The organism is Bacillus sp. 3255, assembly GCF_031456485.1.
In the GTDB taxonomy this organism is placed as follows: domain Bacteria; phylum Bacillota; class Bacilli; order Paenibacillales; family NBRC-103111; genus Paenibacillus_E.
Window position 1 is genome coordinate 57,672 of the sequence record NZ_JAVDUS010000019.1, and the last position, 115,343, is coordinate 173,014.

At 47.0% G+C, this 115,343-nt stretch carries 106 protein-coding genes, 1 tRNA gene and 2 riboswitches (1 of these 109 only partly in view); of the genes, 9 read left to right on the forward strand and 98 right to left on the reverse strand.

What is annotated here, in order from left to right; genetic code table 11:
* The 3 genes in view from J2X61_RS25870 to J2X61_RS25880 are tightly spaced (at most 21 nt apart) and all read left to right on the forward strand, a layout consistent with a single transcriptional unit that may run on beyond the window.
* On the forward strand, positions 1-392 hold the 3' portion of the coding sequence (locus J2X61_RS25870; RefSeq protein WP_310191914.1) for a CDP-glycerol glycerophosphotransferase family protein. The gene continues 1,150 nt to the left of window position 1, outside the view; 392 of the gene's 1,542 nt are visible here — the last part of the coding sequence; its start codon lies off the left edge, out of view; its stop codon occupies positions 390-392.
* A gap of 6 nt (positions 393-398) precedes the next feature.
* Positions 399-800 (forward strand): glycerol-3-phosphate cytidylyltransferase, encoded by a 402-nt coding sequence (gene tagD / locus J2X61_RS25875; RefSeq protein ID WP_310191917.1) that lies wholly within the window; start codon positions 399-401, stop codon positions 798-800.
* A gap of 21 nt (positions 801-821) precedes the next feature.
* Positions 822-2,771 carry a glycosyltransferase gene (locus J2X61_RS25880; protein WP_310191920.1) on the forward strand — a complete coding sequence of 650 codons (1,950 nt, stop codon included), beginning with the start codon at positions 822-824 and terminating at the stop codon, positions 2,769-2,771.
* Between the two features lie 145 nt (positions 2,772-2,916).
* Here the strand turns inward: J2X61_RS25880 and J2X61_RS25885 are convergent, their stop codons facing one another.
* From J2X61_RS25885 to J2X61_RS26030, 30 genes are all read right to left on the reverse strand, one after another.
* Complete coding sequence (locus J2X61_RS25885; RefSeq protein ID WP_310191923.1) at positions 2,917-3,150, reverse strand: hypothetical protein; 234 nt, start codon at positions 3,148-3,150, stop codon at positions 2,917-2,919.
* A gap of 5 nt (positions 3,151-3,155) precedes the next feature.
* On the reverse strand, positions 3,156-4,169 hold the full coding sequence (locus tag J2X61_RS25890; protein WP_310191926.1) for a ketoacyl-ACP synthase III: 1,014 nt from the start codon (positions 4,167-4,169) through the stop codon (positions 3,156-3,158).
* A complete protein-coding gene (locus tag J2X61_RS25895) occupies positions 4,166-4,741 on the reverse strand; it encodes an acyltransferase (RefSeq protein WP_310191929.1) in 576 nt (191 codons plus the stop codon). The genes J2X61_RS25890 and J2X61_RS25895 overlap by 4 nt, the downstream gene beginning before the upstream one ends.
* 25 nt (positions 4,742-4,766) lie before the next feature.
* Entirely contained in the window at positions 4,767-5,882 is a 1,116-nt protein-coding gene (locus J2X61_RS25900) for a DegT/DnrJ/EryC1/StrS family aminotransferase (RefSeq protein WP_310191932.1), read from the reverse strand.
* Between the two features lie 34 nt (positions 5,883-5,916).
* Entirely contained in the window at positions 5,917-8,187 is a 2,271-nt protein-coding gene (locus J2X61_RS25905; RefSeq protein ID WP_310191934.1) for a glycosyltransferase, read from the reverse strand.
* Positions 8,180-9,919, reverse strand: coding sequence for a methyltransferase domain-containing protein (locus tag J2X61_RS25910; RefSeq protein ID WP_310191937.1), 1,740 nt, complete (start codon positions 9,917-9,919; stop codon positions 8,180-8,182). Before J2X61_RS25910 ends, J2X61_RS25905 begins: the two co-directional genes overlap by 8 nt.
* A 445-nt stretch (positions 9,920-10,364) precedes the next feature.
* Positions 10,365-12,143, reverse strand: a complete 1,779-nt coding sequence (locus J2X61_RS25915) for a glycosyltransferase (protein ID WP_310191941.1) — start codon at positions 12,141-12,143, stop codon at positions 10,365-10,367.
* Between the two features lie 169 nt (positions 12,144-12,312).
* Positions 12,313-12,645: a flagellar protein FliT gene (locus tag J2X61_RS25920; RefSeq protein WP_310191945.1), complete on the reverse strand. Its 333-nt coding sequence runs from the start codon at positions 12,643-12,645 to the stop codon at positions 12,313-12,315.
* On the reverse strand, positions 12,638-13,036 hold the full coding sequence (gene fliS, locus J2X61_RS25925; RefSeq protein ID WP_310191948.1) for a flagellar export chaperone FliS: 399 nt from the start codon (positions 13,034-13,036) through the stop codon (positions 12,638-12,640). The genes J2X61_RS25920 and fliS overlap by 8 nt, the downstream gene beginning before the upstream one ends.
* A 26-nt stretch (positions 13,037-13,062) precedes the next feature.
* Positions 13,063-14,541 (reverse strand): flagellar filament capping protein FliD, encoded by a 1,479-nt coding sequence (gene fliD / locus J2X61_RS25930; protein WP_310191951.1) that lies wholly within the window; start codon positions 14,539-14,541, stop codon positions 13,063-13,065.
* A 15-nt stretch (positions 14,542-14,556) separates the two neighbouring features.
* The gene (locus J2X61_RS25935; RefSeq protein WP_310191953.1) at positions 14,557-14,934 is read right to left on the reverse strand and encodes a flagellar protein FlaG; all 378 of its coding nucleotides are present in this window, start codon (positions 14,932-14,934) and stop codon (positions 14,557-14,559) included.
* Positions 14,935-14,994: 60 nt separating this feature from the next.
* Positions 14,995-16,038 carry a glycosyltransferase gene (locus tag J2X61_RS25940; protein ID WP_310191955.1) on the reverse strand — a complete coding sequence of 348 codons (1,044 nt, stop codon included), beginning with the start codon at positions 16,036-16,038 and terminating at the stop codon, positions 14,995-14,997.
* Positions 16,039-16,131: 93 nt separating this feature from the next.
* Positions 16,132-16,899 carry a flagellin N-terminal helical domain-containing protein gene (locus J2X61_RS25945; protein ID WP_310191958.1) on the reverse strand — a complete coding sequence of 256 codons (768 nt, stop codon included), beginning with the start codon at positions 16,897-16,899 and terminating at the stop codon, positions 16,132-16,134.
* A gap of 128 nt (positions 16,900-17,027) precedes the next feature.
* Complete coding sequence (gene csrA, locus J2X61_RS25950) at positions 17,028-17,264, reverse strand: carbon storage regulator CsrA (RefSeq protein ID WP_310191959.1); 237 nt, start codon at positions 17,262-17,264, stop codon at positions 17,028-17,030.
* 1 nt (position 17,265) lies between these two features.
* A complete protein-coding gene (fliW, locus tag J2X61_RS25955; protein WP_310191961.1) occupies positions 17,266-17,706 on the reverse strand; it encodes a flagellar assembly protein FliW in 441 nt (146 codons plus the stop codon).
* Between the two features lie 105 nt (positions 17,707-17,811).
* Positions 17,812-18,708 carry a flagellar hook-associated protein FlgL gene (gene flgL, locus J2X61_RS25960; protein ID WP_310191965.1) on the reverse strand — a complete coding sequence of 299 codons (897 nt, stop codon included), beginning with the start codon at positions 18,706-18,708 and terminating at the stop codon, positions 17,812-17,814.
* Between the two features lie 28 nt (positions 18,709-18,736).
* Positions 18,737-20,293 carry a flagellar hook-associated protein FlgK gene (gene flgK, locus J2X61_RS25965; RefSeq protein ID WP_310191967.1) on the reverse strand — a complete coding sequence of 519 codons (1,557 nt, stop codon included), beginning with the start codon at positions 20,291-20,293 and terminating at the stop codon, positions 18,737-18,739.
* 14 nt (positions 20,294-20,307) lie between these two features.
* Positions 20,308-20,802: a flagellar protein FlgN gene (locus J2X61_RS25970; protein WP_310191970.1), complete on the reverse strand. Its 495-nt coding sequence runs from the start codon at positions 20,800-20,802 to the stop codon at positions 20,308-20,310.
* 25 nt (positions 20,803-20,827) lie between these two features.
* Positions 20,828-21,094 carry a flagellar biosynthesis anti-sigma factor FlgM gene (gene flgM, locus J2X61_RS25975; RefSeq protein ID WP_310191972.1) on the reverse strand — a complete coding sequence of 89 codons (267 nt, stop codon included), beginning with the start codon at positions 21,092-21,094 and terminating at the stop codon, positions 20,828-20,830.
* Positions 21,095-21,214: 120 nt separating this feature from the next.
* The gene (locus J2X61_RS25980; protein WP_310192129.1) at positions 21,215-21,634 is read right to left on the reverse strand and encodes a TIGR03826 family flagellar region protein; all 420 of its coding nucleotides are present in this window, start codon (positions 21,632-21,634) and stop codon (positions 21,215-21,217) included.
* Between the two features lie 118 nt (positions 21,635-21,752).
* Positions 21,753-22,256, reverse strand: coding sequence for a ComF family protein (locus tag J2X61_RS25985; protein WP_310191974.1), 504 nt, complete (start codon positions 22,254-22,256; stop codon positions 21,753-21,755).
* A gap of 267 nt (positions 22,257-22,523) precedes the next feature.
* Positions 22,524-24,350 (reverse strand): ATP-dependent helicase ComFA, encoded by a 1,827-nt coding sequence (locus J2X61_RS25990; protein ID WP_310191976.1) that lies wholly within the window; start codon positions 24,348-24,350, stop codon positions 22,524-22,526.
* Positions 24,351-24,466: 116 nt separating this feature from the next.
* On the reverse strand, positions 24,467-24,862 hold the full coding sequence (locus J2X61_RS25995) for a hypothetical protein (RefSeq protein WP_310191979.1): 396 nt from the start codon (positions 24,860-24,862) through the stop codon (positions 24,467-24,469).
* A 64-nt stretch (positions 24,863-24,926) separates the two neighbouring features.
* Entirely contained in the window at positions 24,927-25,652 is a 726-nt protein-coding gene (locus J2X61_RS26000; RefSeq protein WP_274472926.1) for a response regulator, read from the reverse strand.
* Positions 25,630-26,826: a sensor histidine kinase gene (locus J2X61_RS26005; protein WP_274472925.1), complete on the reverse strand. Its 1,197-nt coding sequence runs from the start codon at positions 26,824-26,826 to the stop codon at positions 25,630-25,632. The genes J2X61_RS26000 and J2X61_RS26005 overlap by 23 nt, the downstream gene beginning before the upstream one ends.
* 87 nt (positions 26,827-26,913) lie before the next feature.
* The gene (locus J2X61_RS26010; RefSeq protein WP_310191981.1) at positions 26,914-29,517 is read right to left on the reverse strand and encodes a stalk domain-containing protein; all 2,604 of its coding nucleotides are present in this window, start codon (positions 29,515-29,517) and stop codon (positions 26,914-26,916) included.
* A 169-nt stretch (positions 29,518-29,686) separates the two neighbouring features.
* On the reverse strand, positions 29,687-30,172 hold the full coding sequence (locus J2X61_RS26015) for a hypothetical protein (protein ID WP_310191983.1): 486 nt from the start codon (positions 30,170-30,172) through the stop codon (positions 29,687-29,689).
* 193 nt (positions 30,173-30,365) lie between these two features.
* On the reverse strand, positions 30,366-31,571 hold the full coding sequence (gene metK / locus J2X61_RS26020; protein ID WP_274472922.1) for a methionine adenosyltransferase: 1,206 nt from the start codon (positions 31,569-31,571) through the stop codon (positions 30,366-30,368).
* A 331-nt stretch (positions 31,572-31,902) separates the two neighbouring features.
* Positions 31,903-32,175, reverse strand: a complete 273-nt coding sequence (locus J2X61_RS26025) for an alpha/beta-type small acid-soluble spore protein (RefSeq protein WP_274472921.1) — start codon at positions 32,173-32,175, stop codon at positions 31,903-31,905.
* A gap of 162 nt (positions 32,176-32,337) precedes the next feature.
* Positions 32,338-32,889, reverse strand: a complete 552-nt coding sequence (locus J2X61_RS26030) for a hypothetical protein (RefSeq protein ID WP_310191986.1) — start codon at positions 32,887-32,889, stop codon at positions 32,338-32,340.
* A gap of 103 nt (positions 32,890-32,992) precedes the next feature.
* On the opposite strand from J2X61_RS26030, the gene J2X61_RS26035 reads away from it, so the two are divergent.
* Entirely contained in the window at positions 32,993-33,688 is a 696-nt protein-coding gene (locus tag J2X61_RS26035) for a stalk domain-containing protein (protein ID WP_310191990.1), read from the forward strand.
* A 52-nt stretch (positions 33,689-33,740) separates the two neighbouring features.
* Here the strand turns inward: J2X61_RS26035 and J2X61_RS26040 are convergent, their stop codons facing one another.
* The 46 genes from J2X61_RS26040 to J2X61_RS26265 all read right to left on the reverse strand — a co-directional run bounded on the left by J2X61_RS26040 (position 33,741) and on the right by J2X61_RS26265 (position 92,448).
* Entirely contained in the window at positions 33,741-36,881 is a 3,141-nt protein-coding gene (locus tag J2X61_RS26040) for an S-layer homology domain-containing protein (RefSeq protein ID WP_310191993.1), read from the reverse strand.
* Between the two features lie 386 nt (positions 36,882-37,267).
* A complete protein-coding gene (locus tag J2X61_RS26045; protein ID WP_310191996.1) occupies positions 37,268-40,366 on the reverse strand; it encodes an S-layer homology domain-containing protein in 3,099 nt (1,032 codons plus the stop codon).
* Positions 40,367-40,596: 230 nt separating this feature from the next.
* Entirely contained in the window at positions 40,597-43,578 is a 2,982-nt protein-coding gene (locus J2X61_RS26050; RefSeq protein ID WP_310191999.1) for an S-layer homology domain-containing protein, read from the reverse strand.
* Between the two features lie 239 nt (positions 43,579-43,817).
* Positions 43,818-46,925 carry an S-layer homology domain-containing protein gene (locus tag J2X61_RS26055; protein ID WP_310192000.1) on the reverse strand — a complete coding sequence of 1,036 codons (3,108 nt, stop codon included), beginning with the start codon at positions 46,923-46,925 and terminating at the stop codon, positions 43,818-43,820.
* Positions 46,926-47,159: 234 nt separating this feature from the next.
* Complete coding sequence (locus J2X61_RS26060) at positions 47,160-51,068, reverse strand: S-layer homology domain-containing protein (protein WP_310192002.1); 3,909 nt, start codon at positions 51,066-51,068, stop codon at positions 47,160-47,162.
* A 261-nt stretch (positions 51,069-51,329) separates the two neighbouring features.
* A complete protein-coding gene (locus J2X61_RS26065) occupies positions 51,330-52,439 on the reverse strand; it encodes a glycosyltransferase family 4 protein (protein ID WP_310192004.1) in 1,110 nt (369 codons plus the stop codon).
* 131 nt (positions 52,440-52,570) lie between these two features.
* Positions 52,571-53,359, reverse strand: a complete 789-nt coding sequence (locus J2X61_RS26070) for a WecB/TagA/CpsF family glycosyltransferase (RefSeq protein WP_310192006.1) — start codon at positions 53,357-53,359, stop codon at positions 52,571-52,573.
* A 48-nt stretch (positions 53,360-53,407) separates the two neighbouring features.
* Complete coding sequence (gene csaB / locus J2X61_RS26075) at positions 53,408-54,520, reverse strand: polysaccharide pyruvyl transferase CsaB (protein ID WP_310192008.1); 1,113 nt, start codon at positions 54,518-54,520, stop codon at positions 53,408-53,410.
* Complete coding sequence (locus tag J2X61_RS26080; RefSeq protein ID WP_310192011.1) at positions 54,496-56,544, reverse strand: DUF5693 family protein; 2,049 nt, start codon at positions 56,542-56,544, stop codon at positions 54,496-54,498. The genes csaB and J2X61_RS26080 overlap by 25 nt, the downstream gene beginning before the upstream one ends.
* A gap of 208 nt (positions 56,545-56,752) precedes the next feature.
* Positions 56,753-58,456: a phospho-sugar mutase gene (locus J2X61_RS26085; protein WP_396135505.1), complete on the reverse strand. Its 1,704-nt coding sequence runs from the start codon at positions 58,454-58,456 to the stop codon at positions 56,753-56,755.
* A 24-nt stretch (positions 58,457-58,480) separates the two neighbouring features.
* Positions 58,481-58,909 (reverse strand): 3-hydroxyacyl-ACP dehydratase FabZ, encoded by a 429-nt coding sequence (gene fabZ / locus J2X61_RS26090; protein WP_274473082.1) that lies wholly within the window; start codon positions 58,907-58,909, stop codon positions 58,481-58,483.
* A gap of 162 nt (positions 58,910-59,071) precedes the next feature.
* On the reverse strand, positions 59,072-59,590 hold the full coding sequence (locus J2X61_RS26095) for a CDP-alcohol phosphatidyltransferase family protein (RefSeq protein WP_274473083.1): 519 nt from the start codon (positions 59,588-59,590) through the stop codon (positions 59,072-59,074).
* 100 nt (positions 59,591-59,690) lie between these two features.
* Positions 59,691-59,924, reverse strand: coding sequence for a DNA-directed RNA polymerase subunit beta (locus J2X61_RS26100; protein WP_274473084.1), 234 nt, complete (start codon positions 59,922-59,924; stop codon positions 59,691-59,693).
* Between the two features lie 26 nt (positions 59,925-59,950).
* Positions 59,951-60,817 (reverse strand): flagellar hook-basal body protein, encoded by an 867-nt coding sequence (locus J2X61_RS26105; protein WP_310192018.1) that lies wholly within the window; start codon positions 60,815-60,817, stop codon positions 59,951-59,953.
* A gap of 24 nt (positions 60,818-60,841) precedes the next feature.
* A complete protein-coding gene (locus tag J2X61_RS26110; RefSeq protein WP_274473086.1) occupies positions 60,842-61,735 on the reverse strand; it encodes a flagellar hook-basal body protein in 894 nt (297 codons plus the stop codon).
* 26 nt (positions 61,736-61,761) lie between these two features.
* Entirely contained in the window at positions 61,762-62,760 is a 999-nt protein-coding gene (mreB, locus tag J2X61_RS26115) for a rod shape-determining protein (RefSeq protein WP_274473087.1), read from the reverse strand.
* Between the two features lie 164 nt (positions 62,761-62,924).
* Positions 62,925-63,215, reverse strand: coding sequence for a sporulation transcriptional regulator SpoIIID (gene spoIIID, locus J2X61_RS26120; RefSeq protein ID WP_029195640.1), 291 nt, complete (start codon positions 63,213-63,215; stop codon positions 62,925-62,927).
* Between the two features lie 260 nt (positions 63,216-63,475).
* On the reverse strand, positions 63,476-64,210 hold the full coding sequence (locus J2X61_RS26125; RefSeq protein ID WP_274473088.1) for a M23 family metallopeptidase: 735 nt from the start codon (positions 64,208-64,210) through the stop codon (positions 63,476-63,478).
* A gap of 81 nt (positions 64,211-64,291) precedes the next feature.
* Positions 64,292-65,335 (reverse strand): stage II sporulation protein D, encoded by a 1,044-nt coding sequence (spoIID, locus tag J2X61_RS26130; protein WP_310192022.1) that lies wholly within the window; start codon positions 65,333-65,335, stop codon positions 64,292-64,294.
* A gap of 676 nt (positions 65,336-66,011) precedes the next feature.
* Entirely contained in the window at positions 66,012-67,331 is a 1,320-nt protein-coding gene (gene murA / locus J2X61_RS26135) for a UDP-N-acetylglucosamine 1-carboxyvinyltransferase (RefSeq protein ID WP_274473155.1), read from the reverse strand.
* Positions 67,332-67,528: 197 nt separating this feature from the next.
* Positions 67,529-67,789, reverse strand: coding sequence for a DUF1146 family protein (locus tag J2X61_RS26140; protein ID WP_274473090.1), 261 nt, complete (start codon positions 67,787-67,789; stop codon positions 67,529-67,531).
* 19 nt (positions 67,790-67,808) lie between these two features.
* A complete protein-coding gene (locus J2X61_RS26145; RefSeq protein ID WP_274473091.1) occupies positions 67,809-70,337 on the reverse strand; it encodes a S8 family peptidase in 2,529 nt (842 codons plus the stop codon).
* Between the two features lie 303 nt (positions 70,338-70,640).
* Complete coding sequence (locus tag J2X61_RS26150) at positions 70,641-72,152, reverse strand: NADH-quinone oxidoreductase subunit N (RefSeq protein WP_274473092.1); 1,512 nt, start codon at positions 72,150-72,152, stop codon at positions 70,641-70,643.
* Positions 72,153-72,156: 4 nt separating this feature from the next.
* On the reverse strand, positions 72,157-73,779 hold the full coding sequence (locus tag J2X61_RS26155) for a complex I subunit 4 family protein (protein WP_274473094.1): 1,623 nt from the start codon (positions 73,777-73,779) through the stop codon (positions 72,157-72,159).
* Positions 73,769-75,655, reverse strand: coding sequence for an NADH-quinone oxidoreductase subunit L (gene nuoL / locus J2X61_RS26160; protein ID WP_274473095.1), 1,887 nt, complete (start codon positions 75,653-75,655; stop codon positions 73,769-73,771). The genes J2X61_RS26155 and nuoL overlap by 11 nt, the downstream gene beginning before the upstream one ends.
* Before the next feature lie 15 nt (positions 75,656-75,670).
* On the reverse strand, positions 75,671-75,982 hold the full coding sequence (gene nuoK, locus J2X61_RS26165; RefSeq protein ID WP_274473096.1) for an NADH-quinone oxidoreductase subunit NuoK: 312 nt from the start codon (positions 75,980-75,982) through the stop codon (positions 75,671-75,673).
* A 2-nt stretch (positions 75,983-75,984) separates the two neighbouring features.
* Entirely contained in the window at positions 75,985-76,515 is a 531-nt protein-coding gene (locus J2X61_RS26170) for an NADH-quinone oxidoreductase subunit J (RefSeq protein ID WP_274473097.1), read from the reverse strand.
* On the reverse strand, positions 76,508-76,960 hold the full coding sequence (nuoI, locus tag J2X61_RS26175; RefSeq protein WP_274473098.1) for an NADH-quinone oxidoreductase subunit NuoI: 453 nt from the start codon (positions 76,958-76,960) through the stop codon (positions 76,508-76,510). The genes J2X61_RS26170 and nuoI overlap by 8 nt, the downstream gene beginning before the upstream one ends.
* A gap of 101 nt (positions 76,961-77,061) precedes the next feature.
* Positions 77,062-78,066: an NADH-quinone oxidoreductase subunit NuoH gene (nuoH, locus tag J2X61_RS26180; RefSeq protein WP_274473099.1), complete on the reverse strand. Its 1,005-nt coding sequence runs from the start codon at positions 78,064-78,066 to the stop codon at positions 77,062-77,064.
* Positions 78,066-79,166: an NADH-quinone oxidoreductase subunit D gene (locus tag J2X61_RS26185; RefSeq protein WP_274473100.1), complete on the reverse strand. Its 1,101-nt coding sequence runs from the start codon at positions 79,164-79,166 to the stop codon at positions 78,066-78,068. The genes nuoH and J2X61_RS26185 overlap by 1 nt, the downstream gene beginning before the upstream one ends.
* Before the next feature lie 3 nt (positions 79,167-79,169).
* Positions 79,170-80,183, reverse strand: a complete 1,014-nt coding sequence (locus J2X61_RS26190) for an NADH-quinone oxidoreductase subunit C (protein WP_274473101.1) — start codon at positions 80,181-80,183, stop codon at positions 79,170-79,172.
* Positions 80,180-80,698 (reverse strand): NuoB/complex I 20 kDa subunit family protein, encoded by a 519-nt coding sequence (locus tag J2X61_RS26195; RefSeq protein ID WP_274473102.1) that lies wholly within the window; start codon positions 80,696-80,698, stop codon positions 80,180-80,182. The genes J2X61_RS26190 and J2X61_RS26195 overlap by 4 nt, the downstream gene beginning before the upstream one ends.
* Positions 80,683-81,048, reverse strand: a complete 366-nt coding sequence (locus J2X61_RS26200; protein ID WP_310192133.1) for an NADH-quinone oxidoreductase subunit A — start codon at positions 81,046-81,048, stop codon at positions 80,683-80,685. Before J2X61_RS26200 ends, J2X61_RS26195 begins: the two co-directional genes overlap by 16 nt.
* 234 nt (positions 81,049-81,282) lie before the next feature.
* The gene (locus J2X61_RS26205) at positions 81,283-81,684 is read right to left on the reverse strand and encodes a F0F1 ATP synthase subunit epsilon (protein WP_274473104.1); all 402 of its coding nucleotides are present in this window, start codon (positions 81,682-81,684) and stop codon (positions 81,283-81,285) included.
* Between the two features lie 37 nt (positions 81,685-81,721).
* Positions 81,722-83,119, reverse strand: coding sequence for a F0F1 ATP synthase subunit beta (gene atpD / locus J2X61_RS26210; RefSeq protein ID WP_274473105.1), 1,398 nt, complete (start codon positions 83,117-83,119; stop codon positions 81,722-81,724).
* 49 nt (positions 83,120-83,168) lie between these two features.
* Positions 83,169-84,026: an ATP synthase F1 subunit gamma gene (atpG, locus tag J2X61_RS26215; protein WP_274473106.1), complete on the reverse strand. Its 858-nt coding sequence runs from the start codon at positions 84,024-84,026 to the stop codon at positions 83,169-83,171.
* A gap of 124 nt (positions 84,027-84,150) precedes the next feature.
* Positions 84,151-85,665, reverse strand: a complete 1,515-nt coding sequence (atpA, locus tag J2X61_RS26220; protein WP_274473108.1) for a F0F1 ATP synthase subunit alpha — start codon at positions 85,663-85,665, stop codon at positions 84,151-84,153.
* A gap of 48 nt (positions 85,666-85,713) precedes the next feature.
* Complete coding sequence (locus J2X61_RS26225) at positions 85,714-86,247, reverse strand: F0F1 ATP synthase subunit delta (RefSeq protein ID WP_274473109.1); 534 nt, start codon at positions 86,245-86,247, stop codon at positions 85,714-85,716.
* The gene (gene atpF / locus J2X61_RS26230; protein ID WP_274473110.1) at positions 86,244-86,729 is read right to left on the reverse strand and encodes a F0F1 ATP synthase subunit B; all 486 of its coding nucleotides are present in this window, start codon (positions 86,727-86,729) and stop codon (positions 86,244-86,246) included. The genes J2X61_RS26225 and atpF overlap by 4 nt, the downstream gene beginning before the upstream one ends.
* Before the next feature lie 78 nt (positions 86,730-86,807).
* The gene (gene atpE / locus J2X61_RS26235) at positions 86,808-87,032 is read right to left on the reverse strand and encodes a F0F1 ATP synthase subunit C (protein ID WP_274473111.1); all 225 of its coding nucleotides are present in this window, start codon (positions 87,030-87,032) and stop codon (positions 86,808-86,810) included.
* An 81-nt stretch (positions 87,033-87,113) separates the two neighbouring features.
* On the reverse strand, positions 87,114-87,812 hold the full coding sequence (atpB, locus tag J2X61_RS26240; protein ID WP_274473113.1) for a F0F1 ATP synthase subunit A: 699 nt from the start codon (positions 87,810-87,812) through the stop codon (positions 87,114-87,116).
* Positions 87,813-87,845: 33 nt separating this feature from the next.
* Complete coding sequence (locus J2X61_RS26245) at positions 87,846-88,226, reverse strand: ATP synthase subunit I (RefSeq protein ID WP_310192030.1); 381 nt, start codon at positions 88,224-88,226, stop codon at positions 87,846-87,848.
* A complete protein-coding gene (locus tag J2X61_RS26250; RefSeq protein ID WP_274473117.1) occupies positions 88,226-88,447 on the reverse strand; it encodes an AtpZ/AtpI family protein in 222 nt (73 codons plus the stop codon). Before J2X61_RS26250 ends, J2X61_RS26245 begins: the two co-directional genes overlap by 1 nt.
* A gap of 223 nt (positions 88,448-88,670) precedes the next feature.
* Positions 88,671-89,807: a non-hydrolyzing UDP-N-acetylglucosamine 2-epimerase gene (gene wecB, locus J2X61_RS26255; RefSeq protein WP_274473118.1), complete on the reverse strand. Its 1,137-nt coding sequence runs from the start codon at positions 89,805-89,807 to the stop codon at positions 88,671-88,673.
* A 27-nt stretch (positions 89,808-89,834) separates the two neighbouring features.
* On the reverse strand, positions 89,835-90,464 hold the full coding sequence (upp, locus tag J2X61_RS26260) for a uracil phosphoribosyltransferase (RefSeq protein ID WP_274473119.1): 630 nt from the start codon (positions 90,462-90,464) through the stop codon (positions 89,835-89,837).
* A gap of 139 nt (positions 90,465-90,603) precedes the next feature.
* The gene (locus J2X61_RS26265; RefSeq protein WP_310192034.1) at positions 90,604-92,448 is read right to left on the reverse strand and encodes an ABC transporter substrate-binding protein; all 1,845 of its coding nucleotides are present in this window, start codon (positions 92,446-92,448) and stop codon (positions 90,604-90,606) included.
* Positions 92,449-92,632: 184 nt separating this feature from the next.
* Between J2X61_RS26265 and J2X61_RS26270 the strand changes: the two genes are divergently transcribed.
* On the forward strand, positions 92,633-93,913 hold the full coding sequence (locus tag J2X61_RS26270) for an MFS transporter (protein WP_310192036.1): 1,281 nt from the start codon (positions 92,633-92,635) through the stop codon (positions 93,911-93,913).
* Between the two features lie 472 nt (positions 93,914-94,385).
* Here the strand turns inward: J2X61_RS26270 and J2X61_RS26275 are convergent, their stop codons facing one another.
* From J2X61_RS26275 to J2X61_RS26325, 11 genes are all read right to left on the reverse strand, one after another.
* A complete protein-coding gene (locus tag J2X61_RS26275) occupies positions 94,386-95,636 on the reverse strand; it encodes a serine hydroxymethyltransferase (RefSeq protein ID WP_310192039.1) in 1,251 nt (416 codons plus the stop codon).
* A 44-nt stretch (positions 95,637-95,680) separates the two neighbouring features.
* Positions 95,681-96,286, reverse strand: a complete 606-nt coding sequence (locus J2X61_RS26280) for a TIGR01440 family protein (protein ID WP_310192040.1) — start codon at positions 96,284-96,286, stop codon at positions 95,681-95,683.
* Positions 96,287-96,304: 18 nt separating this feature from the next.
* Positions 96,305-96,763: a ribose 5-phosphate isomerase B gene (rpiB, locus tag J2X61_RS26285; protein ID WP_274473124.1), complete on the reverse strand. Its 459-nt coding sequence runs from the start codon at positions 96,761-96,763 to the stop codon at positions 96,305-96,307.
* A gap of 102 nt (positions 96,764-96,865) precedes the next feature.
* A riboswitch (ZMP/ZTP riboswitch) is annotated at positions 96,866-96,946 on the reverse strand.
* Positions 96,947-97,008: 62 nt separating this feature from the next.
* Positions 97,009-97,605, reverse strand: a complete 597-nt coding sequence (locus J2X61_RS26290; RefSeq protein WP_274473125.1) for a low molecular weight protein arginine phosphatase — start codon at positions 97,603-97,605, stop codon at positions 97,009-97,011.
* Positions 97,606-97,650: 45 nt separating this feature from the next.
* Positions 97,651-98,211, reverse strand: coding sequence for a manganese efflux pump MntP (locus J2X61_RS26295; RefSeq protein ID WP_274473126.1), 561 nt, complete (start codon positions 98,209-98,211; stop codon positions 97,651-97,653).
* A gap of 63 nt (positions 98,212-98,274) precedes the next feature.
* Complete coding sequence (locus J2X61_RS26300; protein ID WP_396135506.1) at positions 98,275-99,342, reverse strand: L-threonylcarbamoyladenylate synthase; 1,068 nt, start codon at positions 99,340-99,342, stop codon at positions 98,275-98,277.
* A gap of 28 nt (positions 99,343-99,370) precedes the next feature.
* Positions 99,371-100,126: a stage II sporulation protein R gene (gene spoIIR / locus J2X61_RS26305; protein WP_274473128.1), complete on the reverse strand. Its 756-nt coding sequence runs from the start codon at positions 100,124-100,126 to the stop codon at positions 99,371-99,373.
* A 250-nt stretch (positions 100,127-100,376) separates the two neighbouring features.
* Positions 100,377-101,246, reverse strand: coding sequence for a peptide chain release factor N(5)-glutamine methyltransferase (gene prmC, locus J2X61_RS26310; protein WP_310192045.1), 870 nt, complete (start codon positions 101,244-101,246; stop codon positions 100,377-100,379).
* Between the two features lie 14 nt (positions 101,247-101,260).
* A complete protein-coding gene (prfA, locus tag J2X61_RS26315; RefSeq protein ID WP_274473131.1) occupies positions 101,261-102,337 on the reverse strand; it encodes a peptide chain release factor 1 in 1,077 nt (358 codons plus the stop codon).
* 33 nt (positions 102,338-102,370) lie between these two features.
* Positions 102,371-103,471: a redox-regulated ATPase YchF gene (gene ychF, locus J2X61_RS26320; RefSeq protein ID WP_274473132.1), complete on the reverse strand. Its 1,101-nt coding sequence runs from the start codon at positions 103,469-103,471 to the stop codon at positions 102,371-102,373.
* 79 nt (positions 103,472-103,550) lie between these two features.
* On the reverse strand, positions 103,551-104,285 hold the full coding sequence (locus tag J2X61_RS26325) for a PilZ domain-containing protein (RefSeq protein ID WP_274473133.1): 735 nt from the start codon (positions 104,283-104,285) through the stop codon (positions 103,551-103,553).
* 91 nt (positions 104,286-104,376) lie between these two features.
* Positions 104,377-104,464: riboswitch (cyclic di-GMP riboswitch) on the reverse strand.
* 299 nt (positions 104,465-104,763) lie between these two features.
* Here J2X61_RS26325 and tadA point away from each other — a divergent pair.
* The 4 genes from tadA (at position 104,764) to J2X61_RS26345 (ending at position 107,104) form a co-directional block, all read left to right on the forward strand.
* On the forward strand, positions 104,764-105,252 hold the full coding sequence (tadA, locus tag J2X61_RS26330; RefSeq protein WP_274473159.1) for a tRNA adenosine(34) deaminase TadA: 489 nt from the start codon (positions 104,764-104,766) through the stop codon (positions 105,250-105,252).
* A gap of 47 nt (positions 105,253-105,299) precedes the next feature.
* Positions 105,300-105,373, forward strand: a tRNA-Arg gene (locus J2X61_RS26335).
* 174 nt (positions 105,374-105,547) lie between these two features.
* Entirely contained in the window at positions 105,548-106,603 is a 1,056-nt protein-coding gene (locus tag J2X61_RS26340; RefSeq protein ID WP_310192048.1) for a tyrosine-type recombinase/integrase, read from the forward strand.
* 177 nt (positions 106,604-106,780) lie between these two features.
* Positions 106,781-107,104: a hypothetical protein gene (locus tag J2X61_RS26345; protein ID WP_310192051.1), complete on the forward strand. Its 324-nt coding sequence runs from the start codon at positions 106,781-106,783 to the stop codon at positions 107,102-107,104.
* A 462-nt stretch (positions 107,105-107,566) separates the two neighbouring features.
* Here the strand turns inward: J2X61_RS26345 and J2X61_RS26350 are convergent, their stop codons facing one another.
* From J2X61_RS26350 to J2X61_RS26395, 11 genes are all read right to left on the reverse strand, one after another.
* The gene (locus J2X61_RS26350; protein ID WP_310192053.1) at positions 107,567-108,004 is read right to left on the reverse strand and encodes a phBC6A51 family helix-turn-helix protein; all 438 of its coding nucleotides are present in this window, start codon (positions 108,002-108,004) and stop codon (positions 107,567-107,569) included.
* A 15-nt stretch (positions 108,005-108,019) separates the two neighbouring features.
* Positions 108,020-108,610, reverse strand: coding sequence for a hypothetical protein (locus J2X61_RS26355; protein ID WP_310192057.1), 591 nt, complete (start codon positions 108,608-108,610; stop codon positions 108,020-108,022).
* A gap of 24 nt (positions 108,611-108,634) precedes the next feature.
* Positions 108,635-108,970, reverse strand: a complete 336-nt coding sequence (locus tag J2X61_RS26360) for a DUF2577 family protein (protein WP_310192059.1) — start codon at positions 108,968-108,970, stop codon at positions 108,635-108,637.
* Complete coding sequence (locus tag J2X61_RS26365) at positions 108,967-110,733, reverse strand: phage tail tape measure protein (RefSeq protein ID WP_310192061.1); 1,767 nt, start codon at positions 110,731-110,733, stop codon at positions 108,967-108,969. Before J2X61_RS26365 ends, J2X61_RS26360 begins: the two co-directional genes overlap by 4 nt.
* Before the next feature lie 42 nt (positions 110,734-110,775).
* Entirely contained in the window at positions 110,776-111,147 is a 372-nt protein-coding gene (locus J2X61_RS26370) for a hypothetical protein (protein ID WP_310192064.1), read from the reverse strand.
* Between the two features lie 72 nt (positions 111,148-111,219).
* A complete protein-coding gene (locus J2X61_RS26375) occupies positions 111,220-111,684 on the reverse strand; it encodes a hypothetical protein (RefSeq protein WP_310192067.1) in 465 nt (154 codons plus the stop codon).
* Between the two features lie 79 nt (positions 111,685-111,763).
* Positions 111,764-112,345: a hypothetical protein gene (locus tag J2X61_RS26380; protein ID WP_310192069.1), complete on the reverse strand. Its 582-nt coding sequence runs from the start codon at positions 112,343-112,345 to the stop codon at positions 111,764-111,766.
* A gap of 323 nt (positions 112,346-112,668) precedes the next feature.
* Positions 112,669-113,049 carry a cysteine-rich VLP protein gene (locus J2X61_RS36475; RefSeq protein WP_396135503.1) on the reverse strand — a complete coding sequence of 127 codons (381 nt, stop codon included), beginning with the start codon at positions 113,047-113,049 and terminating at the stop codon, positions 112,669-112,671.
* Complete coding sequence (locus J2X61_RS26385) at positions 113,016-113,264, reverse strand: helix-turn-helix domain-containing protein (protein WP_310192073.1); 249 nt, start codon at positions 113,262-113,264, stop codon at positions 113,016-113,018. The genes J2X61_RS36475 and J2X61_RS26385 overlap by 34 nt, the downstream gene beginning before the upstream one ends.
* 143 nt (positions 113,265-113,407) lie before the next feature.
* A complete protein-coding gene (locus tag J2X61_RS26390; protein WP_310192076.1) occupies positions 113,408-113,980 on the reverse strand; it encodes a hypothetical protein in 573 nt (190 codons plus the stop codon).
* 661 nt (positions 113,981-114,641) lie between these two features.
* Positions 114,642-115,085 carry a hypothetical protein gene (locus J2X61_RS26395; RefSeq protein WP_310192077.1) on the reverse strand — a complete coding sequence of 148 codons (444 nt, stop codon included), beginning with the start codon at positions 115,083-115,085 and terminating at the stop codon, positions 114,642-114,644.
* Positions 115,086-115,343 lie beyond the last annotated feature (258 nt).

Genomic DNA, 115,343 nt, shown 5'->3' on the forward strand with positions numbered 1-115,343 from the left:
AAATAGAATTTGATCAACTGAAAGTTACGCTTAAAAAGCATATTAGTGATTTTATTGAGTCCGGAAAATTAACCGAAGCTCAGGATACGATAGAAGAATATATCAAGATTGCCGGTGATGGTGATGTAGATATCATGTGCATGCAGGCTATTATCGATTATGTTGAGGGACGTTCTATCTTAGCTATCGAAACCCTTACATTAGCTCATATGATTCAGAAGGACCATGTAGATGTTCTATATAATCTCGCGTTTATCTACGAGGGTGTAGGGAATACTCAATCTGCTTTACACTACTACCAGCTAACCTTGCGATACTGCACGGACCCGCAGCTCATTGCATCCATACAATCTAGCTTAGCCGTATTACAAAATAACCAGATAAGCAGGTAAAACATAATGAAAAAGATCATTACCTATGGAACTTTCGATTTGCTGCACCATGGTCATATATTGTTACTGCAGCGGGCAAGGGAACTAGGCGATCATCTTACAGTAGCGTTATCTACCGATGAGTTTAATGCAGGCAAAGGCAAACAGTCCTTTTTCCCCTATGAGCATCGCAAACTCATTCTGCAGGCTATTCGATATGTGGATGATATAATTCCTGAGTCCTCCTGGGAACAAAAGACAGACGATGTTATTCGACTTGGAATCGATACCTTTGTCATAGGGAACGACTGGGTCGGGAAATTCGATTTTTTGAAAGCACATTGCAACGTCGTTTATCTCGATCGCACGAATAACATCTCTTCCAGCCAAATTCGTCACCACTATCAACAAACCGGCATGCCCACTTAACCCGCATTATTTGGAGGCTTTATGGAAAAACTACTTTCACTTTGCATGATCGTCAAGAACGAAGAGAAGGTCCTAGACCGATGCCTAGATAGCGTGAAGGACCTAGTCGACGAAATAATTATCATAGATACAGGCTCTACGGATTCAACCAAAGAAATCGCGCGTAAATACACCGATAAAATCTATGATTTTGTTTGGGTCAACGATTTCTCTGCCGCTCGCAACGAAGGTGTTGCAAAGGCAACCGGTAAATGGATTCTCATCATGGATGCGGATGAGTATGTCGAGCAAGCTGACATTCTGCACTTGAGGGAAATGTTAGCCAAGGAGACACCTCGAGAAGATGTTGTACTTAATATTAAAATCATTAGCTTCACCGGGGATTCTCTAGCAGAGAGTAGTATTCTGGAATCTACAACTGATCGCATTTTTCCAAATCATAAGGGGATTATTTTCAGCCGACCGATTCATGAACAGTTGGTTTCCATACACGATGCACAGCTCAAGAGGTATCCGATTTCGTTTCGAATTTACCATACTGGGTACTTAAAAGAAGTCCTTCAAGAAAAAAATAAAAATGAGCGGAACATGGCCATCTTTGAACAAATGAAAAAAGACGGCAAATTCACCGCCTACGATTACTTTACATTGGCTAATGAGTATCATTCCCAAAAGGATTATAAAAAAGCAGCTTATTACTACCAACGCGGATTTAACGGCTGTAATCCGAATTTCCAGTGGTATATCCATTGTCTTGCCGGACTTATCAGCTCCTTATTTAACTCCGGGAATATGAAGGAAGCATGGGATCTTGTTGAAAGCAAGCTATCTCAATTTCGGGGTTACCCTGAATTCCATTGTATACGAGCTATATTTTATGAATATTTCGGATTATTCGTTGAAGCTAGATACGAATATGAACAAGCCCTTCTATGTTCCGAACATTTAGCTAATGCGAGTAAAGACGCATGGATCATCAGTCCCGACTACGGCTCGAAACTTCCGCAATTGCGACTCAAGGATCTACATTACCGCGAGCGAGATATTGAAAAAACAGTTTACTATTTAACAAAACTTTTAATGAATGATTCGAACGATATGCAGTCACTAATCAAATTATGTGAAATTTTGTCCTTTACCGAAACAACCGCTTCTTTAGCTGGTTTTTTGAATAATTTTTATTCAGACGATAACCCGCGGCATCTTTCGATTCGGTTACAGACGTTTTTGGCTATCGGGCATCTACAACTAATTGAGTTATATATTAAAAGAGCAAGATCTTTAAACCTTGTGCAACCTTTGGATGAAATGCGCCTTTCTATATTATTAAATGATCGCACCGCTTTTGATTTGCATCTACAAAACGTTCCACAAGAGAAGAGGAACACAGATAAATGTGTGAAACATCTTCTGTTAGCAGCCTTGGTCTGGGAAACAATTACGTATATTGATCAACTGGCATTAGCGGAGAGCCACACTTACTATAAAGAGAAACAACTAATTAATGACTTACTCCAGCAATCCAACCAAAACGAAAATATGCCGGAGTCTGATGAAACAGGCAATTTACTACTTTTGTTGACTGACCTATTCACGCTGCAGCAGTTCGAAGCTTATGACCGGCTAGTCAATCAAATCAGTACTCCAGCTTTAGTCAATCAGTTGGCTAATTACTTTTATAATAAAAATCAAATCGACGTGGCAATGAACTACTACTCATTGCTCTTGGATAATAATGAGCTGAATGCACTGAGCGCCGAAAACTTAGCTTATTATCATATAAACCAGCATCTGTATGTAGACGCAGTAGAATTCTTGAAGTATGGCATTGGAAAAGATCCAAAAAAGATATACATGCATGTTCTATTGTGTAAATGCTGCGGTAATGCAGAGGAGAGGTTAAAGTACAAGCAGAACTTCGAAGATCAGTTCCCGAAAGAAAAGATGCTTCCATTTATTCAAGCTTTGTGACCTACAATGATTGATAAAGGCTCTTAGGCTTTTTCTGACAATAACAAAAAGCACCTCCTAGAATTAACCGTCGTTTGACCCAGGAGGGTTTCCAACGTCGAATATTCTAGAGGGTGCTCTTTTATTTAAACAGATGCCTTTGATGCTATTGCATTTGAGTGTTTACTACAACATTATATATATCTTCGACTGTTTTAGCTCCCTTAAAGGATAAAGCTTCAGTTTTTATTGAATATTTTTCTTCAATATCTGTGAGTAAACTGACTAGAGCAAGAGAGTCCCAGTTCTCTATTTCATTAAGCGCCATTTCGAATAGAAGAGTTTGCTTTTCAACCATTACTGCATCCTCAAACAAAGACAAAAATACCGATTTATCCAAATTACTCATCCCCCTTTCTCACCTTTCCATACTATTGAGCATGCCCCCCAGGAATAACCTACACCAAACCCAGCTAGCAACACCCTATCCCCGTCTTTAATCTTTCCGAGTTCGGTTTCTTTCTTTAAAGCAATGGGAATTGTTGATGAAACTGTATTACCTAGAGTGTCCAACTGGATTGAAAATTTACTAATAGGAATATCCATTCTTTTCCTCAGCGATTCTAGCATAAATAAGTTAGCTTGGTGAAGTATGTAGTAATCATAGTCCTGAATTGTCCTTCCTTCTTTTACAGCTAATCGCTCAACTGCCTTTGGAACTTCAAACATCGCAAATTTAAATATTTCTTGCCCATTCATGTATAAATTGTTCTTTGAACGAACATTCCCGAACTCATCCTCGTTTTCTTTTAATGTCTCCGTGGATGTAGGCACCCTTAAACCACCCGCAGGAACTATTAAGTTTTGCGCACCTCTACCGTCCGTACCGAAAACAAATGCGCCAAATTTACTCTCGTCTGTTTCAGTACCTGCAACCAATGTAGCCGCTGCCGCATCTCCAAATAATACCTTTACATTCCTATCCTTTGGATTAATAAACTTACTATAAGTATCCGAAGTAATCAATAGCACATTTTTAGCCTGACCACTAAGGATTAAGCCCTGCGCTACTGATAGTCCATACACATACCCTGAACAACCCAAATTTATGTCAAAGGCACCACATTCATTGCTTATTCCTAACCTTTCTTGAAGAATGCAAGCAGTAGTAGGCATGAGGTAGTCTGGTGACTGTGTGCAGTACAATAAAAAATCAATATCATGCTTATCTATCCCGGTATTAAATAACTTTAATGCCGCTTGATATGCAAGATCTGAAGCAAACTCTGATTCTCCTGCTATGTGCTTAGATGTTATGCCAATTTTTTTAGTCATTCGATCCTGAGGATCATTAAACTCTTCTTTTTCCGGTAAGTAATATTCAATTGCTCTGATATAGCAAGACATCAATGGAATCACCCCCGAAAATAATTGTTACTCAAGTACTCGGCTTCAAAATCTAATAGTTTCTTTGCCCGCTCATTGATTTTTCTAACTGGTGATCCCATATAGACACCCCAAGAACCCAAATCCTTATTAACTAGACTATGTGCACCAACTGCTGAGCCCTCGCCGATGTTTACACTTGGTAATACTGTTGAATTTGTTCCAATGATGACATGTTTATTTAACACTATTTTGCCTTTAATTACATTTAGATATTTGCTAGGTACTGTAGGATTGGTTAGAAACCTTCCTGAATAATCATCCGTGGCACTATATAATACCACCCTTGAAGAAAGGCCAGCAAAGTCTCTAATTTCAACTCCACCTGCACCATACACTGCACAAAATACTGCAATATGGACATTGGAACCTATAATTATTTCTCCTTGGCTGGCAGATAGCATTGTAAAATCATCAATTCTCACATTATCGCTAACAATGATATTCTCAGGTGAGTAGACACTACATAACTTGCTTATCTTTACATTATTTCCAATAGACTTAAACCCAATTCTTCTTAGTTCTTCTTCGGAATAGAAGGCCATCTATGCTCTCCTTCAGAGTTTTTATCTAAATAACAGCAGCCGCTTTATTACTTTTATAAGTGCTGCAAACCTGTCTTACGATCTCGGAAATTTTAACTTGCACTTCTGTCTCCAAACTATTATACAGCGGAATACATAAGATTCTTCTGGATATATCACGAGATATCGGTGTATAGTGGTCATTTTGTATATACGGTAGAGTTTCCAACGATGGGTAGAAATATCTTCTTGGAACAACACCGATTTCAGACAGCTCATTGATGACTTTTAACATCATCCCCTCATTTTGAAAAACTAAAGGAAAGTAGCTATAGTTATATAATATACTCGTATCTTTTAACTGCAGTGCAATACCTTCAATACTCCCTAGGAGTTCTAAATATATCTCATATTTCTTTCTTCGTTGTTCCAGAAGAATGTTCATATCTTCTAAAACACATAGTCCCATTGCAGCTTGAAACTCATTCATCTTCGCATTAATTCCCAATTCAGATATTCTTTCAGGCCCTTCTATACCAAAGTTAATCATTTTCTTTGCTTTCTCATAGAGGGCGTCATCCTTAATTATTAATGCACCACCCTCAATAGAATGAAACACCTTAGTGCTATGGAAACTTGCAATTGAGATATCACCATAACTATACACACTGCGACCATTGCACCTAACACCAAATGAATGGGCTGCGTCGTAAACAACCTTGAGATTATGCTTCTTAGCAATCTCTTCAATTTTATCTACTTCACATGGATTACCGTACACATGAGTTGCGACAATTGCCGATGTATTTGGTGTAATATGTTCCTCTATTTTGTTTGGATCTAAACATAAAGTGCCCTGGTCAATATCAACAAATTTAGGCTGTAAACCTTCCCAAACTAATGTACTTGTTGTGGCTACAAAAGAAAACGGAGTTGTTATAACCTCACCTTTAAGTCCCAACAACTTGTATGCAACTTGTAATGCGAGAGTTCCATTAGAAACTAGAAGTAAATTACGAACCCCTAAATACTCTTGCAATCTTGTTTGAAGTTGTTGAACCATTGATCCGTTATTAGTAAACCACCCTGAGTCAAAAATTTGATCGATGTACGCTTTGTATTTTTCACGATTTGGGACGTATGTTTTCGTGACATTTATCAACTCTCATCCCTCCATCTCTCATCATATTTTTCGACTACTTTTTTCTAACTATATATAGATCATCAGTTGGCGACAAACCATATCTTGCTGCATCATGAACACCAAATTTATCTGCATAATTGTATAATTCGACATCAAAACCAACACTTCTCAAGCGACTAATATAATCATTCTTAGAGTACACTCTTACATGATCATCTTGCCCGAAATAGATATGCCGCTGTTCAGGGGTAACAATAGTCGGATCCTCGAATGTATTTTCGATATTTATAGCAATAGGAACTTGAAGTATTCCCCAACCACCTTTTTTCAGTACCCTGAATAATTCCTTCATGGCGAGCAAATCATTCGGAATATGTTCAAGCACATGACTACATAAGATAACATCAAAGCTTTCATCTGCGTAAGATATTTGTGTAATATCCATCTTCTCCATAAAACGATCCTGAGGATATAAATCACCACACACATAATCTAATCCTATATTATTTATCCATTTTCTAAGATTAGATTCCGGTGCGACGTGAAGAATCCGAGAGAAATTGGAACTTAATAGATTAGTCTCATTTTGTATATATAATTTATACAAACGTTCACGATCAAACGACCTGCACTTAGGGCATCCTGCAGTATATTTATTAAACATTTCAAATTTATATAAAGGGGCATCAAATTTATCCGGCCAAAAATTAAATTTTTCAAAAGAATGATTGCACAGGGAACAATGGAAAAGATCTGGTGCATGAATAAGCTGGTTTATCGCCTCCGCACAATAACGCTCAGAGCTGTTCTTCACTAAAACTTCCGTTTTATTAAGTTCGTTATACGTAGCAATCGTTCGCTGAGCCATGGCCAAATAATTTCTAAGAGACTCTTTAAAATCCTTTTGATTTGACAAAAATCCATCTTTTCTAGAATCCATTATTAAGTTAAACCAATTCGAAATGCCATGAACCATATATTTAGGGTTTTTTTGATTTTGAGATTGATGTTGTCTGAAATAGCTTAACGGTTCAGCAATGTAGACAGCCTTACCTTTTGCTAATAAATTAATCCAGGTTGCGAAATCGTTTATGACAGAATACTCTTTACTTTTATACACACCAAACTCTGTAACTAAGCTTTTCCTAAATAAAACAGTTGTTGGCTCTCCAATTAAATTGCTTGTCGTTTTTAACAGGAGATCACCCAAAGACCGCCCATCTAGAATTTTGTCTTCTTTAAACAATTGTCTATTAAAATGTCTATCCGGAATCATATTCCCATGGTCATCAATCAGTTTTCTATATGAGGTTACTAGTGTCACATCAGGTAACTGTGCTAAGTAATTCATCATTTTTTCTATTTTTTCTTCATGAAAAACATCGTCATCCATTAGGAAATTAACATATTCCCCAGATGCTAAGCTAAAACACTTTTTAAAGTTTTCCGCTTCTAGTTGTTTTTCATTTTTAAAATAATTAATCTTTTCCGGATATGCTTCCATGTAAGGCTTCAGCATATTCCCCACTTCAGAATTAGTAGAATCATCGCAGATAATTATTTCTATGTTCTTGTATGATTGATTTAAAACACTTTGAATAGCAACTTCAAGGAGATGGGGTCTATTGTAAGCAGGAATGACTACGCTAACAAGCGGGCAAACTTCTTTGTAATATTCATTTAGGAAAATCCTTCGCTGCTCCTCATATCCCTCTAAGTTTAAAGAACCACAATCGTGCAGGCACCAAGGTGTGCTTTGATTCGGCACCCCTACTTCATAGCCTGCCCTTTGGAATTCAAGAGCTTGTGAAACATCGTAGAAATGCCAGCCTTTAAAGAGATCTTCTCTCCAGGCAAGGTCATATTGCGTAATCATGATTAAACCATCAATAGCCTGTACACTTTGGTAATCACCTTGAACATCCCCCGCAACAAATGGACCCATTTTACTACTTCTACTGTTCTCATAGACTTTACCCACTCTGTCTGTGGCCTTCCACCACATACCTGTGACAGGTAGTCTTGTTGCTCCAAAAACACCTAGCATTCCTAATTGGGCATTATGTGAAAAAATATTAATTATCTCTTGAATAAAGTTTTTATTTATAACTAGTACATCTTGATGCAGGTATACCTTATACTTTGCGTCAGAACGTTTCATCCCTTCATTGTAACCTTGCGTTAAACTTAATGCTTTGGTAACAGCTATAATATCTACTTCATATCCATCAGGAATGTGCAGTGAATTAATATACTTAATGGACTCATTATATAGCACTTCATTATTCACACAGTAAATGAAACTTATTTTTCGCTCATTCATGAACCATTTCCTCCTTGATTTGATCCATAAATTCATTAACTTCTTGATCCCGGTCAGCGATTTTCCCTAGGAATTCCAAAGCATTTGCATGTTCCCCAAGGCTATATAAGACGTAGCCCAAATTGTATAAGGTATCACTATGGTATGGATCATACTGAAGTGATTTTTCTAACAAAGGGATTACCCACTCATATAATTGGCATTGAAAACACTCAACTGCCAAGCGATTTATTAACTCTGTTTTCTCTATAATCTCATTATCAATTACTATGGTCAGATAGGATAATTCGATTCTATTTTCTTTTATAAGATTTAATATCTGGGCTGTAGCTTCCACCCGATTGACATCATGTTCGATATTCCTCAGCAGGAACTTCACATGAAGCTTTTCGTACCTATCATCTATAATCTTCTTGTTAATTTCTTGTATCCAGTCTTTGATTTGTTCATTCTTTTCAGAGATTGCTTCCAAGTATCTCAAAGCTAATTCATTCTCATTAATAGAATGCATGACTGTAGCTAGATTTAATAACGTATTAAAGTCACTGGAGTCATATTGGTAAGCTTGATTCAAATATAGTAATACATCTTCAAGTTGCTTTCTCTCCAGGCTTGCAACAGCCAATATATTTAGAGTTCTTAATTTTGTTTCAATTCGGCTATCGATAACCTGTAGAACAAGCCTGGCATCGAATTGCAAAGCTTTCTCTACATATTCAGAATCGGCACTCTGGTAGTCTAATTTATTTAATACCTCAAAAATAACATTTTCCCTTAATTCTTTTCTAGCTCCGAGGATAAAACGATCTATTTCAAACTGAGAATGTACCTCGATTGAACTTAATTGCTTAATCTCCGTTAGAATACCTTCATCTTGTTCATTTAAGTTACGGACATAGTTAATATCTAATTCCTCAAATCTGGCTTCCTCTAACTTAGAGATAATACCTGGCAATGTAGAATGATTTAAGCTACTGCTTTCCAGACTACCGTTCAGCAAATCTCTAATAACCGAAATATGCAGCAGGTTGTTCACTCTTATAAGCAACTCCCCATCTACTTTCAAAAGATCCTTTAATATTTTGAATGTCTCTAAGGGAGATTTCATCTTATGAAAATAGTCTCCGATAATAATCAAATCGAAGTACTCATTAGCGAATTCATCACAAACTAATTCAGGCTCACCGACTCTAACATCAGCAATTAGACCGCTAACCTCTGCAGCATGGGGGAAAGATTCTATACCATATAATTCTACTTGGGGGTATTGCCTTCTAAGTTCTAGAAGGGTTGCTCCATAACTACAACCAAGCTCAAGCACTCTAAACGAACCCTTATTTGAGCTATTTATGGATTGAATAATTTCATTTTCCACATTGACTATAGTAATTGACTCATTGTATTTCCATCCAATATTCTCGATCCAATTTTCTTCTACTAATACGATATTTTTGAAAAAAATTACTTTGTTACCACTGGCTATTTCTAAACCAAGCTTATAACAAACTGGAATATCCAATGTCTTGTCATTAAAAATTGGTGAAATATATGTTTGTTCCGCTATCCATTCCTTCAATTCAATGGAGCAGTTATTCTCTACTACAATGATCTCATAAGATACATACCCACTATAATTACGTATATTAGAAATTACAGATTGAAATCTAACTAAATCATTCTCCGCAGCAATAATTATAATACTAAATTTATTTGTAGGTACTGATATTTCCATACTGTTGCTCCCCTTGGAAAATGTATAGTTAGAAATAGTTCTTAGACTAATTTATTAAACTTCCCTTTTACTTTTTATCGGTTATTTAGTCTCCAAAGTGTATAAGAAGAAAATAACATTTTGTAGAAAACACCCGTATTTTGTCACATGAAGAATTATATCTGTATCTTGTGAGGATAAAAAAATAAGGCGAACTTCCGCCTTATTTTAATTATTGTAATTGTATTCTATTTTACATAGACATCATATGTACTGATTCTATTATGATCCCATATCTCTTCGAAAGTAAATTGGGACTTCCATTTGTGGTAAGGATGAGTTAAATCACCATATATATCCCCTGCGAAATGGATTGCTTCACTTCTTTTGGTTGTAAGCTACTTATCCCATTAGTTGGTAGGAGAAAAGGGGTTTTCTTTATGGCCATCACCCTGTAAAGCAAACCTTAATCATTATTGATTTTTTTTATTGCACTTATGAGTTCGATAGTCTCCTCATCCTTTATCTTTATCAAATTCAAAAATCCAAGTGCTTTCTCATAAGCTCCAATTTTATACATAATAAACCCGTAATTAAAAAGAGTATCCGCATGCTCAGAGTTAACTAATAACGACTCATTTAACAAAGGTATTATATTTTCAAATAAACTTTCGGCAAAAAACATATTTGCCAGTATATTAAGCACATATTGCTTCTCAATCAGATCTTCATGAACTGCCTTAATAATACGTGCCGTGTCCAAATGGCCTTCTCGAATCATACTAGTCAATTCCCTCAATGATGATTCCTTATTGTTCCCTTGTTCCACATTAAGCAGCAATTCGTTAACTTTCGGCTTAGGCTCAGTATGACTCGCAACGAGAGTATATTGGTAGGTCATAAACTGGTTGCTACTTTGCAATTCAGATAAATTAGACAACTGTTCAATCCATTTTTTATCCAGCTCTGAAAGCGGCGCCACAGCTGATCCGTATTTAATATCATTGAACCCAGCTTCTCTGAATAACTTTAAGAGTTCTTCCAGAGTGAAAAAACGGAGGTTGTCTCTACCGATAATACCTGTCTCCGTATAGGTCCATTTACCATTTAGTAAGCCTCGCAAAACACTGTGGTGCATAGCGTTAGGTATAACAGCAAGGATTTTGCCATCTTTTTTTAGAAATCCCCTTAGCTTCAGCAATAAATTTGCCGGGTTTTGCAATTGCTCCAGAATATTGCCCAATAAAACGTAGTCAAAAAAATGTGGCGGATACTCTATGCCATCCTCAACATCAATATTAGAAATCTCTGCAAATCTAGCTGCTACAACCGCCGCGTGATGATTTTTCTCTACACCGTACAATTCAGCATTTTTGTATTTATTACTTATTTCTAATAAAGTCCCCCCACAGGCGCAACCTACGTCTAATACTCGAATGGCTTCATCTTCTGCATGATCGTCCATCAAAGCAATAAGGTCATGTCTAATTTCTGTCGAATATGCTGTATGGAACCCCCATTTACTAAGAAACTTTTTCCTGCTTGTAGCCAATAAATTTCGCGTTCTCTCAGGCATTTCCCCGAAAGAGGTAGATCCAAAATGATGTATAAATACATTTTTACATAATAATAGCTCATAACCCGCTTCAAGGAGTCGGAATGAGAAGTCACTATCCTCACACATACCTGGTGAAAAGATCTCGTCCAACACCCCAATGCGGTCAATAGCTTCTCTTTTAATGATCATACAAAAACCGATGAGCTTTAATCTCCGTTCCCATTGACTGGAGTCATGACGATTATAACTTGCAGCAAACTTCCACATCTCATCTAGCGTTTTATGATTAACAGATATCTCTTGATAATTATATGCACTATTGGTAACAGGCCCAACAGCACCTATATTATTAGAACTATATAAAGCTTCAATCATAGGAGGCAGCCAATTTTCAGTAACGATAATATCATTGTTAAGCAGCATGATATTATCTCCAGACGCCACCTCTATACCTTGGTTGCATCCTTTCGGGAAACCAACATTCTCTGAATTAAATATGGTCAAAAGGTCCGTCTGCTCCGCTAACCATTCGCGTGTTCCGTCTGTCGAATTATTATCAACTATGATTACCTCATAAGAACCTCGTTGAGTGAACTTGCGAATACTCTCGATACAAGCTTGTGTATACTCTAATTTGTTATAAGTTAGTATGACTATACTTGTTTTAGCCAGTGTTCCAATTGACATTTTGTTTGCTCCTTCAGTGATACTCCGCTATCAAATCAAATATTCTTTTATATAACATTAATCTTTCTAAAGGTTATATCGGTATTTCTGCGAGTACAATTTACAAGTATATTTTTCAAATATTTCTTGAAAAAACTAAATGAGGCCGCTAAATATAGCAGCCTCATTTCTAATTTTTTTTATCTATAAAATAACTATCTGTCACCATGCGATACTCATAGCCCTTTTTCTGCTGTTTAGCTTGATTTATCTGCTTAATTTTTTGAAGTGCCTCATCTCGATGTTCTTCCATTTTCACTCTCAGCACATCATCATGAGCAAATATATCATTAATCGCTTCAAGCCTCTTTGCATCTAATCCGTTATCGATATAATACAAGAGCTGATCAACAACTAAGCCTCTCTCATCAACAAACTTTTCTAATTCTTCATAACTAGCCTCATGGATTCTACTAACCATTTCGACTGTAATCTTACTGAGAGTGCTTATTAACTCATCCATGATTTAAAACACCATTTTTATCGGATGAAACCATTTTTGCAACCTGTACCCAGGCTTCTTTTAAATCCAACAAATGATCCAACACAATCTTCGCTGATGCTTTATTTTTCTTTAGATTCGCTTGGATTAACTGATATATCATGAATTCATATATTCTTGATAAATCTTTTGATAAATCATATTCAAAATTAAGTGATGCGATAAGTTCGTTAATTACCGCCTGTGCTCTAAGAAGTCCTTTATGAGCCTTCTCAATGTCCATCTGCTCAATACCCTCGATTGCCATTTTCGTAAATCGAATGGCCCCATCATAAAGCATGATCACCAATTGTGGACCGGTCGCCGTTTGAACAGAAGTCTGTTGGTATTTTTGTAATTGAGATGGATTCATATTTTTCTACCCCTTCTATTTATTCCCTAGCCAAAGTTACTAGCTTGAGAGTTAAGCTTACTAATCGCACTTTCCATTGCTGTAAATTTCGCGTAATATGCTGATTCGAGTCGATTTAGTCTGCTTTGCAGGTTCGATATTCGAGTATCAATTTCTCTCACTTGACTACCTAATGAACTATTGTTATCCAATGTTTGATCCAATTCAACACTATACTTGGAGGTACCTGCTTTCTCCGCCAAACCGTCTAACCCTGTTTTCAATACTGCATACATTCTATTGAACACACCATTGTTAGCGGTAATGGGATTACTTGTACTTGTAACGGAGCTATCTTTTCCTGAAAAAAGCGATATAACTTGGTCCGGGTTAGCCTCGATAGCCTTTCGGAGCTTGGTTTCATCAACATAGAGTTTGCCACCTTCGGACCAAGTTCCTGTTGTTATGCCAATCTGAGTAATATTCATCGAGGTCGTAGTTGAACCAGATGGTACGTTAACCGAGGAAATGGCCGATAATCGAAGATTGGAAACGAGAGTAGTCAGTGTAGAATCGCGTCTAATTAAACCACTCTTCGCTTTAACTTCCCAAGCTGTAATCTGACTATCTGTCATCGCTGACTTCTCGTCCGTAGTTAACGGTTCATAAGATGAATATCGCGCCTCACCCAACTTATTATTTACTAGGGATAACACAGTATTATAATCATTAACAAAAGATTTAATTGTATTTACGATTGAATCTGTGTCAGTGGCAACTGTAACTTTAGATCCGTCCACTGTTGATGATACCGCGTTAAGGGTTAGTTTCACATCATTTAATGTATACGTGTTACTATCCTGTTCAATATCCAAGCCATTCACCGTCAGCTTTGCATTACTACCTGGCTTCGGAGTATCCAGTTTGAATGCAGTTTCCAGATCACTCGATACTGTTACACCGGATGTTAAACCCGTCGTTTTACTTGTTAAGGAGAGCTTGCCTGAGGCCGAATCAAATACTGCGACAACATTGGCCGCACTATTTTTATTGACTTTAGAAATAAAACTAGAAATCGTATCGGTTGAACTAAAGGAGATCGGTTGTCCATTAATTTCGATCGTTGACGTATCCGTAACTCCAAGATCAGCTAACGTTGTTGAAGCTGATTTAGACCCGATTCCAGAAGAAACTAGACTTCCACCCGTAGCTAATTGATTTACTTTTACAGTAAAGCTCCCTGACGCGTCCGAACTCAAAGTTGTGGCTGTGAATGCATTTGTATCGCCTGTTATTGTAGTTTTCTTAGCCGACAAAGCGGACATTGTATTATAGTTAAATATTTTATTGTTGCGTAAGTCAACAAGCTTCGTGCTCACTTCCTTGTAGCTATCCCTTGTCCATTCAATAAGTTGCTTGCTTTTATTTAACTTATCTAGGGGGGCTTGTTCCGCCTTCATCAACTTAGTTACAACCGACTCAATATCGAGTCCTGAAGTGCCGGCTCCACTAATTCTATTAACCATAACATCCCCTCCTTTTTACACTTTTTTATCAATAAGAATGCCCGACATTTCCACAAATTTTTGAATCATGTCTATCATTTTTTCCGAGGGGATTTCCCGAATAAGATCTCCGGTATCTTTGTTGATGACTCTTACAATAAGATCGTTCGTTTCTTTGTGTACAGAGATTTCGAGTTCTGTACTAATTCCTTGAGCAGCCTTAATTGCTTTATTAATTAATTTATTAAATTGATCATCTCCGACTGACCTTACTTCTCCCATTTCGACAGTCGGTTCACCAGACTTACTTTCCGTCGATAGAGAACTGTTCCGAGTTCTATCTATCGAAGAAGCCATACTTACCGCATATTCTTTACCATTAACTGAAAGGTCCAAAGCCGCACCACCATTCATAAATAATTGTTACTTTATTTATCGGCTTCGCATACATAAGTTTTAATAGTTTCACGTAATTTAATCACTTTGAATAACTCTTTCTTTTGCGGGTCTATAATTGTAATCTGCAGACTTTCTGTAACAGGTCTGTGCTTTTTCTACTTGTCCAGTAACTTCATAAAACACACCTAAATTGTAATAGGCTGCGAAACTTCCCGTACCGATGACGCTGTCATATTCGTTTGTTTCACCAAGTTCAATGCAAGTTTTGTAGGCCTGCTCGATCTTGGGAAGTAGGTAAATATATGTAGTTGGGTCACTTATCATAATTTCAAGAAAGTAAACCCCTTTCAGAAAGTGAAAATCAGGAAATCTTTTTAGATATCTATCCTCTGATTCGATTATTGAAAGCCCTTTTGCTAAATTACCGCCAGATATGATGCAGTATAAATATTCGACAATAGCATTAGGTGCATAATTTTCCTTTTTAGTTAATAACGCGTATGCTTTCGCATAGTTACTTAGCGCTAAATCCAAACGCTGAATTCCTTTATATTCCCGAGCAATTTGAAAATAATAGTAGGGATTGTTAGCGTCATTTTTAATTTCTAACTCTAGCAATGGAATGTTTCGTCCAGACTTGCTACCTTGAATATAGCCGTCATGCTGAACCTCAATTGGTAATATCAATCTAGGTAGGTCAGCTTCAACCTGTTCATGAATTTTACCTGTATAAGATAAGCCTCGTGGGAAGATTCTTGAAGTAATGCTTTGAGAGTGGCACAACATCCCTTCTTCCATGAAGGCATTAATAATTTTAACCCTACCAATTGCAACCTTTGTGTTAATGAACTCCTTTATGGCAATGAAGCAATCATTTGTTATATACTCATCAGCATCCAGAACTAAATTCCAATCACTGCTGGACTGCATGAATGCAAAGTTTCTTGCATCTGAGAAGCTGTTGGTCCATTCAAAATCAAACACTTTTGCCCCATAATCCAGGGCAATCATCTTAGTAGCGTCCGTCGATCCTGTGTCCACTAGGATAATCTCATCAACCAAACTCTTCACGCTTTCTAAACAACGTCTAAGGCTCTTCTCCTCGTTTAAAGCAATCATAACTAGTGATAGGGTTTTCACACTTGGCCTCTTCTTTAATTTAGTAAAAAAATAGAGACCCTAGAAGGTCTAAGGTCTCTAATTTTTTGTCCATTATCTGAGCAAGGACAGTACGCCTTGAGGAGCAGAGTTTGCTTGGGACAACATAGATTGGGAAGCTTGAAGAAGGATATTGTTTTTAGTCAATTTAACCATCTCAGATGCGATGTCTGTATCACGGATACGGGACTCGGAAGCTGTCAAGTTCTCAACTACAGTACCCAAGTTGTTGGAAGTGTACTCCAAACGGTTTTGCTTAGCACCCAATTTAGCGCGCTCTGTTGCTACATTCGTGATAGCAGTCTCAATGCCGGACAAGGAAGTACCTGATGTAAGACCTACGAAACCAGTTGTTGTGATTGCACCGATAGCAATTGTTGCACCTTTATCGTCAGTAACGATGTTAGCACCTTTAGTAATACTGATACCGTTGAACGTAGTTTTTGTCATAATTGCATCGATTTGCGAACCGAGTTCACCCAGCTCTTGGTCGATGTTAGCTGTATCATTGGAAGAGTATGTACCGTTCGATTTTTGAACATTCAATTCTTTCATACGAGTCAGCATGGCGCTTACTTCGTTCATTGCACCCTCTGCAGTTTGTACATAAGAGATACCATCTTGCGTATTACGTTGAGCTTGCTCAAGACCGCGAATTTGACCTCTCATTGTTTCGGAAATCGAAAGACCTGCAGCATCGTCAGCAGCGCGGTTAATACGAAGACCGGAAGACAATTTCTCCATGCTTTTGCTAGCAGCATCGTTGTTCAAAGTCATGTTACGGTGTGTATTTAGTGCGGAAATGTTGTGATTAATTCTCATTGAAATGTTCCTCCCTGAAATTAAATAAGTTTTCCACATCCATGTGGTATGCTGTCCCCAAGTCGGCCGCCTTGGATCGGCTATATAAAATATATCGACATCGAGCTACAAAAAGTTTATAGGCATGCTTAATTTTTTTTCGTATTTTTTATTTCTCCCGAAAACCTTGAAAAATCCAGTTGGTTGACTACCGCCTCAACATTCGACTCCTTGATAGACTGGTACAATTCTTTACGTAGAATGTCGATTTCTTTCGGCGCCGTGATGCCAATTCTGACAGTATCCGCTTCAACCGATACAAGCGTAATCTCAATTTGATCGCCGATGATAATGGACTCTCCCTTTTTGCGTGACAGTACCAGCATATTACTCGACCCCTTCTTTAATTTTCATCTCCAACAAATGCTTCGTCGAATATGTTGTTTTAGTTAGCACGACTTGCCTTCCCAATTTAAGCACACGATTGATGACTAGTGGAGCTACAAGATTGGTAGTAGCATTGTCCCAATCCCCTTTGACCGAAACAATGCATCGCACTTCAACTTGCTCTAATGAATCAATTTCAAGCTCTTCCTTTGCAGATTCAGGGAGTTCAAACTCGTAATCAGGATAGAATGCAAATGGATCCACAATAACGAATGCAAGATCCGCATCCTCTACGGATTGCAGGAAAGAAAAGGGGCTCGCCTCCAGTTCTAATACAATGTATTGTGCCTTATTCTCGAAACCGGGAATTCCTTGTTTAAAAGTTATAATGTCATTTTCATCTATTTCGATTTGATCAAAACGGGTAGTTTGTATGAACATGGTTTTCACGCTCCGTAATCAAAAATAAAAGGCTATAGATAGCCAATCACTAGCTCGTTCTATAGCCTACATTATATCGTTTTAATTTAAATAATCAATTTATTGCTATCTTAAAAACTCAACAAGACTTGGTGTAATGATTTTAGCCCCTGCAGAAAGGGAAGCCTCATAAATATTCTCGTTAATCTTCTGAAGCATGACTGCTTTGGCATAATCAACGTCTTCTGTCTTCGATTGAAGATCAGTTAGGTTTACCCCTAGTGCGCTTAACCTGTTTTGCATTAATTCCACCCGGTTCGTCTTTGCTCCTACTTCCGATCTAGCTGTAGCAATCTTTTGAAGTCTTGATTCAATATTGGGCAACTCATTATTTATACCTGTAAAGTCGCCGTTTTTCAATGCGGCCGAAAGACGCTCAAGCACCGCAAAAGCCTGATCCGTTTCTCCCGGTCTCCCAAAAACATCGTTACCAGTTACATTGACATCCAATGTAACTCCGGTGCCCACCTCGTAAGTTACACCGCCATCATCCGTTGGAATACTGGATGCCGTTGCGCTTTTGTAGGGTTCTTCGTCATACTTTTGTCCATTAAAAACATATTTGCCGTTTAATTTACTGTTTCCATTTTGGACAAGTTGCTCCTTAAGCTGATCGATTTCTAGCTTAATACTATCTAATGCCGATTGCGGATTAGATTCAGTACCAGCTTGGACAGCTAGCTCTTTAGTACGCTGCAAAACCTTTGTTGATTCGTCCATTAAAGCATCGGAGTAATCCAGCCAAGAATGGGCCGCATCTACATTCGTTGTATATTGCTCATTTGCAGATAATTCAGTTCGGTATCTAAGTGCATACGTGATTCCTACAGGATCATCCGAGGGCTTATTGATTTTACGCCCAGTTGCCAGCTGTGTCTGCAGCTTATCTGAATTCACCATATTCTTATTGATATTGCTGATAAGTTGATTTTGTATCATGCTCTGTGTAACTCGTAAAGACATTTTTATCCCTCCTATCTAATCAATAGTCTTATCTACCTACCGTACCCATCCCATTAATCAACTTATCCAGCATTTCATCAAAAGTTGTCATAACACGAGCCGCGGCAGAATATGCATGTTGGAATTTGATCATATTTGACATTTCTTCATCCAGTGAAACACCGCTTACAGATAATTTTCTGGAATCCACCTGGTCAACCAATGCTTGTTGATTTGTTAACTGTCTCTGCGCATCACTTGATTCAATACCCAGTTGTCCAACTACCGCGCTAAAATAATCATTCACTGTAGCTTTCGTACTTGTCCCATTTGCATCCACAAAGGTAAATGCAGAATCTTTGAGTTGACTTGTTAGTAATGCTAAGGCGTTATTCCCTTGGATCGCTTTAGGGGGAGTTCCACTCACAGCCATAGAAGAAGCTATTCTGGTCGGGTCGTTTTGGATTATTGGATTCACTTGAAAATTAGCTGCTGTAATTGTTCCGCTACCATCTTTAGCAGTAAAGAATTCCACACCTGTCCCTGCAGGTGTATTTAAGTTATATCCGAGTTTTTGCAATCCGTTTAAACCTTTGACAGTCACTGTCAGATCGCTGGTTAAAGTTCGATTACCGTTAGCATCTGAATAGCTTACTCCATTCAAAACAGTCCCATCAGGGAGTACAGAACCACTAGGGATTGTAACCGTTACATCACCATTGGCGATAGTATTCGCCAAAACATCCAATTGATTCTGATAATCTTTAACATACTGATCCCGGGAAATAATCATCCCATATACTTCTCCATCAGTCAGAGAACCTGGCACAGATGAATTTAAAATATCAGCAGTCAATGTGGCACTTGTAGCTCCAGTTACGAGGTTCGTTGCGCCCATATTAATGGTGTATCCCTCTGGCGTATCTTGAACTGATATGTTTACTATTTTGGAAAGCTTGTCTGTTAATAAATCTCTCTGGTCTCTCAGGTCGTTAGCGTCGTCACCTAAACCCTCAACACGCTGTATCTCTGCATTCAACTTAGCAATATTGGAAGTCATAGAATTCATTTCTTCAGCTTTAACGCTGATATTCTTGGATAAATCTGAACTTAATTCACTTAGCTTTGTACTGGTATAGTTCAAAGCATCGCCTAGAGCCATGGCGTTTTCTTTAACAATTTTCCGGCCTGTAACGTTATTCGGATCCTTGCTGAAATCAGACCAGGATGACCAGAATTTACTCAGGACAGCTTGTAACCCCGTATCCGAAGGCTCAGTAACAATTGCTTCCAGTTTATCCAAAGTATCAGCTTGGATCGTTGCATTTCCGAGCGATTTATTTTCATTTCTAAATTGTTCATCAAGGAATTTTTCGCGAATACGTGTAATACTCGAAAATTCTACACCTGTACCCATTTGACCAGGTATCGTGGAGCGATATAAGCTTAAAGGCTCCAGAGATTGCGATGCAGTCATGTTTACTACCTGTCTAGAATAACCTTCTGTATTAGCATTGGCTATATTATGACCTGTTGTCTGCAAAGCTGCTTGCTGTGTAAACAAGGAACGTTTTGCAGTCTCTAATCCCATGAATGAAGATCTCAAATCATTTTCCCCTCCTAAGCTCTGGTATCAAATAAGCTCCGCTTATTAATTGTTGTCTGATGTTTAGTGTTGTGATAGACGATGTCATCATCCGATCCGCCCATTAGATCAAGGGAATAATTAATAAACTGCAAAGATTGACGTATGAGTTGCTGATTCAACTCATTAATTTCTTTTAATCTTAATAAAAACTCCGATAGTTGTTGTCCAGCAGTAATTAACGATTGCTTATCAGTAATATTAGTAATTATTTTAGATAATTCACTTACAGTTATCTGCGGATTTAGCTTCAAACCCCGTTCTAGTAATATATAGTTCGTAGCATGAATTCGCTGCTTTTCAACTTCTGTAATTTCCTTGATTAACCGTGACTCCGCATTGGCGCACTTCATTAGCGCATCAATATCATTTTTTATAATGTAGTCTTTCTTTTGCTCTCCCAGTTCCAGAAGCCTACTATGAATATCACTAAGCGCATCTAAGGCGTGAATCAATTTTTGAACGGACATCGCATCCACCTATTATTCAGATTTATTACTTGAAGTAAGGCAAGAGCTTCTCCGCTATCTTAATGGCATCAACATGGTAAGTTCCGCTAGAAACTTGTTGTTTTAGCAAATTAATCTTTTCGGTCTTCAACGAAGCTTCACCACTTTGCTGTGCACCCAATAGCTCTTTTGCTTCTTCGGATATCTGGACTTGGTCAGTTTGGCGTTGTTTAGGACCCATTGATGCAGTTCTAATTTCATTTTTTCGATAAGGATTTGTACCACTAATACGTCCGGGCTCATTTATTTTCACGGAAATTCCCTCCATACTGCAACATTTAAAAAAAAATAAACCGATAATCATTATACATATTATCGGCATCTTAAATATGAAACTTTATATTTCATAAGACCTATTTGAATATTTCAATGCTCAGAGGCGCTTATCCAAGCGCTCCTGAATTTTAAAACTAGCTTTAATCCCTTGATTTAATCTTTCATCCGCTCTCCGCCGCTCATCCTCAGCATTGTTCTTAACATCCTTCACAAGCTTGCTGCGGCAAGAATCACAGATTGTGTTCTCCCTAATCGAGATCCCGCATACTTCACAAGGGTAGGACATATTCGGTGCATGCAAGATGGAGATCCGACCTTCGCGAATGAACTTTGTGATTTGTTTGATCGACACGCCTGTGGCTTCACTTAAATCATTGATGGTAGTGCCTTTATTCTCGCGCAAATACTTCAGGCACTTTTCATACTGCAACTCCAAATCCTTGACGCAGTTCGGGCAAACCTCTGCAAAGCCTTTTACGAAAATCTTTCCACAACGTGGACAATTTGCTACATTCATGCCCATCCTATGGCCTCCCCTCTATTATTGCCAATACCTAGTGTTTAATTCCAGTTTACCGCAATTCGACATCTCTTGCATATCCATATTTTTTGGCAGAGTTATGACAAAATCTACGCTATCTAGCCCAAGTGATTCCGAACACACTAGAGGGGATAGACTGGACAAGCACTTTTGCACACTGATTCATTGTGCTGCCCGTCGTATACACATCATCTACAATATAAATGACATATAATTCAGCCGGATAGCTCATTAGTTCGTGTGAATATCCCAAACTCAGCTCAAATACATGCGCCAGATCATCCAGCCGCTCATTTCTCTTTTTGAAACTTTGCTTATCTGTGTGCTTGGATCTGTGAAGAAGAGGAATTACTGGAAGCCCCACTCTATTGCCTAACTCTATAGCCATTTGTTCCGCCTGGTTAAAGCCCCGCTCTTCCATTCTGCGCTCGCTTACGGGCACGAAAGTAATAAGCTCCTGTACCTTAGTCGGCAACGCAGGCACGCTCGTTCTATCCATCTGTAAGGAACGAAAAGCATGAACAAGCATATGGCCAATCATCGTTTGGAGTTTCTCATCACCCCGGTATTTATAACGAGCTAACATCTCTTTCATCATTTCATCATATCTAACGGCACTGCGGCTTTGTATAAAGTAAGCATCCTTCCGCCTTTGGCAGTCATAGCAATGCTCGCCCCTTCCGCATACCGCGCACATCACTTGTCGGATCCATGGTATCCGCGTGTAACAGGAAGGGCAGAGCCCTAGATGCTGTCCATGCATTAGGCCTGACTGCTTGCAAAGTAAACACTCCTCTCTCTGTGTGCTAAGCGCTACGCGAAATGTTCCCTTAATTACATCTATCAAGGCACGCCAATTCCTCATTTATTTCCCCCTCTCGAAATAGCCTTGCTTACTTGCAATACGGTTCATTTTGTTGATTTGTCGAACGGCCTCCTTTTGTGAATGGGTGATTTCTTTGGCTGCAAAATAAACCTTACCTGCAGGATCATCCTTCGATCTGCCTGCCCGTCCCGCCATCTGCACAAGCGCTGCGTCATCGAATAATTTTGAATCTGCATCTAAAATAAATACGTCGGACTGAGGAATAGTAACTCCTCGCTCCAGAATCGTTGTTGTTACCAGCATTCGAATCTCTCTGCTGCGGAATTTTTGAACTTTATCGGTCCGATCCGCGTCTTTTGAGGATGTCCCCTCGACACGAACGATGCTGCCGCCAACGCTAAACGCACTCCTTAGAATAGCTACCATAGGCTCCACCAGCTGGATATTTGGAACAAAAACGAACACTTGCGCATTACGTCCCAACGAAACCTTCAGCTTCGCAAAAATGGCTCCAGGTATACTCCCTGATTGGATCACTTTGGTTAACGCTGGTATTACGATTAACTCCGGTAAAGGCAACGGATGTCGGTGATAGCGCACCGGCACACGTACGTGGGGGAGATGCCCGCGCTCAGCTTCCTTCCTGACGATTGTCGGCGGAGTTGCAGAAAGCAGAATGTTGACTCCACTAGGCTTACATGCCTTGGCAGCTGCGTAAGCAAGCATAGGGTTATTATGATACGGGAAAGCATCGATTTCATCGATGATGACCAAATCGAAAGCCTCATGGAACCGCAATAGCTGATGAGTGGTGGCAATCGTTATTTGGCCCTGTTCCCATCTCTGCTCACTGCCGCCATAGAGCGTTACGACGCTGTTGCTAGTGAAAGCACGCGATATTCGCGGCTGAAGTTCCAACACCACATCCTTGCGAGGGGTTGTTAGGAGAACTCGTCCCCCTTTTGCCACTATGTAGTGCACAAACGGAAAGATCATCTCGGTTTTTCCCGCACCGGTAACAGCCCAAATAAGAAATTTCGCAGGATTCCGGTCTGCACGTTCTCCCCTGCCACGTGAGCCTACCCTGCTGATATATCTCAGCCCTTCCCCGGATGCTCTAGCCTGGGCTTCACTAAGCCCCCAGGGCATTATGTAGCATTGAAGGTCCTCCACATTCTCAGCTTCTCCTTGCTTATACGGCTGCACTATACCCGTTCCAACAACTTGATCGGTGTGACCCTGAATAAGCATTGAACAGAATCTTGTCCTTCCCATACTCAGACAAGCCTCACAATACGGGCATGACTGTCCGCATTGTTGGCATAAGGACCAAAACATACGCTCCTCGCCACAGCCGCAGCGCTTACACCTATAGCTCGTCTGCTTTCTAAAAGCACGACGCCAATCCCTGCTCTCCATCACAATCAATCCGTTGGTCAATGTAATATCTCCATGAAGATGTGCGAGCTGTAAATAACTTCTCGGCTCCACCATCTCACCCCTAAGCCCAACTGCATCTGTTAGCTGTTCAAACTCATCCATCAACAGCGCTCTGCCCCTGCAAGCTTCTACCAGCTTAGCATACAGGATCGATTCTAAGCTCTGCATGGGGAAGGCTCCACACTTCCACAATGCATATGAAATCCGCTTAGTTTTCAATTCACCTGTTAACGCAAACTCGCACTTTTTAGCTGTCTGGCGGATCTGTTCCAGCATAGCTTCATCCTCTATCGCTAATGCCCCCCCTGAGACTGAGTTTAAATTTGCCAGCATCCGTATACCCTGTCCAAACGAAACAAAAGGTTCGAACATTACGAGGCCGGCGTCGGCTGCGTATTGCTCGAACCAATATTGGATGTCAGTCATGGAGTGAATGCTTAAGTGCCATCTCCACTCTTTTCTGATGCAAACAGCGTAAAGTTGAACCTTCATTGCTCACCTTACTCTCTTTGGAATAGATAAAACTCTGTAAGCGATTACCACTAGCTAACAGGGATCTTCACGAGATCCTCCCTGTTACTAAGATGAACGACAACGACTGCTTCTCCCTCATGCTGGCTCATGAATTGCTCAATGGCATCATACTCAGTCTGATAGCGCAGATCAAGCATATGCGTGTGCGATAACCGCTCAATAATTCGTTTGGTATCATCAGAGGAGCCTTCATCAAAGATCGTTGCCGATACTTCGTAACCTTTCAGCCCCGAGAAAAAGAATAATGAACGAATGTACCATTCAATTTGATTTTGATTGTTTTTGGTGACAAGCAGAACTTTGGCCGGCTTCTTATTTCTACCCTTGCGGGCTCCGAACAATAGATGAAGCACAGCGATGCTGATTCCGTAGCAACCCAAGATCCAAAGCAACCCAATCCACATAACGGATCCCTCCCTTATTTGCAGTGTATGCCGCAAAAAGTTGAGGGGTTCCAACAGGGAATGTTTACAAGGTTACCCAACCATTCTTGATTGCAATAATGACCGCTTGCGTTCGATCATCAACCTCCATCTTCTGGAGAATAGAGCTGACATGGTTTTTCACCGTTTTCTCACTGATGTAGAGGAATTCTCCAATCAGCTTATTGCTTTTGCCCTCTGCCATAAGGCGAAGCACTTCCGCTTCCCGCTTAGTTAGTGGACTGTTTGTATTATGTATGTATTTTAACGCCGAATCCTTCACGCCTTGGCCTGATCCAACCACTCCTACATCGTCCAGATAGGTCATGCGTCTTAGCTGATTAATCAGCTTGCCTGTTACCTTCGGATGAATGTAAGCATGACCAGCCACAACGGAACGAATCGCATTAATGAGTGACTCCGCTTCCATATCCTTAAGCAAGTAGCCCGATGCCCCTTTGCGCAGCGTCTCGAACACATAGCTCTCATCATCATGCAACGAAAGAATGATAACTTTAATATCAGGGAAAATCAGCTTCAAACGCTCAGTTGCCACTACGCCGTTCTCAAGCGGCATGTTAATGTCCATGAGAACAATGTCGGGCGTAATCTGATTGCAAAGCTCAATCACCTGGATGCCGTCACCGCACTCCCCGATGACTTCCATATCATCCTCCATGTTAATAATTCGTTTAACACCTTCACGAAAAAGTTGATGATCGTCCGCAATTACAATTCGTACATTGCGTTTATGACTCGCCGTGTTGTCCATTTTGATTTTCCTCCTTGTTCTCTGCACCGCCACCAATTGGGATTAGCATTTTTATTCTTGTCCCGGAATCTTTCGCGGAATCAATTGTCATTGTGCCTTCCAGCAGCTCTACACGCTCACGCATGCCGAGGAGACCGAAATTATTCCCTTTGGCTATTTTCTGCTCTGTTTGCGGCACATCGAAGCCGATCCCGTTATCTACAACATAGATTTGAACATGATCTGGTTCCAGTGTTAGCTCAACAGATAAGAATGTAGCTTTCGCATGTTTAATTACATTAGATAGAGCTTCTTGCACCAGTCGGAAAATCGCGATTTCAAGCCCTGATGGAATGCGAGTCTGTTTGCCTACGAGATTGAATTGCGTACGAATACGATACTTTTCTTCGAAATCTTGCACATATTTACGCAGTGTCGGTACGATTCCCAGATCGTCCAGAGCCATAGGGCGGAGGTTGAAGATGATCTTGCGAACCTCTTCAAGCCCCCCTCTAACCTGTCCCTTTAAATCTGCCAGCTCTTCCTTCACAGACGGAATGTCCTCTTTCACCAACATGCGTTGCGCGATCTCCGTTCGAAGCACTACATTAGCTAAGGTCTGAGCCATCCCGTCGTGAATTTCACGCGCGATTCGCTTACGCTCTTCCTCTTGCGCCAATATAATTTTCAAACCAAGCAGCTGCCTATTTTTAGCGGATTCTAATATGCGAGTAACTTGATTTAGATCACCTGATAAGTATTCTAATACGACATTCATCTGAGAAACAATCGTCTCAGCTCGCTCAACTTGTTTATCCACATTCTTCGTTCGCACTTGCAGATCATTGCGTCTAGCCTTTAGATTATTCTCTTTCTCTCTAGCAATTGTAAGCTGTAATTGAAAAGCGATAGCCGCTTCATAAGCAACCTTGATATCTTCCTCACGGTATTTGTTAAAATCCCGACTTACCTCCGTGAGTCGAATGCGAGAACGCTTGTAATCCTTCTCCAACTTGTCGACCAAATCGATCGTTACACTCGTCTCATGCTTAATCTCCTCGAGTTCGCGAGTAAGCGATTCTTTCTCCAAGCGGGATGCTTCAGCGATTTCAAACATCTGATACTTGCTGCTCTCCATGACGTTAATTGCGTTTTTTATGACACGATCTATAGCGTCTGGTTGCAAATGAAACATGCTCCTTTTATCAAACCATAATTAGAAATAAGTCTACCCCATATTGTAGCACAGTTCGACCAATTTGAAGTGTACTTATAGTACTATTTATTCAATTGTTATCCCATAATTTTGGGGATCCCAGCCTACTTTAAACCCTAATTTCTCGGAAATGACACGAAGAGGCACCATCGTCACGTTGCTCATAATTTTAGGGGCGACTTCAGCGGTCACACGATCTCCGTTGGCCAACAGATCCGCGCTATCAATCCATAGGTCGATAAGTTTGTCGCCGCGAATAACCGTAACCTTCCGTTCTTTCTCATCCCACTTCACATTGCCGCCTAATGCTTCGGTCACAAAACGAATCGGAATCAACGTATTATCTTTAACGATGGTAGGGGCTTGCTCTAATGTCATGGCTTTATCATTAACCGTTACTTGTTTTTTGTTAACTGTAAGCTTAACGGAGTTTTTCGGCAAAGCCGCCAACTGCCCTTTATAAATAAAAGAAATATCATCAATATTAATTTTCCCTTTTGCGGCTCTTTCATCCTGCCCGTTAGCAGGGTTAGCCACATAAATACTTTTAACAGTAATCGGGAACTTCAGGTCGGATACGTCAGCAGTCAATTTCCGCCAACCCGTCCAGTTCATATTTTCTGTAAGGCTGACATAATTCAACTTGCCATCGGCGTCGACAATTTCTGCACGCACCCAGTTGAAGCTGCCATCTCCAAGCACTTTAGCTGTGATAAACTCAGGGTTCCCTTCGATCGGAGCACCATTCGTGCCGTTAAATCGGGCATATGCCGCTTTCGTACCTGTACCTTTGGTAAAATCATAAGCAATCGACAAATTCTTATTCCCGCTGGCTTGTTCGATATTCACTGCGGATACAACCTCAGCCGGGTATTTATCTCCTGTTGTCATAACAGCAAATTTATCCAAATCATACCAAACCTTTTCCTGACCTATAGGTAAAGTGACCATCGTGCTATAACCATCATATCGTGCAATCACTTGGGCAGCTTGAGATCCCGAAGCACTATCCACATGAAGGACGCCATCTTTCAAACTCCCTTTTACACCGCTAAGCTCCCATGTCGCAGATGCCGCGGGCAGCTCGCGTTTCGCCCCACTCTTCGTGGTTACCATAATCGGGAGCTTAAAGTCTCCACCTTCCGTTAACGAAAAAGATCCCGAGTTGAACTTCATCGAAGTGATCTGATCCCGCCCAACGATCTCCACATCCATGGAGGCAGTCCCTTTGCCCGACTTTGCTACAATTTGAGTTTTGCCTGGGGCAGATGGCGTGTAAACATTATCTTTGAAGCTTCCGTTTGTCGTAGATGTACTCCACTGTGGAACGATGCCTGTAACAGAGATCGGATTATAATAATCATCATAAGCTTTAAATTGATAAGGGCTGGATTCATTCATGAACAAAATATTTTGACCTTTTAAAATAAGACCTTTCAGATCGCCTTTAGGCGCTGTGGAATATACACCTAGTCCATTAGCAACGGAACGCTGATTGCCGTTTTCCGTTTTGTTCACCAGCTTAGGATCGAAATCACCAAGCGGTCTGGAGACCATTTGAGTAGAACCTCCACCATCCAAAACCAACCCTCTCCAAACACCTGCATCAATCATAAACTGCTGAAGCTCTGGAAGTGTCATACCCGCACTGCCGGCACTACGGTCTGAGGTGATGATATAAGCTGTCTTCATATCTTTGGAGTAGCCTAGCGCTGTTCTAGAGCGCGGACTATAACCGCTGAAGTCATTGATATTCCGTGTAAAATAACTTGGCTTCGCCTCATCTACAAGCAGCGTGCTGCCGCCGATGAGCATTTTAAAGTTCTTCCAATCATAGGTTTTGGACGCATCGTGCGGGATCATATCATATTTCGTGGTGATTTTGTCTCCGATTTTGAGGTGATTGACGATGAATTCTCTTGCTAGGCCCGAGCCTCTGAGGATATAGCCATCTGCTGGAGCAACCATTTTGATGTTCGTATCTACAGCGATTTCCTTGACGATATCGTTTTGAATCAGGGCTTCCGTCGGAACATGTGTTCCATCAACAGCTCTTTGTGTCATTGCCCATGCACTCGTATAAAGGAAAAGTCCATCTGCAATTAACGGCACATCGTTGTCGTCCCAATAGTACGTTTTGTTCACGCCGCCAAGCTCAAACGAAGTACCATCCTTTGCCGTTACCTTCCCCTGAAAATCAAAAATGTCTATAATTGGCTTATTATCCTTCGATATAGCGAATGAATAAAGTCCTGAAATTTTGGCTGGCGTTGCCATCACTTGACCATTCGTGATTTGAGCTCCTTCAGGAACGCCCTCAGCTTGCGTATTAAAAAAGTCTCCATTCACACCGGCTACAGCGCCAGTATCCTTCACCATGCCTAGAACACTCTGGTTCTTCGTGAACTGATTATTCGTTCCTGCCATTGCGTCTATTTTCACGTTCGGGTTCGTCAAATCGACCTCAATCACATTCGCGTTCACCGAAACGTTCTTGTTGCTTCTCGTTGTTGTCCACACATAGTTCTTCATAATTGCACCTGATGTTATTGTTTCCTGCGAACTAAGCGTTAACGTTGAACCTGCCGCGCTCACTGTAGTCCCAGCTACCAACTGCCACATCAATGCGCAAGCCAGCGCACCTATTCCTACTTGCTTCTGTAACGTCATGTTGCTTTTCCACGCTCCTCTTTCAGATTAATTCTAGTATCTATCATTTTGGCGATACTTATATAGACTCATAAACTATGGAAAAAGTTACGATAAGCGCTGAGTTGTATTTATACACCAAAAAAGAGAGCACGGCCCCTGAATGGGCTGCTCTCTGCTTGAGATTATCTTATAAAATACGCTTTAGCTTAGCTTCATGTTCAATGGATCGGGCGGACAAAAGCTCGATGATCGAGTGCTGCTGCTCCTGGACAAGCTCCATACGTTTGACCGTTTCGTTGGTCTCCAGTACGGCTTGTTTAATCTGGTACTGCTCTAGTTCGAGTCTGTCGATCCGGCTGTCGATTCCATCGAGTCTAGTGTCAATGCCATCGAGTCTAGTGTCAATGCCATCGAGACGATCGTCAATACCGTTAAGACGACTGTCAATATCATCAAGGCGATTATCAATGTCATCTAATCGATTATCAATGCCATCAAGACGTGTATCAATGCCATCAAGATGTGTATCAATACCATCAAGACGTGTATCAATACCATCGAAACGTGCGTCAATACCATCTAACCGTGTATGAATTCCACCCAATTCTCTAAACACAGGCAACAATTCTGCTTTCAACAATGCGGATAAAGCTTCTTTCAACTCTTGATCCATTCTTCCACTCCCGATCCATCTAATTTTAATAGATGCCGTTAATCGTTGAATCCAGTATAACATATGAATCGATCTGGATGAAAAACTATTGGAGTATATGAATATATTACCATTTTGATGAGATTGTGTCAAACATATGTTCCCTTTTACTGGAATGAAAAAAGCCGTCCGAATTGGACGACTTTGCTATATGTTAAACTAATGCTTGAGCTTTCAAAGCTTCAGCTTTGTCTGTGCGCTCCCAAGGAACATCCAGATCATTACGGCCAAAATGACCGTAAGCTGCAGTTTGACGGTAGATCGGACGACGCAGATCAAGCTCTTTAATGATGCCTGCTGGACGCAGGTCAAAGTTTTTGTGAATGAGCTCAACGAGCTTCTCTTCACTAACTTTTGCTGTACCAAAAGTATCCACGGCAATGGAAACCGGACGAGCAACACCAATTGCATATGCCAATTGAACTTCACATTTGTCCGCAAGCCCAGCCGCTACGATGTTTTTCGCAACATAACGTGCTGCATAAGCACCGGAACGGTCAACTTTTGTTGGATCCTTACCGGAGAATGCCCCGCCGCCATGACGTGCATAACCGCCATACGTATCAACGATGATTTTACGGCCTGTCAAACCTGCATCCCCTTGCGGTCCGCCAATTACGAAACGGCCAGTCGGGTTAATGAAATAATTAGTTTTCTCGTCCAACAAATGCGCTGGAACGATAGGAGTGATAACATGCTCTTTGATATCCTTTTGGATTTGCTCCAAAGTAACTTCTTCACCATGCTGTGTAGAAACGACAATAGCGTCAACACGTACTGGTTTATCATCGATATACTCAACAGTTACTTGAGTTTTACCATCAGGACGCAGGTATGGAAGAGTCCCATTTTTGCGAACCTCTGTCAAACGACGAGCCAATTGGTGAGAGATTGAAATTGGAAGCGGCATAAGCTCAGGTGTTTCGTTAACCGCGAATCCGAACATAAGACCTTGGTCGCCGGCACCGATTGCTTCGATTTCCTCTTCAGACATCGAGCCTTCTCTAGCTTCAAGCGCTCTGTTCACGCCTTGAGCAATGTCAGGGGATTGTTCATTCAAAGAGACGAGAACCGCACATGTTTGGTGGTCAAAACCAAATTTCGCACGTGTGTACCCAATTTCTTTGATTGTTTGTCTAGCGATAGCTTGAATGTCTACATACTCAGAGCTGGAAGTAATCTCACCGATTACCAAAACCAAACCTGTTGCTACAGACACTTCACATGCTACACGAGCATTTGGATCATTAGCCAAAAACGCATCCAATACCGAGTCAGAAATTTGGTCACAAATTTTATCTGGATGACCTTCTGTTACGGATTCGGATGTAAATAAACGACGTCCGCGTACTTGCGCCATATCATTCATCCTCCTAATACCATTTAGTATGTTTGAAAAGCTTCTACTCGATGCCTCTATTATGAAAAAAAGTGGGCCCGGCTTTAGCGTCAGCTTTTCACGCCAAGCGGAATCCCTCTTTTGCGCTCATGCGCTGACAAGATCTTCGAATTCCGCACGGGTAAGTATAAATTCCAAGCAAAACAATCAATGAATACAAACAAAAAAATGAACCTTTCCCGATTGGAAAAGGTTTAATTAAATCATTGACCTTCAATTAGTTATCTTACTTTATTTGTCGTCTAGTGTCAATGAAAGTAATCGTGAAGAAATTATGAATTATTACAAAAACTTAGAGAGAAAATAAAGCTTCTTCAGCCCGTTGAATCAGCCTTTTCGTGATAGTCCCTCCGACTGCACCTGCATCTCTGGACGAGATATGACCCCAATAGTCTTCTTTCATAGAGGAAGAAGGGATAGAGCCCAACTCTGTCGCGAATTCCGTGTCAGCATTCATCGACATATGTTTTCCCACGGGCAGTCCCAATTCAGCAGCAATCTCGTATTTAAGGACATCAAGAGCTTTTTTAGATTCAGGGACCACTTTGTTATTGTTTCTAGCCATTGCTAAACGCCTCCTTAAAGTTGTTGTTAATAACATAACGAACGATACTCTTTAAGCAGTCGACCTTGGGTACACCTATAGTATGGCTAAAATGCTATGCCCAAACCGGATAAGAAGTTGTCAGTAAGGGTAAAATTATGGAGCAGAGGGATTGCTAAAAAATTATTCTGCAACCTGACTTCCGTCTGCATTCGTGAGTAAATAGCTGCCGCGTACCATGACAAAGATGTCAGCTGTGTTCTTTGGCGATGGCTTAATACCGCGTCCTTCAGCGGGAAAAATCAAAAGATGATTCAGCGCGACCTCGGTCCCCGCTGCAAGATCTTTGCCTCCCGTTACATCCGGGATGCCATTGTCATCGTTGCTCACCGCTAGTACACGGCCGGTTCGCACGATAAATTCGGCGCCAGCTCCGGCATATAACGTTTGTCCATTTTTCAATTGGACAACTTTCATGCCTACTGGCGTTATCGTACCCCCGCCTCCGTTACTCCCGCTGCCACCCTGGTTTCCGCCAGGGTTGGCAGCGATCGCAGAGGCGATTAATTCCTTCACCTTTGCTTCGCTTAAAGTGTTCTGATCGAAGTAGCTCTTCGTGATCACCGGATCGGTGGACGAGCCCGGTGCTGGAGCTTCGGCCTGGGAGACTGAAATTGATGAGGATAGTAGTACAATCGCACAGCCTGTTGTCAAAATCATTTGTTTCCTATTCATCGTTATTAACTCTCCTGTCTTAATCATCTGTAAAATAAAAGGATATCTTACTTCTTTTGTCGAATTATTTTCAATTAAATAATTTAGCAAACGGAGTGATTCTATGAAAAAGCTACTAACAACCACTATGATTTTATTCTTTATTACAAGCAACGTCAACGCTTCCTCGATCCGTGGAGATTTCGAAGGTAACCCAATCGTAAGCGTAAGGAGTAATGGAAGCGAACTTGCGGTTGAAGATGTACCCGCTATCAATTATAAGGGTAGGACAATGGTTCCGATTTATATGTTGAAGCAGTTAGGGACTGAAGTCGCTTGGGATGATTCGACTTATAGTGTGAATGTTTCTATAAAGAGAGATCAAGCTCAAAGTGATAAAAAAGACACATCTATAATTAATGCTTATAAATGGTTAAGCGATACGGACATGCAAATTTATATGTATGCAAGTAAGCTACAGCAATACATGGACTTAGACCAAGTACCTAATCTTAAAGATTTACTTGATCGTGATTATCTAGAGCTGACAGATGAGTACAATAAATCATTAGAGTTCGCTACTGCCGTTTATAAACAATATGGTGCGGAAACTGGCATCAATGAGATACTTGCCAGCCAATCCAAAGTCCTTGATACTGTCGGGCAAACGAAAGAATTATTCAAGCTTTGGTTGACTCGTAAGAACGATACGCAGATTAATAGTAGCCTACAAATCAGTTTGTTCAATAGTATTGAAAACAGTCAAAAGAACATTATAAATACCAATAAATATGTGCATACTACATATAGGGAAAAATAAAAAGAAGGCCGTTAGGCCTTCTTTTTATTGATCGTTAAGCTAATTTTAGGGATTAGTTAACTGTTACTGCAACTACATCCGATTTACCGTTAGGAGATGTAATTGTCAGATCAAAAGCACCAGTACCAGTTACTGTGATATCACCATAAGATGTGATTTCAACTTTAGAAATAGTGGAAGAGTAGTTGCTTGCAGAGAATGTTACACCCAATACGCCGTTAGCTTTTTGAGCAACATCTTTTTCGTACTCTTTACCGTAGTTGTCAGTAACTTTCAGCTTAGTATTGATGAATGCATTTCCGCCAGTTGTACCGATTGTCATTTTGCTTTCAGCTTCAACTTTGTCTACTGCCAATGCATCGTTTTTAGATGTTACAGCAACTGTTGCTTGCTTAACTTCGCCTTTAACAGTTTTGTAAGATACGTTCAATGTAGCAGTACCTACTTTGTTACCAAGAACGTATGCTTTACCGTTAGCTGGGTTCAAGAATACTTTAGCAACAGCGTTGTTGGAAGTAGTAATGCTTTGAATTGTGTAAGCTGGAAGCTTAACTGTGTCGCCAGCAGCATTCTTAGCGGAAAGTTTTACTTCACGTGCGAATACTTGGCTCTTAGTTACATCTTTAAGTTCATCTGCAGAGATGGACTGTCCAGCTGCGTAAGTTGTAGTAACAACTGTACCACTATCACTCAGGTTAAACAATGTAGGAACAGCGTTCACGGAGTAAGTCAGATCATCTTCAGCTTTAGCTACAGTGAATGTTCTAGTCAGCTTGGAGATCTCAGTTCCGTTTTTAGTGATAATCGCTGAGTATTCAGCTCTCGAACCACCAACAGCAGCTCCTGTAGTGAACAATGTGAATTCATCATTGAATTTCTCGAAGTCACCAGCAGCTTCACCTTTACCATAAACTGCAGAAGTGAATGCAGTATCAGCAGGGTTTTTCAAACCGATAGTAGCATCGTTTGTTGTTACGTTGCCATCTTTATTATAAGTTACAACACTTACAGTTACTTGATATTTGTTACCACCGCTAGCCACATCGTTACCTTGGCTATCTGTGAAGTGAGCATCATCAAGTGTTTTACCATATTGGTCGATAACTGCAAGTTCTACTGCAGCTGTACCACCTGGAACTGCTGCTTTCGCAGGATCAGTTACAACTTTGAAGTGGTCAGGTACACGAGCGTCAGCAACTGTGAATGTTTTAGTCGAAGTGCTGCTTGCATTAGCTGTTGCAATAATTGCAGTTACGGAAACAGCACCTTTAGCATTGCTGCCGATTTTGTTCAGCTTGATGCTTCCTCTGTGCTCGCCGGATTCAAGAATTGTTGCCGTGGATTGACCATCAACACCAGAAACGTTGACTTTAATACGCTCGATGTTTTGATCGCTAGTCAAGTCATCAACGCTAAGTTGGTTACCAGCTGCATCATAAGCAACGATTGGAATGTATACATCTTTGTCGCCAGCAGCGATTACATCGTTAAGCTCGCCGATTTCAACTTTGTTAGCAACTTTAGAAGATTTGATTGTGATTTTGCCTGTAGCTGTAGCTGCTTGGTTGAACACAGTGAAGTTGTAGTCGCCAGCTTTGTCAAGATCATTTTTCAAAGAAATCTTAACTTGTGGGATGTCATTTCCATTGTCTTCGAATTCTGTTTTCACATCATCTGTAGAAATGTAGTCATTCCAGATGATAGTTGTTTCTCCAAACAATTTTGAATTGCTAGTATTGTCTTTGCTGTATACTTTAGCATTGATCAGGGAATCGTAGGAAATTGTACCGCCGTATTGGTCGAACAGGTTAAGATCGAACTTAACGTTCTCGCCTTTACCGTTCAAGGAATCACCTACGGAGTAACGAGCTGCACCAAGCTCAAGTTTAGTCAGGATTGGTTGTGTACCAAGCTTGAAGTTTTTAGTAGCTGTAATGTGGCTATCGTTGTTAACGATAGTTACTGGAATTACAGATACGCCTTGAGTTGTGTTTTCATTCGCTGTATCCAAAGTGATCAACAAAGTACCGTCAGTATCTTTAGTGATTTTTGTGAAAGATGCAGCAGATGTGTAAACGTTGTAGGATCCAGCGTTAGTTGTAGCATTCTCACCGTATTGGTTGGAAGCTTTTACTTTAACGATTGTTTTGTCAGCGTAAGCGATTGTGTCGCCAGCGTTCAAGAAATCGATTTTTGTAAGAACTTCGTCTTCGCCAGTGAATGTAGCGGAAGTTTTGTCAACAGTAGCTTCATCCAAACCGGATACAGTTACTGTGTAGTCGCCTTTGCTAACTTTAACATCAGTCAGTGTCAGAACTGCGGATTTTTTGTCGTCAGCAAATTTAACAGTTGTAGCTACTTCAGCTGTACCTTTTTTCAAAGTCAGTTTCGCTTTTTCAGTATCAACTGCTTTGTTGAAAGTAACAGTTACTTGTTGAGCTCCTGTTGCTTTAGCGCCAGTTACGGATACTTTACCAGCTGGTACGTATTGTTGTTTTGCTTCGTATGCACCAGTCAGAAGAAGATCACGAGTTGCGTTAGCTTGACCACCGAAAGTGCCATCAGTTCCGTTAGCAAGAAGTTTCAGCTCAAGAGCAAGAGCTACATAACCTTGTGCCCAGTCGGAAACGGATTTGTCGTCGCCAGTTTTTGCTTTTGCCTCAGCATCTTTACCCAGTACGCGAACCAAGAAAGTTGCCAATTGCTCTTTTGTTACTTTACCAGCTGGGTTGTATTGACCTTCAGCATAGCCGTCAGTGATACCAGCGGATTTCAAAGCTTCGATGTAAGGAAGCGCGTAGCCATTAGCTGCGTCGTCAACTTTAACATCGGAGAAGCTGGAAGTTTTAAGATCTTTGTTAACTTCGATGCCAGTGATCAAAGCTGCAACTTTTGCGAATTGAGCACGGTTCATTTCGTCTTTCAGACCAAATGTAGTGTCAGTCACTCCGTCAAAAATACCTGCAGAGATCATTGCATCAAATTTTGCTTTTGTAGCTGCGTCAAGATCTTTAAGATCTGTGAAGTCAGCGGATGTTTTACCGAATGCTACGGAAGAAAACATGGATAATGCCATTGCTGTAGAAAGAACTACGGATAAACTTTTCTTCATAACCTTTTTTTCTCCTCCTTGAATATCTTTGGTTTTATTTTTTAGGTTGAATTTAACAATATCTGAGCTCATATCACTCATTGTTTGGTTCACCCCCTTTCCAGAGTTAGAGCATAATATAACTAAGTTCGCGTGTAGCGCTCTAGTGGCTACATTAGAAACTAGTAAACTTTAGTAGGAATATGGACGCCCACACCAATTTACATTATACATTGGTCGAATAGCGTCGTAAAGAGTTATTTTGTTGCCTTAACTTTTGGTTAACTTTTTATTATTTCTTTCTTTTCAAAGTATTAAACGCAGTGGGTTCGAAAAAGTTGCGCTTAATCGAAAAAAGTTTTTCTTTTTTTTCAATTTATCTAATTGAGCCCTAGAGTATCATTATAACTACATGTGCTTACGCGTATAGTACATTTGTAAAACAAAAAAAGAAGGCCTAATGGCCTTCTTTTTTTAAGGAAAGTTAATTATTTAGCACTTGCTACAGTAACCGCAACAACGTCGGATTTACCGCTTGGAGAAGTGATAGTCAGATCGAATGCTGCATCTTGTAAGTTGCCATCTTTATCAGCGATTCTTTCTACTTTGATGTTACCTTGAGCATCGATCACTACGCTCTTAATGTTCGAGGAGAAGTTGCTTGCAGAGAAGGTAACGCCCAGTACGCCGTTAGCCAATTGTGCATCTTCTTGCTCATACTCAACACCGTAGTTGTCTGTCACAATCAGATCTGGTGCGATGAATGCGTTAGCGCCAGTATCTTGGATTGTCATCGTGCTGTCAGCAGCTACTTTGTCAACGGACATCGCATCGTTCTTCGTTGTTACCGCAACCGTTGCTGTTTTGATTTCACCTTTGACCGTTCTGTAAGAAATGTTCAGTGTCGCTGTACCTGTTTTGTTACCCAGCACGTAAGCTTTGCCACCCACAAGCGCTACTTTTGCAACTGCGTTGTTGGATGTTGTGATGCTTTGGATTGTACCTGTTGGAAGCTTCACAGTGTCGCCAGAAGCGTTTTTCGCAGTCAATTTGACTTCACGAGCAAATACTTGGGATCTCGTTACATCTTTCAAGTCGCTAGCTAGAGCTGTTTGACCATCGCCATACGTTGTATCGACAACTGTACCGCTATCTGTCAGGTTGAACAGGGTAGGAACAGCGTTCACCGCGTACGTCAGGTCGTCAGTTGCTTTTGCTACGGTGATCGTTCTTGTCAACTTGGAGATCTCTGTGCCGTTTTTCGTGATGGTTGCTGTGTAATCAGCTTTTGCACCTTCACCAGCTTCCCCTGTTGTGTAGAACGTGAACTCATCATTGAATGCTTCGAAGTCACCAGCTGTTTCGCCTTTACCGAAGATTGCAGAAGTGATCGCATTGTCACCTTGTTGCAGACCGATCGTGTCATTGTTGATCGCATTGCCATCGGCATCATACGTTTTTACATCCACTTTCACTTGGTACTTATTGTTTACATCTTTTGTATAAGTTGGAGCGTTGTTGCCTTGGTTGTCGGTGAAGTTAGCATCGTCAAGCACTTTGCCGTATTGGTCAACAACCGCAAGCTCAATCGCTGAAGTACCGCCTGCAACAATCGCTTTCGCTGGATCAGTTACTACTTTGAAGTGATCAGGTACACGAGCATCAGCTACCGTGAATGTTTTTGTCGCTGTGCTGCTTGCATTCGCAGTTGCGATGATCGCTGTTACCGATACAGCACCCTTCGTGTTGTTATTGATTTGGCCCAATTTGATGGAACCTCTGTGCTCGCCGGAATTCAGGATTGTTGCTGTCGATTGACCTTCAACACCGGATACGTTGACTTTGATACGTTCGATGTTTTGGTCGCTTGTCAGATCATCCATGCTCAATTGGTTGCCAGCTGCATCATAAGCGACGATTGGCACATAAACATCTTTGTCGCCAGCCGCGATAACATCGTTCAGCTCGCCGATTTCAACTTTGTTCGCAACTTTGGAAGATTGGATCGAGATTTTGCCTGTTGCTGTTGCCGCTTGGTTGAATACCGTGAAGTTGTAGTCGCCAGCTTTGTCTACGTCGTTCAACAACGAGATTTTCACTTGCGGGATATCGTTTCCGTTATCTTCAACTTCAGTTTTCACATCGTCAGCAGCAATGTAGTCATTCCAGATCACGGTTGTTTGGCCGAACAATTTCGTTGTGTTGGAATCATCTTTGCTGTATACTTTCGCGTTCATCAAAGAATCATAAGAAATCGTACCGCCGTATTGGTCAAACAGGTTCAGGTCGAACTTCACGTTCTCGCCTTTGCCATTCAGTGCTGTACCTACGGAGTAACGAGCTGCACCAAGCTCAAGCTTCGTCAAGATCGGTTGTGTACCCAACTTGAAGTTCTTTGTAGCTGTGATGTGGCTGTCGTTGTTCACAATAGTTACTGGAATTACAGATACACCTTGCGTTGTGCTTTCGTTAGCTGTATCCAATGTGATCAACAACGTACCATCGGTATCTTTCGTGATTTTCGTGAAAGTTGCAGCGGATGTGTACACGTTGTAAGAACCAGCGTTAGTTGTTGCATTCTCACCGTATTGGTTGGAAGCTTTCACTTTTACGATCGTTTTGTCAGCATACGCAAGCGTGTCCCCAGCATTTACGAAGTCAATGCTTTTCAGCACTTCATCTTCACCTGTGAAAGTAGCGGATGTTTTCTCAACGGTTGCTGCATCCAAACCGGAAACTGTTACCGTGTACTCGCCTTTGCTAACTTTAACATCAGACAGCGTCAGTACCGCGGATTTCTTGTCATCAGCGAATTTAGCTGTTGTAGCAACTTCCGTTGTACCTTTTTTCAATGTCAATTGAGCTTTTTCAGTGTCAACCGGTTTGTTGAATGTTACTGTTACTTGTTGAGCGCCTGTTGCTTTCGCACCAGTCATGGATACTTTACCAGCCGGTACGTATTGTTGTTTCGCTTCATAAGCACCTGTCAGCAGAAGGTCACGCGTTGCGTTCGCTTGGCCGCCGAAAGTGCCGTCTTCGTTATTGGAAAGAAGTTTCAACTCAAGCGCCATAGCTACATAGCCTTGTGCCCAGCCGGAAACGGTTGTGTCTGTGCCTGTTTTGCCTTTAGCTGCTTCGTCTTGGCCAAGTACGCGAACCAAGAATGTCGCCAGTTGTTCTTTTGTTACTTTGCCAGCAGGGTTGTATTGACCTTCTGCATAGCCGTCAGTCACACCCGCAGTTTTCAGAGCTTCGATGTAAGGAAGTGCATAGCCGTTCGCTGCGTCGGTTACACTAACATCGGAGAAGCTGGATGTTTGCAGGTCTTTGTTTACGTCAAGACCCATGATCAAAGCCGCAACTTTTGCGAATTGCGCACGGTTCATTTCTTCTTTCAGGCCAAATGTTGTTTCCGATACGCCATCGAAGATACCCGCTGAGATCATTGCATCGAATTTTGCTTTTGTAGCGGCATCCAGGTCTTTCAAATCTGTGAAATCTGTGGAAGATTTCGCAGCAAAGGCTAAAGATGAAAACATAGAAAGAGCCATAGCAGATGTCAGCACTACGGAAAGAGTTTTCTTCATAAAGGTTTGTTTCCTCCTAATATTTTAAGTTTTTTGTTATAAAAACTTATAACCAACGGGACGACTTCGAACCAACTCGCAGGTGATTCGTGTAGCTCCGCGTCTATCACCTCGGCTACATGAATTAGTATACTATCAACTCATTTTTAATTCATTGATAAGTATTTTCCAAGTGGACAGTTAGATCCATATAAAAAAGAAGACCCCGAAGGGTCTTCTCTATTAAATAATTACTTCACGATTACCGATGTTACAACCGACTTGCCATTTGGCGAAGTAATGATCAGATCAAATGTCGAACCGCTATCTGCTTTGATCGTGCCATCGCTACCAATCTCTACTTTACCTTTAACGTTGTCTGTAGAGAATGTCAGACCCAGCAAATAGTTGTAAGCCGGAGCTTCACCTTTGTCGTACTCAACGCCATAGTTATCAGTTACAGTCAGGTCTGCAACTGCATAAGCATTGGATCCAGTTGCACCAATCGTTGCTTCTGTTTCTCCTGCTTCCAGCTTGTCTACAGCAACCATGTCGCTTTTCACTGTTACAGGAACACTTGCTTGTTTTGTACTACCGTCAACTGTTTGGTAAGTCACATTCAGTGTTGCTGTGCCTTCTTTGTTACCAAGCACGAAACCTTTACCTGCATCTTTACCAGTTCCCATTGCCACTTGCGCTACGCTTGTGTTGGAAGAAGTGATTTGCGTGATGACAGCTGGAAGTTCAACAGCTTCCCCTGCAGCGTTCTTCGCGCTGATTTTAACTTCGCGGGCAAGCTTACTTGTAGCAACATCCAACTCACTGTCCTTCACTACATCGCTATCCATAGCGTTGAACAATGGAGCTACAGTTCCTACGCTGTAAGTCAAGTCTGCATCTTCACCAACAACTGTCAAAGTTCTTTCAACTTTAGAAATCTCTTGCTCACCTTTGAAGATTTGAGCTGTGAATTTCACATAAGTTCCTTCTTTAGCTTCTTTCGTTGTTTCGAATGTGAACTCATCGTTGAAAGCTTTGAAATCGTTAGTACCTTTTTCATAAGTGCTTGTTGTCAAAACATCGTCATTCGGCATAACAACATGAGCAGTAGCATTATCAATTACTTTGCCAGCTGCATCATAAGTTACTGCAGTTGCAACCACTTTGTATTTTGTGTTGCCAGTTGCGGAATCAACAACAGAACCATTGTCATTTACATAGTTGGAATCATCCAATACTTGACCATATTGATCGATCACGTTGAATTCAAAATCAGAAGTTGCTCCAGCAACTACATTCTTCGCCGGCACTGTTACCTCTTTCAAGTGGTCCGCAATACGCGCATCGTGAACAGTGTAAGTTTTAGTTGCAGTGCTGTTTGCATTTGCTGTAGCGATAACTGCTGTTACGGAAACAGCTCCTTTGGAACCAGCTTCAATCGTGTCCAGTTTAATCATACCTTTGTGTTCACCGGATGCTACGATTTTGTTGCTGCCAGTTGCTCCAGAAATCGATACGTTAATACGATCTACGTTCGCATCGCTTGCCAGGTCAGCAGCGCTCAATTGATTGCCTTTTGCGTCATAACCGATAACTGGTACATAAACTTCCGTGTCGCCAGATGCAATCACATCGTTCATTTCGCCAATTTCAATTTTCGTCGCTACTTTAGCAGATTGAATACTTACTTTACCAGTCGCTGTTGCTGCTTGGTTAAATACGGTAAAGCCGAAGTCTCCGGACTTATCAACGTCTTTCAACAAGGAGATCTTCACTTGTGGAATGTCATTTCCATTGTCTTCTACTACATAGCTAACATCTTCACTTGCCAGATAGTCGTTCCAAACCAAGCTTGTATCTTTAAGTTTGTTTTCGCTGTTCAACATTTCATAAGACATTACAGAACCGTATTGATCATACAGATTCAAATCGTATTTAACGTTCTCGCCTTTACCATTCAAAGCTGTACCTACGGAATAACGTGCTTCACCAAGCTCAAGCTTTGTAAGAATTGGTTGTGTACCCAATTTAAAGTTTTTCGTTACGGTAATGTGGCTGTCGTTGTTCACGATCGTCACAGGAATAACAGATACACCTTGCGTTGTTTGACCATCAACTTTGGTATCCAAAGTGATCAACAAAGTGCCGTCAGTATCTTTTGTTAATTTGGTGAAGGTAGCAGCAGATGTGTAAACGTCGTAAGAACCTGCATTTGTAGAAGCAGCTTCACCATATTGGTTTACAGCTTTTGCTTTAACAATGACTTTATCAGCATAAGCAACTGTATCACCAGCATTTACGAAGTCAATGCTTTTCAGAACTTCATCTTCGCCTTTGAATGTTGCCGTTGTTTTATCAACTGCAGCTGCATCCAGGCCGCTCATGCTTACTGTGTACTCGCCATTGCTAATTCTTGCATCAGTCAATGTAATCACTGCGGATTTTTTGTCAGCCGCGAATGCAGTTGTTGTAGCAACTTCAGCTGAACCTTTTTTCAAGGACAATGCCGCTTTCTCTGTATCAACTGGTTTGTTGAAAGTTACTTCAACTTTTTGAACGCCTGTTGCTTTCGCGCCAGTTACAGATACTTTACCAGCCGGTACGTATTGTTGTTTCGCTTCATATGCACCTGTCAGCAGAAGATCACGCGTTGCGTTCGCTTGGCCGCCGAAAGTGCCATCTTCGTTGTTAGAAAGAAGTTTCAACTCAAGCGCCATAGCTACATAGCCTTGTGCCCAGCCGGAAACTGTTTTGTCTGTGCCTGTTTTGCCTTTAGCTGCTTCGTCTTGGCCAAGTACACGAACCAAGAATGTTGCCAGTTGTTCTTTCGTTACTTTACCAGCAGGGTTATATTGACCTTCAGCATAACCGTCAGTCACACCAGCTGTTTTCAAAGCTTCGATGTAAGGAAGTGCATAGCCGTTAGCTGCGTCGGTTACACTAACATCGGAGAAGCTGGATGTTTGCAGGTCTTTGTTTACGTCAAGACCCATGATCAGAGCCGCAACTTTTGCGAATTGTGCACGGTTCATTTCGTCTTTCAGACCAAATGTAGTTTCCGATACACCGTCAAAAATACCAGCGGAGATCATTGCATCGAATTTCGCTTTTGTAGCTGAATCTAGGTCTTTCAAATCTGTGAAATCTGCGGAAGATTTCGCAGCAAATGCTAGAGATGAAAACATAGAAAGAGCCATAGCTGATGTCAGTACTACGGAAAGAGTTTTCTTCATAAGGGTTTGTTTCCTCCTATTATTTGAAAGTTTTTGTTATAAAAACTTATAACCAGCGGGGCAGCAGATGAATCACTAATGCCGATTTCGTATATCGTTTCGTATATCATCTCGGCTACAAAATGAGTATACTATTATTCGTTGACGAAATCATTGATAAGTATTTTCCATGTCGGTTCATGGTTCGACCTAATCAAAAAATAAAAGAAGGCCGATTGGCCTTCTTTTATTTAAAGAGATTAGTTTTTAGCACTTGCTACAGTAACCGCGACAACGTCGGATTTACCGCTTGGAGAAGTGATAGTCAGATCGAATGCTGCATCTTGCAAGTTGCCATCTTTATCAGCGATTCTTTCTACTTTGATGTTACCTTGAGCATCGATCACTACGCTCTTAATGTTCGAGGAGAAGTTGCTTGCAGAGAAGGTAACGCCCAGTACACCGTTAGCCAATTGTGCATCTTCTTGCTCATACTCGACACCGTAGTTGTCAGTCACAATCAGATCTGGTGCCATGAATGCGTTAGCGCCAGTATCTTGGATTGTCATCGTGCTGTCAGCAGCCACTTTGTCAACGGACATTGCATCATTCTTCGTTGTTACCGCAACCGTTGCTGTTTTGATTTCACCTTTGACTGTTTTGTAAGAAATGTTCAGTGTCGCTGTACCTGTTTTGTTACCCAGCACGTAAGCTTTGCCACCCACAAGCGCTACTTTTGCAACTGCGTTGTTGGATGTTGTGATGCTTTGGATTGTGCCTGCTGGAAGCTTCACAGTGTCGCCAGAAGCGTTCTTCGCAGTCAATTTCACTTCACGTGCAAATACTTGCGATTTCGTTACATCTTTCAGGTCGCTAGCTAGAGCTGTTTGACCATCGCCATACGTTGTGTCGACAACTGTACCGCTATCTGTCAGGTTGAACAGGGTTGGAACAGCGTTCACAGCGTAAGTCAGGTCGTCCGTTGCTTTTGCTACAGTGATGGTTCTTGTCAACTTAGAGATTTCTGTGCCGTTTTTCGTGATAGTTGCTGTGTAATCAGCTTTTGCACCTTCACCAGCTTCTCCTGTTGTGTAGAACGTGAACTCATCGTTGAATGCTTCGAAGTCGCCAGCTGTTTCTTCTTTACCGAAGATCGCAGAAGTAATTACTTTGTTGCTTGGATCTTTCAGACCGATCGTCGCATCGTTTGTTGTTACTTCGCCATCGGCATCATACGTTTTTACATCCACTTTCACTTGGTACTTGTTGTTTACATCTTTTGTATAAGTCGGCGCGTTGTTGCCTTGGTTGTCGGTGAAGTTAGCATCGTCAAGCACTTTGCCGTATTGGTCAACAACCGCAAGCTCAATCGCCGAAGTACCGCCTTTAACGATCGCTTTCGCAGGGTCTGTTACCACTTTGAAGTGATCAGGTACACGAGCGTCAGCTACCGTGAATGTTTTTGTCGCTGTGCTGCTTGCATTTGCAGTTGCGATGATCGCTGTTACCGATACAGCACCCTTCGTGTTGTTGCTGATTTGGCCCAATTTGATGGAACCTCTGTGCTCGCCGGAATCCAGGATTGAAGCTGTCGATTGACCTTCAACACCGGATACGTTGACTTTGATACGATCAATGTTTTGGTCGCTTGTCAGATCATCCATGCTCAATTGGTTGCCAGCTGCATCATAAGCGACGATTGGCACATAAACATCTTTGTCGCCAGCCGCGATGACATCGTTCAACTCGCCGATTTCAACTTTGTTCGCAACTTTGGAAGATTGGATCGAGATTTTGCCTGTTGCTGTTGCCGCTTGGTTGAACACCGTGAAGTTGTAGTCGCCAGCTTTGTCTACATCGTTCAACAATGAGATTTTCACTTGCGGGATATCGTTTCCGTTATCTTCAACTTCGGTTTTCACATCGCCAGCAGCAATGTAGTCATTCCAGATCACGGTTGTGTCACCGAACAATTTCGTTGTGTTGGAATCGTCTTTGCTGTACACTTTCGCGTTCATCAAGGAATCATAAGAAATCGTACCGCCGTATTGGTCAAACAGGTTCAGGTCGAACTTCACGTTCTCGCCTTTGCCATTCAGTGCTGTACCTACGGAGTAACGAGCTGCACCAAGCTCAAGCTTCGTCAAGATCGGTTGTGTACCCAGCTTGAAGTTCTTTGTAGCTGTGATGTGGCTGTCGTTGTTTACGATAGTTACTGGAATTACAGATACGCCTTGCGTTGTGCTTTCGTTAGCTGTATCCAATGTGATAAGCAATGTACCGTCTGTATCTTTCGTGATTTTCGTAAAAGTTGCAGCGGATGTGTACACGTTGTAAGAACCAGCGTTTGTTGTTGCATTCTCACCGTATTGGTTGGAAGCTTTAACTTTCACGATCGTTTTGTCGGCATACGCAAGCGTGTCGCCAGCATTTACGAAGTCAATGCTTTTCAGCACTTCATCTTCACCTGTGAAAGTAGCGGATGTTTTCTCAACGGTTGCTGCATCCAAACCGGAAACTGTTACCGTGTACTCGCCTTTGCTAACTTTCACATCAGACAGAGTCAGTACCGCGGATTTCTTGTCATCAGCGAATTTAACTGTTGTTGCAACTGCAGCTGTACCTTTTTTCAATGTCAGTTGTGCTTTTTCAGTGTCAACCGGTTTGTTAAATGTTACCGTTACTTGTTGAGCGCCTGTTGCTTTCGCGCCAGTTACAGATACTTTACCAGCCGGTACGTATTGTTGTTTCGCTTCATAAGCACCTGTCAGCAGAAGGTCACGCGTTGCGTTCGCTTGGCCGCCGAAAGTGCCGTCTTCGTTATTGGAAAGAAGTTTCAACTCAAGCGCCATAGCTACATAGCCTTGTGCCCAGCCGGAAACGGTTGTGTCTGTGCCTGTTTTGCCTTTAGCTGCTTCGTCTTGGCCAAGTACACGAACCAAGAAGGTTGCCAGTTGTTCTTTCGTTACTTTACCAGCAGGGTTATATTGACCTTCCGCATAACCGTCAGTCACACCAGCTGTTTTCAAAGCTTCGATGTAAGGAAGTGCATAGCCGTTCGCTGCGTCGGTTACACTAACATCGGAGAAGCTGGATGTTTGCAGGTCTTTGTTTACGTCAAGACCCATGATCAGAGCTGCAACTTTTGCGAATTGCGCACGGTTCATTTCTTCTTTCAGGCCAAATGTTGTTTCCGATACGCCATCGAAGATACCCGCGGAGATCATTGCATCGAATTTTGCTTTTGTAGCGGCATCCAGGTCTTTCAAATCTGTGAAATCTGCAGAAGATTTCGCAGCAAAGGCTAAAGATGAAAACATAGAAAGAGCCATAGCAGATGTCAGCACTACGGAAAGAGTTTTCTTCATAAAGGTTTGTTTCCTCCTAATATTTTAAGTTTTTTGTTATAAAAACTTATAACCAACGGGACGACATTCGAACCATCTTGCTAGATGATCCGTGTAGCTACGCGTCTATCACCTCGTCTACATGAATAAGTATACGTGAGTGTATACATTATTTCATTGATAAGAAATTTCCAATTCGCAAGAATGAGAAAAAGACTGCATCCGATAGATTCGGATACAGTCTTCGTCGCAGTATTATTTAGGTAATTTGCCGCTTTGTTGCATAACGCGATACACAATAGCTGACGCCTGTGCTCTCGTCATATTACCTTTTGGATCAAAGCTAAACGTATCTTTCTTTTGACCTTCGACCGGGACATTTTTAATGCCGTCCATATACCCAGCTTTAACAACAGCTTCGATTGAAGGCATTGCGTATGTGCTCATAATCGAGTCATCCGAATCGGTAAACTGTTTCTTGAGGTTTGCCATGGATTTATTAATATCACTGCTTACTTTCATATTAGCAGCACGAGCAATCATGACAGCCGCATCTTCTCGACTAATAGAGTTATTAGGTAGGAATAATCCATTAGAGTTACCGCGGACGATACCTGTTCTGGCTCCAGCTTCAATATGCATAAAGTCGAACAGACTGCTGCTATTCGGCATCCCTAACCCTCTACGAACGTCTGCGAATGTTCCTTGGAAGTTCGGATTCGTCGGATCATTCGTATGGTACGAGGTATCATCGTTGATAAGAGGTATATCGAATCCTTTGACCAATAGAGTTACAAATTCACCACGAGTGATTGCATCGTTCGGAAGGAATTGACCCGTTGTTTTGTTATTCATAACACCTTTGGAGTACAACACATCCAAATAATCACGCGCCCAATCATGGGAAGTCACGTCGTTAAAGCTGTTATCCATGTACATAACTTGGAAATAACCGAATGTTTCCACGGGTACTTTGATCGTGTGAGATTTCGCATCGACAACACCACCAATATTTTTCCAGCCTACATACTGATTGCCGCTGCCGCTTGGATCAAGGAATGTTCCATACTGATAAACAGTAACGTATTTCCATGAATCATTTCTGATATCGGAATCATATTTCAAAGTTAACGTACCATGCTGTGTTGGGATCATAATGCTTTTGATATAGCGTGAGAAGAAATTCTTCTCCCCTGGACCAGGGTTTGACGGAATCGGAAGATTGCCGCTTCCCTGTAGTGCTGCCTTCAATGAATCATTCGTATCAGCGGCAGAAAGATCGACTTCCCCTGCATCAACCCAGAATAGTTTGCTTGCAGGTCTGAATCGCCCTGTAGGCTCTTGTAGGAATCTAGTCCCCACAAGCGCTGTCTCGGATGCTTTATCCACACGCCCATCATCTTGATTGGCAATACCGAATACTAACTTACGATCTGCTGTGATAAACTGCTCAGAAGCTGTTCTGTCATTACGCATTAATTTGGTGTCTTTCGGGAACGTCAGTTGAAGATCCCCGTTAAACACGCTCATTTTGGACGATAATGTCGTTCTATACTGCGCACCTTCAATAGGTGTGTTTTGATTCATTAAGATGAAGGTGCCTTTTACTTTATTAGGGCCGCGAGTAATCTCGAAGCTTATTGTGTTTTTACCAGCTTTTAAATTTGCCGCATCGTATCTGAACTTCCCTGGCTCTGTTTGGATTGCTTCTACTTTACCGAACATAACAGTATCAGCGCCATCTGCTTGAATGATAACCGTCTGGAAGTTCGTGTTTACGTTAGCCTGATCAATCTTGTCAGCATTTTTCACAAAATTATTCGGCTGCAGAAGCACATAACTAACAGGCTGCTTAGTAATGGTAATCATTTTACTAGTGGTACGACCGGAGTTATTCTTTGCAACAATTTCAAATACATAATCACCATACTGGTCCATGGTGTATGTCGTTGTACCGAAATCAAGCTTATAAGACTTGCCATCAACAGAAACTTCTTGCTTTCCTCCGTTAGCTACTAAAGTCGGAGGCGTCATGCTAGCGCCTGAAGGAGCTTTCCTAAGATACAGAATAGCTTCCGTATTCAACTCTGCATTTCGCAACGTTCCTGTTAGTTGAAGTACGCTAGAAGAAGTTAAATAAGATCCTGCCGTATCACCGTCAGTTGAAGGCGTCAAATTAATATGCGGGATCAGCTTCTCAATAATCGGTGCATAGTCACTCAGGACAAACACATCATAGTTGGACTGTGTAACTAAAATTTCTTCTGTACCTGGCTTCAAATAAAGTGAGAACTTAATTGTCTTTTTGCCATCCGCATCAAACAACGTCGTAAATGCAGTTCCGGATGCGGTGCCGCCGAATAGTGCGTTCAATGCAGTCTCAGTGATTGTAAAATTACCATTGGCATCAATTAAAGAGCCGGTTGGAGCCGTCGTCTTGCTTAACGGAATATCAACATCATTAATAGAGAGCTTCACAAGCGGATAATTGGCCGGAGGAAGGTTAACGATTTTACCTGTAATACATGGACCGCCAACCGCGCCGCAGGTTAATTCCCCTTTGCTTTTTACAACTTTACCGTTATATAAATTGTTAACAATGACATAAGGCGCACCGGAGATATTGAGCGAATAAACCTTTTTGCCAGCATTGTTCAGCGCTCCTGAACCATCTTTCGGAATAATTGTCATTGTGGTCAAGCCGTCTGTAAGATCATGCAAATCTACTGTTGCTTTGTAGATACCGCTAGATGGTGCAGTTTGCGCGACTGTATAATCGCCATTACCAGTGAACCCGGGAATATTAACATTGACAAAGCCGGTATTTGCATTCGTGTAGATGTTAAGTTTGGCTGGGAACTCATTGATCTGGCTTGATCCTTGTTCACTTAAAACCACTTCAAACTGCGGTCCGCCGCTCGGATTAAATTCTTGAGCAACGTTATTTAAATAAGGAAGATTTGGGTTCGTATAGTTAAAGATATATGACGTTGGCGTATTAGAATAACCGGATGTCGTCACAAGCTTAACTTCGATTTGTTGAGCTGTAGCGCTCAACGACAATGGCATATCGACAGAAACATGGTAAGTGTTATATTTCGACGTATTGGCGGTTTGAGTAATGACAGGTGTAATGGCTCCTCCGCCCGAAAGCGTACCAACCACATTGCTGATGCTTCCATCAGCGAATGTATAGCGGAAGCTTGCAGCACCGGCAACGCTAACTTCAGCATACACATAATCAAGCACACTCGCCGTTATGTTGCCTTTGCTATTTTTAATATCAGCCGTAAATGTAATATCTTTGCTGGTTGCGCTCTCTAGTGTAGGTTCGGTAATCAGCTTCTTATCGGCACTTGCGGCTTCACCCATGAAGCGTACAGCACCGTTATAAGCAAAACCTAATCCGTTATCATACTTAAATTGTCTGCTAGTCGTATAGTAGTTCGTTGGATTCTTCGAAATAAACTGAATTTGGTTATCCCCTGGCTTGAGGGCAATATCCGTTACTCGGCCTGTATTCGTAAGGAACGTAAAAATGCCATTATAAAAGTTTGAAGCTTCATATGTGGTGCCATTAACGATTGCGTTTACTTGGTAAGCGTTATTCGCATTTCCCGTAATATTCACATTCGTATAAGGCCCTGAAGTCGGAAACATGCCGCCGTCAGTCAGAACATCATCGTTAATCATCAAATTCGTGATGTTAGAAACCGGTGTGAAATATGCCCAGCCCGGCAAGGATGGGATACTAGAAGTACTTTCGAATTTAATTACGATTCGGTTTAAGCCTTCTGTCAGCTCTACATTTTGAAAAGTAATTTGATTGTTGTTGTCCGCATTTAGAACCGGACGATTCGTACGATTAGGCGTTGTAATGCCTGTCGTGACATTCGTAATTTCATAATAAATCTCTGAAACTTGTTCTTTCGGAATACCATTGATATCAACACTTAGCGTTATAGGGTTCGTCGTAAATCGCTGTACAGACGAATCTTTAAATTCCGTTGCCGGAGGATCCGACGGATTCGGGTCCGTATGTACGTACAGATTAGTAATATTCAAAACGGGCGCGGCCGAAGCCGTAAGTGGCGGTAACAAAGCCAACAGCATAGCAACCATAAGGCTAATGCTGATCCACTTGTTTCTTTGCTTGGTCTTCAAAGCTAGTTCCTCCTTATGTCATGTTATCAGCCATTCTTCCTTCTAATCGCAGCCTTTCGACATCTCCTCCCAAATCCTGCTAAACTTCTACATGGTTAGACGCGGCAAAAGGCCAAAAGTTCTCGTACCTTTCTTATCGGTCGAAAGTCGTCAAATGTTTAGGGAAAGAAAATAAATTCACAAAATGGCAAAAAATAAAAAATCCAACCCGAAGGTTGGATTTCGTCAATGAAATGACTATCTCATAAGTGCATATAAATATTATTTACCCATCCGGTCGCTCTGTACAGGCTTGCGGACAAGCCTCTGCAAGAAGTTCAAGACCGGCTTACGGCTCTTGCTGATGATCCCAATAGCCTCCGCTCCCACGAGCATGACGAGGAATAGGGCGACGATGATCATAATCAATCCCCAGGTCGAGTCTTGCGAGATGAAGACTGAGCAGACGACCGCGCTTCCGCCGAAGACAGCGGCAATTCCATAAATGATCAGCACGCTTGTACGATGGGAGAAGCCGAGCTGCAGCAAGCAGTGGTGCAGATGGCTTTTGTCCGGTGCCGAGATCGGCAATTTATTCACATAGCGCCGCATAATCGCGAAGAAGGTATCGGATAACGGCACGCCAAGAATCATGATCGGAATGAGCAGAGATACAACGGCCGCTTGTTTGAAGCCGAGGATCGAAAGTGTTGCCAATGCGAAGCCCAGGAACAATGCCCCCGAGTCGCCCATGAAAATTTTGGCCGGATGGAAGTTGTAGAACATGAAGCCAACGATGCTTCCTAGCAAAATCACAGCCAGTAGAACAACAGTTACATTACCCATCATAAGCGCTAGAACAAGAATCGTAGTGGTCGCAATACCGGATACGCCCGCGGACAGACCGTCAAGCCCGTCAATCAGGTTAATCGCATTGGATACGCCAACGATCCACAATATCGTAATCGGAATACTTAACCAGCCGATCGGCAGGTTCGTCTCTCCGAATGGTATGTTCACGAGATCGATCTTGAGTCCAAAGGAAACGACGATGCACGCCGCAATAAGCTGTCCGAGCAGCTTCCATTTGGGAGAAAGTTGAAACCGATCATCCAGGGCCCCCGTGATGACAATGACCAGCCCGCCGAGCAGCAAACCATAGGCTGCATTGGAGTTAATAGCATCAAGTGCTGGAGAGATGACGAAATACGCCCCGACGAATGCAAGGAAAATGGCTAAGCCTCCAAGACGCGGCATAATGCGGGTATGCACTTTTCGATGATTCGGGGCATCTACAGCTCCTACCCAGAAGGCAAATTTTTTGACCAGGGGTGTCAGCAGCACTGCGATAACGCAAGCGGCGATGAACCCAATCGCATATAATCCATACATGTCTTCTTCACAGCTCCTCTTGTCTTGGTGGCAGGTGATCCGCCGAAGAGAATTATACTCCCATTTGTTCACAAATACTACTGCTAAATTTGTCTGAAATGACCGTTTTCAGCCAGTTTTCATAAAAATTTTCACGGTTTTGTGACTTTCTCTTTGTCGCGCATCACTTTCATCGCGAATTTGGGGAGTAACAGCATTCTCTTGTATCTCCACGGCTCCTGTAACAGGCGGTAGAACCATTCAAGACGCAGTTTTTGGAATAAAACAGGTGCCCTCTTTAGTTTGCCCGAAAGTACATCAAAACTTCCCCCAACCCCCATCATAACGGGAACGCTTAGCTGATCCTTATACTTGCCGATCCAAGGCTCCTGATTCGCCGCCGCTCGCCCTACGAAGAGGAGATCCGGCGCCGCATCCACGATGGATTGAATGACCTCGGCGTCCTGTTCGTCGGTGAAATAACCGTCGCGCACACCTACGAGTTGAATTCCCGGATATGCCGTACGAATTCGATCGGCTGCCGCTTGAATCACTTCGTTGGACGCTCCTAACAGATAAACCTTCCAGCCCTTCGGTTCGCCGACTTTCATCAGCTCATGCAGCAAATCGTAGCCAGGCACCCGCTCGGCAACCGGTTCGCCGACATAACCCGCGGCCCAGACCACGCCTGTACCGTCAGGCACGATAAGCTCCGCGCGCTGCATCATGCTCATATAAGCGGGATCATCCAGCCCAGCCATAACCATAATGGGGTTGGCGGTGATGATTTGATGAGGCTGTCTCTGTTCAATAGCCTTCGTCAGATAGGCGACCGTATCGCGCATGCTCAGCTTGGAAACAGGCACGCCATAAATGCGCACTTTGGGCACAGCTTGGGCCGGTACAGCCTCAGAACGAGTCGTTGTTGTCGTTGAGCTCATAATATCTCTTCCTTTAAATGACGTTGGAAAACGAATTTTGGTTGCTTTTTATTTTCTGTAAAATGATACGATCCGATTCGCAGGCAGCTGAGCCTGCGCCTTAAGCTCCTCAATCGCGGCTCGCTTGGACGCCGCCCAAGCGCTGGAGCCGTTCAGGAGGCCCAGCGCCTCCTGGGCAAGGGCGTCGGCATCGAAGCTCACGGTCGATGCCGCGGCCTTCATGCCAAGCCTATGGAGGAACTGGTCGATCTTCGGATCGTACGAGATGCCCACCATAGGCACATACTGCGAGGCTGCATAAATCAAGGAATGCAGCCTCATCCCGATCAGCAGGTCGCACGCCGCGACCTGCGCGAGCATATCCTGCGGATGGACGATGCCCGGCACCATCTCCACCCGCCCTCCGTGATCGCCAAGCCGATCGATCACGTACTGCGAGGCCACCTCATCCGACGGGAGGTGGAAGGGCAAGAACCGCAGCCGCACACCGGTGTCGGCTGCGAGCAGCTTTGCCAAGGACCGCGAGAGAGCTTCCAGCTCCGAGCGGTCCTCGTTCCAGAAGCGGACGGACACGCCAACCGTCCGCACACCCTCCTCCGCCGACCCGTGAGCTCCAGCCCCGCCGCGCAGCGGCAGGCCCATGACCGGGTCGGGCACGACCGTGATGCGCTCCCGCGGGAGGCGCATCGAGGCCAGCAGCTCCGCGGACTCCGTGTCGCGGACGGATACATAGGCGCAACGCTTGAACACGCTGCGGATCCAGCCGTCGAACATCCGGCGGTTCACCGGGCCGATGCCCTGCGAATAGATGAAAGTGGGCTTGCCGAGCCACTGGGCGATCTTCAGTACAGCCAAGTAATAAGGGATGGTCTTCGAGCTGGTCGCATCCTGCAATAAGCTGCCGCCGCCGCTGATGAGACCGTCCGCTTCCCGCAGCGCGCGAAGAAGCGCGCCGGGCTTCATGCGATGGTAAGCCTTAACGCCGTACATCGCCGATGTTTTCTCCGGATCGGCCGACAGTACGATCGGCTCGATCTGTAAGCCCTGCTCCCGCCCCTGCTCCTGCAATGCGAACAGAATCGACTGAAGCACAGCCTCATCTCCGCTATTATCGAAGCCGTAGTAGCCGGATAGCGCTATTTTGACAACTCTGGCACCCAACGTTTCCAACTCCTTGTGATAATTTCCCATGCTGCAATCAGAATCAGGCCGATGATGGCTCCGAAGAAGATCCCATAGGAGATACGGATCAATGAGATATGAAGCGGTGTATGCAAGTGCGCGAACGTGTCAACGATGGACAGTTGTCCGATAACACCGATGAAAATCAAGTACACGGCATGCTTATAACGAACTGCCAGATAGGCGCCAAGGAAGAACAGCGGATGAGCGACCAGGAACTCTTTCGTCCGCGGACGCACGCCCAGCGTGTTCTCCAGGAACGAGCGGAACAGCTTCTCCACCGTGGAGGCCTGTCCTTCATTGCCTGTACGGGACAAGTAATAGAAGATCGCCGCCAGGCCGATGCCTGCAATGACTACCCACAGAACGCTAATGAACGAATTCAGGATACGGCGGATTTGCGTGATTTTATCTCTATACGTATTGTTTTCGCTAAAGAACAGCAGGTAGATGCCTGCAATCGCGATCGGCAGCAAATGCAGCACGCCTACGCCGCGGAACTGCTGCAGAACGAGCAAATACGTAACGTGGTTGAGAAGCGCTACTTCATAGACGACCCCGATCAGCGATATCGCCGAGGTTTTGATCAGGGTCCAGAGCGCGAAGGCAATACCCGACCTCCACTTCGCCGCGGCTCCGGAACGAACGGTACGGATCGCCATCATAATCGCGATGCTCGGTGCGGAGATTGCAGCACCTAAGGCGAGACCCTGCGCATACAGATTCGCCGACAACGTATGGATCGCTACTAGTCCCAGTAAGCCAAGCACGAAGAATATGAGTGTAGCTTCGGGAATGAAGAAGGAGATCATAAGCACGATCAAGCTAAGACCGCCAATCAGCATGAACGCGCTGGCCGCTTTCTGCCAACCCGTCGTTTCCACTTCGAACGGCTTTGCCGAGCCCAATGTGAATCCGGCCTTCTGAATGCGCGGTATCGCTCCGTCCTTGCCTTGCAAGCTCTCATAGTAAGCGGAGAGCGGATCTACCAGCTTGCCTTTATCCAAGCTCTTCACCGGCTTCGCGTTTAGGAACACCATCCGAATATTCCGGTCCTTCACCGCTAGCACGAAACGGTCCGCAACGCCCTGGATGCGGTCTTCCAGCTCCGCTTTCTTCAGCGGTTCGGTTAATTTCTCACCGTCTTTCTCCGTGAAGGAGTGCAGGCGGACGACATTGTAATTCGTTTGCTTCGCTAAGGTGCTGAACCCTTTCTGCGGTTCCTTCAGCAGTTCGATAGCGGCCAAGCCGATACCGTTCTTGTTGAGGAGATCCGCCATTTTGTTCAGATTAACTTCCGTGTCCTCTTCTGTATAGCCGGGAACCTCGTTGCCGTCCACGATGATACGTCTGACGCCGAGATCGTACATCGACTTCAAGAACTTATCCATCTCGTTCGTGACGAACGGACGGCGGTTCGACAGGCGGATAACGATTTGGAACCCTTGCTCCTTCAGCATTTGCAGCGCAATCGGATCCGGGTCCATCCCCTTAATCGAAGCTTCGTCCATACTCATTTGGATGATGAGTCCGTTGCGGTTCTTGAAGCTCCACGGCTTCAGGCCGACGTTCAGATCGGAGAACGATTTCCGGATGAGCGGCTCCAGCTTTTGCTGCGTCGCACTATCCTTAAACAATACGTACGTGTAATTCTCGTTCGGGTCGCCGAAGGTTTGCATGAGAGCTGCAGCGTCCCGGGAGTTGAACATTTCAATATGCCGGCTTTCTTTGAATTCAGCCAGCGTGCTCTCATAGACTGCCATCGAGCCGATGCCCGCAGCCTTCATATTTTTGAGCTGCTCCGTGACGAAGCTCTGGGGATTCGTCTGCACATCAGAAATATCTAACAAGTCGCGGTAATCGAAAACGAATTCCACGTTCTTGGTCGATGTCTCCGTTTGGTTGCGGGTAAACGCCAGCGGCAGAGAACCCAACATGCCGATAATGACGAGCCACCACAGCACGTTTTTGAGCGGGTTATTCCAAGTTTTATACCAATTCACCAATTGTCCACTCCTTAGAGCATTTACTTTCCTGTTGCACATTCAGGCCCTGGGCCCTACATCCTCCCTACACCCATACACACTCGAAAACCCCTCCAGCACCTTCTCTCGGGCAAGCAGGCCAAATGAATGCGGATTGTTTCCATCTATTCATTAGACGACCTATCCCTGACTTAGGTTCTGAAGAGGTTCCAGTGATCCTATTTCATTATCCGTCTACACGGCTAAGTACGTACTGAACGTTGCGTTCCATTTGGTTCGAGGCCTCTGCAGCGCTCGACCCTTTCACCGCGAAATAGAACTTGATCTTCGGCTCTGTTCCGGACGGGCGTAAGCAGAACCAAGAGCCGTCCTCCAGCTTGAACTTCAGCACATTCTCGAGCGGAAGGCCATTCACGCCCTTGGCGTAGTCTTCCATTTCGGTTACGCGCGTGCCGCCGATTTCGGCCGGAGGGTTGGTTCTCCAAGCTTCCATCATGCGTCCAATTTGTTCCACGCCATCTTTCCCTTTGAGCGTCCTTGATTCAAGCTTTTCCAAAAAGTAGCCAAAGGATTCGTACAGCCCTTGCAGCACTTCATATAAAGTCTTGCCTTGCTTCTTATAGTAAGCAGCCGCTTCAGCAATCAGCATGGCAGCGATAACCGCATCCTTGTCACGGGCATAGTCGCCTGCCAAATAACCGTAACTTTCCTCGTACCCGAACAGGAAAGTGTGCTCTCCCGTCTTGTCGAATTGGGACATTTTCTCTCCGATATATTTGAAGCCGGTCAAAGTATTTAATGTAGGGATACCATAATGCCCAGCGATGACCGCACCCATCTCGCTCGTGACGATCGTTTTGACAACTACGCCGTTCTCCGGCAATTTCCCGCGTTCTTTCAAAGAAGATAAAAGATAATTAACAATAATAGCCCCGGACTGGTTGCCGGTCAGAACGAAATACTCACCGTTCGAATCTTTGACCACCGCACCCATGCGGTCTGCATCCGGATCGGTTCCGATAATGATATCGGCATCCCACGCCTTCGCCTGGGCGATCGCCAGCGTGAAGGCTTCCCGCTCCTCCGGATTCGGCGACTTCACGGTCGAGAACTGCGCATCCGGCTGCTCCTGTTCGGCAACGACGCGAACTTGTTCGAAGCCTACGGCTTTCAGTACTTCCCTTACCGGGATGTTACCCGCTCCGTGCAGCGGTGTGAAGACGATACGGAAATCATCGTTAATTTCCTTAATTACGTCCGGATTCTGGCTGATCGCGGATACAGCTTGTATGTAGGCTTGATCAACATCTTCGCCCAGCCAAACAAGAAGACCTTGCGCTTCGGCTTCCTGCCGGCTCAGCTTCTTCACTTTATCGAAGGAATTGATGCTCTGCACTTGCGCAATGACTTGCTCCGCAAATTCAGGGACAAGCTGTCCGCCGTCTGATCCATATACTTTGTATCCATTATATTCCGGCGGGTTATGACTGGCTGTCACAACAACACCTGCTGTTGCTCCCAAATACCTCACGGCGAATGACAGCTGCGGCGTTGCATGCAGCGTCTGGAATAAATAAGCCTTGATACCGTTGCCTGCGAAGACCAGGGCGGCTTCTAAAGCGAACTCAGGCGACATATGACGTGAATCGTAAGCCAAGACAATGGATGGGCTTGGTACCCCTGTACCATTCACATATTGGGCCAATCCTTGGCTTGCGCGTCCAACGGTGTATACATTGATTCGGTTCGTTCCAGCGCCAATCACGCCGCGAAGTCCACCTGTTCCAAATTCGAGATCTTTATAAAAGCGATCCTCAATTTCTTTCTCATCTTCCCGAATGGCTTGCAGTTCCTTCTTTGTTTCGGCATCCACTGCTGGATCGTTTAGCCATAATTCATACTCAGTTTGTACACGCGTCATAGTTGTCAGGTTCATCTCCTTTTTATCTATGGGTTATTTATTAGCAAGGGCGAACATAAGCTCGCCTTCGACTACCACTTTCTCGCCTACCTTCGCTACAGCTTGTCCTTTGACAATCGTTCCTTTGACCCGGGTAATGGTCATTTCTAACGTTAGCGTATCGCCCGGCACGACCTGCTGGCGCCACCGAATGCCGTCTGCGCCGGCGAACAAGCCGATCTTGCCTTTATACTCCGGCATCGAGAGCACGGCCACAGCGCCGACTTGTGCCAAAGCTTCGATAATCAGAACCCCCGGCATAACCGGGTAGCCTGGGAAATGTCCCGCAAAAAACGGTTCGTTGATCGTTACATTTTTGATACCTACCGCTCTTACGCCTTCTTCTACTTCCAGAATGCGGTCGACGAGCAGGAAAGGAGGACGGTGTGGAATGATCTCTTGGATTTGGTTGATATCTAGCATAGTAATTCATGCTCCTTTCAAGTTGCTTGTATAAAATACAAGGTAATCACTTACAATACAAGTGTCCCTTCATTAACTGCAGAAGTGAAGGTTCATATAGGAGGAGCTTATATCCTTAGGACTGTGCACAGTCCGGTGTATAAGCTCTTTTTATATTTGGCTCTATTTGGACTTGGCCCCCCGGTTTAACAACAGGAATTGAAAAATATAGATGAAGGAAGTTAAGAAGGAAACGCCGATCACAAACCACAAGTAGGTAATCGCGAATTCTAAATGGAAAACGATGAAGAGAATAGCGAGATAATACAGTACGGTCGTTAATTTCCCCATCACATTGGCAGGAACGGTCAATTTGCCCCTGAAGTGAAAGAAGGCCGAGCCTATGATCATGCCTAGATCCCGAATAAATATGGCAACCGCCGCTTGCCACGGAATCATCTCCGTGATGAGCAGAGACAGAATGACCGCAATCATCATGCATTTATCCGCTAGAGGATCCAGCATAACCCCAGCAGGTGTAATCAAACCGCGTGTTCTGGCGATATATCCGTCCAAGATATCGGTAAGACCCGCTGCCAATAAGATCAGGAAAGCAATCTGAATATGGCCGCCAAAAAAGATGACGAGGTACACAGGGATCAGAACAAACCTGCTGATGGTGAGCATGTTCGGTATATTCAAAGTACCCCTCCTGCGCCTAATATCTGGTATCTGACAAAGAGCCTTCATTCATTATACATTTGCAGACACAAAAATAAAACTCCCAATGCGGGAGTTTGAATTAATTCGCAAATACCAAATCGTATAAGTGCCGCCAAGTGCTGATATGGAAGATCTCCGCGGCCGGCTGATGACCCAGCTTGGTATAGCCGATCCATAATCCGATATAGATGGCCAGCACGCAAAGAACGGGTATACGAATGATTTTGAAAATACGCCATATGATGTTCTGCCATTTCGGCCTTGTTGCCTTCTTCTTTGGAGCCGACTTGTTCGGAGCAGGCTTGTCTGACATGAAGCCCTATCCCTCCCTTTCTACAATCAGGCGCGCAAGTTGTTGGCGATGTTCATCATCTGATCGGACGATGTAATCGCGCGGGAATTCAATTGAAGCGCTCGCTGAACCATCACCAGATCCGTCATTTCATCGGCCAGCGTGACGTTCGACTGCTCCAAATATCCTTGCATCAGAGTAACCCGATTATTCGATGTATCCAGACCCGGATTCACGTTCTGCAAAATATTCGCCTTCTCTGCTTCTGTAATCCCCGCCGGAAGCGCATAAAGGTTATCTCCCGCATCTTGCAGAAGCTGAGGACGCACAACGCGCACCAGCTTGATCTGGCCCAAATTAAGCGGCTCCGCGCTCGGATCCTGCTCGCTATATCCCTTAATGGAGCCATCCTGCTCAACGACAGGTCGGAACCCGGCAGGAATACGGATCGGATTGCCGTCGGTACCGGTAACGAGATGTCCGCCTTTGGTCGTTAGCACCGTGTCGCCATTCGCATCAGGCGATAAATCGAAAGCACCGTTGCGTGTCCATGCCGGCTGGAGCACGGGATTGCCGTTCGCATCCAGCTTGCTGATCATCACTTCGAACAATCCGTCGCCCTGAATCGCGAAATCCGTTACGTTGCCCGTAGACTGCATTGGCCCTTGTGCGAGATTCGTCTGGATCTGGACGAGCTTGGAACCCCAACCTTGGTTGAAGCCGAGCGGAGAGAACCGGCCTTGCTGTCGGAAGCCCTCCGGCTGGGCTTTCACATTCGTAAGAACGTCCTCGAATGAAGCTTCTTTCTTCTTGAAGCCGTTCGTATTGACGTTCGCTATGTTATTGGATAGAATATCCAGCTTCTGCTGTAAGCTGTGCATGGATACCGATGAGTTGATCATGGAATTGTTCATGGTTTAGCCCCTTCGCCAGCCGGATTAGACGCGTCCTACATCGTTCGCGGCCTTATCCATACTTTTGTCGTAAGATTGAATGACTTTCTGGTTCGCTTCATAAGCGCGCAGCGCCGACATCATGTCGACCATCGATTGCGCAGAATCGACGTTGGAACGCTCGATGAAGCCTTGGCGAACTTCAACTTGATCGCCTGCAGCCACCTGCGTCACCGTAGCTTCATCACCCGGATTAATCCGCAGCAAGCCATTGCCTTCCCGCAGCAGCAAATTCGGATTCTCCGCGCGAGAGAGCATAAGCGCGATTGGCTGCCCGGCCGCATTCAGCAGCGGCAGGCCGTTGGCATCAAGGAACTCGCCCTTGTCCGTCACCTTGAAGGAATGAATCGGCTGGCCCGCTCCGTCAATAAGGAGCAGAGGTTGTCCATCGCGGCCCAGTACCTGGTTGCCGTTCGCATTCACTAACTGTCCGGTCGTATCCACGGTAAACTTACCGTTCAAGGAGTAACGCTGCTCTCCCTCGGCGTTCAACACCGTGAACAACGCTTGCGGCTGGAACGTGCGCTCGCCGTCCCCGTTCACGTACTTGCCGGATGCGTCAAACGTCATACCCGGCACTTGGATGTTGGAGACGAGGGCGAAATCGAAAGGATTTTGCGTTTCCTGCAGGTCGCCTTGCGCGTGAACGGAAATGCTCTCCTCCGAGAATACGCCTAAACTCATCCGCCCAAGGGGAGCCGTCGAGGCACCTTGTCCACCGCGTATCGTGGAAATCAGCATCTCCGGAAACGAGCGTGACAAGGCATTGCCCTGCTTAAAACCAGGGGAGTTAATGTTGGCAATATTATTCGTAATCGTATCGTGTCTGCGCTGCTCGGAGATCATGCCTGCCGCCGCGGTATACAGTCCTCTTAACATGTGTTCACCTCTTGGTTAATATCGGATCAGATTTTACGTTTGGACACCTTGTCCAAGTTATCGAGCATAATCCCTGTGCCCTTCACAACACAGGACATCGGGTCTTCCGCGATTAGCACCGGAACCTTCAGCTCGTCCGCCAACAATTGATCCAGACCGTGCAGCAAGGCGCCGCCGCCCGTCAGAATGACCCCGCGGTCGATAATATCCGCGGATAATTCCGGCGGTGTGCGCTCCAGAACGCTCTTCGCCGCTGTCACGATGGATGAAACCGGATCCCACAGCGCTTCTTGCACTTCACTGGAATGAATGGTGATCGTAAGAGGCAATCCGGAAACCATATCTCTGCCGCGAATATCCATCTCCTGATCTCTGCCGTGTGGATATACCGTACCGATCTTCAGCTTAATGTCCTCGCTTGTCCGTTCACCGATAAGCAGCTTGTACTTATTCTTGATATACTTCGTAATGGCGATGTCGAACTTGTCGCCTGCGATCTTAATGGAGGAGGAGGTGACGATGTCGCCCATGGACAGCACGGCCACATCCGTCGTCCCTCCGCCAATATCTACAACCATGTTGCCGCTAGGCTGGAAGATGTCCATTCCGGCGCCAATTGCCGCCGCCTTCGGCTCCTCTTCCATGAATACCTCCCGGGCGCCGCTGCGCTCAGCCGCTTCGCGGATCGCCTTCTGCTCGACAGAGGTGATGTTGGTAGGGGCGCAGATCAGGATGCGCGGATGCGAATACCAGTTCTTGCCCCCCACTTTGGCAATAAAATGCTTTAACATCATTTCCGTAATATCAAAGTCAGCGATAACGCCATCTTTCAATGGGCGAATCGCGATGATGTTGCCCGGAGTTCTACCGACCATGCGGAAAGCTTCTTCTCCTACAGCAAGCACGCGTTTCGTATCGCTTTCAATCGCTACTACAGATGGCTCATCGAGCACAACGCCGCGTCCTTTCACATGAATGAGCACATTTGCCGTGCCGAGATCTATTCCTATATCCTTGCTGAACATTTCAAGTTAATCCTCCCTAAATCTACCGTCCATCCCGCGAAGAACCGGCTCTCTTATAGATAGTTCTAATTATAAGCTAAATTCGCTGCAAATGCATTATTTCCTCTTTTTCCGTGAAATTTCGACATGTCCAGTTATAGGAAACCGCCGGGATGAAGGTATATTCAGGATTTAACAGTGACCAGGTTTTCGGAATGCTTCGGGTTACGCGTCTTCCGATACTTGATTTTCGTCGCTTCTCCTCCTCTAAGGTGCCTGATGGACTTGTGATACTCCAAAATGTGCTTCACCTGGTTGGCCAGGTCCGGGTTGATTTCCGGAAGTCTTTCCGTTAGATCCTTATGCACCGTGCTCTTGGAAACGCCGAATTCCTTCGCAATGGTGCGAACCGTATTCTTGGTCTCGACGATACAGGTCCCAATCTTAATGGTCCGCTCTTTGATGTAATCGTGCAATCCCCTCGCCTCCCTACTCGAGATAGTTTGGTAAAGTATATGAGGGGCATGACTAGATATTCTACGTAACCAAGCCTGACAAGCCCATTTCCCATATTTATTTTCGAAAAAATCAGGAAATAAGGGCTTTTGCGGTCTTATTTCGGAAGGACGAGCTATTTCGCACTTCGCCGCGGGGCCAAAGCCGAGGAGATGCAGCACGCCTAGGCAATACAAAAAAGCAGCGGGATATACCCGCTGCCCTCCATCTATGTAGGCTCTTACTGTTTCGCGTTCAAAATCGTTTCCGGATTGACCGCTGCATTGTCGGCCGCTTGACGAACTTCGAAGTGCAGGTGCACGCCGTCTTCCTTCTCGAATTCGTTGCGTCCCGCTTTCGCGATGACGTCGCCCTTCTTCACTTCAGCGCCTTTGGTTACTTTCACTTCAGCCAAGCTTTGGTACACGGAGATCAAACCGTTGCTGTGTGTAATTTCGACAAGGCTGCCGACAACCGGATTTTGCTCGACTGCCGTTACTTTCCCGCTCAGAGCGGCCAATACATCGAATGCGGAACCATCTTTGGCTTTCAAATCGATGGCTGTGTGCGGCGTCAATTGATCGCCATACTGAATCATAGCCGCCTGTTTCACTTCATTGGTTGCATTTGTGTCGTAGAAAGGTACGGAAACGTCAAGAGCTGCTCTGTCTTTTACCGGCCATTGCATGGTCTCTGCCTGAGCGTTAACGGCAACCGCTCCGTCTTTCGCATTGTCCGGCGCTTGCTCATCGTTGCTGCTAACCTTAATGCCCAGATCTTCTTGGCTGACTGATTTGGTGCCTGCGTCCTGGTACACCCACATTAAGGTTAAGATAATTGCCGCTGCTGCCACATACGTCGCTGGGAATACCCATTTTTTAGCAAGCAACTTCTTCCATGCGGATGGACTACCTTGTGCTCCTTGAACAGTTTTAGGAGCTTCTTCTTTTTGAAAACCTTTGTTTTGATCATTCATGGTTATCACCTCATCAACCATTCTTGACACATTTAAAGGTTTTATACTTGAAGAAAGATATTTTTATAGAAACGTGTGAAATTAGGATTTTTGCAGAAAAGGCGTCGCTCGTTCGATAGAAATTCCCGTGTAGTAGTAGGTGACGATTTGCTCCGCCGTCTTGCCCTCCTTGGCCATTCCATTAGCCCCCCATTGGCTGAGACCCACGCCGTGGCCGTAGCCGTACGTCGTAAAGGTAATCTTGGAGCCGGACCATGTCCAAGCAAATTGCGAGGAAGCCAAGCCTAGCTTCTCTCTCACCTCTCGGCCGGAGAAGGTCTTGCCGCCTATCGCCATCTTTTTGATGCGATGTCCCGCCGACCATTCCAGTACCTTCATGCTTTTCGCCCCAGTCCCTGTCGTGGCAATGCTCGTAACCCCTAGCTTTTGCAGCAGGCTTTTATAAGTGAAATCTACCGTTTCTTTGTAGCGCGACGAGAGCTTTACGTCCCAGGGGCTGGGCACACTGCGTAAATAAGGGCTCATGAACGGCCAATAGTCCTCTGAATTCTCGGTAAATCCATTGCTTGTCGAGAAAAAAGTAGCATTAATAGGCTTATGCTCATAGGTGAGAATCATATCTTTCGTCTCATTCACCGCTCTAGCGATTTTGGCCATATTCGTTTCATAGGTACCTGAGCCCCATCTTTCTCTCAGCTCTTGATCCGTGAGATAGGCTTGATGAGCGGTCGTATCGGTGACAAGCGCATCATCGACAGGCATATTGCTGTAATCCTTATCCAGCACCCGGCGAACCACATACGTTCTGGCGGCCATCGCCTGCGCTTTGAGCGCCTCCAGCTCGAATTCGACGGGCATTTCCGCAGCCAGGACGCCTTGCACATACTGCTCCAGCGGTACCTTCTCGACAACCGACTTCTTCGTCAAATAAACAGGAATCATCAACCCTTGCTGCGCAACCGTCTCTTGATCTGCCGCCACCCTGACAGGGGGCACGGCATCATCGTCCGGAATCTTCTTGACTAGCAATCCGGGAACAAGAATGGTGACACAAAGCATAGAAGATAAACAAACAGCCATCCAGAGGATGACCCCGCGGCCAGGAACACGTTTCTTCTTCAACATCGTCTCAGCAGCCTCCATAAGCGCGTTTGCTAGCAGGTATTTTGGTATGACTTAGCTTATGAGAGGTGTTGGTAGAATAGAACAAAGGGGGGAATCAACATAGGGATTAGATGATAGGCCTGGTTAAGTGGGGATTTCTTCATGGAGCAATGCAACATTTATATGAATTTGCTTGTCTATTGAGTATAGGATTCTACATACAATGGTCGAAACGGGAATAGAACAGCTGGCAAAAAGTTCAAACGATCCGGGCATATTTGGTCCGCGGTCCTCGAGCGTCTTCTCCGGGCATACCTTCCGGAGTCCTATCGTTTCCGGTACGGTTATGGATCGTGAAACGGAAATACAAGCTCTTATTTGGATCAAATCAGCGATTATCGGCATCAAAGCGGAAATACAGTGTCTTATTTGCCAAAGAAAGCTGACATCATAGCGCAAAACGGTGAAATAACGTATCCTATTTCCCCTTCCCTACCCAAACAGCTGTTTGGAAGTAAAATAGCGCATCACATTTCCGCTCCCATCCATACTGCGGCCGCTCGCACCACGTAGCAACGGTATTTGACATCGTTGCAGGCTAAATAGTTTCGTACCACCGCACTTTCGTGCAGGAGTTGTGGGATGATCTATCCCAACAAAAAAACCGCCGGATTCCTCCGACGGTTCTCTATTCATCCTATGCTAATGTCGGCTGGATATTGAAGAATCCCAGTTCCGCCGTTTCCTGTTCCACTTGCTGCGGAACCGACCGCCAAATATCGGCGCCCAAACCTCGCAATACCTCGGTAATATCGACATATCCGCGATCAATATGGTGAACCCCGGTAATCTCGGTTTCACCTTCCGCTGCCAGCGCCGCCAAAATAAGCGCAGCTCCCGCACGCAGGTCGGTCGCGCATACTTTCGCGCCCTGCAGCTTGGCGTTCCCGCTGACAATAGCAGTGCGGCCATCGACTTTAATATGCGCGTTCATGTTCGCGAATTCCTCCACGTGCATGAACCGGTTCTCGAACACGGTTTCCGTGACAAGACTTGTTCCGTCCGCCACCATCAGCAGCGCCATCATTTGCGACTGCATATCGGTCGGGAAGCCCGGGTACGGCAGCGTCTTCACGTCAACCGCACGCAGCGTTCCGCCTCCGCGCACACGAATGCCATTCTCATCTTCCTCGATGACGACGCCCATTTCTTGCATTTTGGAAATGACGGGACGAAGATGGTCACCAATAGCGCCTTCCATGTACAGCTCGCTGCCCGTAATAGCCGCAGCGATCATATATGTACCTGCTTCTACGCGATCCGGTATTACCGTATGTACGGCCCCACGAAGTTTCTCTACGCCTTCAATGCGAATAACGCCTGTGCCCGCGCCGCGAATCGTGGCGCCCATGGCATTCAAATAGTTCGCCAAATCGACAATTTCCGGCTCTTTGGCGGCATTCTCGATGATGGTCGTGCCTTCCGCGAGCGTGGCTGCCATCATAATATTCTCGGTTGCGCCTACGCTGGCGACATCCAGATAAATTTTGGCACCCTTCAGGCGCCCCTTCACTCTGGCCTCAATATACCCCTGTCCAAGCTCGATCTCGGCGCCCATGGCTTCAAAGCCTTTGAGATGCTGATCAATTGGCCTCGTACCGATCGCACAGCCGCCCGGCAGCGAAATTCTCGCTTGGCCCCGTCTGGCGAGAAGCGGACCCATCACAAGGAAAGAGGCTCTCATTTTACGGACTAAATCGTAGGATGCTTCACAGGTGTCAATGCTTTCTGCACAAACACGAATAACTTGACGGTCATAGGCCACTTGAATGCCTAAGCTTTGCAATACTTTATTAATGACTAGTACATCGTCAAGGGGAGGCGCATCGTGGATGACGCTTTCACCTTCCGACCCCAGAATGGAAGCTGCAATAATCGGCAGAACCGCATTTTTCGCTCCGTTGATTTTCACATTGCCAGCTAGCTTTCGGCCACCGCGGACGATAATTTTGCTCATCATGGTCCCTCCGCGCACTTATTTTAATTACAAGGTTTCACACATTTTCTAAGTTTATCATCTCAAGCTACATAGTTACAACTGTGTTCTTTTGGCATTCGCGCACATCTACATAGAGTTCGAACAGGATCTTCATTTTCGATCCGTTCTACTATCCATTGTTGACAACATTTTAATGCATTATTCGAGTTTTGGAATTAAAACATCCGGCCGAAGCCCATGGAGAGACCCAAATACTGAATGAAAAAGCTGGCTACCAATTGCCCGAGTCCGATCGCAAGCAGGATCTGCAGCATGATCGCTTGGGCACCTTTCGGCTGCTTAAGCAGCACATCGAAGCGGAACGCCTGCAGCGCCCACCAGGCCAAACCGATGCAGATAATATACACAACGATATCAACCATATTCATGACCGAAGCATACTTCGCCGCTTCATTCCATTTGTCCGTTTCTCCCATAGGTCACTCCTTCTCGGTTCTACCGATTCAAGACTTTCGCCAGCATCGAGACGAACTCGGCGCGCGAAGCCTGCCCGTCGGGCTGGAAAGTTCCGTCCGCGTAGCCGGTAATCCAACCGTCCGCGTACATTTGTTTCAAGATCCCAACCCCCCAATAGGACTCATCGACATCGCTAAAAGGAGAGTTGCCCCGCTTCTTCCCTGTCATATTCATGCTGCGGGCAAGCATTTGCGTCATTTCCATGCGGGTCAGGGTGCGGTCAGGTCCGAAGGTGCCGCCCGGGTACCCGGACACGATATCCGCTTGCAGCGCTTTGGCTACGTATTCGTAAGCCCAGTGCGAAGCGTCCATGTCGCTGAACTTCAGTTCTTTGCGCTTGGTCAGCTTCAAAGCTCGAGTAAGCACTGTCGCCGCTTCAGCGCGCGTAATCGGTTGATTCGGAGCAAAGCGATAATTGCCGTATCCGCCAATCACGCCTTGATCCGTTAGCTTGCTGATGGCCTCTTGCGCCCAATGCCCTTCAATATCGGCATAGCCGCTAATCAGCGTATAACTGCCGATCTTGAGACGGTACATCTGACTCATGAACCATTGGCTGGCTTGAAGCTTAATATAATAAGTGCCAGCATCCAGCGTCTTCTCAACGAATAGCTGTTCCGTTCCGTATTCATTGCGGTAATAGCCTAATTGCTTCATAGAGCTGTCGTACAGTGTGGCATACATGGTCCGGGATGCCGGAATGTTCGTAAGACGTACTTGCGCGAGTCCGTTCTTAGCCATCCGGAATTGGAACCAATCGAAGTCTTCATTGTTGTTAAACAAACCTTCATACACCGAATTCATTGCGGCGAAAGTCGCTTGATACGACTTGTCGTTAGGTTCGTTAGGATCGATCAGCTTCGGATCGTAATCAATCTCAAGCGTATATTCGCCTGTAATCGGCTCCGAATAGTCTTTCACATTGCTGACACGAATATAGTACTGGCCCGGGAAAACGTCCATTTGGGAGCTGACCTCGATACCGCCGTCGCCGCCTTGATCGAGCGTGATCGATTTCTCCCCTTCTTTCTGGAAAAGGAGCATCGGATCGATGCGCCCCGTATCCACGGACAGTTTCAGCCGCATCGTTCCTGAGTGCGTCAATGACAGGACGAACCAGTCGATGTCCCCTTTCGCATGAAAGGTTCCGCGAATCGTTTGACTCCGTTCAGGCAATGCAAATGCTTTGTACTGCTTGTCATTATCTTCGAACGGATCGGTATAAATGGCAAAATTCGTTCGCAAGCTATAACTGATCCCGGTCTGCCGGGCAGCGTCTACGCTCTGAAGCTGCACATACGTAAGACCTTTCGTTACTTTCACCCGGTAAGGTTGGCTCGCGTCCGATGAGCTGTTCGATACGAACGTCTCGCCGGAATCAAAACGTACCCGAATGCCCGAAGCGTCCGTGTTCTGCAGCCAGAACTCGATATAGCCGTCGTAGGCGGCATCGATGACATACCAATCCTCATCCCGCCCCGAGGAAAGCGCCGCTTTCACGGAAGTATGTACGGGAAGCTTAGCTGCTTGATTCTGATGATCATTAGGTTCGAAACGATCTTCATTATAAGGCTGTGTCAGCGCCAAATCCACTCTCAGAAGACCGTAACCGGTTCTGGAATCCCAACCGTCGGAAGTCAAATTCTCCGCCGTTTGTTCAAGCTGCGAACGCACTTGGTACGCACTCATGGCGGGGTACTTGCTCCACACCAATGCGGCTGCTCCGGCCACCTGCGGCGCAGACATCGAGCTGCCGTCCTGATACTGATAGCCGCCTCCGAGCGCCGTCGTATATACATCCCACGGGGCTACCAAATCCAGCTCCGGTCCGTAATTCGACCGGGAATCCGCTTGTTTGTCGGCCGTAACGCCGCCAACGGCCAGCACCGTAGGGTACGCAGCAGGGTATTTGACACTGGTGCCTTCATTCCCGACAGCCGCTACCAACAGCACATTGTGATCTTCCGCGTACTGAACAATTCCCTGCATATAATCGGAATATTTATTCAAACCCAAGGAAAGCACGACGATCTTCGCGCCGTGATCTACGGCGTACTTGATCCCTTCCCCGAGCTTCGCTTCGCCGCCAGTGCCATCGGCCTCCAGCGCCTTGATCGGCATGATCTTCGCGATAGGCGCGATGCCGGCAATCCCTTTATCGTTATTCATGGACGCTGCGATGATGCCTGCGACATTCGTTCCATGTCCATTATCGTCAATTGGCTTCTTCGAAGGCTGAAGCAAGTTCACGCCCTCCACCAAATTTCCTACTAAATCAGGATGTGTCAAATCAACGCCTGTATCCACCACAGCCACAACAATAGGTGCACGGGTATCTCCTGCAGCAGCCCATGCTTGATCGATATGGATCATATCCAAGTAGGTCTGTTTGACCCTCATGGGATCCGTCGATACCGGGAAAGCCGCTTCCGCTTTCGTGACCATCACGGCAAGTTCCATTAGGAGCGCCATCAGAACAATGAGCCATACGTGTCGAATGAATTTCATGAAAATCACAGTTCCTTTTTTCTCGTAATGGTCTTGGTCGTTTTACCTTCTCTATCTATACCACATTACCCGTGTTCTCGATACATATAACGGATTTTCTTCGCAAAAAGTTCAGAACTTTTGAAAATAAATTAGGGGCTTTTCCACTTCAGTCTATTTTACATGGAATTGTGGGTTTTGTGTTTAATTTGGACGCAATTACCAGAGGGTGAAAGAAGTATGCAAGCGAGGGGCTTTTCCCGGGAAATAACAGGTGAAAAACAAAAAAGCTCTCCCCAGCCGGAACCGGGGAAAGCTTAAAAATTACATCATCAGAAAATCTTTCGTAAGCATGAATATGGACTCGATTCCTTTGAGCACCAGATGCGGCACGAAGCCTAGCGCTATACCAATCAGAGCGCATAACCAGACGGTGATGCCAAGACCTGCCGGTACCTTCACCTCGGTAGACTCATAATCGCTGCGCATGAACATCTGGCGCACGATGCCGAAGTAGTAATAGAGGGAGACCACGCTGGTCGCGATCATCAGAGAGCCCAGCCAATACTGCTGCGTCTGCATCGTGCCGAGAATGATGTAGAGCTTTCCGAAGAATCCGCCGGAGACGGGAATCCCGGCTAAGGACAGCACGATCAGCACCATAGCGGCAGCTGTGAATGGCGCCCGGTAATACAAGCCGCTGAAGCCTTTGGCCTCGGTGTGGCCTTCCGCACGCTCGATAATCATCAGCACGGCGAACGCGCCGATGTTCATAAACAAGTACGCGATCAGATAGAAAATAAATTCAGAGAAGTTCGCGTAATGGGTACCTGAGAAGTATGTGCCGATCGGCACCAGCAAATATCCCGCATTCGCGATACCTGAGTACGCTAACAGCCTTTTCATGTTCGTTTGCTTCAACGCGATGAAATTACCCGTTACCATCGCGATCGCAGCCATGACGGAGATCGCAAGGAACACATCGGACTGGAATTTCGTATCTTCGAAGGAGCTAAAGCCGAACAATAAGTAGAATACCCGGAATAGGATGGCGAACCCCGCACCTTTGGAAACGACGGCCAAGAAAGCCGTCACTGGCGTCGGTGCGCCTTGGTACACATCCGGTGCCCAGCTGTGGAACGGAGCGGCGGCGATTTTGAAGCCGAAGCCCGCCAGCAGCAGGAAGAACGAGACGTACAGCAGCGGCTCATAAGCCGCAACGAGTGACGGGAGCGCAGCGCCAATCTGCGAGAGATTGCTCGATCCGACCATGCCGTACAAGAAGGACATGCCATATAGAATGATCGCGGAGGAAACGCCGCCCATGACCAAATATTTGAAGGCTCCTTCGTTGGACTTGCTTTCCTTCTTCTTCATCGCTACGAGCAGATATGAGGTAATGCTGAGCAGCTCTAATCCCACATATAGCGTGATGAGGTCGCCGGATGACGACATCACCATCGCGCCCAGCGCCGCAGGCAGATAGAAGTAGTAGTATTCGCCGACATGCGGGATTTCGTCTTCCTTCACGAAGCTTAAGCTCATCAGTACGACGAAGCCGGTGCCGGCCAGCGTGAACAATTTCAGCAGATTCGAGAAATCATCCACCCGATAGCTGTTGTTCAGCAGTTGAACCGCTTCGTCGGGATTCAATTGAAGCACGACGAATACGGCGGAAATCACAATGCCGACCAAGGTCAACCATCCAATAATGGAACGACTTAACCTGCTTGGCAGGATCAAATCCAAGAGAGATAGGATGATCGCGGTGGCCACCAGCGAAAGCTCAGGGAGCAGATGCACTAAATCGGCGACATGGAGTCGAAGCTGTTCCACCGGACTAACCTCCTATCTTCCCGGCTACGCTTTGGATCAATTGATCCAAGCTGCCTATCGTTTGCTGAAGCGGCTGGCTGAGTACGCTGGGGTACACCCCGAGCAGGAGAATGAACGCCACCAGCGTAATCATCGGCACCGCCTCGATGAAGCGCGCGTCGCGAATGCCCTGCAGCACGAGGTTCGGCTGTTTCGGACCGAACGTGATGTTTAGGACCCCGCGCAGCACATAGACCGCTGCAAGAATGATTCCCAGCGTGCCGACAATAGCGTACACGCGGTGCGTCTCGAAGAGTCCGAGGAACGCGAGGAACTCGCTGATGAAGCCGGACAAGCCCGGCAATCCGAGCGACGCCATGCCCGCAATCAGCAGAATTCCGCTGATGAAGGGAATCGTAGAGGCGAGACCGCCCAAGCGATCGAGCTCGGTGGTGCCCATCCGCTCGTAGATGCTGCCGACGAGCAGGAACATCAGGGCCGAGATCAAACCGTGGGAGATCAATTGGAACACGGCGCCCTGCAGGCCGGACACGTTGAAAGCGGCAAGACCGAGCAGGACGATGCCCATATGGCTGATACTCGAGTAGGCCAGCACGAGTTTGAAGTCTTTTTGCACCATCGCGAGAATGGCGCCGTACACGATGTTGATCACGCCGAGGAGAGCCAGCATCCAGGCCCACTGCTTCGCCTCCGCCGGGAAGAATAGGATGCCGAAGCGGATTAAGCCGTAGGCTCCCATTTTCAGTAGAATGCCGGAGTGAATCATGACGACGGCAGGCGGAGCCTCCGTATGTACCTTAAGCATCCACGTATGGAACGGGAAGATCGGCAGCTTGATGCCGAAGGCAACCAACAGCATGATGAACACAGTCCACTTCATCGCTGCGCTTAAGAAGAACGGCGATCCTTCCTGGTTCACATAGGCGGCGGGATCCTGCAGTAAATTGTGCGCGATCGTATGAATATCCCCGCTATAGTAAATGATAGCTTCTGTTTGCGAAGGATCTTGATTGAAGCCTGCCGTGCTGACAAGAATCAGGAACGCGATCAGCATAATCGCCGAACCGAGCCCATTGTAGAGCAAGAAGCGGTTAGCAGCCTGCTCTCGGTTCATATACCCCCAAATGCCGATCAGGAAGAACATCGGCACGAGCGTAATTTCGAAGAACAGGAAGAACAAGAACAGATCCTGCGCCATGAAGACGCCGAACATGCCGGTTTCGAGCAGCAGGAACAGGATGTAGTACGTCTTCCAACGCTTCTTGATATACACCGAAGCCAGTGCGGCCATGCACGAGACCAGCGCCGTCAGGAACACGAGCGGCAGCGAGATGCCGTCAACCGCCATATTGTATTTGAACTCGAAGAAATATGATGTAATTTGCTGAATGCCCTCGTGATTGAGCGGCACTTTGATCCAACTCAGCTGTTCTTTGTACTGAATAGGATCGCCTTGATAGTTATAGTCGACATAAAGCCACGCCGCTAACAGGAGTGGAATCACTGTCGTGACAATACCGATCGTTTTGATCAATCGGCCCTTGTCGCTGCGGATGAAGAGCAGAACGAGCACACCCAACAGAGGCGAGAACGCAATCAGACTTAGGATGGGCAGATTAGCCGGCATGGATGAACCTCCTTCCTGCAATGGCGAGCACCAGAATCAGCATCCCCACAATCATGATGACGCCATAGGTCTGCAGCTGACCGTTTTGGAGGCGGGAACCCAGACGTCCCAGACTCACCACAGTAAAGGCGACCAATCGTACGATACCGTCAATGATATAGATATCGATCAGCTCCAGCACCAAGCCCAATCCGCGAAGCGGTCTGACGAATACGCCGCCGTAGATTTCATCGATGAAATATTTACGGTTAAGCAGCGTATACAGCCACGGTGCTTTGCTTGACACCACATCTCGAGGAATCGAGCGTTTCAGATAAATGAGATAGCCAAGCCCGATACCAAGCAGTCCGGCCAGCGTCGATAAAATGATCACCATCCAGTTCGCCTTCTCGTCATGCTCTTGGCCCGTTAACCAATGGCCCAGCCATTCGTTGAACGGCGTGTTCACGAAGCCTGCGACAACGGCCAGCACAGCCAGAACAATGAGCGGCGTCGTCATGGATGCCGGCGATTCATGCGGTTCATGGCCATGGCCGTTATGCTTCGGCGAGCCCATGAAGACGAGGAAGAACAGGCGGGACATGTAGAACGCTGTAAAGAAAGCCGCGATGACGCCGATCCAGAAGAGCAGCTGGTTATGCTCATACGCTTCTGTTAGAATCATATCCTTCGACCAGAACCCCGCGAATGGGAAAATACCGGCTAACGCCAGCGTACCGATCGCAAACGTCCAGGTCGTGATTTTCATTTTGCGCGATAAGCCGCCCATCTCGTTAATATCCTGTGTATGGACAGCGTGTATGACGCTGCCTGCACCCAAGAAGAGCAGCGCTTTGAAGAATGCATGCGTGAACAAGTGGAACATCCCCGATGTGTAAGAGACGCCGATACCGAGCGCCATCATCATGTAACCGAGCTGACTAACGGTCGAATACGCGAGAATGCGTTTGATATCGTTCTGCGCAATACCGATCGTTGCCGCGAAGATGGCTGTGAACCCGCCGACATAAGCGACGACCAGCAAAGCGTCGGGCGATGCCTGGAAAATATCGAACGTCCGTGCGACCAAATAAACGCCTGCGGCAACCATCGTTGCGGCGTGAATCAATGCCGAGATCGGCGTCGGTCCTTCCATCGCGTCAGGCAACCAAGTGTGCAGCGGGAACTGACCCGATTTGCCGATTGCGCCGACGAAGATCAGAACGGCAATCCAGGTGACGATGGTCGGATCGATTTTGCCCGTCGTAAAAGCGTTATGTATCGATGTAAAATCAAGCGCATGCCCCGGCATGTACCAGTACAGCAGGAGAATGGCAAGGAACAGGCCGACGTCCCCGATCCGGGTGACGATGAACGCCTTCTTCGCCGCTGCCTTCGCCTCCGGTTTGAAGTACCAGAACCCGACGAGCAGGAAGGAGCACACTCCTACCAGTTCCCAGAAAATGTACAGCATCAGCATGTTTTCCGAGATAACCAGGCCCAGCATGGAGAAGGAGAACAGCGCGATATAGCCGAAAAATACGTGGATCCGCTCGTCGCCTTTCATATAACCTTTGGAATAAACATTCACCAGCAAGGACACCAGCGTCACGATGACCAGCATCAATGCGTTCAGGTTATTCACCTCAAACCCCATGTTCAGGGTGAAATCCCCTACTTGCAGCCAGTTCAGCTTATCCCAGGTGTAATCCTCGACGTTCCCTCCAAGCCGTTCCACGAAAATCAGCAGGGCGACGATGAAGGAAGCCAGCATCGCAGCAATGCTGATATAGATGCCCAAGTCTTTTAATTGACGTCCCATAGCCGTAAGCGCTAGAAAAGCAATCAGCGGAAACAACGGAATGAGCCAGGCGTACTGTGAATAGTCCGATACCATATCCTTGTTAGCCTCCTAGCGCTTCATAGAATCCAAATCCGTTACCTCTACAGTTCCTCGGTTACGGTAAATCGTAATCAATATCGCAATCCCGACCGCCGCCTCCGCAGCTGCAATCGTAATGTTGAACAGTGAAAAAATCTGGCCTGTCAGCGCCGGATGATCGCCAAGCTTCGCGAAGGCAATCAGGTTCAAGTTCACCGCATTGAGCATCAGCTCGATGGAAAGCAGCACGATGACCCCGTTTCTCTTCGTCAGGGCGCCGTATAATCCGATACAGAACAGGATCGCTGCCAGCGTAAGGTAGGGAGTAATAATGTTGCCCAAAGCTAATCCTCCTCTCTCTTCGCTACGACGATCGCGCCAATGAAGGCCACCGTCAGCAGCACGGACATAATTTCGAACGGAATCACATGCTCGTTATACAGCAGTTTTCCGATTTCTAACGTATTATCTTTGCCGGCATCAAGGGTGCCCGAAGCAACGAAGGTCGTCTTCTGAATGGCATAGAACAACACGCCGAACAAGCCCAGAGCGCCGACAATCGCCAACCCTTCATGCCAAGGACGTCTTGGCTCCTCTTCTTCCCCTTGTCTGTGCTTCGTCATCATAATCCCGAAAATCATCAGAATCGAAATGGCTCCCGCATAGATCAATACCTGCACGAAAGCGACGAACTCGGCTTCCAGAAGAATGTACAGTCCGGCCAAGCTGATGAACGTAAGCGCAACGGCAATGACCATATGCACGACTTTGGTGAAAGAAATCATGAAGATCGCCCCGCCGATGGAGAGGAGAGCGAAGATGAAGAAAGCCCAGCTTGAACCGCTTGACAAGAAATCGCCGATTCCGTTAAACATCCTTCTTGGCCCCTCCTTTCGGCATGGCCGAGTTATTCTCCTGGCGGATATTCTGATTATTCTCGTTCAGCCATTGCAAATTTTTGAACAGATCGTCCCGGCTGTAGGTGCTGAGCTCGAAATTGTTCGTCATGACGATCGCTTCCGTCGGACAAACCTCCGTACACAGATCGCATAGAATGCAGATCTCGAAGTTAATGTCGTACGTATCGATGACTTTTCCTTTTTTCTCAGGGTCGGGGTTGGCCTTGCCTGTCAGCGTAATGCACTCGGTCGGACAGATCCGCGCACATTGATTGCACACAATGCATTTCTCAGGATCAAAATGTTGAATACCGCGAAAGCGATCCGGCATCTTAATAGGGACGTCAGGGTATGCGTACGTGATTTTTTTCTGTGTCATGCTTTTCAACGTAACGCCCAAGCCTTTCATTATGCCCTTCATTCCAATTCACTCCTTAGCGTTTTGCCTGATGCAAAACGGTCATCGCCAAGCGCGGGGCCAGCGTTTTCCGTAGGATAGTTACTCGTCGAGCGCATGCTTCATTAGAAAATGGCCATGACAATGGCCGTCACCAGCATGTTGACCAGGGCTAATGGCAGCAGCACCTTCCAGCCGAAGCCCATCAGTTGGTCGATTCGCACCCGAGGGAGCGTCGCGCGCAGCCAGAACAGCACGAATACGACGAAGGAGAACTTGAGCAGGAACCAGATAATTCCCGGGATAAAATCAAGGAACGGGAACGGTGCATGCCACCCTCCCAGGAAAATCAATGCGGTCAGTGAAGCGATGATGAATACATACACGTACTCCGACAGCATGAAGAAAGCGAAACGGAAGCCGCTGTATTCGACGTGATACCCGGCGACCAGCTCGGACTCGGCTTCCGGCAGGTCGAACGGCGTCCGGTTCAATTCCGAAACGCCGGCAATGGCGAAAATAATAAAGCCCAGAATCTGAGGAATGAAATTCCAATGCCAGAAGCCCCCGGCTTGATGATCGACGATCGTATGCAGATTCAGACTGCCTGTCATCATGATAACGCCGATGACGGAGATGACGAGCGGCACTTCGTAGCTGATCATCTGGGCCGCTGAGCGCATGCCGCCGAGCAGTGCGTATTTATTATTCGACGCCCATCCGCCGAGAATAATTCCGATCGTGGAAATTCCCGTTAGGGCCACGTAGTAGAGGAGACCCGCATTCAGGTTAGCGTTAAACATCCGATCCGAGAAAGGGATCGCTGCGATAATCGTAAACGATGGGATGAACGTAATGATCGGGGCCAGAATGAACAGCTCCCGCTCGGCCTTCTTCGGAATCGTATCTTCCTTGATCAGGAGCTTGAAGACGTCCGCGACACTCTGCAGAAGTCCTAACGGCCCTGTCCGGTTAGGTCCGATCCGCAGCTGCATCCAGCCGATGACCTTCCGCTCGAAGTAGATGGCGTACGTCACGAAGCCCAGCACCAGAAGCAGCATAACAACGCCCCAGAACAGGAATACGAAGAAGTTCGTCCATGTCAGGCTCTCTTCCAGCAAATTCACCATTAGGCATCCACCTCCCCAACGACAATATCGATACCGCCCAGAATCGTAATCAGGTTGGTCATCGTTTCACCGACCAGCAGCTTGGGCAAAATTTGCAAATTCACGAAGGAGGGTCTGCGGAATTTCAGGCGGAATGGCTCCTGCTTGCCCCGCGAGATGATATAGCAGCCGATCTCCCCGCGCGGGGACTCGATCGCGGCGTAAACTTCACCTTCCGGCGGACGAATGACACGGGGCACTTTGCCCATCGTTTCCCCTTGCTCCGGAAATTGTGCCACAGCTTGCTCCAGAATGCGCAGCGACTGCTTCACTTCCTCCATTCGTACCAAATAGCGGTCATAGCAATCTCCGCCGCTTCTTACGGGTACGTCGAACTGAAAGCGGCTGTACAAGCTGTAAGGCTGCGTCTTGCGGATGTCCCAATCAATGCCGGTGCATCTCAAGTTAGCGCCGCTCAGCCCATACGCGATGGCCGTATCCGCATCGTATTTCCCTACGCCCTTAATCCGCGAAAGGAAGATTTCGTTACCGGAAACAAGGGTATGATACTCTTCCAATTTCCCGTACATATATGGGATGAATCTTCTTACTTTCTCGATCCAGCCGTCCGGTGCGTCCCATTTGACCCCGCCTACACGCATGTAGTTGTAGGTCAGCCGGGCTCCGCAGAGCTCATTGAACATGTCGATGATCATTTCCCGGTCGCGGAATGCATACAGGAATGGACTCATAGCGCCGATATCGAGCAGATACGTCCCCCACCAAACCATGTGAGAAGCGATCCGCTGCAGCTCCATTACGATCAAGCGGAGGAATTCCGCCCGTTCCGGAACTTCCAGCCCCATCAATTTCTCCACGGCATGCACAAGCACGTAATTGTTCGTCATGGCCGATACATAATCCATGCGATCCGTGTAAGGGATAATCTGGGTATAACTCAAGTTCTCAGCCAGCTTCTCGGTTCCTCTATGCAAATACCCCATAACGGGGATAGCTTCTTTGATAATTTCTCCATCGAGCTTCACGATGACGCGAAATACGCCGTGCGTACTCGGATGCTGAGGACCAACGTTTAGCAGGAGCTCTTCTGTCCGTAACAAATCCTACACCTCCGGGTCAAGCGGTTCGTAATCTTTGCGCAAAGGATGGCCGACCCAATCGTCAGGCATCATGATTCGTACGAGGTTGGGATGCCCCGGGAAATCGATCCCCAGCAGGTCATACACTTCCCGCTCATTCCAATTGGCGGTCGCCCATACCGGCGTCACCGACGGGATGATCGGCTGATCGCGGTCTGTCTTCACCTTCACACAATACTCTCGCTTATGTGTCAGGGAAAGAAGGTGATACGCCACCTCCAGGTGCGTCTCTTGGTCTACGCCGGAGAGATTGCGCAAGTAGTCGCAGCGCAGCTCTTCATGATCCCGCAGCGTTACCGCGGCTTGCGGCCAGCGGGAGCTGTGAATGACCACGTAAGGGCGATGCGCATCCCTTTCGTTGATGAAGCTCTCGATGACGGCGTCGTCGCCGACAGCCTCTTTCAAGATCGCCACCAGCCGGTCCAGCAAGGGCTGGTTCGGCGAAGGCTCCTTCGGCGCGGCAGGCTCCGCCGGGTCGGTCTTCGCCGCGCGCGCGCTGGCACGCGCGGCACGGGCTTCTGCGGCGGCCTGGGCTTTGGCCGCCTTCTCGTCATCGCCTGCGGCGCTAGCGCCCGCAGGGGGCGCCTCCGCCGGCGCAGAATCGCCGGCTTCCGCGGCCGCCTTCGCCGCCAGGCGGGCGGCTCTAGCCGCAGCGCGCTCGGCCGCTTTCTCCTCGGCCGTCTTCTCCCGCTCAGCGGCCGGTTCGGCAGGAGCCGCCCGTTCGGCGAGCTCCGCCGCAGGCGAGTCGCTAGGCTCGCTCGTCGTTTGCACCTTCGGGTCGGCGGCTTGATTCAGCGCGGCTTGGTCTACAGCGGCCTGAACATCCGGGCTAAGCGGCGTCTTGCTGACGCGGGCCTCCGGAGAAAGCTTACCGACATCGGCTGCAGCCTCCTCCAACGGCGTTTCGCTCCCTTTGTTCTTCCCCTCCGCAGATGGCTTCTGCTCGGCTTGCTCCTCCGGCTTCTTCTCCTCGCTCATCGATGGATCACCTGCTTCCCGGTTTTCGCCTCATAGCGAATCTTCTCTTGAAGCTTGTTGATCCCGTATATCAGTGCCGCAGGATTCGGCGGACAACCCGGTATGTACACATCAACCGGCACGATCTGATCGACACCCTTCACAACGGAATACGACTTCACATAAGGGCCTCCTGCCGTCGCGCACGATCCCATGGCGATCACCCATTTCGGTTCCGGCATCTGTTCGTACAGACGGCGCAGCAAAGGAGCCATTTTCTTCGTGACGGTACCTGCGACAATCATCACATCGGATTGCCTAGGCGACGTACGGAAGATGACTCCGAAACGGTCCAAATCATAATGAGACCCGCCTGTTCCCATCATTTCGATGGCACAGCAGGCCAAGCCGAACGTTAGCGGCCAAAGCGAATTACTGCGAGCCCATGCTTTCACTTGCTCCAGCGTTGTCATGAATACATTGCGGTTCAGTTCTTCACGTTCTTCCGGCGAAATCGATTCTAGACTGAAGTCCATTGCAGCACCTTCTTCTTCCAAGCGTATATTAATCCTATGGCTAGCAAGGCTACAAAAATGCACATTTCCACTAAAGCGAATAATCCAAGCTGATTGTAAGCAACAGCCCAAGGGTATAGGAACACGGTTTCTACATCAAAGATGACAAACATCAAAGCAAATAAATAATAACGAATGTTAAACCGGATCTGCCCTTCACCAACAGGCTCGTTCCCACTCTCATATGTCGTATACTTCTCCAAGACGGGTTTGCTCGGTCTTAACCATTTGCCGATCGTAAGCGCTGCCACCGGGAGGATAATACCTAACCCAAGAAAAATCGCTACGATTACATAGTTATTTGTGTACATCATCTGAATGTAACCGCCTCCATTCTTATTTGCTTGTCATTTAACACCTATCAGATTTGGCAATATTCACCTTCAATATTATACCAAAAGTACACAGGGGCGTCGATGACTAATTCCAAGCCCCCGTTTGTCACACCTAGTGTGTAGATTTTCCATAATTATCATAAAATAATCGACATATGCGAAAAAAAGCGAAGGAACTCGGGTTCCCTCGCTTTTTCGGTCCTGCATCTATTATTTGCCGGATACGCTGATCCGGTTCAAAGCTCTTTGCAAAGCGGCTTCCGCACGCTTGAAGTCAACGTTGCTTTGCTTCTCAGCAAGACGTTTCTCCGCACGTTCTTTGGCTGCTCTTGCGCGCTCTACGTCAATATCTGCTGGCAGCTCGGCGCTTTCCGCCAGTATAACCACTTTGTCCTTACGCACTTCCATGAAACCGCCGTTCACTGCGATGATCTCGTCTTTGGAGCCCTGCTTCTTCACAGTAATCGAGCTGATTTTCAATGGCGTGACGAGTGGAATGTGGTTCGGCAGAATTCCAAGCTCCCCTGCAACACCCTTCGCTACAAGCATGTTCGCTTGCTCAGCGTACACTTTGCGCTCAGGAGTAACAATTTCAAGTAGGAATGTACTCACTTGGATTCTCCTTCCTCAGCTTACGCGTAAGATAGCCTTACAGCGTTTTCGCTTTCGCGATTGCGTCCTCAATCGTACCTACGTTGTGGAACGCTACTTCAGGAAGGTCATCGTGCTTACCTTCAAGAACTTCTTTGAAGCTGCGCACAGTATCTTTCAATGGTACATACAAGCCTGGGAAACCGTTGAACGGCTCAGCAACGTGAAGCGGCTGAGACAAGAACAGACGGAGACGACGCGCGCGTGTAACAACCAGTTTGTCCTCATCGGACAACTCATCCATACCCAAGATCGCGATGATATCCAGAAGCTCTTTGTAACGTTGAAGAACTTGTTTAACGCCTTGTGCTACTTTATAGTGCTCTTCGCCCAGAATTTCAGGCGTCAAGATACGGGAAGAGGATGCAAGCGGATCTACCGCTGGGAAGATACCCGCAGCCGCGATGCTACGCTCCAAGTTCGTTGTAGCGTCCAAGTGAGCGAACGCTGTCGCTGGAGCCGGATCCGTATAGTCATCCGCAGGAACGTAAATCGCTTGAATCGATGTTACGGAACCTTTTTTCGTGGATGTAATACGCTCTTGCAATTGACCCATTTCTGTAGCCAGGGTTGGTTGGTAACCTACCGCGGATGGCATACGGCCAAGCAAAGCGGATACCTCGGAACCTGCTTGTGTGAAACGGAAAATGTTGTCGACGAACAGAAGAACGTCTCTGCCTTCAACGTCACGGAAGTATTCAGCCATTGTCAAACCAGTCAAGGCTACGCGAAGACGCGCACCAGGAGGCTCGTTCATTTGACCGAAGACCATCGCTGTTTTCGCGATAACGCCGGAATCTTTCATCTCGTGGTAAAGGTCGTTACCCTCACGAGTACGCTCACCTACACCTGCGAATACGGAGATACCGCCGTGCTCTTGCGCGATGTTGTGGATCAGCTCTTGCATCGTTACGGTTTTACCTACACCCGCACCTCCGAAGAGACCGATTTTACCACCTTTTGCGTAAGGAGCCATCAAGTCGATAACTTTAATCCCTGTTTCAAGAACTTCCGATTTGGTGGACAGGTTCTCGAAAGCAGGTGCTTCTTTGTGGATCGGACTGCTGAGTGTGCGGTCAACTGTATCGTTACCATCGATTGGGTCACCGACTACGTTGAACACGCGGCCCAAAGTTGCTGGACCTACAGCTACGGTAATTGGAGCACCTGTATCAACAGCTTCGGCGCCGCGCACAAGTCCGTCCGTGGAAGACATCGCTACGCAACGTACGAGGTTGTCACCAAGGTGAACAGCCGCTTCAACCGTTACGGTAACCGTTTGTCCGCCTTCCGTTTTTTCAATTTTGATTGCATTCAGAATTTCAGGGAGCTGTCCGCGATCGAACTCGATGTCGATGACAGGCCCTGTAATATTCACAACGCGCCCTTTGCTCATGGTTTCCCTCCTAAGAAAAGCTTCGCCTCTGACCGAGGCGTTTTATCAATTAAGCGTTCGCGTTCGCGCCGCTGACGATTTCCGCAATCTCTTGCGTAATGGCAGCTTGACGTGCACGGTTGTATGCCAATGTGTAACTGCTGATCATTTTCGTTGCATTTTTCGTTGCCGAGTTCATCGCTGTCATTCTCGCACCGAACTCACTTGCTTTACCTTCCAATACTGCGCTGTAAATAATGGTTTCCGCATATTTCGGCAGCAGCACTTCCAGAACGCCTTCCGCAGATGGCTCATATTCATAGCTAGCTGTAGAAGCCACTTTCACATCCTCCATCGGAAGCAGGCGAATCGTGGTTGGTATCTGACTGATTGCATTTTGGAATTTGTTATACACCAAGAACAATTGGTCGTATGTGCCATTCTCAAAGTTGGCAACAGCAGCAGCGGCAATCGATTTAATATCCGAGAACTTCGGAGAATCCGGAAGTCCTGTTACTTCCTGAACGATCGGAACATTGCGTTTCTTAAAGAAATTGCTACCTTTACGTCCGATAACAAAAACCGCGTATTCCGACGCAGATTTGTGTCTTTCGTTAATTTCCGACATTGCCTTCCGCAATACGTTCGCGTTGTAGCCTCCAGCCAAACCACGGTCCGAAGTGATAACCAAATAAGCGGTTTTCTTCACTTCGCGCGTTTGCAGCATCGGATGCTTCACACCTTTGGAGCCTGCTGCGATGCTTGCAACCACTTCTTTCAGCTTATCCGAGTAAGGACGGGCTGCTTCCGCTGCTTGCTGAGCTCTGCGCAGGTTCGCTGCTGCGACCATCTCCATCGCGCGCGTAATTTGCTTCGTGTTTTGAGTCGATTTAATCTGGCGCTTAATCTCGCGCATTCCTTTTGCCATACCTGTCACCTCTCTTTTGAGGCTTTGGAAAGCCTTCATTCGAAGGCCTGATCTCAGGCAGCCTGTTCGCTGCCCAATCTCAGGCTAACACGGGACCTGAAGTTCCGCCGGGGAAACTCAGATATTATTCAGAAACTGCGAAGCTCTTCTTGAAAGCAACGATCGCATCAACCAATGCTTTATCGTTATCCGCAGTAATATCTTTCGTATCATTAATGCTGTTCAAGATTTCCGGACGGTTGGATTCCAGGTAAGCCAAGAACTGCTGCTCGAAACGAGTTACGTCTTGTACCGGAATGTCATCCAAGTGACCTTTAACAACGGTGTACAGGGAGCAAACTTGCTTGGCAAGAGAAAGCGGCTGATGCACGCCTTGCTTCAAGATTTCAAGTGTACGAACCCCGCGGTCCAGACGAGCTTTCGTCGCTCTGTCAAGGTCGGAACCGAACGCTGCGAAGGCAGCAAGCTCACGGTATTGCGCCAAGTCTACACGCAGCGTACCGGCAACTTTTTTCATGGCTTTCGTTTGAGCGGAGCCCCCTACACGGGATACAGAGTTACCAACGTTAACCGCTGGACGCTGACCGGAGTAGAACAGGTCGGACTCAAGGAAGATTTGACCGTCCGTAATGGAAATTACGTTCGTAGGAATGTATGCGGAGATATCGCCCGCTTGAGTCTCGATGAATGGAAGAGCCGTAATCGAACCGCCGCCAAGCTCATCGTTCAATTTCGCAGCGCGCTCCAGCAAACGGGAGTGCAGGTAGAATACGTCCCCTGGATAAGCTTCGCGACCTGGTGGACGACGGAGCAAGAGGGACAACTCACGGTATGCAGCCGCTTGTTTGGACAAGTCATCGTATACGATCAATACGTGCTCGCCTTTGTACATGAAGTACTCGCCCATTGCACAGCCCGAGTACGGAGCCAACCAAAGCATAGGTGAAGGCTCGGAAGCGGATGCTGTTACAACGATTGTGTAATCCAAAGCGCCGGCAGCACGAAGTTTCTCAACAACGCCTACAACCGTGGATTGTTTTTGACCGATAGCGACGTAAATACATTTCACGCCGTTACCTTTTTGGTTCAGGATCGCATCGATAGCAATCGCTGTTTTACCTGTTTGACGGTCACCGATGATCAACTCACGCTGACCGCGACCGATTGGAACCATCGCGTCAATCGCTTTGATCCCTGTTTGCATTGGCTCATGAACGGATTTACGAGCCATAACGCCTGGAGCCATGTTCTCTACAGGGCGGAATTCCGTAGAAGCAATTGGACCTAAACCGTCGACCGGTTGACCCAGGGAGTTAACGACACGGCCGAGAAGGGCTTCCCCAACAGGAACCTCCATGATACGTCCAGTACGTTTTACTGCATCGCCTTCACGGATATCCTTGTAAGGTCCGAGAATAACGATACCGACGTTGCTTTCTTCAAGGTTAAACGCGTAGCCAAGAACGCCATTCGAAAACTCAAGCAGTTCGCCTGCCATGACGTTTTCCAAACCGTGAGCACGAGCGATACCGTCCCCGACTTGAATGACTGTACCTACGTCAACCACTTGCATATCGGATTTATAGTTTTCAATCTGTTGTTTAATCAATGAGCTGATTTCTTCAGGTTTGATACTCAACGAACGTCACCCCTATTCTTACAGTGCATGTTATTAAAAACCGGTCTCTTAAACCAGAGCTTTGGACAGGCGGTCCAGCTTGCCTGCCAAACTGCCATCATATAAACGGTCACCGATGCGTACTTGAATGCCGCCGAGCAGCTTAGGCTCGACAACAGCAGTTGCGCGAATCGTTTTTCCCGTCAGTTTGCTGAAATGCGATGCAATTTCCGCTTGTTGAGCTTCAGTCAGTGTGAAGGCGGAATAAATGGTTGCACTGGCTTGGCCGAGTGCTTCATTCGCAATTTTCACATAATCGCTCACCAGAGCGGAAAGAATCGCTTGTCTTCCTTTATCGATCAAAACCAGCAGCGTGTTCCACACCGGCTCGGAAACTTTGCCCTCGAAAATCTGCTTCAGCAGGTCCGTCTTGACGGTCGCCCCGATGTTCGGATGGTTCAGGAACTTCTGCAAGTCCGCATTGTCCCTAATCGCACTAGCTACAGATTTCAGCTCTTCTTCGACTTGGGCAATTATTCCCTTGCCTTGCGCTACTTCAAAGAGAGCTCTGGCATAACGCTTCGCTACGACGATGTCACTCATACGTTGCCTCCTACCTCTTTGAGGTAATGCTCAACCAGTTGCTCTTGTGACTTTTCGTCGATTTGCTTTTCAATAATTTTGGAGGCAATCAGAACGGACATCGCGCCGACTTGGCTGCGAAGTGCGGCAACCGCTTTGTTCTTCTCGCTCTCAATATCTTTCAAAGCTTCTTCTTTCAGACGAATCGCTTCTGCTTGTGCAGAACGAAGAATATCATCAGCTTGTTTGGAACCTGTCAATTTCGCTTGCTCGATGATATCGGTAGCTTCCTTGCGCGTTTGTTGCAGAACTTGCTTTTGTTCCTCTAACAGTTGTTCAGCTTGCTTGCGGCTTGTTTCAGCCGTTTGAATTTGTTCTTTAACCAGCTGTCTGCGTTTTTCCATCATGCCGAACAGAGGACCGAACGCAAACTTGGAAAGCAACAGATACAGAATCAAAAACGCGATAATTTGTATAAAAAATGTGGACCATTCAATATGCAAGTAACGTCACTCCCTTCTGATAAGGTGGGCAAAATGAAGGCGTGGTGGCGACTTTCGCCATCCCCGCCGAACGATTTCTTAAGCTTGCCCCATAAAGATGAACGCAAGAACCAATGCAACGACCGGCATTGCCTCTACCAGACCTACCCCGATAAACATTGTTGTTTGAAGCGTACCACGAAGTTCTGGTTGACGGGAAATACCTTCCAAAGCACGACCTACGATCAAACCGTTACCGATACCTGCACCAAGTGCTCCCAAACCGAATACGATACCTGCTGCTACTAATGCTATTGCTCCCATTGTGAAAATCCTCCTTAAACTCTTCTAAGTTTATTTTAGTTGTATAAGTTGACTCGAGACTTCCCGAGGTAAGTCTTGCTTCTAATGTTCTTCTTCATGGACTAACGTTTGTGAGATGTAAACCATTGTCAACATTGTGAATACGAAGGCTTGAATAGCGCCAACGAACACACTGAAGCCCTGCCATACGAAGAGAGGCGCAATTCCAAACCATCCTGCTCCAATAATGACAGATATCATAATTTCACCTGCATAAATGTTACCGTAAAGACGGAAAGCGAGCGTAAGCGGCTTTGATACGACTTCAATCAAGTGAAGGATCAACATTGCCCCTTTGTACTCAAAATAGTGCGCGAAGTAATGCTTCGTGTTACGCGTAATCCCTAAGTAATGGCTTAATACGATTACGATAACCGTAAGCGCTCCTGTAACAGCGATGTCGGCTGTTGGCGATTTCCACCAAGTAGTATGATCTTCCGTCACGATAGAGAAAGGAAGACCGAGCATGTTGCCGATAAAGATGTACATAATGAGCGATAGACCTAACGCGATGAATCCTTTGCCATGCTTGGACCCGATGGTGCTTCCGATGATTCCTTCTACGAATTCGATCGTCCACTCCATGAAGTTCTGCAATTTCGAAGGATTTGTAACAGACGCCTTGCTGGCCCCTGCGATTGCGAGGATAAGCACAATAATGGAGGTAATTCCGATCATCAATAGTGCAGATGCGTCGAAGTGAATACCTAACCACTCAAATCCTGGTGCGTGATGTTCCATGTTTTCCAATTTCACCCCTTTCATCGAATGGAATTACTTCTTAGACTTCCTAATAGAAAGAATACCCAGTACGAGTGTTGCCAATTGAGCAAAAAAGTATCCCACGATCGTCGTGGTTAACGCGACATGTTCCGGATACCTTACGGCAACTAAGCCCGCGAAGCCAGCAACTGCTGCCCTTGTCAGAAAACCCAGGGTCACCTTGCGCCCTTTCTGCTCTATCGCAGCTGCTCCCAACTTGTTAATTTTCCAGGCCAGAAACCTTGCATTGATCATACTCGCAGCGGAGCCGAGCATAATCCCGGCAAAATAGATCCGGTAATCAACAAGAAGCGCCCATGCAGCCAAACAAAAGGATAAAAAGAAAAGAAACACATTTTGAACCGTTTTCAGAGTGGCTGAAAATTCATCCATCATAGCCCTCCGTACTGCTTAATCATGAAGTAAATGCTTATGACTCCGGTTACAAGCCCTAGCAAGAATCCGCCTAGCAACCAGAACTGTCCACCTAGTGTCCGGCTTAGCCAATCGCCGAGCAAATATCCGGCTCCTAAACAGACCACGAGGTCTATGCCGATCGCACTAGTTAACGCAACTGCCCGCCACGGATTATCATTGGGATTTTGCCGTTTCATCGCATCCTCCTGAAGGCTTTCCGCCTGGGAAAACCCGTTTCATAGACATCATGCTACGAATCCTCATTTATTGTATCGAAGCCATGCAAGGTTTGTCAATTGACAGAACTTCACAAGTGTCGCCCCCCCAAACACCTGAGAGCCTTGCGGCTCTAGGGTTTGCGAGTTTCCAAACCAAACAGTCGAACTGTACGCTGTAGCGTTTGTCATGATTTTGTCACGGTTAGAATGCTTCAGGACGCTCCGAGACCTTGCCGAAGTGATGCAGAATCCCTTGAACGATCCGTTGCGACGCTTTGCCGTCCCCGTAAGGGTTGGCGGCTTGGCTCATTTTATTGTATAAAACAGGATCGGTAAGCAGCGCGCGAGCACGCTCATAGACCTTCTCCTCGTCCGTTCCAACCAGCTCGAGCGTGCCGGCTTGAATGCCTTCCGGACGCTCTGTCGTATCGCGAAGCACCAGCACGGGCACCCCAAAGGAAGGTGCTTCTTCTTGAATGCCTCCGGAATCCGTCAGGATCATATGGGTATGCGGATAAAAATTATGAGTTTCTACGACATCCAGAGGTTCGATTAGTTTTATCCGAGGATGATTGCCTAATATTTCATGAGCTGGCCCTTGCACAGCAGGACTTAGATGGACCGGATAAACGATGGCGATATCCTCAAACTCATCTGCAATACGCTTCACAGCGCGGAATATCTGGCGGTGCGGCTCGCCTTGCGACTCCCGGCGGTGCGCCGTCATGAGAATGAGCTTGCGTCCTGCAGCCCACTCCAGAATCGGGTGCTGATAGTCCTTCTCCACCGTATATTGGAACACATCCGTAACCGTATTACCCGTTACATAGATTTGGGACTCCGATTTATTCTCTTTGCGCAAATTATCAGCCGACAGCTGTGTAGGCGCGAAATGCAAGTCGGCCAAAACGCCTGTCAGCTGACGATTCATTTCTTCCGGATAGGGCGACATTTTGTTCCATGTGCGCAAGCCAGCTTCGACATGGCCGACTTGAATCTGCTGCATGAAAGCGGCGTAGCTGGCAAGGAACGTAGTCAATGTATCGCCATGCACGAGAATTAAGTCCGGCTTCGCTTCCTTGAAGACGGGCTCTAAGCCTTGAAGCACGCGGATCGTAATTTCGTTGAGCGTTTGGCGGTCTTTCATGACATTCAAGTCATAGTCCGGTTTAATATTGAAAATATCGAGCACCTGATCCAGCATTTGGCGATGCTGCGCCGTTACGCAAACAAGAGATTCAATATGCTCCGGATGCTTCTCCAGCTCCTTAATCAGCGGAGCCATCTTAATCGCTTCGGGTCTTGTCCCGAAAATCGTAATGACCTTCAAACGTTCCATTCGTTCTTCTCCCCCATCGTAAGCCTATTATTTCGTGCCGAACAAACGATCTCCTGCGTCTCCCAATCCAGGTACGATATAACCATGATCATTCAAATAGTCATCTACGGCAGCGACGTAAATATCAACGTCCGGATGCTCCTGCTGAACCGCTTTGACCCCTTCCGGCGCAGCAATTAAGCACATCAGCTTGATCTGCGTGCAGCCTCTGCGCTTCAATACTTCGATCGCCATATTGGCAGAGCCGCCTGTAGCCAGCATCGGGTCAATCACAATCAATTCCCGCTCCTGCACATCCGTCGGCAGCTTGACATAGTATTCGACAGGCTGAAGAGTGTCCGGATCACGGTAAAGACCGACATGTCCGACTTTCGCAGCCGGAATCAGCTTCAATACGCCATCGACCATCCCCAAGCCCGCGCGCAGAATCGGAATCAAGCCCAGCATTCTTCCGGAGATGATGCGGCAATCCGCCGTCGTTACCGGTGTCTTCACCTGCACATGCTCAAGCGGAATATTTCTCGTAATCTCGTAAGCCATTAACGTAGCCACTTCGTCTACAAGCTCCCGAAAATCTTTGGTCTTCGTGTTCTCATCCCGAATATACGTCAGCTTATGCTGAATCAGCGGATGATCACAAATAAATAACTTCCCCATAAATATCCTCCTAAAAATCTACACGTTATATGTATGTTACCCATTTAGCGTCAAGGTACGACAAACCTCGTTTATTATATCATATGTTATCCAACTTATCCTAAAAAAACCGCCTGAGAGCTGCTCTCAAGCGGTTTAGTTACACAGAAAGTGAGTTTTCTTCTTCCATGGAATCCGTCCGGTACCAGATGCTCTTAAAATCAAACCATCCGAGCGTATTAAAAGTTATGCCCTGCAGATGAGGGCTGTATACCAATTGTTGGGTGGTATGCAGCAAAAATAGAACCGCATAGTTCTCCGACACGAGCGACTGCATGGCGCGAATCCGCTGCATTCGCCTGAAGGCGTCAGGCTCCGCTTCAATCGAAGCGATCGTTTCGTCGAATATTCGGCGCTGATCGTCCGTTGCGAAAGTGCGCACGGCAAGATTGCCGACTTTGTACATCTCGATGAGGCAGCGGGCTTCATCGTCGTCCGCCACGACGCCGCCCATAATGGCATCGGCCTCCAGCAGGAGAGGAACCTTCGTCATTTGTTGAAACGTGTACTGCTTCAGCTCGACCGGGATTCCAATGGCCCGGCAAGCGGCCTGAATCCATTCGGCCTGGGCGCAATTCTTCTGGGTGAAGACCATCTTCAAGGGTTCGCCGGCATAGCCGCATTCCCGCAGAAGCTCTCTCGCCCGCTCAGGTTGATTATCGTCAGGCTGCGGCCCCGGTAGCTCGGGCGGCAGGAAATCGGCAGCAGGTCTGGCGTGGTAAAGACCAAGCTCCTTAATCAGCCCGCACCTGTTCAGAACGAGCTCTACCGCCTGGCGGAACTTTAGCTGCTGCTGCGGCCCCTGCTTCCGCAAATTAAACACGATCGTACTGGAGCCCAGCATCATAATCTCCTTCTTGTACCAATGGGCAGGAGCCGGCTGTTTGTAATGGTTGAGCTTCCCCATCTGGAAGTTCAGCTGCTGCCATCTCCGCTCGCTGACATCGTCCGGGACATATAACAGCTCGATCCGGTCGAGATGGGCGCCTTCCCGGTAATAATCCTCGAACGCTTCGAGCGTCACGCCCCCGGCATCGTGCCTCACGATGCGGAACGGTCCCGTACCGACAGGCAGCATGCTGGCATCCGCCACTTTGGTCGCGCTGTATACGTCGGCCGGCACAATCGCCGCCTGATACGAGCTCACATAGTGCGGCAGCAAATAATTCGGCGCATGCATCTCCAAACGAACCGTTAACCGGTCGAGAGCGCGAATCTCCTTCACCGACTGCAGGAGCCAGCGGTTCGGCGAGTCTTCCGTGCCAATGGTCCGCAGCCGATTGAACGTGAACACCACATCGTCAGCCGTCAGCTCGCGGCCATGGTGGAACCGTACCCTTTTGCGCAAATAAAAGGTCCATTCCGTGGCATCGTCGTTGCTGGCCCACTCATGGGCTAGACCCGGCACCACCTCGCGGCACACCGGATTGTAATAAAGCAGCGTGTCGAAGGCCTGCTTAATGAAGTGCAGATCGCGCGAGAAGAGCACGTCCACAGGATCCAGAGTCAGCACGCGGATCTGCATCGGCAGCCGAAGCGTCTCGGCATTGCCGGTCTCGCAGTTGCCTCTGTAGCCGAAATAGCTGCCCAGCCAAGCCAAGAACCGGTCCATGACGGCTCCGTCCAAGCCATCCATTTGAAACAAGCTCATGGCGCTGTTCAAGTTGCCCTGTTCGACAAGGAGCTTCGCTTCCGCCAGCAGCAGATCTTCCGCAGGGACCAAGAACCGGATGGCGGAACGGTGCCCGCGACCGCGGCCCGGGGTCCAGACGATCCAGCCCATCTCGCTCATTTTGCGGATCAATATTTTCACGTTACGTTCCGTACAATAAAGGTAGCCGGCAATTTCTTCAACCGAAACGGGCACGTCCATATACGTGTGGGGGATATGTAAGGCGCGCGTTACCGATGACTTCAACTGCGCATACTGTAAGGCAAGCTGCATGAAATTACCCTCCTCTTACACGAATTACCAAAGAGTATAGTGGCGCGCCAGACATTCGTCAACATCCTTTCGAGGGAGGAAAAGGTGAAAGTTTTCCAAAGCTATGTACACTTTTTAACTTACGGTCATTTGGTATGATGGGTGTACCCAGCCTTGCCAGAATCTATGAAACAGGTGATGCAGCATGACTTTCTTCCAATTCCATCCTAATGTACGGCTGCGCATTGCGCTAAGTTTCTTGACCAATATCCTCAGCAACATGATCCTTCCGTTCATGTCGATCTATATCGCACGTACGCTCGGCACGACGATAGCCGGTACGGCGACAACGATATCCATCATCATAGCCTTGCTCAGCGCCACCCTCGGGGGCCATTACGCCGACCGGGTCGGCCGCAAAAAAATGATGCTGATCGGAGAAGGCGTCGCACTGCTCGCTTATGCCATCATGACCTTCGCCAATTCGCCACTCTGGCATTCAGCAGCCCTGACGCTGATCATGACGATGATCTCCAGCGCTTCGTGGGGACTGAGCAAACCGGCCGTCGAGGCCATGCTGATCGATGTGTCCGGACCGGATACGCGCAAAGCGATCTATCGGATTAATTATTGGTCGAATAACCTGGCCATTTCCGTTGCGGGGATGATCGGGGGCTTTTTCTTCAGCGATTATCTCTTCGAGCTTCTGCTTGCAGCGAGCCTGATGTCGCTTCTAGCGTTCCTGATTACCGCCTTCTTCATGTCGGAGACGATGCCGGAAGCTGACCGTGACCGGACCCAGACCGATCAAGACCTGCCTGCCGCACGGAAGCAGCAGGTGTCCATGCTCGAACGGTACAAGGAGGTGCTGCGGGACCGCCGGTTCGTGATTTATTTGCTCGCCGGTGTCCTCATCGTGTCGGTAGAGATGAATTTAAGCGGATATATCGGCGTGCGGATCGCCCAGGATATCCAGCATACCCCGTGGCTTCCGGGTTTACCCGCAGCCGTGGACGGGCTGCCGCTCGTCGGAATCTTGCGTACAGAGAACACGATCGCCGTCGTGCTCCTCTCCCTTTTCGTCGGCCGACTGCTCAAGAACAGCTCCGATACCAGGGTCATGCTGCTTGCCATGTTCCTGAATGTGGCCGGTTACTCGTACCTCGTATTCGGCGGCCAGCCGGCCTTACTGCTGCTGCTTATGCTTGTGGCAACCATCGGGGAGATCACCTATGTTCCGCTCAAGCAGGCGATGCTCGTGCAGCTCGTCCCCGATCATGCCCGCAGCTCTTACATGGCGCTCAGCTCCATGACCAATCGCGTTGGGATCATGGTCAGCGGCCTGAACATGATCATCGGCGGCTTCCTGCCGACCGGTGCTATGGCGGTGTTCATCCTGCTGACCGGTATCATCGGAATAGGCATGATGGCGTCCATTCTGCCAAGCCTTAAGCAAGAAGAACATGTGCGGCATGCCGCGTTGTGAGCGAAAGGCCGGACTTCGGCGTCAGCCCGCGTTCCGCGTTCCCGCCGTAATTCTTCCATTACCGGGCCGCGTGCTATTTGGCGGCTTGCCGCTGTTTCCTGCACCATAGGGATAGTGTCCATATGAAAAAGCCCGGTCATCCATGACCAGGCTTTTTGTTCGTATTTAAGAGACCCACGAGCGAACGCCATCTTCCGATACGACACTCCGTTCGTTTGGAATTCCTCCGCTTCTAACGGACTGAGACGCCGCTATTCAACGATTTCCATGGGCAAAATTAACCCTATCGGACTCAGATGACGCTATTTTACCCAAAATGTTCCCGATCAGGCTTTAATTCCGCAAATAGAGGTTCTCTAGTCCGTTACAACAACAATATAGGCCGAAAACCTTAAATAACGGCTCTACTGTCCATTAGAGTCCGTTAGCAGGCGGACAAAAAAGAGCAGGGAATCCCCTGCTCTTTCCTTGATTAGTATGTCAAACCTGGGTATAGCGGATATTGCGCCGTCAAATCTTTCACCATGCCGCGAGCTTTCTCCAGCACAGCTTCGTCTTTCGGGCTTTTCAAAGTCAAAGCGATGACTTTCGCGATTGTTTTCATCGCTTCTTCGCCCATGCCGCGGGAAGTTACAGCCGGCGTACCCAGACGGATACCGCTTGTGATGAACGGGCTGGTCGGGTCGAAAGGAATCGCGTTCTTGTTCGCTGTAATACCGATCTCGTCAAGCACGTGCTCGGCATCTTTACCGGTGATGTTCAGGTTGCGCAAGTCAACCAGCATCAAGTGGTTGTCCGTACCGCCGGAAACCAAGTTAATGCCTTCCGCTGTCAGCGCTGTTGCCAACGTTTGAGCGTTGTTGATCACGTTCTGACCGTAAGTTTTGAACTCCGGCTGCAGCGCTTCACCGAAGGAAACGGCTTTCGCAGCGATTGTGTGCATCAAAGGTCCGCCTTGGGAACCAGGGAATACGGCTTTATCGATCGCCGCCGCCCACGCTTTGCGCGTAAGAATCATACCGCCGCGAGGACCGCGAAGCGTTTTGTGCGTCGTTGTCGTTACGAAATGTGCGTGAGGCACTGGATTCGGATGCAAGCCGGCAGCTACCAGACCTGCGATATGCGCCATATCGACGAAGAACAGAGCGCCTACATCGTTAGCTATAGAAGCCAGCGATTCGAAATCGATAGTGCGCGGATACGCGCTTGCGCCTGCAACGAGCATGCGAGGCTTATGCTTGAATGCCGCTTTACGTACATCGTCGTAATCGATGCGGAAATCTTTCTCGCTTACGCCGTAAGCAACGAAGTTGTACAGAATACCGGATGCATTAACAGGGCTGCCGTGCGTCAAGTGACCGCCGTGCGCCAGGTTCATCCCAAGCACCGTGTCGCCAGGGTTCAATGCCGCCAAGTAAACAGCCATGTTGGCTTGCGCACCGGAGTGCGGTTGAACGTTCGCATGCTCAGCGCCGAAGAGCTCCTTCGCGCGATCGCGGGCGATATCTTCCACGATGTCTACGTACTCGCAGCCGCCGTAGTATCTTTTGCCCGGGTAGCCTTCAGCGTATTTGTTCGTCAGCACCGTGCCCATCGCTTCAAGAACGGCTTGGCTCACGATGTTTTCCGAAGCGATCAATTCGATTTTGTCGCGTTGACGGCCTAGCTCGAGGTTCATCGCCTCTACGATTTTCGGATCTTGCTTGCTCAAAAAGTTTGTCATATGGAACTCCTCCTATAAGATAATCTTTTGTCTAAAATAAAACCCTAGCAATCCGCATCCGGCGCGGCTTGCCGATACAACTGCTCTGCAGCCTCAGATGTATAAACGGCTCTCGTCCCGCCGACCAGCTTCGGACGGGTGAACGCCATCGTCACATAAGCGTGGCCGATATTTCGTACGGGCGGTCTGGCCGGTACGGCAACCCTGCGCAAATGCATGCCGATCAACGTGCTGCCGATATCGATGCCGGCGTGCGCCTGAATCGTCTCGACAACGACCGGCTTGGCGAAGTGGCGGTACGCGTACGATGCCATCGAGCCGCCGGCCTTAGGCACCGGGATGACCGACACAGGCTCAAGCTGAGGGGAGATCGCCAAGAGCTCCTCCTCGATCACGAGCGCGCGGTTCAAATGCTCGCAGCACTGATAAGCCAAGTGCAGCCCGAACTCGCGGCTGATGCGCTGCGCCGTCTCGAAGATCGGCTTCGCTGCATCGAGTGTCCCCGACGTGCCGATCCGATGCCCGAGAATCTCGCTCGTGCTCGTTCCAATAACCAGAATGTGGCCCGGCCGAAGACCTCCCACCTTGACCAACTCGCGAAGATTCGTTTCCACGCCCTCTGCAACCGTGTGAAGAATGGAGTCTGTCATCGTCTCACCCGCTCCTGCTTAAGGATGAATCGCGAAGCGATCTTCGATGCTTTGCACTTTGTTAATGCGATTCCGGTGGCGTTCGCCTTGCGAAAACTCGGTTTCCAGCCAAATTTTCACGATTTCCTCCGCCACACCGGGCCCTACGACCCGCTCGCCGATCGCAAGCACGTTCGTATCGTTGTGCTCACGTGTCGCTTTCGCGGAGAAAAGGTCATGCACCAAGGCACAGCGGATACCAGGAACCTTATTGGCGGCAATGGACATACCGATGCCCGTTCCGCAGATCAAGATCCCTTTATCGGCTTCTCCCGATACGACTTGCTCGCAAACCTGCAGCGCATAATCCGGATAATCCACCGAATCCGCACAATTACATCCATAATCGATAACCTGATGACCTAATGATTCAATAAAAGGAATGATAACATCTTTCAAACGATAGCCAGCATGATCCGCACCTAAGGCAATTTTCATGTAAAAACGCTCCTTTGCTTGTTCGAATTCGACCATCCTATTATATCCCAAAGTCCACCAGAAAACGAAAAAAAGAGCGAACACGCTAGAAATAGCGCGTTGCTCTTTTGCCCAGGCGACCGGCCGTATAGCTCAATGCTCCATTGTGGTTAATCCCACTCGTCGCCAGTTACATTGAGTCTTGATTGATATATTCATCATATCGCATTCTGACCGAGGTGTAAAGATGTATCCTGCTGCCATTCTTAGGCTTTCGGACCTTCTCCGCCTTCGCGAAGCTTCTGCACCAATTTATCCAAACTCCGGCTGATTTCCTCCGCCGTCTTCCGATAAACCTCCAAGGAGCCGCCGAACGGATCGGAAATGTCATAGTCGGGAATTTCATCTTCAAGCGTATAAATGCGGTTTCTCTCTTCCACCGTTACAGTTTGGGATAGCGCCCGTTTGAGCTGAAGCTCTGTCACCAGCCGCTCCCTCTCTTCGATGGCCTGTAGGATCCGGTCGTCGTCCTCTACGTATTCCTTGAGGGTGAACGTCTTGTCTACGGCGTCCGGGAACCGCTGAATCACCGACCGTTTGTGCCCCGTGGTCATCGTCAGAATGAGATCGGCCCACTGCACCTCGGACTCCTGAATCGCTAACGAACGAATGTCTTCCTTGAAACCTGCCTCCTGCAGCAGCGATGCACTATTCCGGGAAATGGGAGCGCCCGTTACCGCAGATACACCGGCTGAACGAACTTCCGCCGCTAGTCCTTCTTCGTGCACTCGAATGCGCAGCAAACCTTCGGCTAACGGACTGCGGCACGTATTTCCCGTACAAACAAATAGAATTCGCAACATGAACCCCTCACTTTCCGTTAATTCGTCTCTACCTCTTCTATTGTATCATAGCAAAAACTTGATCCCAAACGCGAGCAAAATCAATCCGCCGAACGCCTCGCCGTACTCCCCGACCCAGCCGTTGACCCGTCGTCCAACCAGCAAACCCGCAATGGAGAGCAGCCCCCCGAACAAACCGAATGCAAACACGGTCAGCAGGATATCCGTCGCAAACATGCCCAATGAGACTCCTACGGAGAAAGAATCGATACTGACGCTAAGCGCAAAAATCGTGAGCCCCCAGAGCGTTCGATGATCGAAGGAAACCGCTTCTTCTCCGCGAACCGAACTATATACCATATGTGAGCCCAGAAGGATAAGCAGACAGCCCCCCGCCGCAGTGGCGACATTGCCAAGCAGCAGCGAGACATATTGTCCCATGAACATGCCCATCAGAGGCATGATGATATGGAAAATACCGATCACGATGCTGATTTTCAGAATATCGAGCAAGCGAATGCCCTTCATACCGATGCCGATCCCTAAGGAAAAAGCATCCAGCCCCAAAGCAACCGCCATAATGAGTATTGTGATCAGTTGCCCTAATTCAACGTCAGTCCCCAGCATCTTGCTTTCCCCCTTGTCCGCTTTCTTCTCCAAGATATGCGGACAAACAGGGAATCATGCTAGCTAAACGCGTACAAGCCGGTGACCGGCAGCCTTACGCAGCCGATTCATAATGGCATGGCCAATCCCCGTCTCCGGGCAGCCCTCTGCGGCAATATACCGGATGCCTTCCTGATCGAATTGCCTCAACGCAGCATACAGCTCCTGAGCAATCGTTTCCGGTTCGGCCAGCGAGCCGCAGGCAATGACGAGATCGGCCTGGAATCGCCCGGCTCTCTCTTCATACGTGAGAATACCGGTTGACTCCCCTCTCTCCTTGGCAGCGCGGACGTCTTCTTGGATCCAGGCGGCCACGGCTTCCGAATCCTCACCGTACACGATATGCATATATCCCTTCGGGGCGTAATGCGTATACTTCATGCCTGGCGCGCGCGGCGTTTCGGCGGCCCGCACCTCTTCCCGCTCCTGATCATGCACACGGACATGCGGAAGCGCAGAGCGGAGCTGCTCCGCCGTCACGCCGCCGGGGCGCAGTATATATAACTCGCCGTCTGCGAGCTGGATCACTGTCGATTCCACCCCGACCCCGGTGCCTCCGCCGTCCACGATGCCGCCGATGCGGCCGTCCAGATCGTCGCGAACATGAGAGGCCATCGTCGGACTCGGTCTGCCGGAGCTATTGGCGCTAGGTGCGGCGATAGGGAGGCCGGTTTCCCGAAGCAGCTCCAGAGCAACGGGATGGTCGGGGATTCGTATGCCTACCGTCGTTAATCCCGCCGTCACTAACGGCGAAATGCTGCCTGTAAGTACAGGCAGCACGATGGTTAGCGGACCAGGCCAGAACGTGTCCATTAGCATTCGGTGGTCAGGCGTGAGGGACGCCGGATCGATGAGTCCTGCGAGCTGCTCCGGATCTGCGATATGGACGATTAGCGGGTTGTCCGAAGGTCTTCCTTTAGCTGCGAATATGCGTTCCACCGCACGCGTGTTCGTCGCATCGGCGCCAAGCCCGTATACCGTCTCCGTCGGGAAAGCGACCGTCTCCCCGTCCCGCAGCATAGCCGCCGCTTCTATGAGGGCCGTGGATCTCTCTCCTGTGCCCGGTTCCACACTCCAGTATGTTGTCACGATATGATCATCCTTACTTCTAAGTTAATGATTAACTGAACCAGCTGACTACTTTCTTGACCATTTCCCAGACGAAAAATTTAACCTCCGGCTGAGCGTCCTTCGTTTCCTTCGCTTGCTTAGCGTCAGCGGAATCCGCCGCCGGTTTGGCTGTCCCATCCGCTTTCGCTTCCTTGGACGGCTTCGCTGAAGGCTCGGCCGTTTTGCCTGCTTTAGCTGCTGCAGGCGCTTCTGCTTGCTCGGTTTTCGTGACAACGGCTGCCGCTGCCACTGCTTCACCCGATACGGAATCTACGAAGCACAGCGGCGGGAACAACACGCACCACCAATTCTGTCCTTCCCCGCTGCCGATCGTCACGCGAAGCGCTTCGTAATCGCCTGCCGGATATACTTGATTGCCGTACATTTTCGTCGGAAACGGCACTTGGCCCAGCTCGACCGTGTGCGTATAACGGTAACCCCGCTCTTCGATCATTTGTCCGACCAGCGCATCGAACTCAGGCAAATGAGCGGTCACAACCGCTCTAGCTTCTTCCAGCGATTGCGGGCCCACAACCCACTCCTGCATGCGCGCGATAATGGCATCGCGAATCTCGCGTTTCAATGCTTGATCCTGTGCGGAATCCGAGTTTGCTAGAATGCGCAGGCGAATGGATTCTTCCGGAATGACAGGGGAAACTACCGCCGCATTCGTACGATTCGATTCCCAACAAGCGATCATCACAATAAGTGCAAAAGCAACTAATAATAAACTCTTATATGAATGGCGTTCCGTTCTTTTTACCATGAGGAATAGCCCCTTTCCCTTCGCTTCTACTAGCCAGTATAGGCAAAAAGAGGAGAGGCTAAACCTAGCAATCTATTAAAATTTATAGTTGATAGAGTAGATAGATTTGGGAGAAATGAAATGGAGCTTGGAGCTTGATACCCGCTAACGGACTGACGAGCCGTGCAAACCGGCATTAGCGGCTGCTCAGTCCGTTAGGGCAACAAGGGACCCTAACAAGGACTCGCACACGGGCTCCGAGCAGGCCCCCCTACTCCCGCGCCCGAATCGCCAACACATGGCGATCAATGCCCTGCAGATCCGGCACGAACCGGATCTCCTCCCACTCGGCGGCGGCCCGCAGCATCGCCGCCACAGCCTCCGCCTGCCGAATGCCGACCTCGAACCCGACCACGGTCGGGATCTGCGGCAGCTGCGGCAGCTGCATAATCATCCGGCGGTAGAGGTCCAGCCCGAGGGCTCCGCCGAATAAAGCTGTGTGCGGCTCGTACAGCCGCACCTCCGGCATCAGCGCCGGGAGCTCGCCATCAGGGATATACGGTGGGTTGGACACCAGTATATCCGGAGCGATCCGGCGCTCGATATAAGGCTCGAGGAGATCGCCCTCGAGCCACGTCACCCGCGCAGCCACTCCGTGGCGCTGCGCGTTCGCGCGGGCCATCTCCAGCGCTGCCGCGGAGATGTCGCTGGCGGCCACGCGCCAATTCGGGCGCGCGTGAGCGACGGTCACCGGGATGATACCGCTCCCGGTGCCGACATCCGCAAGCAGCGGAGCGCCTTGCGGGAATAAACGCGAGCCCTCGTGAAGCAGCGCCTCCACGAGGAGCTCCGTCTCCGGCCGCGGGATCAGTACGGCCGGGCTTACCGCGAACGGAAGGCCGTAGAAATCCTGCTCGCCGGTAATGTACTGCACCGGCTCGCCCGCGGCCTTCCGTTCCACCAGCTGGCGCCATGAATCCGCCAGCTCGGCAGGGAACTGTTCCTGGAAGCGGAACAGCAGTTCCGTCCGGCTGCAGCCCAGCAGATGCTGAAGCAGCAGCTCCACGCAGGAAGCGGCCTCCGCCACGCCCAGCTTCCCTAAAAAAGAAGAAGCCTCTGCATAGGCTTCTCTAATCGTCATCGAGGCAGTCGGCATCACATCGCCTGCTCCCCTTTATCCAAAGCATCCGATTGTGCGGCAATCGTGAGCGCTGACACAATTTCCCCCATGTCCCCGTTCAGCACGGTGTCCAGGCGGTGCAGCGTCAAGCCGATGCGGTGATCGGTAATCCGGCTCTGCGGGAAGTTGTACGTGCGAATCCGTTCCGAACGGTCGCCTGTTCCAACCTTGCTCTTACGCTCGCCCGCGTATTTCGCTTCCTCTTCCTCACGCATTTTGTCGGAAATCCGCGCACGCAGTACGCGAAGCGCTTGCTCCTTATTGGAGTTTTGCGATTTCCCGTCCTGACACGTCGCCACAATCCCCGTCGGCACGTGCGTCACTCGAACGGCGGATTTGGTCGTATTAACGGACTGACCGCCCGCTCCGCTGGAGCAGAACGTATCAACGCGAATATCCGCGTCGTTAATGACAATCTCCACTTCCTCCGCTTCCGGCATGACGACAACCGTCGACGTGGACGTATGAATACGTCCGCCGGACTCCGTTACAGGAATACGCTGTACACGGTGCGCCCCGCTCTCGAACTTGAGCTTGCTGTAGGCGCCTTTCCCCGTGATCATGAAAATAATCTCTTTGAATCCGCCCAAATCGTTCACGGAAGCATCAAGAATTTCCGTTTTCCACCCTTGAGCATCCGCATAACGCGTATACATCCGGTAGAGATCGCCCGCGAACAGCGCAGCCTCGTCCCCGCCTGCCGCACCGCGAATCTCCACGATGACGTTCTTGTCGTCATTCGGATCTTTCGGCATCATGAGCACCCGTAGCTGCTCTTCCAGCTTAGCGGATTGCTCACTCAGCTCCTCAATCTCCATTTTGACCATTTCGCGCATTTCATCATCCAGCTTCTCGTTCTGCATCGCTTTCGCGTCTGCGAGCTGTTGTGTTACGCTTTTGTACTCATTATAAGCATCGTAGGCTTCCTGAAGATCGGATTGTTCCTTCGAATATTCTCTAAGCTTCTTCGTGTCACTCGTTACATCCGGGTCACACAGCAGCTCGCTTAATTTCTCGTAGCGGTCCACAATGGACTGAAGTCGATCCAACATAGAGGATCACTCCTTTCTTGATTTGTAATTGCCTTATACGTTGAAACGGAAATGCATAACGTCGCCGTCGTTGACGACATATTCTTTGCCTTCCAGGCGAACTTGGCCCTTCTCCTTCGCGCCATTCATTGAACCGGCTGCAACCAGATCCGTGTAGGATACGACCTCGGCACGAATGAATCCGCGCTCGAAATCGGTATGAATAACGCCTGCCGCTTGCGGAGCTTTCGTTCCTTTGCGGATCGTCCAGGCTCTTACTTCCTGCACGCCGGCTGTGAAGTACGTGTACAAGCCAAGCTTGCGGTAAGCCGCTTTAATCAATCTATTCAAGCCGGACTCTTGAAGTCCCAACTCTTCCAGGAACATCGCTTTTTCCTCGTCTTCGAGCTCGGCGATTTCGGATTCAACCTTGGCGCTGATTGAAACAACCTCGTTGTTTTCTTTCGCCGCGTATTCTTGAACCAATTTCACGTACGGATTCTCGTCCGCGTTGGCGACTTCGCTCTCGCTCACATTCGCGGCATACAGCACCGGCTTCATCGTTAACAAGTGCAGGTCACGAATCAACAGCTTCTCGTCATCGCTCAATTCGATGCTGCGCGCAGGCAGATCGTTGTAGAGCACTTCTTTGAGGCGTTCCAGCGTTTCAACCTCGGCCGCAACTTTCTTGTCGCCGCTTTTCAGGTTTTTGCGGGAGCGCTCGATTTTCTTCTCGACGGACTCAATGTCGGCCAAAATCAATTCGAGATTAATCGTCTCGATATCGCCGATCGGATCGACTTTACCGGAAACGTGGGTAATATTATCATCCTCAAAACAACGGACAACATGCACAATAGCATCCACTTCGCGAATGTGCGCCAGAAATTTATTTCCAAGCCCTTCGCCCTTGCTCGCGCCCTTCACCAAACCCGCGATATCCACGAATTCGAAGGCTGTTGGAACAATGCTCTTAGGGACAATCATCTCTACCAGCTTGTGCAATCTCTCGTCCGGCACTTCAACTACCCCGACATTCGGATCTATCGTACAGAACGGATAGTTCGCAGACTCTGCGCCCGCCTGTGTAATTGCATTAAACAATGTCGATTTTCCTACGTTCGGTAGACCGACGATACCTGCTTTCAAAGCCATTGTAGTTACAACTCCTTAATTTATAGAAACTCATCCTTCTTATTATATAGTACTTGGAACGCAAAAAAAAGCCTGAAGGCTACTGATTCGCCGCAGACTTTTTTTCCAGTGCTTTTTTCGTCTCATTTTCCCGCTTCTGAACGAAGTAGGTTTCGATCTGATTTTTTAAAATAAAGCCGCGCAGCGCGTTTGTTTTCGCATCTGGGATACGGACGAAGCTCGCTCCGTAATACCAGCCCTCATTCGTCTTTTCCTGGCGGACGATCTCCATGGTACAGGGGACCAGGAAACCCAGAATCAGCTCCACTTCGAGTCGAGATTGCTTTTGGATCACTTTCTCCAGCATCGTATTCTCAGGAATGGTAAACCCTAATCCATTGACAGAAATATTGCGGATCGCGAATCGGATTGGGTCGTCGAACCGATGTTTATCTCTTCTGTTTTTGTCCTGAAGGGCGAAGAGCAAACCCTCATTCTTCACATCCACGCGGGGAAATTCCCTTTTCTCCGTAAATTTCTTGCGGTTTTCCGGTGGGTTCAACACGATGACGGAGCCCTGCTCCTTGGCGACAACCGCGGTTTCCATTACGAACAATCCGGATTTGGTGTAGACGGTCATTTTGCATTTGTCCCCAAGCGCAAACTTGTCGTATTCCGTCAGCTCCACCTCAATAATGTCGCCGAGCGCGTATGTCAGCACGCCCGTGGCCACATAGTCCTCCTTGCTCAGCATCGCCTTGCTTTCAAGCATGACATCGGCATCATACCCCTCCTTGCCGCCATAATATTTGCCTTCTTTTGCTCTGGTACTCACCCTCTGGAACCCTCCGTTCCGCCATGAAATTAAAATAGACCGCCCCTCTGCCGGGGACAGCCTATTACCGCAAACCTAAAAAAGCTTGATTGCCGGTAACCTGGCTGTCATAGTTCCTTCGGAACGGTAGACCCACGGCTTTGCGTCCTTGCCTTTCGGCAAGTTTGCCATTATCGAATCATACTTTAGTCGCTAAATTGGTCAAAAAGACCTATGTATATTTCTTATTATACTGACGTTTGCCTAGATGATCAACAAAATCCCTTGCATACAAGCGGTATATAGTGTAAGAATGTTAAAGAATCACATATCCACAATTTTTCGAGTTATACACATTGTTATCCACAGGTTGTTAACAACGAATATTTGTTCGTTTTTTTATGCACATGTGGATAAATCTTTTTTTTTGGCGAGGTGTCCCTTTGTGGATGAAAATAAAAGTGTTAACGAGCCGGGTGCTCATCTGGAACATGAACCTATAACAGGTTCTACAGGTGAAAGTGAAAGCGAGCATGAGCATATCCGGTGGATGAGGGCGGCTATTGAAGAGGCGCGCAAAGCCGAGGCGATTCGGGAGGTCCCGATCGGCGCCGTCGTCGTCCATCAAGGCCAAATTATCGGCCGCGGATACAATCTCCGTGAAACGACGCTCGATCCCCTTGCTCACGCGGAGATGATTGCAATTAAGCAGGCAAGCGAGCATTTGCAGGCATGGCGCTTGCTCGACTGCAAGCTCTACGTCACGCTGGAGCCCTGCCCGATGTGTGCAGGCGCGATCGTGCAGGCGCGGGTCCCGCAGGTCATCTACGGCACGACCGACCCGAAGGCCGGCTGCGCGGGCACGCTGATGAACCTCCTGCAGGAGGACCGGTTTAACCACAGGGTCGATGTGGTCAGCGGTGTGCTGCAGTCCGAGTGCGCGACGATGCTGACGCAATTTTTCCGCAAGCTGCGGGGCAAGGAATAGCCACGTTGCGCAGGGCAAAGCATCCGTGTTAAAATAAACGTTGCTATGCGCCCGTAGCTCAGCAGGATAGAGCAACAGTTTCCTAAACTGTAGGTCGTACGTTCGAATCGTATCGGGCGCGTCACGTTTTTTAAAACCGCGGTAGATCAACGTTTGCTAGACGTTGAATATCACGGACAGGCCTTCGCAAGGCACACAGTATATACGCGAAAATGGACGAGACTGTATGTCTTAATTCACCGCGATCATATCGGATTTATGCGACCTCTTACGGTAGACGTAGGAGGTTTTTTTTGTGCGTGAGGATCCGCGAAAAGGGAAATCGGTGGTTAAAGGTAATATCGGTAAGGCAGCGAAGACGATCGCGAAGGGTTACGGGTTAGAGGAAGCGTTCGATTTATTCTATAGCGCGAAAAAGTCGGAGGGTATGCGTGAGAGGACGCTGGGAAGCTACGTATCGCACTGGCGGTATTTCCGCGAATGGTTTGATTCCGCTTATCCACATGTTAATGAGATTAGCGGGATAACTCCGGCAATGATCCGCGAATACGTTATTCACATGAGTACAAAAACGAAGTATGCCGGCGTTACTAACAGAGAAAAAGAGGCCGGGTTATCCCCGTATACGATTGCGTTTAGATTGCGTGACTTACGTACTATGTTTAACTTTCTCGCGGGAGAGGAGTTAATAAAGGCCAATCCTGTGGAGAATATTAAACAGCCGCGGTTCGATAATGAGGATAAAGCGACGTTTAGCGACGATCATATTAGGCGCCTACTTGAAGCCCCGAACACCGAAACATACGCTGGATTGCGCGATAGAACGCTTATATTACTGCTAGCTGACGGAGGATTCCGGATACATGAGGCGCTAAGATTAACGAAGGAGTTTATCGATATTAAAACGCGGTGTGTGCATCTGCCTGCGTGGATGAATAAGAATAGAAAGCCGCGGACTGTACCGTTATCGGCCGAGGTTATTCGCGAAGTGGCTGCGTTAATGAACGAAAATCTGAAATATTTCGGTAAAGGTGTGGAGCACGTTTTCCTTGCCAATTACGGAGAACCCCTAAAAGCGGATCACTTTCGGAAAAGGTTACGGGAGCACGCGGTTAAGGCCGGTATTTACGGTGAGCTCCAGGTGTCTCCGCATCAATTCCGCTCGTATTTCTTAACGCAGTTCCTGTTAAACGGCGGCGACGTCTTTTCTGCGCAAAGAATCGTAGCGCACTCGTCGATTCAGACTACGCGGCGGTACGTTAAACTGAATGACGAGAACATACGCGAGCAACACGCGCAGTTTAGCCCGATCGCAAAGCTCGGAATGACGCGCGTTGGAAAGCGAAAATAGTACGTAAATGATTGCGCTAATCCTGCGTATAGGGTTAGCGTTTTTATCGTCAAAGCCCGTTGTATCGCGTAAAGAATGCGTTAAATTGCGTATTTTTGCGTCAAGTATTTTTACTTGACACACAGTTTGTTCGCGGCTATATTACGTAATTAAAAACGAAAGTGGAGATGTTAACCAATGAGCTCAAAATTTTTTACTCCTGCAGATGTCGCCAACGATTACGGGTTAAAGGGTGACACTGTCCGTATGCGAATTAGAACACTTGATAAAAAGGGAGTCGTTTTTGAAACCGATGATCGAGGCCATTGGCTAATTTCCGAGGAACAAATACCGCTAATTATCGAGATGGGCAGAACAAAAGCCGGATATCAGGACCCAATAGACAAAGTTTTAGAAAAAATACGAAAAGAAAATGAGGATTATCGTATAAAAATAAAAATAAACGAGGACTTGGAGAATGCGATACTTGCGAAAAAAGGAGACTTCGCCCTTACTCCCTGAGTTAAAATCTGTTTTCTGATTGTTCTGGCGCCTGGCACGAGCGTTTTATGCCATAGCCTTGGGGGGATACGGATTTTAACGATTCATTGCATACGTATGCACTCGCACCACCAACAGTCTATGAAACTGTGTGCCGTCACTAGCCGCCCGCAACCCGCACCGCTACGCCATTCTTGACGATCGCATAAGATTAACCGTTTATGCATTCGTATGCATCCGCGTAAATAGCCCGTCGTTAACTGGGCCAGGAGACCGTTATGCAACTTTTATACACGTACCCCCCCTTGAGTTACAGCGCACGCGTCCGCCAGGAGGCTCTCCCCGGTAAATCACGCTAAATCACATTGATTCACAGCGTATGAGACGCGTTGTTGTGCGATATTGCGCAGTCACACCGTACACAAAAAACGCGCCAGTACAACGTTTTTTAGGCGTCATACCGGCGCTTTATTAACCGCACACTTATCCGTTCATCATTGCGTCAAGATCCGCGATATCCTTACGGATCTCATCGTCAGTCTTACGCTTGGGCCCGTCTCCTTCCCGGCTATCCTTAATCTCGGTAACGCTCGTAAGGAGTCCGTGTCTGCGGTAGAACAGATCAAGCGCTTTAACGCTTCCATTATCAATCAATCTCATTACCGCGGCGTTTGCTTTCGGGCGCATTGCGCTAAACTGTGTGTCAGATACGTAGTTAAGATAAGCGACGAAGTCTTCGCGGTCCCTCCATTCGTAGAGGGTCCGCCTACTTACGCCTACCTCTTCCCCGATCTGCTGCATCGTCTTCTTTTCTACACCTTCTACAATGCCGGACCACTCATTTTCCGCCATCAATTCGGCCGCCTTACGTTGCTGCGGCGTCAATTGTGCTTCTAAAACTTTCCTGTTACGTTGTGTCATTCGTTATCTCCCCCGTTAAATTTCGTGTTTTATCGTCTCATAATGCGCCCAGGCTGCGTCTATTTCCGCTTCGAGCGCGTCTGTATCGGCTTTAAGACGTTCTATTTCCGCTTCAACTGGCGCGATCTGGTCCGAATAACTGCCGTTAATTGCCGAATTATACGCATCGTCGATCGGAGCACACTTACGCAGCATCTTTATCGCGAAATGTAGCCTGCGCAGCACTTCCCCCGCGTGAATCTCGTCCTCATTACCACTCTCTAATGCGCTGTTAACATCGTCCATTTGCCGGAGTATCATATTTACCATGCTCGCGTACAATCTCGCTTCGAATCCGACCGACATGTACATTAATCCCGCAGTTTTACGGTATTCAGCGAGCTTTGACGTATCGATCGGAATTAAGCGGCCTTCCGCGATGATGCCGGCGTACTTAATCGCGATTGGCTCAAACGGCTTTAAACGCTCAGCTAATATGACCGATAACTTCACCGGTAGGAAATCCTCCGGCGGTTCCGGTAATTGGCCGCGTTCCATGCGTACGTGCCGGATTCGTTCGTTTATCTCAGCGATTCGCTTAATTAAATCATCCAATGTTTCCGCCACTTTAACGACCTCCCTACGTCTGATTTATAACGTGACCATCCGGTCCAGGATCGCGTACAATTGACCGCCATTCATGGACGAAACTATCACGCGGTCGCCAACTTTAAGCCCGTTCATCCGAGTAATCGTCTCGTAGGTGCCGTCTTGCCTGCGAATGACCTCCTCGCGATCGGTAACGCAGTCAGCAACGATAACGTCATCCGCATGGAGATCGAATTTCATACCGTTTACCCTTATCGTAAGAGGCGCCTGTGACGTCACCGTGGCTATTTCAAGCTTATCAAAGTCATTCCGACCTATTTGGCTTATGATTTGCGCAAGCCGGCTAGGCCCAGTACCTTCTAGTCTTATGCTTGTCATCGTACGCCCGCCTCCATTGCCGCGTTAAGTTCCCGTGCTAATTCCGCTGCGATCGCCTGGATATCGGATTCTTGGCGGACTTCTAAGTGCTCAACGTGAACCAGCGGTCCGCCGGAGTAGCCACCACCGCGGTTAGCGCGAAACTCGTCCGCTTCTGCCTTCGTCTGCACGCGTTCGTCTTTATGGAGCGCGTAGACGGCTCCGTTGTAAGGAACGCGATCCAATCCGCCGGCTTTTCCGGACGGTGCTGGCGGTCCGATAAACGGCTGTGTGGGCTCGGGAGGGTTAATCTTATTCATCAACGAGTCTATCGGGTGTTTAATATCGATACCAACCTTGCCTGCAAGCATTCCGAATACGGTCGTCTTATCCCAGTTCTTCAAGAGACCGTCAAACATACCCTTAGCAATGCCACCGCCCAACGTGGTTCCGATGTCGATGAGCTGCGGTAGGGAATTTTGCAAAGACATTACCATCATGTCGGTGATCTTTGTCATATACTCCGTAACAACGGCTTTTCCCGTGGAGTTATACCATTGTTCAAATACTTCGCGTAACGAATCGAATGCGAATTGAACTTTGGCTGGAATCGACATATCGCGGAACTCTTGGTTATTGATAAATCTATCTTTAACCCACTTTGTGGCGGCAGCCGTCATTTTTTCCATTGCGGCCGAAATTTGCGGAGTCTTATTCGCAACGTAGTCACCCATCGCGTTAAACGTTGACTTAATCGCGGGCAGAAGCGGTTGAACGACTTTAATCTGCAGCGTCTCGAGTGCGCCCTTAAACTGCTCGATTGCCCCCTTACCGTTGTTCATACGTTCGGTCGCGACTTCTAGCGCTGTTACATTGCCCATATCTCTATAAAAGTCCTGAACACCTTTGGAGCCGGCTTTGTATAGAGTTGTTGCCGCTTTAATCCCGTCTGTGCCAAATAACTCTAACATTACTGCAGTCCGGTTCTGCTCCGTCATGCTGCTGAGTGTATCCTGCAATATACCGGCAACTCCTGCAAGATCCTTCAATTTACCGTTACTGAAGAATTTGTTCGTGTTCCCTACTGCGAACCCTAAACGTTCAAAAAGCTTAGCGGCCTTATCCGTTTGTGGCTGCAGGTACATGAGCATTGTTTTAAACGAAGTTCCAGCGTCCGCTCCACTTAAAAGCCCATTAGATGACATTAAACCGATCGCCGCGTTCAGGTCCTTAAAGGATATACCAACCATATCCGCCACTCCGCCGGCAGACGCGAGGCCCATACCTATCTCGTGAACGCTCGTGGCCGCCGCATTCGCTGTCCCGGCGAGTATGTTCGAAGCCTCCGCCGCCGTCATCCCATCTTTCCTAAAAGCATTAAGCGCCGTTGACATCGTAACAGCCGCTTCCGCTAGATCGAGTCCACCCGCAGTTGCGAGGTTTAACGCAGCCTCTAACCCACCCGCGCTGACTGCTGCCGGATTAAGACCGGCTTTAAGGAGTTCCTCGATACCTTGCGCGGCTTGGAGCGCGGAATACTTCGTTTTAGAACCCATATTCAACGCAAGTTCTTCCATCTGCGCCATTTGAGTCGTTGTTGCCCCAGTCAGCGCCTTAATCGTTGACATTTGGGCCTCGAAATCGAGCGCCTTACTAAACGACTTAGTCGCGACCGCTGCTGCACCTAATCCTCCCGCTAAGGCCGTAACCGCCGCACCTACCCCCGTAAGTTTCGTCGCCATAGTAGTCGCGCTCGCCATAGCACGACGCATTGGTGCGGTCATATTATCGATAAGTCTTAGCCTTGCTACGAGATCAAACGCCATTTATATCAGTCCTTTCGCCATCGGACGCCGTAGCGCCTGGCCTGCGAGATCATATTTACGTAGCGATTCGTTCAACAAACGATGCTGCCTTTGCTTGAGACGGTCGTTTTGCGCGTGCTCACGGCACACCCGGTCGTATTCTTCAAATTCGCGTATCAGCGTTTGGCATCTCCAGCCATAAGCGGCGAGCTCCGGTACTTTTGACTCGCGAAATGCGGTCGCGATCTGATTGAATTGCGCAACCTCAAGCGTAAAGCGCTCATTTAATCGGTAATCCCCTGGCTGCTTGAACGCGATTAGCTGCTCGATCAGACCGAGTACATGCGCGCAGTGTTCGAATTTACTGTCCATGATTCCGTAATCAACTTTCATTCGTATCTCTCTCCTCCCGTAAATGAAAAGACCGGCGCGATTAGACGGCCGGCTTCATGAGTGTTTCATTTATTAGGGTTTTATCTCTTCCAAATACCGAACAACTTTTGACTCTACTTCATCATATTGGTTTCGTTGTTCACTAACAATTTTAGGATCGAATTGTGGACTGGCTAATGCGCCAGCAACACCGTTAAGTTCTACGTATAAATTACCTATTTCTTCAAATAGGCTCCGCTCTGTTTGAGTTAATACTGCTTTATCCCAAACACCAAGGTAATCTTTCACTTTTGACTTGAAATCATCATCTTCATTGATAGAAAGGAATAAATCTAAATTTTTCTTAATTGCTGTACGCTGGTCTTTTTGTGCTTTAGAACGAATAAGAACAAATGTGGCGACAGAGCTTTGATAAAAACTTAGTTTGTTATTTACAGCCTGCTGTCCTACATTTTTTTCATCTTCTTTTTGATTAGTGCTTACACTACAACCAGTCATAAAGAGAATGAAACTTAAGATAACTAGTAAGTACCGCAAAATATTCAACCCCTGATGTCGTTTCAATTGATCCAAATATACAACTGAAATTCGACATCTTAATACGGTATCCTGCTTTTTAGGCGCCAGCCTCCTTTGCTGCTTTCATTGTGAACCAATCATCCGGTGTGTTAATATATCGCGCTGCTTCCAAACCAAGATCCACTTTAACGGTATCAACTACAATTGATTTAAAAACGGTACTTTCGCTTAACATTTCGATCGATTCCATGATACCCCGCGCCTCTTTCTGTTCATCGGTTACGAAGCGCTCTTTAAGCCCCGCGTAGGTATCGCTGAGCTCCATCTGCATACGGGCTCCATCACTACCTCCGCTCTTTGCGACGATCGGGATACAAAGCGTGCCGAACTCGTCTCGCAACATATCCGCAAGGTATGCGTCGGTAACGCTGGCCGCAAAGTCAGTGAGCTGCTGCTTCGCGCGTGATGGGTTCGGATTGAGAGCAATAAGCGTTTTGAGCTCGCCTAATTGCTTTTGGAAACGCTCAATATCGGAAGCTGCCGGTTTCTTGATCGGCGCGTTTAGGATGCGTTCGGCTTGCTTCTTAGCGGAATCGAGCTCATGGCGGACTGCTCTTCGCATTTCACGCGACAACATCATCAGATCTTCCGTTTTTTCTTTCTTGATGCTATTAATCAAAATTGACTTACCATTCCTGAGAGTACTTTGTGTCGAGTTCAATATTCCGAATTTCCCTTCTTAAATCTTCTTGGAATTTACGGTAAGTCCCCGCGGAATTTTGAATGATATCATGGACATTATCGATATGTTGTTTCATTGTGTTATCCCCCTAATTTCTTTTTTTAGTTTAATGGTGTTTTAACTCGCTCGATGTTACGAGGAAGCTCGCGATAGCGACGCTTTAGGACGCCAAATAAGCCTAGGAAATAGAAACACTCGACTGCTTGCGAACACCGTCTAATTTCCCGCGTAGAATCTCTAGAACTACGCTGAATTTCACTCTAAACCGTCGCTTTCTTGCCGCTTTTATATCGCGCGTCCCGTTTGCGTCGGACCATCGTTTGGGCTCTATCGCGACAATCAACGCAGTATCGTTGCCGGTTCGAGGTTCTTACGTAATCCTTACGGCACATATCGCAGTGATCGCGATTCTTTACTGTGCCACCGAAATACTTCGCCTCAAGTCCGCTGTCGGCCGGTAGTACGCTTGTCTCAAAATACTTACAACGGGCGCCCTCTGCGTTATCGCGGAAAAATCGGCAGGTTAACTGGTCATCCGTTTCGATAAGACAACTGCATGAGCCGGTAAAGTTTGCGCATTGATTACGTGCCAAGCGCTGAGTTTCCGTTAGTATACTAATTTGATCGCAACCCCTTCGCATATTTCGCGGTAAAGAGAATGAATGCGCGCTAGTTTGTCTTCCGTGAGCTCCATTTCATCGAGTACTTTACGTTCAATGCCATGCGTGAGACTACGATAACCTTTTTCTATCTTGGAGACTGTCGAAACAGAACAATCGAGCAAATCCGCATACTCTTGTTGTGTGAGACCGTAAACTACGCGAATCATCCGGAACGATTCAGGACTTAACTTCATCTCAATGCCTCCTCCTTTGTGATGGTTTTTGTACATGCGGGCAACAAAAAAAGGCGCTCCGCATTACACGGAACCACCTCGTCTGTAAAGAGAAAACAAAAAGACACAGCGCGCCCGTGTCCTTACGTCTCCCTATATCTATACTATAAAATTATTCCGAGAAACTGCGCGGAAGCACTATGCCACTCGTTTCCGAAGCGATACCGGCCCGCCCAATCAACCGTATGCTCAACATCCCGCATATTAAAGCAAACGAGCTCTCCCGGCTCCTTTCGCACTTTATCCGCCCCCGTCCGGATATCATTGTGTTTTTTCTTCGGACGATTGCGGTAATCCCTGTTGTCAGTTGCAAGTCCTGCCGCAGCTCGGATTGATACTTCCGTATGGTTCCGCAGCTTATCAACGTAAGCTGATCGGTAGGCCTCGTAATCCTTGACGGGTAATAACGTTCCGTTATTTTTAAGCCGCAGCCGTGCCGCCTTTTGTTCGTTTGTACAAACTACACTGCAGTACATCGAAGACCGCCCGTTAATGACGCGGTATGTATTATGGCACTTCCACGCACCACATACACGATAACCTTCCCATGGAATCGGTTTAGTGCCGACATATTCACGTTCGATCGCCTCCCACTCGCCGCGAGTACGATGCCGGACCTCCGCCTTGGTCCGCTGACGCTCGATATTTTCGCAGACATAATCGATCTTGTCCGACATGAATCCGACTATTTCCCAAAACTCGCTCCGTTTAACCCGCCTACACTTATCTCCGGATCTGTTGCGTAAGTCAGTAGTAACAAGATCACGCATATCAATAGAAGCCATATATCCATCGAGAATTTCCCGGTAGACGTCTAACATACGCGGAATATTCGTATAGTTTGCAGTTATACAACGATGGAATTCCGTCACTTTATGCTTGAATTCGCGTAGGGTCAATGGCCGGACCATCACGTTGCATTCTGCTGCAGCGGCCGAAAATGGGCGCGGCAACGCTAGGGTTTGATTCATAAAGATCCTCCCTCTTTTCTTTTAAGTTCTTACGCGAAGAATATCTATGTAATAACGTATTACTTACGTTTGATATCACGTGATTGGATATTCGCGTTGATATCATCGTTGAAGTCTATGACTTCTCGTTAAGTATTCCGTTTATATTAACGTTAAAAAACGAGTATAAATTATTGCTATTACTTTATCGCGATTATGTTTTTAATAAATAGCTGATTCGCGAGTAAAAGTGATCTTCTTTTACGATGCGACAATATTTATTCTTGTTTATTCGTTATTGTTATATTGTTATTATTACTTTCCTATAGAACGGATTCTGCGGAATCCTATATCGTGGATTTGGTCGTATCCTACGAACAGGATTCGGTTAAAATTCGATCTCAAGTTTCGGTTGCTGCGGTTCCTTCGCGGCTTCATTACCGTAATAAAGCGGCAGGTACATATCCTTGATATTTCCGTTCCACGGTATTTTCTCGATAATAAGCAACTGCTCGTCAACGAGTTTACGTTTAAGCGATAAGTGACGGTCCTGGTGAATACCTGTATCGCGTTTTATTTGTTCGTTAGTGGGAAACGCCCACATATAATAGTCGTTCGCTGACTGTCCGTTCGTGTACGCATGAAGATACGCGAGTAAGACAAGCGCATCCCTTGCGTCACGGCCACCGTACTTGCGGACCAGTACCGGCAATACTACACGGTAAAGATCGTGTAGCGCTGGTGTGTAGCCACCTTCCTTCTTCGCGAGGATATGCGCTTTCTGAGCGGCTGCGATTCCGGTCAAATCCCGTAGCTTTGCTGTATTTTTCATTCTTCGACCAACCTCCGTTTTATTTTGCTTACTACGTTCACATTAAACGGCTTACACTACGTTAATGTACGGCCGATCCTGTTTCGCACATCTTCGCGTTCAATTACTACGACGCCACCGAAATATTTTCCGTACACTTATCTGCGAAATATTTTCTCGGTGCCTTATACCGTTATATACGACACGACTTTTGACTTCGCACACTTTCGCGTGAGTTATTTATCCGACGATTATACTGTAATGTACGAAGTAACTTCG

Excerpts from the sequence above, each read along its gene's own strand:
- J2X61_RS26105 (WP_310192018.1), bottom strand. The coding sequence starts at position 60,817 with ATGAACAATTCCATGATCAACTCATCGGTATCCATGCACAGCTTACAG.
- spoIID (WP_310192022.1), bottom strand. The coding sequence starts at position 65,335 with ATGTTGAAGAAGAAACGTGTTCCTGGCCGCGGGGTCATCCTCTGGATG.
- J2X61_RS26100 (WP_274473084.1), bottom strand. The coding sequence starts at position 59,924 with ATGTCAGACAAGCCTGCTCCGAACAAGTCGGCTCCAAAGAAGAAGGCA.
- fliS (WP_310191948.1), bottom strand. The coding sequence starts at position 13,036 with ATGAATCCATCTCAATTACAAAAATACCAACAGACTTCTGTTCAAACG.
- J2X61_RS25915 (WP_310191941.1), bottom strand. The coding sequence starts at position 12,143 with ATGTCAATTGGAACACTGGCTAAAACAAGTATAGTCATACTAACTTAT.
- J2X61_RS25980 (WP_310192129.1), bottom strand. The coding sequence starts at position 21,634 with ATGAATGTAGCAAATTGTCCACGTTGTGGAAAGATTTTCGTAAAAGGC.
- J2X61_RS26065 (WP_310192004.1), bottom strand. The coding sequence starts at position 52,439 with ATGTATGGATTATATGCGATTGGGTTCATCGCCGCTTGCGTTATCGCA.
- J2X61_RS26190 (WP_274473101.1), bottom strand. The coding sequence starts at position 80,183 with ATGAGCGAGGAGAAGAAGCCGGAGGAGCAAGCCGAGCAGAAGCCATCT.
- J2X61_RS26145 (WP_274473091.1), bottom strand. The coding sequence starts at position 70,337 with ATGAAATTCATTCGACACGTATGGCTCATTGTTCTGATGGCGCTCCTA.
- atpG (WP_274473106.1), bottom strand. The coding sequence starts at position 84,026 with ATGGCAAAAGGAATGCGCGAGATTAAGCGCCAGATTAAATCGACTCAA.
- J2X61_RS26290 (WP_274473125.1), bottom strand. The coding sequence starts at position 97,605 with ATGTTGCGAATTCTATTTGTTTGTACGGGAAATACGTGCCGCAGTCCG.
- J2X61_RS26040 (WP_310191993.1), bottom strand. The coding sequence starts at position 36,881 with ATGAGTGATATGAGCTCAGATATTGTTAAATTCAACCTAAAAAATAAA.
- J2X61_RS26050 (WP_310191999.1), bottom strand. The coding sequence starts at position 43,578 with ATGAAGAAAACTCTTTCCGTAGTACTGACATCAGCTATGGCTCTTTCT.
- nuoH (WP_274473099.1), bottom strand. The coding sequence starts at position 78,066 with ATGGTGAATTTGCTGGAAGAGAGCCTGACATGGACGAACTTCTTCGTA.
- J2X61_RS25880 (WP_310191920.1), top strand. The coding sequence starts at position 822 with ATGGAAAAACTACTTTCACTTTGCATGATCGTCAAGAACGAAGAGAAG.
- fliW (WP_310191961.1), bottom strand. The coding sequence starts at position 17,706 with ATGTTCATACAAACTACCCGTTTTGATCAAATCGAAATAGATGAAAAT.
- J2X61_RS25920 (WP_310191945.1), bottom strand. The coding sequence starts at position 12,645 with ATGGATGAGTTAATAAGCACTCTCAGTAAGATTACAGTCGAAATGGTT.
- atpB (WP_274473113.1), bottom strand. The coding sequence starts at position 87,812 with ATGGAACATCACGCACCAGGATTTGAGTGGTTAGGTATTCACTTCGAC.
- J2X61_RS26170 (WP_274473097.1), bottom strand. The coding sequence starts at position 76,515 with ATGTTTAACGGAATCGGCGATTTCTTGTCAAGCGGTTCAAGCTGGGCT.
- J2X61_RS26225 (WP_274473109.1), bottom strand. The coding sequence starts at position 86,247 with ATGAGTGACATCGTCGTAGCGAAGCGTTATGCCAGAGCTCTCTTTGAA.
- J2X61_RS25895 (WP_310191929.1), bottom strand. The coding sequence starts at position 4,741 with ATGGCCTTCTATTCCGAAGAAGAACTAAGAAGAATTGGGTTTAAGTCT.
- murA (WP_274473155.1), bottom strand. The coding sequence starts at position 67,331 with ATGAGCAAAATTATCGTCCGCGGTGGCCGAAAGCTAGCTGGCAATGTG.
- metK (WP_274472922.1), bottom strand. The coding sequence starts at position 31,571 with ATGGCGCAAGTACGCGGACGTCGTTTATTTACATCCGAATCCGTAACA.
- J2X61_RS25995 (WP_310191979.1), bottom strand. The coding sequence starts at position 24,862 with ATGTGGATTGGGTTGCTTTGGATCTTGGGTTGCTACGGAATCAGCATC.
- J2X61_RS26295 (WP_274473126.1), bottom strand. The coding sequence starts at position 98,211 with ATGCTGGGGACTGACGTTGAATTAGGGCAACTGATCACAATACTCATT.
- J2X61_RS26350 (WP_310192053.1), bottom strand. The coding sequence starts at position 108,004 with ATGACACAACGTAACAGGAAAGTTTTAGAAGCACAATTGACGCCGCAG.
- J2X61_RS25945 (WP_310191958.1), bottom strand. The coding sequence starts at position 16,899 with ATGAGAATTAATCACAACATTTCCGCACTAAATACACACCGTAACATG.
- J2X61_RS26275 (WP_310192039.1), bottom strand. The coding sequence starts at position 95,636 with ATGACAAACTTTTTGAGCAAGCAAGATCCGAAAATCGTAGAGGCGATG.
- J2X61_RS26270 (WP_310192036.1), top strand. The coding sequence starts at position 92,633 with ATGACTTTCTTCCAATTCCATCCTAATGTACGGCTGCGCATTGCGCTA.
- J2X61_RS26395 (WP_310192077.1), bottom strand. The coding sequence starts at position 115,085 with ATGAAAAATACAGCAAAGCTACGGGATTTGACCGGAATCGCAGCCGCT.
- J2X61_RS26015 (WP_310191983.1), bottom strand. The coding sequence starts at position 30,172 with ATGGATCAAGAGTTGAAAGAAGCTTTATCCGCATTGTTGAAAGCAGAA.
- fabZ (WP_274473082.1), bottom strand. The coding sequence starts at position 58,909 with ATGCTAGATATCAACCAAATCCAAGAGATCATTCCACACCGTCCTCCT.
- J2X61_RS25985 (WP_310191974.1), bottom strand. The coding sequence starts at position 22,256 with ATGATGAAAGAGATGTTAGCTCGTTATAAATACCGGGGTGATGAGAAA.
- J2X61_RS26365 (WP_310192061.1), bottom strand. The coding sequence starts at position 110,733 with ATGACCGCACCAATGCGTCGTGCTATGGCGAGCGCGACTACTATGGCG.
- J2X61_RS26385 (WP_310192073.1), bottom strand. The coding sequence starts at position 113,264 with ATGAAGTTAAGTCCTGAATCGTTCCGGATGATTCGCGTAGTTTACGGT.
- nuoI (WP_274473098.1), bottom strand. The coding sequence starts at position 76,960 with ATGAAGGGCATAATGAAAGGCTTGGGCGTTACGTTGAAAAGCATGACA.
- J2X61_RS26110 (WP_274473086.1), bottom strand. The coding sequence starts at position 61,735 with ATGTTAAGAGGACTGTATACCGCGGCGGCAGGCATGATCTCCGAGCAG.
- J2X61_RS26030 (WP_310191986.1), bottom strand. The coding sequence starts at position 32,889 with ATGAATAGGAAACAAATGATTTTGACAACAGGCTGTGCGATTGTACTA.
- J2X61_RS26265 (WP_310192034.1), bottom strand. The coding sequence starts at position 92,448 with ATGCAGCTTGCCTTACAGTATGCGCAGTTGAAGTCATCGGTAACGCGC.
- spoIIR (WP_274473128.1), bottom strand. The coding sequence starts at position 100,126 with ATGGTAAAAAGAACGGAACGCCATTCATATAAGAGTTTATTATTAGTT.
- J2X61_RS26360 (WP_310192059.1), bottom strand. The coding sequence starts at position 108,970 with ATGACAAGCATAAGACTAGAAGGTACTGGGCCTAGCCGGCTTGCGCAA.
- atpD (WP_274473105.1), bottom strand. The coding sequence starts at position 83,119 with ATGAGCAAAGGGCGCGTTGTGAATATTACAGGGCCTGTCATCGACATC.
- J2X61_RS26195 (WP_274473102.1), bottom strand. The coding sequence starts at position 80,698 with ATGGACTTCAGTCTAGAATCGATTTCGCCGGAAGAACGTGAAGAACTG.
- J2X61_RS26010 (WP_310191981.1), bottom strand. The coding sequence starts at position 29,517 with ATGACGTTACAGAAGCAAGTAGGAATAGGTGCGCTGGCTTGCGCATTG.
- csrA (WP_310191959.1), bottom strand. The coding sequence starts at position 17,264 with ATGCTGGTACTGTCACGCAAAAAGGGAGAGTCCATTATCATCGGCGAT.
- atpE (WP_274473111.1), bottom strand. The coding sequence starts at position 87,032 with ATGGGAGCAATAGCATTAGTAGCAGCAGGTATCGTATTCGGTTTGGGA.
- J2X61_RS26025 (WP_274472921.1), bottom strand. The coding sequence starts at position 32,175 with ATGGCTAGAAACAATAACAAAGTGGTCCCTGAATCTAAAAAAGCTCTT.
- prfA (WP_274473131.1), bottom strand. The coding sequence starts at position 102,337 with ATGTTGGATCGACTTCAGTCCATTGTGGACCGCTACGAGAAATTAAGC.
- nuoL (WP_274473095.1), bottom strand. The coding sequence starts at position 75,655 with ATGGTATCGGACTATTCACAGTACGCCTGGCTCATTCCGTTGTTTCCG.
- J2X61_RS26280 (WP_310192040.1), bottom strand. The coding sequence starts at position 96,286 with ATGACAGACTCCATTCTTCACACGGTTGCAGAGGGCGTGGAAACGAAT.
- J2X61_RS26245 (WP_310192030.1), bottom strand. The coding sequence starts at position 88,226 with ATGGATGAATTTTCAGCCACTCTGAAAACGGTTCAAAATGTGTTTCTT.
- J2X61_RS26125 (WP_274473088.1), bottom strand. The coding sequence starts at position 64,210 with ATGAATGATCAAAACAAAGGTTTTCAAAAAGAAGAAGCTCCTAAAACT.
- mreB (WP_274473087.1), bottom strand. The coding sequence starts at position 62,760 with ATGTTCAGCAAGGATATAGGAATAGATCTCGGCACGGCAAATGTGCTC.
- upp (WP_274473119.1), bottom strand. The coding sequence starts at position 90,464 with ATGGGGAAGTTATTTATTTGTGATCATCCGCTGATTCAGCATAAGCTG.
- J2X61_RS26070 (WP_310192006.1), bottom strand. The coding sequence starts at position 53,359 with ATGAGCTCAACGACAACAACGACTCGTTCTGAGGCTGTACCGGCCCAA.
- ychF (WP_274473132.1), bottom strand. The coding sequence starts at position 103,471 with ATGGCTTTGAAAGCAGGTATCGTCGGTCTACCGAACGTAGGAAAATCG.
- J2X61_RS26035 (WP_310191990.1), top strand. The coding sequence starts at position 32,993 with ATGAAAAAGCTACTAACAACCACTATGATTTTATTCTTTATTACAAGC.
- J2X61_RS25940 (WP_310191955.1), bottom strand. The coding sequence starts at position 16,038 with ATGATTGCTTTAAACGAGGAGAAGAGCCTTAGACGTTGTTTAGAAAGC.
- J2X61_RS25905 (WP_310191934.1), bottom strand. The coding sequence starts at position 8,187 with ATGAATGAGCGAAAAATAAGTTTCATTTACTGTGTGAATAATGAAGTG.
- J2X61_RS26000 (WP_274472926.1), bottom strand. The coding sequence starts at position 25,652 with ATGGACAACACGGCGAGTCATAAACGCAATGTACGAATTGTAATTGCG.
- J2X61_RS26005 (WP_274472925.1), bottom strand. The coding sequence starts at position 26,826 with ATGTTTCATTTGCAACCAGACGCTATAGATCGTGTCATAAAAAACGCA.
- J2X61_RS26345 (WP_310192051.1), top strand. The coding sequence starts at position 106,781 with ATGAGCTCAAAATTTTTTACTCCTGCAGATGTCGCCAACGATTACGGG.
- J2X61_RS25910 (WP_310191937.1), bottom strand. The coding sequence starts at position 9,919 with ATGGAAATATCAGTACCTACAAATAAATTTAGTATTATAATTATTGCT.
- J2X61_RS26390 (WP_310192076.1), bottom strand. The coding sequence starts at position 113,980 with ATGTCGGACAAGATCGATTATGTCTGCGAAAATATCGAGCGTCAGCGG.
- fliD (WP_310191951.1), bottom strand. The coding sequence starts at position 14,541 with ATGGTTAATAGAATTAGTGGAGCCGGCACTTCAGGACTCGATATTGAG.
- J2X61_RS26250 (WP_274473117.1), bottom strand. The coding sequence starts at position 88,447 with ATGAAACGGCAAAATCCCAATGATAATCCGTGGCGGGCAGTTGCGTTA.
- J2X61_RS36475 (WP_396135503.1), bottom strand. The coding sequence starts at position 113,049 with ATGCGAAGGGGTTGCGATCAAATTAGTATACTAACGGAAACTCAGCGC.
- J2X61_RS26370 (WP_310192064.1), bottom strand. The coding sequence starts at position 111,147 with ATGAAAGTTGATTACGGAATCATGGACAGTAAATTCGAACACTGCGCG.
- J2X61_RS26045 (WP_310191996.1), bottom strand. The coding sequence starts at position 40,366 with ATGAAGAAAACTCTTTCCGTAGTGCTGACATCTGCTATGGCTCTTTCT.
- J2X61_RS25970 (WP_310191970.1), bottom strand. The coding sequence starts at position 20,802 with ATGTCCGTTCAAAAATTGATTCACGCCTTAGATGCGCTTAGTGATATT.
- J2X61_RS26140 (WP_274473090.1), bottom strand. The coding sequence starts at position 67,789 with ATGGGAGAAACGGACAAATGGAATGAAGCGGCGAAGTATGCTTCGGTC.
- J2X61_RS26200 (WP_310192133.1), bottom strand. The coding sequence starts at position 81,048 with ATGTACACAAATAACTATGTAATCGTAGCGATTTTTCTTGGGTTAGGT.
- J2X61_RS25990 (WP_310191976.1), bottom strand. The coding sequence starts at position 24,350 with ATGACTGACATCCAATATTGGTTCGAGCAATACGCAGCCGACGCCGGC.
- J2X61_RS25935 (WP_310191953.1), bottom strand. The coding sequence starts at position 14,934 with ATGAATGGTGGTGCGGCTTTGGACCTTTCAGTTAATGGTAAAGAATAT.
- rpiB (WP_274473124.1), bottom strand. The coding sequence starts at position 96,763 with ATGAAAATTGCCTTAGGTGCGGATCATGCTGGCTATCGTTTGAAAGAT.
- J2X61_RS26055 (WP_310192000.1), bottom strand. The coding sequence starts at position 46,925 with ATGAAGAAAACTCTTTCCGTAGTGCTGACATCTGCTATGGCTCTTTCT.
- tagD (WP_310191917.1), top strand. The coding sequence starts at position 399 with ATGAAAAAGATCATTACCTATGGAACTTTCGATTTGCTGCACCATGGT.
- wecB (WP_274473118.1), bottom strand. The coding sequence starts at position 89,807 with ATGGAACGTTTGAAGGTCATTACGATTTTCGGGACAAGACCCGAAGCG.
- flgL (WP_310191965.1), bottom strand. The coding sequence starts at position 18,708 with ATGTCTTTACGAGTTACACAGAGCATGATACAAAATCAACTTATCAGC.
- J2X61_RS26155 (WP_274473094.1), bottom strand. The coding sequence starts at position 73,779 with ATGCCGGCTAATCTGCCCATCCTAAGTCTGATTGCGTTCTCGCCTCTG.
- prmC (WP_310192045.1), bottom strand. The coding sequence starts at position 101,246 with ATGACGATTAGAGAAGCCTATGCAGAGGCTTCTTCTTTTTTAGGGAAG.